The following is a 114,010-nucleotide window of genomic DNA, read 5'->3' as shown; positions in this document are numbered from 1 at the left end:
GACGGCGCGCTGAAGCAGACCGCGGACGGGTCGGCCACGTCGGCGACCGTCGCCGGGCTCACCACCGGGCAGACGTACCGCGCGCAGGTGCGGGCGAAGGACGCGGCGGGCAACCTGTCGGCGTTCTCCAACGAGATCTCCGTCCGGCCGGTGGCCGGTGGGGGCATCGGGGTGCCGAACCCCGGCTCGGTCAAGCAGGTCGTGGCCGGGGTCGACGTCGCGTGGGGGCTCGCGTTCCTGCCCGACGGGTCGGCGCTGGTGACCGAGCGCGAGACGTTCAACGTCCTGCGCGTGACCGAGGCCGGCGCCAAGACCACCATCGGCAAGGTACCCGGGGCGATGGGCACGAACGGTGAGGGCGGTGTGCTCGGCATCGAGGTGTCGAAGAACTTCGCCACCGACCGGTTCGTCTACGTCTACCACACCTACAGCGGTGGAAACCGCCTGGTCAGGGCTCAGTTCGACGGCTCGCAGCTCACCGGCTGGACGACGTTGCTCGACGGCGTGCCGAAGAACCGGTACCACAACGGCGGGCGGTTGCGGTTCAGCCCGGACGGGCGGTACCTGTTCGTCTCGACCGGGGACGCGCAGAACGGCAACAACGCGCAGAACCTCAACACCAACGCCGGCAAGATCCTGCGCCTCAACGCGGACGGCTCCATCCCGTCCGACAACCCGTTCCCCGGCAAGGCGATCTGGAGCTACGGGCACCGCAACGTGCAGGGCCTCGACTTCGACTCGCAGGGCAGGCTGTGGGCGTCGGAGTTCGGCAACTCCCAGCAGGACGAGGTGAACCTGATCACCAAGGGCGGCAACTACGGCTGGGAGCCGTGCGAGGGCACGATCGGCAACTGCGCCGGCACCATCCCGCCCAAGAAGACGTGGTCCACCTCGCAGGCCTCGCCCTCGGGCCTGACGATCATCAACGACCACGTGTTCGTCGCCACCACCGTCGGTCAGCGCATCTACCGGATGCGCATCGACGCGAACGGCAACCTCGTCGACCAGCAGACCTACTTCCAGGGCACCTACAACCGGCTGCGGACGGTCGAGGTGGACGCCGAGGGCGACATCTGGCTGACGACCACGACCGACAAGGACGGATCTGCCGGGAACGACCGGATCCTGCACATCGACGTGGTGTACGAGGGCGGCGCGTCAACCGCCGAAACGGTGCCGCGCGGACGTCTGGATGCCAGAACGTAAGACGTCTCGCCACGAAGTGGGACGGTCGCCCGTGTGCACGCGTGCACACGGGCAACATCACTTGTTTCGTAAGGATTTGAGAGCTGCGAGTGTCAGACCCCGCGTGTAGCGTCGAACGGGCCAGACGATCACGGGGAGTGTGGCAGCGTGACTGCGTTGCGTACCAAAAGGGCGCCGGCGAGGTTCGCCGATCGCGCCGAGGCCGAGGCTTATGTGGCCTCGGTCTGTTTCAAGCACGGTCCACCGAGGCTCTTCGGCGTGGAGCTCGAATGGACCGTGCACCACGCCGAAGACCCTTCGCAGGTCCTCGATCGACATAGGCTCGCCGCCGCACTCGGCGACCACGCGCCACCCACGCTAGTCCCGGACAGCCCCCAGCGGCCGCTTCCGAGCGGCACACCGCTGACCGTCGAACCAGGCGGGCAGGTCGAGATCTCCACCCCTCCCTGCACCAGCCTCCCGGACCTCTTCCAGACGGTCTCCCAGGACATCTCCCACCTCACGGCGATGCTCGCCGACCACGGCCTCGTGCTCGGCGACAAGGGCGCTGACCAGCATCGACGTCCCACGCGCCTGCTGCAGGTACCCCGGTACGCCGCGATGGAACACGCCTTCGCGCCGCTCGGTGACGACGGCATCTCCATGATGTGCAACACCGCGGGCCTGCAGGTGTGCATCGACTTCGGCGAGCAGAAGCACGTGCAGGACAGGTGGGCCGCTGTGCACCAGCTCGGGCCGGTGATGATCGCTCTGTTCGCGAACTCGCCGAGCATCGGCGGCCTGCACCAGGACTGGGCGTCCGCGCGCATGCGGGCGCTCTACGGCTGTGATCCCGTGCGCACCAGACCGAGTGCCGTGTGCGCCGATCCGGCCTCCGCCTACGCGCGAAGAGTCGTCGACACCCCCGTGATCGTGGTGCGCGGCCCCAGCTCCAGCTGGATCCCGGAGCGCCGGTTCACGTTCGCGGAGTGGGTCGAGGGGGCGCACGACCGCGCTCCCACCAGCGACGACCTCGACTACCACATGTCGTTGATGTTCCCGCCGGTCCGGCCGCGCGGGTACATGGAGATCAGATATCTCGACACCCCCGCACCGGGTGGGTGGATCGCGCCGAGTGCGCTGCTCGTCGCGCTGTTCAGCGACCCGTCCGTTGTGGACGGTGTGCTGGCGGCGACGGAACGGGCCGCCGGGCGGTGGCTCAAGGCCGCGCGGTACGGGTTGGCGGACGAGCGCATCGCGCGCGCCGCGAAGGACGTCGTGGCCCTGGGCATCGAGGCGTTGCCCCGCACGGGCCTCTCCCGAGAACAGATCAGCGCCATCAGCCAGGAGCTTGAGGGGAAGCTGTGACCGAACAACTCCGCGAGCAGGTGGCGGAGGAACTGCTGCGTTCGCGCGCGCGTTCCACCGCCCTGACCGACGCCGTCGACGAGCACGACCTCGTCCGGCAGCACTCGAAACTGATGTCGCCGCTGGTCTGGGACCTGGCGCACATCGGCAACCAGGAAGAGCTGTGGCTGGTCCGCGACGTCGGCGGACGCGAACCGGTGCGCAGTGACATCGACGAGTACTACGACGCGTTCAAGTTCGCCCGCAGCGTGCGGCCCGAGCTGCCGCTGCTGAACCCGCGCGAGGCCCGCCAGTACGTCGGCGACGTGCGCGGCAAGGTGTTCGACGTGCTGGAGAAGGTGCCGCTCGAAGGCCGCCGGCTCGTCGAGAACGGGTTCGCGTTCGGCATGATCGTGCAGCACGAGCAGCAGCACGACGAGACGATGCTGGCGACGCACCAGCTGCGCAAGGGCGACCCGGTGCTGCACGCGCCCGCGCCACCGGCCGGAAGTCTCGTGCCCACAACGGAAGTGTTCATTCCGGGCGGACCGTTCGAAATGGGCACTTCGGACGAACCGTGGGCCCTGGACAACGAGCGGCCCGCGCACGCCGTCCACGTCGACTCGTTCTTCATCGACACCACCCCGGTCACCAACGCCGAGTACGCCCAGTTCATCCTGGCCGGCGGGTACGACGACCGTCGCCTGTGGACGGACGAGGGCTGGGAGCACCGCACCACGGCCAAGCTCATGGCGCCGAGGTTCTGGCAGCGCGAGGAGAACTCGTTCGTGCGCACGGCGTTCGGCGTGACCGAGCCGATCGTGCCGGACGAACCCGTTGTGCACGTGTGCTTCCACGAGGCGCAGGCCTACGCGACGTGGGTGGGCAAGCGCCTGCCCACGGAGGCCGAGTGGGAGAAGGCGGCCCGGTTCGACACGGCGTCGGGAACGACTCGCCGCTACCCGTGGGGCGACGAGGAGCCGACCGAGGAGCACGCGAACCTCAACCAGCGCCACCTGCGCCCCGCCCCGGTCGGCGCGTACCCGGCGGGTGCCTCCCCGGCGGGGGTGCACCAGCTGATCGGTGACGTGTGGGAGTGGACCTCCAGCGACTTCGGTCCCTACCCGGGCTTCGAGGTGTTCCCGTACAAGGAGTACTCCGAGGTCTTCTTCGGGCCGGACTACAAGGTGCTGCGCGGCGGGTCGTTCGGCACCGACAAGTCGGCGATCCGCTCGACGTTCCGCAACTGGGACTACCCGATCAGGAGGCAGATCTTCGCCGGCTTCCGCTGCGCCAGGGACGCCTAGGCCGATGTGCCGCCACCTGGCGTACCTGGGCGCCGCCGTGCCCGTCGCGAGCCTGCTCTACGACGCACCGCACTCGCTGGAGCACCAGTCCTACGCGCCCGCCGACATGCGGGCCGGTGGAACCGTGAACGTCGACGGCTACGGCGTCGGCTGGTTCCCCGGCCCGGTGCGGTACCGGCGCGCCGGGACGTTGTGGAGCGACCCGAACCTGCGCCAGCTTGCGGCGGGGGAGTCGACGGCGGTCCTGGCGGCGGTGCGGTCGGCGACCACGGGCATGCCGGTGTCGGACGCGGCGTGCGCGCCGTTCACCGACGGCACGTGGCTGTTCAGCCACAACGGCCGCGTCGACGGCTGGCCGCACACCGTCGCGGGCCTCGCGAAGACGCTCGACGTCACCGACCTGCTCACGATGGACGCCCCCACCGACTCGGCTCTGCTGTGGACGGTGCTGAGGCGTCGGCTGGAGACGGGGGAGGAGCCGGCGCGGGCGCTCGCCGAACTCGTGCGGGAGGTCGCGGACGCGGCGCCGAAGTCGCGGCTGAACTTCCTGCTGACGAACGGGAAGGTGCTCGCGGGGACGACGTGGACACACGCCCTGTGGGTGCTGCAGAAGGGCCAGGGCGTGACCATCGCGTCCGAACCGCTCGACGACGACCCGGGCTGGCGGGAGATCCCCGACCGGCACGTGGTCACCGCTGATCCATCCACTGTGGAGGTTCGACCGATATGACCGAGCCGGTGCTGGACGTTCATCTCAAGCCGGAGGACGCCGCACACGCGCTACGTGCCGACGTGCGGGCCGGACTGACCGCGGACCCGAAGTGGGTCTCGCCGAAGTGGTTCTACGACGCCGTCGGCAGCGCGTTGTTCGAGGACATCACGCGGCTGCCCGAGTACTACCCGACCCGTGCCGAACGCGAGGTGCTCGCCTCCCGCGCCGGCGAGATCGCGGCGACCACGGGCGCGCACTCGCTGGTGGAGCTGGGTTCCGGTTCGTCGGAGAAGACCAGGCTGCTGCTCAGCGCGTTGCGGGAGCACGGGACGCTGCGCGAGTTCGTGCCGCAGGACGTGTCGGTGTCGGCGCTCACCGAGGCCGCGCACGCGATCATCGCGGACTACCCGGGCCTGCGCGTGCACGGCGTGGTCGGCGACTTCACGCAGCACCTCGCGCTGCTGCCCGGTGAGTCGCCGCGCGTGGTCGCGTTCCTCGGTGGCACGATCGGCAACCTGATCCCGGAGGAGCGCGAGAAGTTCTTCCGGACGGTGCGCGACGTGCTGGAGCCGGGGGAGTGGCTGCTGCTCGGCACCGACCTGGTGAAGGACGAGCAGACGTTGGTGCGCGCGTACGACGACGCACAGGGCGTGACGGCGGAGTTCAACCGCAACGTGCTGAACGTGCTGAACCGCGAGGTCGGCGGCGACTTCGACGTCGACGCGTTCGAGCACGTGGCGTTGTGGAACGCCGAGCAGGAGTGGATCGAGATGCGCCTGCGGGCGAAGCGGGCGATGACCGTGACGATCGCCGAGCTCGGTCTCACCGTCGAGTTCCGCGAGGGCGAGGAGCTGCGGACCGAGGTGTCGGCCAAGTTCCGCGAGGAGGGCGTGAAGCGGGAGCTGGAGGAGGGCGGATTCGCCCTGCACCGCTGGTGGACCGATTCCGAGGGCAGGTTCGCGGTCTCGCTCGCCCAAGCCGTGTAGGTCAGGTCACAACCCTCCGATAGGCGGGTACACACGGTGCACGCCCGGTGATGGGCTGCAACGATGACTTCCGCATCTACGCGTGCCGTGCGCGTGGCGCTCGCCAGTGCGCTCGCGCTCGGCACCGTCATCACCGGGCTGGGCAGCGCTTCAGCCCAGCCCGAAGCCGCTTCCGCCGCCAGACCCGCGCAATGGGGTCCGTGTGCGGCGGACGTGCTCGCCGAGATCCCCGCGGCCGAGCGCACCAAGGTCAGCTGTGCCGTCCAGGTGGTGCCCGTCGACCACTCGCGCCCGCGCGGGGACTCGACGGGCATCGTCATGATGAAGCGGCCCGCCGGCGACCCGGCGAAGAAGATCGGCTCGCTGTTCATCAACCCAGGTGGCCCCGGTGGCGCCGGCCTGATCTACAGCGCGTACGGCTCCAGCTTCTTCACGCCGGAGATCCTCGAGAAGTTCGACCTCATCGGCTTCGACCCGCGCGGTGTCGGCCGCAGCGCGCCGCTGCGCTGCTTCCGCACGCAGGAGGAGGCCGACGCGGTCAACGTCGGCTGGTACGCGCTGCCGATCACCCAGGACGAGATCGCCAGCTCGATCCGGCAGTCGAAGGCGTACACGGACTACTGCGGGATCAACGCCGGTCCGCTGCTCAACCACATGTCGACCGAGGCCGTCGCACGCGACCTCGACGTCATGCGCGAGGCCGTGGGGGACAGGCAGCTCACGTACGTCGGCTTCTCGTACGGCACGCTGCTCGGCGCGACCTACGCGAACATCTTCCCGTCCAAGTCGCGGGCGCTGGTCCTGGACGGCAACGTCGACCCGCGGCTGCGGCTGACCGACGGCGCGCAGTACGACCGCGAGCGCGCCCGCGGGTTCGAGATCGCGCTGGACGCGATGCTGAAGCGCTGCGACTCCGTGGGGGTCGAGCGGTGTGCGTTCGCCGGTGACGCGCGCAAGAAGTTCGACGCGCTCCGCGACACGCTGCGCAAGGGCCCGACGACGTTGCCCAACGGCACCCAGGTGACGCTGACCGACGTCGTCGGTCGCACGGCGAGCAACCTGTACAGCCCGACCACGTTCAAGGCGCTCACCGCGTGGCTCCAGTCGATCCACGCCGCGCAGAACCCGTCGGCGGCCGCTTTGGGCGTTCAGTCCGTTGTGGACGTCCCGGTGGTGAACAACCTCGGCGGCCGCGCCGACGTGCGGGCGTTGCCGGAGACGCCGTACACGAGCGACGACTCGTACTACGCCGTGAACTGCACCGACAAGCCGTTCGCGCGCACGAACCGCAACTGGGCCTCGACCGCGGACAGGTGGGAGAAGGAGTCGAAGACGTTCGGCCGCTACCAGGCCGCGTCCGACCTGCTCACGTGCCCGACGTGGCCGACGCGCAACCCGGACCGCTGGATCGGGCCGTGGAACAAGAAGACCAAGAACCCGGTCGTCGTGGTCGGCAACTACTACGACCCGGCGACGCAGTACCTGTTCTCGCAGCGCATGGCCAAGCAGCTCGGCAACGCGCGCCTGATCAGCGTCGACTCGTTCGGGCACTGCATCCTCGGTGACTCGGCCGGTGCCGACGCCGCGGTGACCCGCTACCTCGTCGACCTGACCGCTCCGGCCGACGGACAGGTGTTCCAGCCGAACGCGCAACCGTTCTGACCACCGGTGCCCGCCTGTCGCCGGACAACCCGACGATAGGCGGGTACAAACGGTGCACGCTCGGTGATGAGGTGCATCCGTGACGTCATCCTCTTCTTTGCGTGTGGTGCTCGCGAGCGCGCTCGTGCTCGGCACCATCGTCTCCGGTGCGGGTTCGGCCTCGGCCGAGCCCGCACCCTCCGTCAGACCCGCTGCCTGGGGGCAGTGCGCGGCCGACGTGCTCGCCACCCTTCCGTCCACCGTGACGCCCGAGGAACGCGCACGGCTCTCGTGCGCCACGCAGGAAGTGCCCGTCGACCACTCGCGCCCGCGCGGGGAGAAGACCGGCATCGCCATGATGAAGCGCCCCGCCAACGACCCGGCGCGCAAGATCGGTTCGATCTTCCTCAACCCCGGCGGCCCCGGCGGGTCCGGCCTCATCCGCGGCGCCATCGCGAAGAACTACTTCCAGCCCGCGGTGCTGGACCGGTTCGACATCGTCGGCTTCGACCCGCGCGGCGTGGCCCGCAGCGCCCCGATGCGCTGCTTCCGCACCCAGGAGGAGGCCGCCGCCGTCAACGACGGCTGGTTCTCGCTGCCCATCACGCAGGCCGAGATCGCGAGCTCCATCAAGCAGTCCAAGGCCTACACGGACTACTGCAAGATCAACGCCGGTCCGCTGCTCAACCACATGTCGACCGAGGCCGTCGCGCGCGACCTCGACATCATGCGCGAGGCCGTGGGCGACGCCCAGCTCAACTTCGTCGGCTTCTCCTACGGCACCCTGCTGGGCTCGACGTACGCGAACATCTTCCCGTCGCGCACCCGCGCCATGGTGATCGACGGCAACGTGGACCCGCGCCTGCGCCTGACCGACGGCGCGCAGTACGACCGCGAGCGCGCCCGCGGCTTCGAGATCGCCCTCGACGCCATGCTGAAGCGCTGCGACTCCGCCGGTGTGGCCAAGTGCGCGTTCGCCGGTGACGCCCGCGGCAAGTTCGAGGCCCTCAAGGCCGCGCTGGCCAAGGGCCCGGCGACCCTGCCGAACGGCACGCAGGTGACGCTGGCCGACGTCGTGGGCCGCGTGGCGGGCGACCTGTACTCGATCGCCAGGATCGCGCCCCTCGCCGCGTGGTTGCAGAGCGTCCACACGGCGCTGAACCCGTCCCTCGCGACCATGAGCGTCCAGTCCACTGTGGAGCTCGCCGAGCCGCTGAACAACGGCGCCGGCCGCTTCGACGTCGACCCGCTGCCCGACACCCCGTACACGGCGGACGACTCGTACTACGGCGTCAACTGCACCGACAAGCCGTTCTCCCGCACCACCCGCACCTGGGCCGCCACCGCGGCGAAGTGGGAGAAGGAGTCGCCGACGTTCGGCCGCTACCAGGCCGCCTCGGACCTGCTGACGTGTGCGACGTGGCCGACGCGCCACCCGGACCGCTGGATCGGCCCGTGGAACAAGAAGACGAAGAACCCGATCGTCGTGGTCGGCAACTACTACGACCCCGCCACGCAGTACCTCTTCGCGCAGCGCATGGCCAAGCAGCTCGGCAACGCGCGGCTGATCAGCGTGGACGCGTTCGGGCACTGCATCCTGGGCCGCTCGGCCGCGACGGACGCGGCGGTCGCGAAGTACCTGGTGGACCTGGTGGCGCCGGAGGACGGGCAGGTGTTCCAGCCGAACGTTCAGCCGTTCGCCTGATCCCCTCGCCGGAAGCGGTGGCGGTGCTCGCGCAGCGCCGCCACCGCGGTCCACACGAGCGTCACCACCACCAACGCCCAGAACAGCCGGTGGTCGTACACCACCTCGACTCCGGGCAGCCGGGCGCTCATCTCGACCCCGCGCAGCGTCTCGTAGCTCTCCTGACCCGTGTACCAGCCGGGCTGGGAGCCACAGCGCGCACCGGGTTGCGCGCACAGGTCCTCCAGGCCCCTCAACTCCTGGACCGGCGCGTGCACGTACGCGGTCAGCGCCGCGAGCGAACCGATTCCCAGCACCGCCCACCAGCGGACCTTCACGACAGCACGCTCCGCACGATCAGCACCACCGCGCTCGCCCCCGACACGACCAGCGTCGGCGTCCGCATCCCGTTGCCGTCGAGCCTCGTCCGCAACGGCCCGGACAGCAGGAACCCGGCCACCAGGAACGGGATCAGCAGCACGCCGCTCCACAGCTGGTGCGCCGTCACGTTGCCGGTGGCGCCCAGCCCGGCGAGCGAGGCGCCCGAGCCGAGCACGAAGAACGCCGCCAGCGTCGCCCGCACCTGCGGCCCGGCCTGGTTCTGGTAGAGCAACGCGACCATCGGCCCGCCGATCGACGTGGCCGTACCGAACGAGCCGCTCGCCACGCCCGCCGTGACCAGTGACGGCGGTGTCGGGTGCGGGCGCCAGGACGTGATCGACAGCAGCACGCACGCCAGCACCGCGGCCCCGACGACGATGCCGAAGCTACGCGGGTCGAGCGCGTTGACGATCCAGATGCCGACGGCCGTGCCCGGCAGGCGGCCGAGCATCGCCCAGCCGACGCCGCGCCAGTCGACGTGGCCGAACTCCCTGGCGAGCGACATCATCGCGTGCGCGCAGGCGATGACCAGGACCGGAACCGGGACCAGTGCCGGGTCCAGCAGGGCGAGCAGCGGCACGGCGATCAGCGCCAAGCCGAAGCCGATCAACCCCTGCAGCAATCCTCCGCACGCGACGACCAGGCCCGCGACCGCCAGCAACCCCCAGGACATGGTTAGCAAGGCTACACATCGGTGTCCGAGGTTTTCAGGCGGTCGCAGGCAGCCCGAAGCCCGGGAACAGGGTGAGGTCGAAGAACGACGACACGCGCGTGATCCGGCCTTGCCCGATCTCCAGCACCTGGAGGTTGAACGGGCGGAACACGCCGTCCTCGGCCCGCAGGTAGAGGCCGAAGGCGGGCTGGCCGCCGGCCTCGGTGGCGATCATCCTGGCGCCGTGCGGGACCGCCGGGCACTGGTTCTCGAGGTGCCACGCGACCATCGCCGGGCCGCGGTAGAACTGCGGGAACGGCGGCATCTCCCAGACGACGTCCTCCGCGAACATGCCGATGATCGCCGGGATGTCCTTGGCCTCGAACGCTTTCACCCACCGGTCGAGCAACGCCTTGGCGTCCGCCGGTTCGACGACCTCGTCCTCGGTGAGGTCCTTGAGCTGCGCGTGCGCTCGTTGCAGCGCGCTGTTGACGGCCGCGACCGTCATCTCCAGCTCGTCGGCGGTCTCGGCGGCGCTCAGCCTCAGGACGTCGCGCAGGACGAGCACGGCGCGTTGCCGTGGCGGCAGGTGTTGCAGTGCCGCGACGAACGCCAGCCGCGTCGACTCGCGTTCGGTGACGATCGCGGCCGGGTCCGTCGGGAACGGCTCCAGCCACGGGACCTCGTGGTCCTGCGTGAGCGGGTCGGTCTCGGTGGCGCTCTCCGTGCCGAGCCCGAACGGCAAGGGGCGCTTGGCCTTGCCGTCCAGCGCGGTGAGGCAGGCGTTCGTCGCGATCCGGTACAGCCAGGTGCGCACGGACGACCGGCCCTCGAACCTGTCGTACGCCTTCCACGCCCGCAGGTACGTCTCCTGCACCAGGTCCTCGGCGTCGTGCAGCGAGCCGAGCATCCGGTAGCAGTGCGCGAGGAGCTCGCGCCGGAACGGGTCCGCGGCGGTCTCGAAGTCCACTGTCATGCCTGCGCTCCGATCGACTTCTGCAGCCGGGTGATGAGCGTACCCACGTGGTCCCTGAGCCGTTGCGGTTCCAGGATCTCGAAGTCGAGGTCCAGGTACAGCAGGTAGAACACGATCCGGTCGAGCGCCTCGGCGCCCGTGCGCATCAGGCAGGACGTGTCGTCGACCGGTTCCAGCGACACCGACATCGGCGACGTGCGTTCGGCGACGACCTGCAGCGGCGCGTGGATCCTCAGCACGGCCTGGTAGGTGTAGACGTTGGACGAGATCTGCCGGGAGACGAACTCCCCCAACGACTCCGCGGGCGGTTCGCGCGGTGTGAAGCGCGCGGCGAGGGTCGGGTGGCCGGTGATCCGGTCCACCCGGAACGTTCGCCAGTCCTCTTTGGACACGTCCCACGCGACGAGGTACCAGCGGCGGCCGGTGTGCACGAGACCCTGCGGTTCGGCGAGCCGTTTCGCGGGTTCGCCGTGCGTCGAGGCGTAGGTGAACCGCAGCTGCTGGTGGTCGCGGCAGGCGGCGGCGATGATCGTGAGCGTCTCCGGGTCGACCGTCGGGCCGGCCGCCGTCAGAGGAGTGGTGTGCGTCTGGAGCGCCTGCACGCGACGGCGAAGCCGGGACGGCAGAACCTGTTCGAGCTTCGTGAGAGCGCGCACCGACGTCTCCTCGATGCCCGCGATGCTGCCGTTCGCCGCCGTGCGGAGCCCGACCGCGACGGCGACCGCCTCGTCGTCGTCGAGCAGCAGCGGCGGCAGTTCCGCGCCCGCGCCGAGCTGGTACCCGCCGGTCGCGCCGGGCAGCGACGTGACGGGGTAACCGAGGCTGCGCAACTTGTCGACGTCGCGGCGGATCGTGCGCACGTCCACGCTCAGCCTGTCCGCGAGCTCCGGGCCCGTCCAGTCCCGCCGCACCTGCAACAGGGACAGCAGCTTCAGCAGCCGTGCGGACGTCTCCAGCATGTGACGGATTCTAGATTCCATTGCGGACAACGGCCTGCGGTGGCTAGGGTTGCCGTCATGACTGCCGGGTCGGCCTTGTGCCGTGAGCGGAACGGTTGCCCGGCCCTGACTTGATCAGGGCCCCTCCACCCCCGCGCCTGTCCACTTCTGGGACAAGCGCACGGGAGAGGAGGTGATGCGCAATGCTTCCCAACGTTGGTGATGTCTTCTCGGGGAAGGTCGTCTCGACCGTTCCCTTCGGTTCCTTCGTCGAGCACCCCGCCGGTGCACACGGGCTCCTGCACGGCCGCCAGGCCGAGGTCGGTGCCTCGGTGCAGGTGAAGGTGCTCGCGGTGGACGTCGAGCAGCAGCGTTTCAGCCTGGAGCTGGCGTGACGTGAGTGCCCGGGCAGAGGCGCCCTGCCCGGGCCTGCTCACGGCCTGCGGTACTCCGCGCACTCGCTGACCAGGCGGTCGTACAGGGTCTTGCGGTGCCCGTCCTCGGCGGGTGCCGGCCCGAGCGCGTCCGCCGGACTCGTCACGTCGTGCAGCAGCCGGTACAACACGACATCCGTTGCGGTGTATAGCCAATCGTCCGCCCGCCCAGGTGGCGCGGCGGGTCCCATCGCGTTCTCGAACCACGCCGGGAACAGCAGGTCGTTCGCCACCGCGTCCTCGATGCGCGCGCGGATCTGCTGACGCGTGCGCTTGATGGCCTCGTTGCCGGCCGACTTGGCAGCGGTGTCCTTGGCGTGCGTGTCGTCGTCCGGCACCTCGGGCCTGTGTTTGTCCGTGATCGCATGCCACTGCTTGTAGTGCTTGCGCCACAACGATTCCGCGTTGGCGGGCAGGTGCGTCAACGACTCGGCGGCCTCGATCGCCTCGTGCGCCCTCCGGTCGTACTCGGCGATGGCCTTGCGCGTGTCCTTGGCCTCCTGAGGCGTGAAGGTCTTGCGCGAGTAGGCCTCCTGGCCCTGGAAGATCTTGGCCAGTTCCTTCTTCTCGATCTCCGGCCAGTTCCCGAAGTCGGCCTTGCGCGTCTCGCCGGCCCGGACCTTCCGGTTGAGCGCCACCAGGAGCCGTTCCAGCCGGTGCACGCTCTCGGCCAGTTCGGTGACCCGGTCGTTCGTCCTGCCGAGCTTGCGGGTGGTGTCCTTGAGCTGGTTCGACAGCCCGAGCTGCTCGTGCGCCGCGTCGGTCTGGGCGTTCTCGAGGCGGGAGTCCAGCGCCTTCAGGTCCTTGCCGAGGCGCTCGACCTTGCCTTCCAACGCCTTGACCGGGTCGATGTTCACCGTTGCGTCCTCCAGGCCCACCAGGCGATGCCCGCCGCGGTGATGAGTGTCGCCCAGCCGTGGAGCAGCGGGGTCAGGAGGGTGGCGGCGAGGGCCGCGGTGATGACGGTCGTGCGGGCCCGGGGCTCCCACAGCCGGCGCCCGGCGGGATCCACGAGGACCGAGGCGGCCGTGGCCACCGCGACGAGCAGGGACAGCAGCGACCAGGCGTCGAACCACCCGACGGCGACGATCAGGGCCGCGGCCGTGGTCCCCGCGGCGATCGCGCGGTTCGGGGTGGTGAGCCGGGCCGCCTCGACGTCCCTGCGGGCCTGCATCACCGCTTCCACCTCGTCGTTCGTGGTGGTGAGGAGGGCGGGGAAGTCGGGGCTGCCGGGGCCGGCCGCTTGGAGGGCTCGCAGGGCTGTTCGCAGGGACTGCTGGCGGTCGGCCAGGCGGGCGAACGGATCGGCTGCCATGCCCCGAAATCGTGATCAAGGGTCGGGGGTGGGGCTAGGGGGTGGGAGGGGAGTTGGTCCGGTTGCCGACGAACTTCCCTCGCTCGGCCTAGTGGGGGTGGGCTGGTTTGCGGGGCGCGGCTTGTGCGGGTGGTTGTTTTGCGGGCGGCCTGGTCGCCTTGCGTGCTTCCCCTGGGGCTCTGCCCCAGACCCCGGCAATCTGATCAGGGGGTAGCGCCGCGGGCAGGTTGATGGCACGCCTGCTGCTTTGGGCGGCTGCCTGTTGCGTTGAGGGTTGCGGTGGCGGTGGGGTCCCATCCCAAGCCGCACCAAGAGCGGGCCACACCTGAGGGGTGGGGTCAAGTCGACGAAAAGCGTGTCGACTTGACCCCACCCCTCAGGTGCAGCAAGAGCTGTGGCGCGACTCGTGATGGGACCCCACCGCCGGTACCTCTTTGCTGAAGACGGCTCGCCTGCGGCATCGCGGCAATCGTCCGGCTCGCCTTCGGCGTCGCGGCCATCAGGTGCTCCACCCGAGCCTGCTCCGCTTGTTGCCGCCCGCTCACCCCACTCCGCGCTCTCCCACCCCAGGCGCGCGCGGCTCGCCGTCACGACTTCCTGCGGGCCTCCGGAGGCCACACCACCTCGATCGGCACGCCCGAGGCGCGGGCCTGCTCCACCACGTCCGCCGTGCCGCCCTTCCCCTGCGCCGGCACGCCGTCCCACACCGCCACCAGCACCTCGACGGAGGCGAGCATGCGTTCGTTGGCGGCCACGTAGGCCAGGCGGCCGCTCGACATGTGCGGCAGGACGCTGACCACCGTGGCGGCGGCGCGCAGTTCGTCGTAGTCGGCCACCTGGTGTGGTTTCAGGCGGTCGCGGTAGTCCAGGGCCGGGAGGACCACCTCCACCTCGCCGCCCAGTTCCAGGACGGCTCTGGCGAAGATCTGGTCGGCGCCCGGTGCGAGGCACGTCACGCCCACCAGGGTGCCGCCCAGGGACCTGAGGGTTTCGGTGATCGCCGCCTGGACCGCCGGGACGCACTCGGGGACCAGGTTGGTGTGGCCGGTGATGCCTACGCGCATCACGCTGTCCGGATCGCTCTGATCGCGTCCCTCGTGTCCTGCACGGCGGGGATGTGGCGGTGTCGTGCCGCCTCCTTCGCGAAGTCCTCCAGTTTGCGCAGGACGCGTCCCGAGGAGAGCTTCGCCGCCGTCGGCAGGACTTCGTTGATCAAGCCGCACGCTGCCTCCGGGTCTCCCGCGACCATTTTGGTGCGCGCCAGTCCGATCACGTCGAAGGCGCGGTTGCGCACCTTGGACGGGTCACGCAGTTCCAGGGCCCGCCGGATGTGTTGTTCGGCGAAGACGGCCTGGGTGGGGTCGTGCATCGCGAGGTCGCGGCAGCGGGCGCCGATGACGCCCTCCAGTTCGGCCTCGTCAAAGCTGTGGAGGTAGCGCGGCTCGTTGTCCGCGTCCCGCTGGGCGAAGCTGTCCTGCGCCATGCCCACTGCCTGGTGGAACTCGCGGGTCTTGCCCATGCTCGCGTAGGCCCAGGCCTCACGGGTGAGGAGCAGCGCCTTCAACGTCGGCGTGCCGGTGCGGCGGGTGCCGTACTGGCCGAGTTGGACGAGCTCCAAGCCGTCTTCGGGACGGCCCAGGTCGAACATCTGCCTGGCCATGGCGGCGAGGCAGAGAGCCGCGAAGCCGTCGTTGTGGCCCGCCTTCGCCATGCGGACGGCCAGCACGTAGTAGCGCTGGGCCGCGTTGTGCAGCCCCGCGTCGAACGACATGCTCGCCGCCACCTTCGACAGTTCGGCGCCGATGAAGAACGCGCGTTCCGTCGTCGGGCCGGACGGGGCCCTGCCCAGGCGTTCGGCCAGCTCGTCGAGCTGACCCAGGACCGCCTTGCGGGCGAGGCCGTAACCGCCGCGTCCGCCCCAGCCGCGCAGGCCGTCGGCGACGCGTTGCAACGCGAAGAGCTCCTCCTCGCTGATCGCCGAGTGCGACGACCACTTCGACAGGTTCTGCAGGGGGTGCAACCACCGCTGCAGCGGCTCGACCAGTGCCGACCCCACCGTCACCGCGGCGGCTCCGGTGAGCGCCGCTCGTCTGCTGATCGCCAAGTCGCTCCTCGCCGTCTCCTCGACCGAACGGGCAATGCTCGTCGCCTCCCAGGGGGCGGCGAGCACGTCTGGCGGGCCCGAATCGGGGGAGCCCACCTGAGCTGGGATGACGACTCGGTCGAACCACAGTCGTTCGCCAGGTACACCGAGCACTTGCGCGAAGTGGCGCAGCCGGTCGAGGCGGTCGATCTGGTTCTCGCCCGACTCGTAACGAGAGAGCTGCGCCTGGCTGATGCCGAGCCACCCCGCCATGCGGTCCTGGGTGACGCGGCTCAAGTGCTGGGGGTGGTGCCGGTACGCCGAGATCAGCGCACCCATGTCGCGGTCAGTGCACGCGGCGGCGATCGCGGGGAGGTCCCAGAAGTCGGGCGGGACCTCAGGTGGTCCGTGCACGTCCGCGCGAGCGTTGCGGCGGCACCGGTGACACAGCCGATCGGGGTTGTCGGCGGCGATGAACGCCCCGCAAGGGCAAGCGCGTCTGGATGTGGGTCTCGCTGCATCCATCGGCCTCGCCCCCGTCACTGAGCGTTTCTCCAGTGTACGGAGGTGTGATCGTCAGTCCATCCATCTCATGCATAAGACGTAATGGATTCGCGTGTCGCAGTGCCGGCGCCCCCGTGCGGCGGATGAGCTTCATACGCGTGATGCATGAGCCGCATGCATCACGCGAGTGGTGTTGGCGGGAACTGAGAAGGACCCTGCACAACGTCAGGCTGCGGGTCGATCCCCGTGGCCGTGGCCAGTGCCACCCACCAACGGGGAGGACAACCGCCGATGAGCCTCACGACCGCGGAGACCGGTACCGGGAATGCCGGGATCCCACAGAACAGAGGACACGCCCGCGCGATCGGCGAGGCCGTCGCCGGCTACCGGTTGCTCGGCTGGCAGGTGAGCGTCACCGAGCAGGGCGTGTTCCTGCCCCTGGGCCCCGCCACGACCGCACTGGCGATGCCGGCGCGGATCGGGTCGCGCGTCCTGGCCGATCTGAAGTCGCGCATGCTCGCCGGGCCGGTCACGGTCATCCCCGGCCCCCGCGAACACTGGATCTTCCTCGCCGAGCTCGTGGCGCTGCTGCCCACGCACCTGAAGGCGCCGCCGGAGGTCCAGTTCGTGCGCTCGCCGCACCGGATCGCGCTCCCGCCCACGATGACCAGGTACGGATCGCTGCGGTGGGCGAACCCGCCGTCGCACTCGCGGCACTGGTTCCCGCCGTTCACGGCCGTGCTCGCACTGGCCCGGACGGCCGCCGCGGAGGACCAGCGCCGATAATCGGCGTTCGTGGATCGTCGAACAGTGTTGTTGTGCGGGCTCGCCGCCGCTCTGAGCGCCTGCGGTGAGCCCGCTCCTCGCAAGACGGGCGGTGTCGGCACCGCCCGGCCGGGGGACCGGGTCGTCGCGGTGGCCTCGGTGCCGGAGAAGTCCGGACTGCTCGTGGACATGCCCGGAAACGCCCAGCTGCTGGTCGTGCAACCTCGATCGGGTGAATTCCGCGCTTTCAACCCCGCGTGCCCGCACGTCGGTTCGTTGGTGAACCCCCCTGCCGGTGGCGCGATCACGTGCCCTTTGCACGGGAGCACTTTCGACCCGTCGACGGGGGAAGTCCGCAAAGGACCTGCGACTTCCGGGTTGACCGAGGTCGCGATCTCCCGTTCGGGTGACGATTTGGTGCTCGCCTGAGACCTGTGCATTTGCTGTGCATCGTGCGTCTCGCTGAACTTCAGCCGATCTGTTCGCGTAATGCTGTGGTGTGAGCCCGAACACCCACCACCACGGAGGACCGGTCGTGAACACCGAAAGCTCGGTCAGCAGGCGGGCGGCGCTGTGCGGAATCGCGGTCGCCCTCGCTGTGCCCAGCGGACTCGTGACGGCGTGCAGTTCGACCCCGACCGGTTCCGGCGGTTCCACCCCCACCCAGGGCGGTTCGACGCCCACGGGTTCGACGGGGTCGGCCGGGACCAGCGGGACCGCGCTGGTCGCGCTGGCCGACGTGCCGGAAGGCGGCGGAGCGGTCGTCGACGCCCCCGGCGGCAAGAAGATCGTCGTCGCGCGCATTTCCGCGACCGAGGTGAAGGCGTACGACGCGACCTGCCCGCACCAGGGTTCGATGGTCGCGGAGCCGTCCGGCGGCACCATCACCTGCCCTTCGCACGGAAGTCAGTTCGGTGCTTCTGACGGCGCCGTGAAGAAGGGGCCGGCGACCACCGGGCTGAAGGCGGTCGCGGTGAAGGTCGACGGCGACCAGGTGGTCCTGACCTGACCCTTTCTGTTTTTGTCGGACCGCGTCGATAGTCTGGGCGGCGTGGCAGATCCCTCGACGTACCGCCCCGCGGTGGGCACGATTCCTGAGGCTCCCGGCGTCTACAAGTTCCGCGACGCCGGTGGCCGGGTCGTGTACGTCGGCAAGGCGAAGAGCTTGCGCAGCAGGCTGAACTCGTACTTCGCGGATCTGGCGGGCCTGCACCCGCGCACGCGCCAGATGGTGACGACGGCGGCCTCCGTCGAGTGGACGGTCGTCACCACCGAGGTCGAGGCGCTGCAGCTCGAGTACAACTGGATCAAGGAGTTCGACCCGCGCTTCAACGTCCGGTACCGCGACGACAAGTCGTACCCGGTGCTGGCCGTGACGCTGCACGAGGACTACCCGCGGCTGCACGTGTACCGGGGCCCGCGCAAGAAGGGCGTGCGCTACTTCGGTCCGTTCGCCCACGCGTGGGCCATCCGCGAGACGCTCGACCTGCTGCTGCGGGTGTTCCCCGCGCGCACGTGCTCGGCGGGCGTTTTAAAGCGGCACAACCAGATCGGCCGCCCGTGCCTGCTCGGGTACATCGACAAGTGCTCGGCGCCGTGCGTGGGCAAGGTGTCGGCTGAGGAGCACCGCGACATCGTGCTCGACTTCTGCGACTTCCTGGCGGGCAAGACCGACCACATGGTCCGCCGCCTCGAACGCGAGATGCTGCAGGCGTCGGAGGAGCTGGAGTTCGAACGCGCGGCCCGTCTCCGCGACGACCTGGGGGCGCTGCGCCGCGCGATGGAGAAGCAGGCCGTCGTGCTGGGCGACGGCACGGACGCCGACGTGATGGCGTTCGCGCAGGACGAGCTCGAGGTCTCGGTCCAGGTGTTCCACGTGCGCGGCGGCCGGGTGCGCGGCCAGCGCGGCTGGGTGCTCGACAAGGTGGAGGCGGTCGACGACGGCGCGATCGTCGACCAGTTCATCATGCAGTTCTACGGCGACAACACGGAGAGCACACCGCGCGAGGTGCTCGTGCCGGTGCTGCCCGACGACGCGCAGGCGCTGGAAGACCTGCTGTCCGAACAACGGGGTTCCCGCGTCGCCCTGCGCGTCCCGCAAAGGGGCGACAAGCGCGCGTTGATGGAGACGGTGGCGCGCAACGCCTCCGAAGCCTTCGCACAGCACAAGCTCCGCCGCGCCGGCGACCTGACGGCGCGTTCGGCGGCGTTGCAGGAGATCCAGGACGCGCTGGCGCTGGACACGGCGCCGCTGCGCATCGAGTGCATCGACATCAGCCACGTCCAGGGCACCGACGTGGTGGCCTCGCTGGTCGTCTTCGAGGACGGTCTGGCCCGCAAGTCCGAGTACCGCCGCTTCGCCATCCGCGAGGCGGCCACCGAGGGCGATGTCGCGTCGATCGCCGAGGTCGTCCGCCGCCGCTTCCAGGCGATGCTGCGCGAGACCGCGTCCGGCGGCCCCAACCCGGGCATCGACCCGGACACGGGCAAGCCCCGCAAGTTCGCCTACCCGCCCAACCTCCTGGTGGTCGACGGCGCGGGCCCTCAAGCCGCCGCGGCCTCCGACGTCCTCGCGGAGCTGGGCATCACCGACGTCGCGGTGGTGGGCCTGGCGAAGAGGCTGGAAGAGGTCTGGGTGCCCGGAGAGGCCGACCCGGTGATCCTGCCGCGCACGAGCGATGCCCTGTACCTGCTGCAGCGCGTCCGCGACGAGGCCCACCGCTTCGCCATCGCCTACCACCGCCAGAAGCGCTCGAAGCGCATGACCACCTCGGAGCTCGACGAGGTCCCCGGCCTCGGCGAGACGCGCAAAGCCGCGCTGCTCAAGCACTTCGGCTCGGTGAAGAAGCTGCGACAGGCCACAGTGGACGAGATCAGCGGTGTGCCGGGCGTGGGCCGCCGCACGGCCGAGGCGGTGGTGGCGACGCTGGCGTCGTCGGGCGGGAAGGCCTGATGGGGCACGTGGTCGGGCGCGGGGCCCGCGGCGGATCCGCGGCGGCTGGCTCGGCGGTGGTTGGCTGGGCGGCGGCTGGCTCGCCTGTGGTTGGTTCGGCGGCGGCTGGCTTGCCTGCGGTTGGTTCGGCGGTGGCTGGCTCGCCCTCAGTTGGCTTGCCTGCGGTCGGTTCGGTGTCGGTCGGCTCTATGGTGGCCGGCTTGCCTGCGGTCGGCTTGCCTTCGGTCGGTTCGGCGGTGGCCGGCTCGCTTGCGGTTGGTTCGGCGGTGGCCGGCTCGCCCTCAGTTGGCTTGCCTGCGGTTGGCTCGGCGTCGGTCGTCTCGCCTGTGGTCGCCTCGGCCGCAGCGCGGAAGGCCGTGCCGTCGCGGCCCGTTCCCACCCCAGCCGAGCTGTGGGTGCCGCCGGTCGGAGGAGAACCTCGATCCGGTTCCTCGTTCACCGCGGCGAACGTCCCCCGCGCCACCCGTCCCGCCGCTCCAGCCCCGTGCCCGGACACCCCGGCTCCGGATTCCGGACGCGTTCTGCCTCCCACACCTCGTGCGCGGACCTCGGCGCCGGTCGTCGGCCGCGACCGACCCGACCGACCCGACCGACCCGACCGGCCACCGCACGGCGCTCCCACCCGCCCCACCGGTCACGCCCACCCTGCACACAGCCCGCGGACGGGGTGAGGATCGCCACGACGCGCCCGTCTCAACTGCCCAACCTGCCGCACGGCGCAGCCGTTCCAAGGGAGACTCGGGAAGGGCGCGTCCAGCCGAGTGGCGTGGCCCACCACCGAGCAGACCCAAACGAGAGCGCCTCAGTCGTGCTCATGAACAGGTAACGGAGTCGTAGTCGTGAACGCGGAGAAGTCCGGCATCGAAGTCGCCGTGGTGACCGGGCTGTCCGGTGCGGGCCGCAGCACCGCGGCCAAGTGCCTGGAGGACCTCGGCTGGTTCGTCGTCGACAACCTGCCCCCCGAACTCATCGCCACCATGGTCGAGCTCGGCGCCCAGGCGCGCGGGGCCATCACCAGGGTCGCCGTCGTGATGGACGTGCGCAGCCGCGCGTTCACCGAGGACCTGGCCGCCATCATCAAGGACCTCGACGCGCGCGGGTACAAGCCGCGCGTGCTCTTCCTCGAGGCCACGGACGCCGTGCTGATCCGGCGGTTCGAGGCGGTGCGCCGCGGTCACCCGATGCAGGGGGACGGGCGGCTGCAGGACGGCATCGAGGCCGAGCGGATCCTGCTCACGCCGCTCAAGCAGGAGGCGGACCTCGTGCTCGACACGAGTGCGCTCTCCATCCACCAGCTGCGGGCCAAGATCGAGGACACGTTCGGCACCGAGGCCGCGACGAGGACGCGGGTCACCGTGCTGAGCTTCGGCTACAAGTACGGGCTGCCGATGGACGCCGACCTCGTCATGGACGTGCGGTTCCTGCCCAACCCGTTCTGGATCCCCGAGCTGCGCGAGCAGACGGGTCTGGATGGTGAGGTGCGCAACTACGTGCTGTCCCAGGAGGGCGCCGACGAGTTCCTTGACCGGTACCACGAACTCCTGAGGCTCATCGGGGCCGGGTACCGGCGTGAGGGCAAGCGCTACCTGACGCTCGCGATCGGCTGCACCGGCGGCAAGCACCGCAGTGTGGCCCTGAGCGAAGAGCTGGCCGCGCGGCTGGCGAGCGAGGACGGCATGGCCGTGAAGGTCGTGCACAGGGATCTGGGACGTGAGTGACGAAGTTGAAAGCTGTTGCTTTGGGCGGCGGGCACGGGCTGCACGCGACGCTGACCGCGCTGAGGAAGGTCACCGACGACGTGACGGCCGTGGTGACCGTCGCGGACGACGGGGGTTCGTCGGGGCGCCTGCGGCGTGAGTTGCAGGACCTGCTGCCGCCGGGTGACCTGCGCAAGGCGATGGCGGCGCTGGCGGGCGAGGACGAGGCCAGCCAGCGCTGGACGTCGCTGTTCAAGCACAGGTTCGGCGGCACGGGGGCCCTCGCCGGGCACGCGGTCGGCAACCTGGTGATCGCCGGGCTGCTCGAGCAGCTCGGCGACCCGGTCGCGGTGCTCGACCTGACGAGCAGGCTGCTCGGCGTCCGGGGCCGGGTGCTGCCGATGTCGAACGACCCGCTCGACATCGAGGCCGACGTCATGGGCCTCGACGAGGACGTCACGGACGTGCGGCGCATCCGGGGCCAGGTCGCCATCGCGACCACCCCCGGACTCGTGCAGCGCATCCGGCTGACTGCCCCGAACGGGCGACCTGCCGGCTGTCCGGAAGCAGTACAGGCTGTACTTGAAGCTGATCTTGTGTTACTCGGGCCCGGATCGTGGTTCACCAGCGTGTTGCCGCATCTGCTGGTGCCCGAACTGCACGACGCGCTCGTGCGCACGCGGGCCAAGAAGGTTCTGGTGCTGAATCTCGTCCCCCAACCGGGTGAAACCGCTGGTTTCTCTCCGGAGCGGCATTTGGACGTAGTCTGCGAACACGCACCCGAGCTGAAGGTGGACGCGGTGATCGCCGACGTCGACTCGGTCCCCACCCCGGACCGGCTGACGCGAGCCGCCTCGGCACTGGGCGCGCGTACGCATCTGGCGAAGATCGCCGCACCGGACGCCGCTGAAAGGCATGATCCGGAGGCGCTCGCCGGTTGCCTGAGGCAAGTGGTCGAGGAGACCGGAGTGGGAGGGACAGGCCCGTGGCGATGACGTCGGCGGTCAAGGACGAGCTGAGCAGGCTCGCGGTATCCAAGACCTGTTGCCGCCGCGCGGAGGTGTCCTCCCTGCTCAGGTTCGCCGGCGGCCTGCACATCGTGTCCGGCCGGGTCGTCGTCGAGGCGGAGCTCGACCTCGGATCGGCGGCCCGCAGGCTGCTCAAGGAGATCCAGGCGCTCTACGGCCACCACGCCGAGGTCTTCACCATCCAGTCGAACGGCCTGCGCAAGGGCACCCGTTACGTCGTGCGCGTGGTCAAGGACGGCGAGGGTCTGGCGCGCCAGACCGGCCTGCTCGACCCGCGCGGCCGCCCGGTGCGAGGCCTGCCCGCCCCGGTCGTGTCCGGCGGCGTGTGCGACGCCGAAGCCGCGTGGCGCGGCGCCTTCCTGGCACACGGCTCCCTGACCGAACCGGGCCGCAGCTCGTCGCTCGAGATCACCTGCCCCGGCCCGGAGGCGGCACTGGCCCTGGTCGGCGCGGCCCGCAGGATGGGCATCTCGTCGAAGTCGCGCGAGGTCCGCGGCGCCGAGCGAGTGGTGATAAGGGACGGCGACGCCATCGGCGCGATGCTGACCAAGCTGGGCGCGCACGACAGCGTCATGGCGTGGGAAGAGCGCCGCATGCGCCGCGAGGTCCGCGCCACCGCGAACCGCCTGGCGAACTTCGACGACGCGAACCTCCGCCGCTCGGCCCGTGCCGCGGTGGCGGCGGCCGCGCGGGTGGCGCGCGCGTTGGAGATCCTCGGCCCGGAGGCACCGGACCACCTGGCCGCCGCGGGCCAGCTGCGGCTCGCGCACCGGCAGGCGTCGCTGGAGGAGCTCGGGCAGCTGTCCGACCCGCAGATGACCAAGGACGCCGTCGCCGGCCGTATAAGGCGTCTGCTGGCCATGGCGGACAAGCGGGCCAAGGACCTGGGGCTGCCGGACACGGAGTCCGCGGTGACGGCGGACATGCTCGAAGCCGAGGTGTGACGGGCGCGGACTGAGGCGGGCGCGGTGGCGGAAGCCGCGCCTTCGCACTTCAAGCCGTACGTCCTGAACGAGCTCTACGAACCCTCCGGCGTCTGCCGCCCCGCCCACACGGCGAGCTGTGCCCGCGACCGCAGCCCCAGCTTCGACCGGGCGTGCGTGACGTGCCGCGCCACGGTGTGCGGTGAGATGCCCAGCCGTTGCCCGATCTGCCGGTTGGTCAGCCCCTCCGCCACCAGCGTCGCCACGTGCAGTTCGCGGGCCGAGACCACGCCGCCGGTGTCGGCGAGCGGTTGTGCGGTCAGCGCGTAGGAGATGGCCTGTGCCAACGACATGCGCTCGCCCGTCGACTCGGCGGCGCGCAGGCGGGCCGCGCTCAGCCTGTCGCGGCAGACCTCACGGGCGTCGTCCAGCAGGGCCTGCCAGTACGGCTCCGCGCGGAAGTCGTAACGGGTGCGGACCAGCGCCGCGGCCGTGAGCAACGAGAGGGCGCGCTCGTCGTCGGAGCCCACGCCCAGCAGGCCCAGTGCCAGGCCTTCCAGGTCGTAGTACTGGTCGAGGGGGTGCTCCGAACCGACCTCCAGGCCCTCGCGGAACACCTCGACGGCCTCGGCGTGGTCCTTGCGCGCCAACGCGATCGCGCCCGCGGTGTGCAGGACCGGGTTGAGCATGTGCGGCAGGCCTGCCAGGCGGATGAGCGTCAGGGCCTCGCGGACCAGTGGTGCCGCGCGGTCGGCGAAGCCGTGTTGCAGCAGGGTCCAGCCGTAGGAGTTCAGGAGGATGGCCCTGGCCAGTTTGTCGTCCGGGTCGTGCAGCAGCGTGGCGGCCTCGTCGAACAGGCGCCAGGCCGCGGACGGGTCGCCGGTGTGGGCCTCGGCGGAGGCGAGGACCTCCAGGGCGCGGGCCGTGGTGCCGGGGCGGCGGCCGTCGGCGCGTTCGATCGCCAGCGACTCCTCGGCGAACCGGCGGGTCGCGTGCCAGCCGCCGCGTGTCCGGTGGTGCATCGCCGCCAGCACCGCGAGGACGCTGCGGTACTCCGGCGGCAGGTGCTGCGACAGCGCGCGGTGCAGCAGTTCGGTGGGGGCGCCGCGGGGGCCGCGCGGGGTGGACGTCCAGGCCATCGCGACGATCGCCAGTGCGTGGCGGGACCAGTCGCCGGTCTCCGCGGTCCTGGTCGCGGCCAGGGCGAGCAGGCCCACGTTCCGGTCCAGGCGCAGCACGACGGGCGGGGACGGGAAGAACGACGAGATCTCCGGCTCCACGAGCGAACACACCCACTCGACCACACGGTCGGCCACGAGAGAGATGTCGCCGTACGCGATGGCGCGTTCGTGGCAGTAGAGGCGGACGGATTCGAGCTGGCGGAACGTCGTGTGGCCGCCGACGCGGTCGACCACCAGCAGCGACTTCTGTTCGAGGCTGCTCAGCAGCTCCAGGGCGTCGGGGACGCCGCACACCGCGCTCGCCACCCCGAGGTCGAACGGCACGCCCAGCACCGCGAGCCGGCGGGACGCGGCCTGCTCGTCCTCGGTCAGCAGGTCGTAGCTCCAGCCGATCGCGGTCCGCAGCGTGCGGTGCCGGTCGTCGGCGGCGCGCGGCCCGGTCAGCAACGCGAGGCGGTCGCCCAGGCGGGCGAGGACGTCGGCGGGGGACAGGACGGTGATGCGCCGCGCGGCCAGTTCGATGGCCAGCGGCATGCCGTCGAGCGAACGGCACACCGCGACGACGTCGGCGACGTTGGACGCGTCCACCTCGAACGAGCGGTCCACCGACGCGGCGCGGTCGCGGAACAGCGCCACGGCGTCGTGCCGCAGGGCCTCGGCGAGGTCGGCGTCCGCGGGCGGCAGGTCCAGCTCACCGACCGCGAAGACCCGCTCCCCGGCGAGGCGCAGGGGCTCCCGCGACGTCACCAGGACGCGCAGCCGCGGGCACCGGGCCAGCAGCTCCGCCACGACGCCGGCGACGTCGGCCAGCAGGTGCTCGCAGTTGTCGAGCACGAGCAACGGCCGCCGGTGCCGCTCGACCTCGGCGACCACCGCGTCGCGCGCGGAGTGCTGCGGCACCGGGTGCGCGCCGACCGCGGCGTGGATCGCCTGCACGGCGTCGGACGCGGGCGCCAACGCCGTCCACCACGTCTGATCAGCGCGTCTGCTCACGTGCTGGAGCGCGAGCCGGGTCTTGCCCGCTCCCGCCGGGCCGACCAGCGACACGAGGCGGTCGCCGTCGTGGCGGGCGAGCGCGGCGAGTTCCTCCCGCCGGCCCACGAAGCTGTCGAGGGGTGCGGGCAGGGGCGAGACGGGCGCGGCGGTCTCGTCACGGGCGGAGGTGCGTTCGCGGTAGGCGCGCTGACGGCACGCGTTCGAGCAGTAGCGCCGGCCCGCAACCGCCTCGGCGAGCGGGTTTCCACACGTCACGCATGTGGCACCGGCCGTCATGACCTCGACCGTACCGGGTGCGTAACGGGCTGTAACACCCGCTGTTTCGGGGTATTGAAGCCGCCTCCCGGCCGTGGGGACGATCGGGGGATGACAGCGCAGAGCAGACCGCAGGACCCGATCGTGCCTCCCCAGGACCGCCCCGTGGTGGACGAGTGGCTCGCGCGCATCGCGGCCGTCGTCGGACGCGACGCGCAGGACACCGGTCCGGAGGCTTGCCGGACCGCCGCGGAGGCGGCAGAGGAACTGAGCGCGTACCTCTGGATGCTCCGCGCCCTCCGCCGCCGAACGGCCTAATCAGGGGCCATATTTCTGGCTCGATCAAGAGATACGCACTATCCCTGTGACCAGGGACGCAGTTCGGCAGATAGGGTGGGCTTGTTCCTGCCAAAGCTGAACGCAAGGAGTCAGTCGTGACGGTTCGTGTAGGTGTCAACGGTTTCGGTCGGATCGGGCGCAACTTCTTCCGCGCCGTGAGGGCCGGCGGCCACGACATCGAGATCGTCGCGTTCAACGACCTCGGTGACGTCGCCACGATGGCGCACCTGCTGAAGTACGACAGCATCCTCGGTCGTCTGGACGCCGACGTGCAGGTCACCGACGAGGGCATCTCCGTCGACGGCAAGGTCATCAAGGCCCTCGCCGAGCGCGACCCGGGCAAGCTGCCCTGGAAGGACCTCGGCGTCGACGTCGTCGTCGAGTCGACCGGCTTCTTCACCGACGCCACCAAGGCCCGCTCGCACGTCGACGAGGGTGGCGCCAAGAAGGTCATCATCTCCGCGCCGGCCAAGAACGAGGACCTGACGGTCGTCATCGGCGCCAACGAGGAGAAGCTCGACGGGTCGCAGACGATCATCTCGAACGCGTCCTGCACCACGAACTGCCTCGCGCCGCTGGCCAAGGTCCTCAACGACAGCTTCGGCATCGAGCAGGGCCTCATGACCACGATCCACGCGTACACGCAGGACCAGAACCTGCAGGACGCGCCGCACAGCGACCTCCGCCGTGCCCGCGCCGCCGCGCTGAACATCGTCCCGACCTCGACGGGTGCCGCGAAGGCCATCGGCCTGGTGCTGCCGGAGCTCAAGGGCAAGCTCGACGGCTACGCGCTGCGCGTGCCGATCCCCACCGGCTCGGCCACCGACCTGACCGTCACGCTCAAGCGCGAGGTCACCGTCGAGGAGGTCAACGCCGCGTACCAGGCCGCCGCCGAGGGCCCGCTGGCCGGCATCCTCAAGTACTCGACGGACCCGATCGTGTCGGCCGACATCGTCACCGACCCGCACTCGTGCATCTACGACGCGCCGCTGACCAAGGTCATCGGCAACCAGGTCAAGGTCGTCGGCTGGTACGACAACGAGTGGGGCTACTCCAACCGCCTCGCGGACCTGGTCAAGCTCGTCGCCTCCAAGATCTGAGCAGGGGCGGACAGTCAGTGAAGACTCTCAGCGACCTGCTCGCCGAGGGTGTCGCGGGTCGGCGCGTCCTGGTGCGCGCCGACCTGAACGTCCCCCTCGACGGAGACAAGATCACCGACGACGGCCGCGTGCGCGCGTCGGTGCCGACGATCAAGGCACTGGCCGACGCCGGTGCCCGCGTGATCGTCACCGCTCACCTCGGCCGCCCCAAGGGCGAGCCGGACCCCAAGTTCTCCCTGGCCCCGGCCGCCGCTCGCCTCGGTGAGCTGCTCGGCACCGAGGTCCCGCTCGCCTCCGACCTCGTCGGCCCGTCCGCCACGTCCGTGGTCGGCGCGCTCACCGACGGCGGCGTCGCGATGCTGGAGAACGTCCGCTTCGACGCCCGCGAGACCTCGAAGGTCGACGCCGAGCGCGCGGAGCTCGCGGACGAGCTGGCCTCGTTCGCGGACGCGTTCGTGTCCGACGGCTTCGGCGTGGTGCACCGCAAGCAGGCCTCGGTCTACGACGTGGCGCAGAAGCTGCCCGCCTACGTCGGCGGTCTCGTCGAGGCCGAGCTGAAGGTCCTCAAGAAGCTCACCGACGACCTGGAGCGCCCGTACGTCGTGGTGCTCGGCGGCGCGAAGGTGTCCGACAAGCTCGGCGTCATCGCGAACCTGCTGTCCAAGGTCGACAAGCTGCTCATCGGTGGCGGCATGGCGTACACGTTCCTCAAGGCCCAGGGCCACGAGGTCGGCACGTCGCTGCTGCAGGAGGACCAGCTCGACCAGGTCAAGGGCTTCCTCGAGGAGGCCGACAAGCGCGGCGTCGAGCTCGTGCTGCCGGTCGACGTGCTGGTCACGGCCGAGTTCGGCAACGTCGAGCACGACGTCGTCGGCACCGACGCGATCCCCGCGGACAAGATGGGCCTCGACATCGGCCCGAAGTCGCGCGAGCTGTTCGCCTCGAAGCTCGCCGACGCCAAGACGGTGTTCTGGAACGGCCCGATGGGCGTCTTCGAGATCGAGACCTACTCCGGCGGCACCCGTGCCGTCGCCGAGGCCCTCGTGAAGTCCGACGCGTTCACCGTCGTCGGTGGCGGCGACTCGGCGGCCGCGGTGCGCGCGCTGGGCCTGCCCGAGGACGGCTTCTCGCACATCTCCACCGGTGGTGGCGCGTCCCTGGAGTTCCTGGAGGGCAAGGAACTCCCCGGCATCAGCGTTTTGGAGTCCTGATGGCAGCCCGGCTCCCGCTCATCGCGGGCAACTGGAAGATGAACCTCAACCACCTCGAGGCGATCGGCCTCGTGCAGAAGATCGCCTTCTCCCTGCCGGAGAAGTACTTCGCCAAGGTCGAGGTGGCGGTCCTCCCGCCGTTCGTGGACATCCGCAGCATCCAGACGCTGGTCGACGGCGACAAGCTGCTGATCAAGTACGGCGCGCAGGACATCTCGCAGCACGACTCCGGTGCCTACACCGGTGAGGTCTCCGGCCCGATGATCGCGAAGCTCGGCTGCCACTACGTGGTCGTCGGGCACTCCGAGCGCCGCGAGTACCACGGCGAGACGGACGCCATCGTCAACGCCAAGGTCAAGGCGGCGCTGAAGGTCGACGTCACCCCGATCTTCTGCTTCGGCGAGAAGCTCGACGTGCGCGAGGCCAAGGGCCACCTGGAGCTGGTGCGCCAGCAGCTGGAGGACGGCCTGAAGGGCTTCTCCGCCGAGCAGGTCGCCAAGATCGTGTTCGCCTACGAGCCCGTGTGGGCCATCGGCACCGGCAAGACCGCGTCGTCCGCGGACGCGCAGGAGGTCTGCTCGGCCGTCCGGTCGTTCGTGGCGGAGAAGTACGGCGAGGAGACCGCCGCTGTCGTGCGCGTGCTGTACGGCGGTTCGGTGAAGTCGTCGAACATCGGTGAACTGATCCAGCAGAAGGACATCGACGGCGCTCTCGTCGGCGGTGCCAGCCTGCAGGCCGACGAGTTCACCAAGCTGTGCGCTCTGGCTGCCGGCGGGCCGCTGCCCTAAGTTGACCACGTGCTCCGGCCACCCGCCCGGCCCGCTGTTCCGATGCACCGCTGAGCGCCGGACACGGGGGCTAAAGTGGGTGGCCGCTGCACGTACTCCCTAATCCCACTGGTTGCACACGTTCGGCAGTCGAACAGGTACTCTATGGCGTCGGCTGCCTGACAGCGAGGAAGAAATGATCCTGTTCCTGCAGATCCTGTTGATCGTCTCCAGCGTGCTGCTGGTGCTGCTCGTGCTCTTGCACCGCGGCCGTGGTGGCGGCCTTTCTTCGCTGTTCGGCGGCGGTATGCAGTCGAGTCTGTCCGGTTCCTCCGTTGTCGAGAAGAACCTCGACCGCCTGACGCTCTTCGTCGGCGCGATCTGGGTCATCGCCATCGTGGGCATCGGGCTGCTGATCAAGCTCCCCGGAGCCTGATCTTCCGTTCAGCGGCAGAAGCCCTCAGGGGCTTGGGGTAACCACTTGGTGGGGGTGTAACGGTCGATGTCCGGTGGTAACGCGATTCGCGGTACCCGCGTCGGCGCAGGCCCGATGGGCGAATCGGAGCGCGGCGAGTCCGCGCCTCGTCGTCGGGTGTCGTACTGGTGCGCGAACGGTCACGAGTCCCGTCCTTCCTTCGCGGTCGACGCGGATGTTCCGGAGAACTGGGACTGTCCGCGCTGCGGCCTGCCGGCAGGTCGTGACGAGCAGACGCCACCCGCGCCTCCGCGCAACGAGCCGTACAAGACGCACCTTGCGTACGTGAAGGAGCGGCGCTCCGACGCGGACGGCGAGGCGATCCTCGAAGAGGCTCTCGCCAAGCTGCGCCGTCAGCGCGAAGAGCCGTAAGTCTGGCTCGGTAGTTCTCGAGAACAACGCGAAAGGCCCCCTCTACTGCGGAGAGGGGGCCTTTCGCGTTGTTCGCCTTTTCAGCGCCTCAGGCCGGAGAACTGGCGGCGCAGCATCGCGGCTCCCACGAGCAGGAAGAAGAGCAGCACCACGAGCGTGCTGGTCGTGCCGCCGGACGAGCTCGACAGCGTCACGTCGACGTTGCCCGCCAGCACGATGCCGCACTCCGCGAGCACCTTGTGGCGGCCTGGTTCGATGTTCGAGAACCGCACAGGGGAGCTGAACGTGCCGTTCTCGTCCGCGGTGGTCCTGCCGACGTCCTGGCCGAGCGACTTCAGCGTCACGTTCGCGCCCTTGGGGCAGCCCGTGCCGGTCGCGGTCAGGTCGTCGCCGGGCTGGATGTTGTCCTTGTCCAGGACCAGGACGCCGTCACCGGGGTTGGTCAGCGCGTTGGTCGTGGACGAGGACGGCGGGGTCGTCGTGGTCGTGGTCGTCGTCGTGGTGGTCACCGGGGTCGTCGTGGTGGTGACGACCGGGGGACGCGTCGTGACGGGCGGGTTGGTGACGGGCGGGTTCGTCACGGGCGGCTGCGTGGTGACGGGCGGTCGCGTCGTGGTGACGGGTGGCGGCAGGACGACGCGCAGCGCGGTGCCCGCCGTGCCGCACTTCGTGTTCGTCGACCGGGCTTCGAGCTTGTGGCTGCCGGCGCTGGTGCCTGCCGGCACGGTCGCCCCGACCGAGCCGCTCGACGCCGACGGTGCCGCCGCGATCTGGACGCCGTCGAGCGTGAAGACGATGCTCACCCCGCGGCAGGTCACGAATCCGCCCCAGGTCATGGTCACGGGGCCGCCCGCTGTGGCAGGCTGCGGCGCCGCACTCAGTGAGGGCGGCTGCTGGGCCGTCGCCGGTGTGGTGCTCAGCACCGTAACACCGGCCATCATGGCCACGAGTAAGCCTAAAGACCGCATTCCCTCTCCCCGGATCAGAACCTAAGGTGCGCTAGTGAGACGTCGCATGGCCGGTGCAGGTTTACTGCTGTGGTGCGGAATTATGCTGCTCCCCTCAGCGGCGTCCGCACAGGGCGGGTCGGTGATCCTCGAGGCCGATGTGGACGGTAGGCCGGTCGGAGTAGGGAACCTGGTGCTGGACCCGTCGCGGTCCGCCAAGGTGTCCATCACGGTCCGCAACAACACGAGCACCGTGCAGCGCGTCAAGACCGTGAGGATCAGCGGCACCGCACTGGCGTTGACCTTCTTCGCTTACGACACAACGGTTCCGTTCGAGGTGCCCGCGAACAGCTCCGAGACCCGGTCGTTCCCCTTGGAGCCCACGGACCTGGGTTCGCAGGCGATCGGTCTCCTCCCGGTCACGGTCGAGGTCGTCGACACGCAACGGGAGAGCATCGCGTCGGTCGAGACGACCGGGGACATCCGGGGATCGCTCTGGTCGGTCTACGGGGCGTTCGGGCTGGGCGTGCTGGTGCTGACGGCGTTGTCGTGGGCGGGCGCGCTGATCGCGCTGGCCCGCCGGCGCCTGCCCGCGAACCGGTGGCAGCGGGCCATGCGGTTCCTGCCCGCGGGCATCGGGACGGGACTAATCGCGGTGATCTCGTTGTCGGTGCTGCGGCTCGTGGCGCCGTCGCCCACGGCCGAGATCCCGTTCATCGTGGGCGCCGCCGCGGCCGCGTTTGTTCTTGGCTATGTGACGCCACATCCGGGCGAACGGCAACCGTCCTCTGTGGATGCGGAGACCGTGAGGTTCCGGCTGTGAACCAGTCCAGTGTGGTCGCCGCCCTGCCCCAGTACGCCGTCGGCGAGCAGATCGGTGAGGGCGGCATGGGCGTCGTCTACGGTGGTGTGCACCGCCGGCTGGGCCGTCCCGTGGCGATCAAACGGCTGCCGCACGCCGTCGCCGAGGACCCGCGGATGAGCGAGCGCTTCGAACACGAGGCACGGCTGCTGGCCCGCCTCGACCACCCGCACATCGTGCCGGTCTACGACTACGTCCGGCAGCAGGGCGAGCACCTGCTGGTGATGGAACGGCTCGACGGCGGCACGGTCTGGTCGCGGTTCGCGGGTGACGGGCTGACGGCCCAGCAGTCCTGCGGCATCGTGCTGGCGGCGTTGTCCGGGCTGCACGCCGCGCACGAGGCCGGTGTGCTGCACCTCGACGTGAAGCCCAAGAACCTCCTCTTCACCTCCAACGGCGTGGTGAAGGTGGCGGACTTCGGGATCTCCCAGGTGGTGTCGGAGGGCGCGACGCTCGTGACGCACGGTGGCGCGGTGCTCGGCACGCCCGCGTACATCGCGCCGGAACAGGCGATGGGCAACCCGCTCTCGCCCGCGGCGGACGTCTACGCGACCGGCACGATGCTCTACGAGCTGCTCTGCGGCGACCTGCCGTTCGAACGCGGTGGCGGTCCGATCGCGATGATCCAGAAGCGGGTGTTCCAGGAGCCGCGGCCGTTGCCGAAGGTGCCGGAACCCCTCGCAGGCGTGGTGATGCGCAGCATCGCGCGGGAGCCGGAGGCGCGCTACCGCAACGCCGAGACGTTCGCCATCGACCTGGCGGGCGCGGCCGGCCACCTGTTCGGGCCGGACTGGCTCGTGCGCCTCGGCATGCCCGTGCACCTCGCACCGCAGGTGTCGTCGTCATCGACGCGTCCGTCGCTGCGGCCCGTGCCTGAACGCGACACGGTGACGCTGACGGGACAACGGGTCCGCGCCACGCTCGTGGACCCCGTTCCAGCCGCACGGCTGAGCGGCAGCAGCACGCTCGTGCCCGCCGCCCAGGTGATCAAGCCGCCGTCCACGCCGTGGGCGCTGTGGCTGGTGGCCGCGCTCGCGTTGATCGCGATGGCCGTGGTGCCGTTCACGGGCACGGACCGCGGGCTGCCCGAGATCACCACGAACCTCGCGAACCCCGTCGTGGAGCAGGGGGAAAGGCTCGTCGTGAGCCTGGCGGGCATCGAGCTGGCCGACGTCGGGCGCGGACCGGCCGGGTTCGAACTGCCCGGCGCCACGCGCTGGATCGTCGGCGGGGCGGTGCTGGCGTCGATCGACGGCCGGGAGCTGCTGCTCGTGTCGAACCAGACGCCGTGGCTGAGCCTCATGGGCACCGGGTCGGTGCTGCTCCTGCTCTTCGCGTTCGCCTACCTGGAGTCCAACCTGCGGGCGTTGCGCCGCAGGCAGACCGGGATGGCGGCGGTGATCGCGTCGGTGCCGCTCGGGTTCACGCTCGGCGTCGCCGTGTGGCTGCTCGTGTCGGTGCTGCTCGAGCACGAGCCGACGACGTCGATGGGGCTCACGTGCGGTGTGCTCGGCGCGGCGGCGGCTCTGAGCGCGTCACTGGCCTCCAGGAGGCCCTGACCCCTGCGGGGATGTTCGTGGCCTCGTGCACCATGTGCCGACAGAGGCGCCGGCAAGATCTGGCGCCGCGGCTCACGAACGGATGTGTTGCGAAGTGTTTCGCGAGGTACCGGTGCTTCCGGTGGTGGTTCCCCTGGCGGCGTTGGTCTTCCTGGCCCTGCTGTGGCACCTGCGCAGACGTGACCGCCTCACAGTGCCTCGTGCCGCCGTCGCTCTCGCGCTCTGCGTGTACGCCGCGGGAGTCGTGGCGAACACGGTGTTCCCGATCTTCCTGGACATGCCGGAGAGCGAACCGTCCTGGAAGGTCTACTTCGGACTGGTCCACGGCTACGACGTCTCCGACGCGCTGATGAACGTCCTGGTCTTCGCGCCCGTCGGGGTGATCGTTCCGCTGCTCCTGGCCAGGGCGACGTGGTGGCGCGTGCTGGCCGTGGCGGCGGCGTTCAGCCTGGCGATCGAGCTGACCCAGTTCCTCACCGGGAACCTCCTGGGCGGCGGCCACCTGACCGACGTGAACGACCTGTTCTTCAACGTGGTGGGCGCCGCGCTGGGGTTCGGTTTCCTGTCCCTGGTGTCCCTGGTGCCCGGCGTTCCCGCTCTCCTCGACCGGTTCCGCTGGAACTGACCGGCGCGGCACCCGAGAAGTCGTTCCGGCGCTTCACTCGCCGATGACGCGTTCCCTCGGGAACGACGCCGTCACCAGGAAGCCGCCGTCCTCGGTCGGCCCCGCCGAGAACTCGCCGCCGAGCAAGGTGGCGCGCTCGCGCAGGCCGACCAGGCCGTGACCGCCGCTGGGCAGCGACGACGACGGGCTGGACGGGGCGGTGTTGCGCACCTCGACCTGCACGTTGTCGTCGTACTGGGCGTCGATGAACACCGTCGCGCTGGCTCCGACGGCGTGCTTGCGGATGTTGGTCAGGGCTTCCTGCACGGTCCGGTAGACGGCGCCGGACACCGGTGCGGGCAGGTCCTCGACCGGACCCTTGAGCTGGATGGTGACCTCGAAGCCCGCGTCCGCGGCCAGGTCGGGCAGTTCGTCGACACCGGGCTGGTTGTCGTCCGTGGTGCGCAGGACCGACACGAGCTGGCGGAGTTCGTCGAGGGTGCGCGTCGACAAGGTGCGGATGGTGCCCGCGACCTGCTTGTGCTCGGCGTCGGCCACGGCCATGCGCAGCGCGCCGGCCTGCATGGCGATGAGACTGACCTGGTGCGAGACGACGTCGTGCATCTCGCGGGCGAGCTTTGCCCTTTCGTCCGCACGGATGGCGTGCGCGTGCAGCACGCGCTCTCTCTCGCGTGACTCGGCGAGTTCGGCGATGTGGTCGGACAGCTGCTGGCGGGCGTGCACCAGCAGGCCGATCGCGATCGGCAGGCCGGAGACCAGGAAACCGTAGATCGCCGAGTGGAAGTGGCCCGACGCCGGTCGTTCGATCAGCTCCTCGAACGGCCACGCGACGAACCGGCACAGCCACACCAGCGCCGCCGCGAGACCCGTCTGCCAGCCGCCGACGTAGCGCCGGGCGACCGAGTAGAGGGCGATCATCGCGGCGAGCTGCGACCAGCCGACGAAGAAGCCGGGGATGGTCAGCACCAGCGTGAGGAACGGGAACCGGCGGCGCAGCACCAGCGCGCCGACCGCGAGCCAGTTGAGCCACAGCTGGTAGTCCTCGATCGGCGGGAGGTCCGTGATCGGGTCGGCCTCGAGCCACAGCCCGTACAGCCAGACGTCGAGCACGGCGAAGAAGATCAACGCCAGGTCGGCGAGGACCTGCCGGTAGTCACCGCTCAGCGGCCAGCGCGAGCCGGCCGCGGTCTCCGCCGACCGTCTGGCCGGGAGCAGCGTCGTGGTCAGGATCCGACCTCCCCTGTGAGCCTTCTGACCCTCACCGTACTGCGCGTATGCGGCGGATGGCATTGGCTGCCCCTTTACCCCGACCTGCCCCGTCAGGGGGTAAGACGCCCGCACACGCGAATCTGTACGGCTGTTGGCTCACATATGTGCTACCGCACACGCTCGTGCGAGCGCGTGCGGTAGTCACAGCACTACAGAGGCGTTGCCGAGGGCACTACGGGCAGGTCTTCCAGCTGAACCGGTAGGTCGTGTCGATCGCACCGTCCGTGGAGTCCATCGACACGAAACTCGTGGTCGTGGCCGTGTTGGACGTGCCGGGGTAGACGCGGAGCTCGGTGTTGATGTTGAAGTTCCGCTTCTCGCCGCACGGCGAGTAGACGATCGCGGCGACCTCGGTCGTGTCGGTGGCCTGCCAGTCGTCGCTGTGCGGGCCGTTGTAGCGGTGCTGCTTGGCGTCGTTCTGCGACATGCCCTGGAAGTAGTAGTTGGCCTTCTGGATGGCGTACGCGCCTCTCTCGAGGTGCGCGAAGCCTCTGTAGTCGGCCTGGGCGATGCCGTAGGTGAAGCCCTGCGGGACGTTGACCCGCAGGTTGAGCTGGCAGTTCTTGCGGAAGTCCGTTGGCTGCGCGCCGACGCCCACCTGAGCCAGGTAGTCGCTGTAGGTGACGGTGAACGCCTTGTTGTCCTCCGACACCGCGACGGCCGCCGTGCCGGCGGGGCAGCCGGAGCCGTTGACCGTGACGATGTCGATGGTGATGTGGCCGGGCGGCGGGGTCTCGTTCGGCGCGCCGGGCGGGATGACGATGGCCGAGGCCAGCAGGGCAGCGGCAACCGCGTTGAGCATGGGTGCACCTTTCCAACGCATCTCGCAGGGAGGTGGCGGCGGTTGGACTTCGGTGGCGGCGGCCTGGTGGTGAAGAATCAGCAGCGCTTCCACGAGAAGTGGTGAAGGGTGCGCACTTCTCCGCGCTGGTAGTCCATCGTCATGAAACTGTTCGCATTGGCGTCCGACGTACCTTTGTCGACGCGCAGGGAGCTGTTCACGTTGAGATTCTTCTTCTCGCCGCAGGGGGAGTAGACGATCTCCGAGAACTCGGTTCGATGCGTGATCGACCAGTTGTCGTCGAACGGCCCGGTGAACGTGTGCTTCCACGTCGTGGTGGCCGACTGGCCCTGGAAGTAGTAATTCACCGACTGGTACCCGGTGGCCCCGGATTTCAGGTGGCCGTAGCCGCCGTAGGTCGCTTCCGCGATGCCGTACGAGAAGCCCTGCGGGACGTTGACCTGCAAGGTCAGCTGGCAGTTCTTCCGGAAGTCGGTCGCACCGGCCCCTTTGCCCGCCTGGGCGAGGTAGTCGCTGTAGATCACCCAGAACGACGTGTTGTCCGGTGCCACGACCACTTCGGCGGTGCCTTGCTTGCACCCGGAACCGTTCACGGTCACCACGTCGATCGTCACCCGCTCCGAAGGAATCGCCGAAGCGTGCGCCGGTGCTGACGACAATGTGAACAGCACGGCGAGAGCAGCTGCTGCCGTCGCTTTGCGCATGAAGTTGGCCTTTCCTGGTGCCTCTTTCTCAGCGTGGAGCGGCAGCGGTGCCGCGAAGGTTAGCGCAGACCCTCCACCAATGGTGTGATCCAAATGGACCATGTCATCCTGATGGAGCAGTTCGTGAAGAATTCCCGCAAACAGTCCGTCACCTGGTGCTGAGAGAACGAATGGTTTCAGGCATACTTGCCCGCATGTCGCTGGCTGGGCTGGTGCTCGTGGTCGAGGACGAGGATCCCGTGCGGAGGTACACCGTGAGCCTGCTCGAGGAGCTGGGCTTCACCGTCCTGCAGGCCACCGACGGCGTCGAGGCGATCGCGGTCCTGCGCGAGCGCTCCGCCGAGATCAGCGCGATGCTGCTCGACCACAGCATGCCCGGCCTGTCCGGCGAGGAGGTGCTCGCCCAGTTGGAGCGCGAGGGCCTCTCCGTGCCCGTCGTGCTGACGAGCGGCTACGACCGGGCGTCGCTGGAGCGGCGGTTCGCGGGGCACGACATCGCCGGGTACCTGCAGAAGCCGTTCCGGATCGAGGCGCTGGACGAGACGGTCCGGCTCGCGGTGTCCGGGCGCGCGCAGGCCTCCTGAGCTGGTGGGGGCGGCGCCACGGCGCGGTGGTTGACCTGCGTGGTCGCGGAACTGCCCGGCCGCAGCACTACCTCGCCAGCACCTGCCGCACGCGTTCGAGCAGGTCGGACTCCACGTAAGGCTTGGTAATCAGCACCTCGTCGTCGAGCACCTCGTCGGTCGTGTAGCCGGACACGTAGATCACGGCAGGCGCGGCACCGGCCGAGCGCAGCAGCCGCACGAGCTCCGGGCCGCCCATCTTCGGCATGACGACGTCGGTGAGCACCAGGTCGATCGTGCTGCGGTGCGCGGTGGCGAACTGCAGCGCCTCCTGGCCGTCGCCCGCCTCGATCACCGCGTAGCCCGCGGTCTCCAGTGTGCGCCTGGTCATGACCCGCACCTGCGCGTCGTCCTCCACGAGGAGCACCGTGCCGACGCCCTGGTGCGTGGTGGTGCGGCGCGCGCACGGGGCTTCGGGTGTGCCGTTGCGTTCGATCGGCACCGGCAGGTAGACCTCGACGGTCGTGCCCTCGCCGGGTGCGCTGATCAGCTCGATCTGGCCGCCGGACTGCTGCACGATGCCGAACACCGTGGACAGGCCGAGTCCGGTGCCCTTGCCGACCGGTTTGGTCGTGAAGTACGGCTCGAACACCTGCGCCTGCACGTCCGGTGCCATGCCCGAGCCCGTGTCCTGCACGCGCATGACGACGTACCGGCCCGGCCGCACGCCGACGATCCGGCCGGTGTCGTCGCCGCGCAGGGGACTGTTCGCGATCTCGATCCGCAGCGTGCCGCCGGCGGGCATGGCGTCGCGGGAGTTGACCGCGAGGTTGAACAGGATCTGCTCGACCTGGCCCGCGTCCGCCCACACCTGCGCGACGCCGTCCGGCAGGTGCATCTGCAGCTCGATGTTCTCGCCGACGAGCGTGCGCAGCATCGAGTGGACCTTCGTGAGGTTGTCCTTGAGGTCCAGCGACTCCGGGTGCAGGACCTGCTGGCGGGTGAACGCGAGCAGCTGCCTCGTCAGGTTCGCGGCCCGCTCGCCCGCGTGCCTTATGTCCTCGATCGCCGTGCGCCTCGGATCGTCCTGAAGGGTGCGGCGCAACAGCATCTCGCTGTTGCCGTTCACGACCGTGAGGATGTTGTTGAAGTCGTGCGCGATGCCACCGGTCAACCGGCCGATGGCCTCCATCTTCTGCGCGTGCCGCAACTGCGCTTCCGTCTCGCCGACGCGTTCTTCGAGCCGTGCGCGCGCGTCCTTCAACTCCTGCATCAGTCTGATGCTCCGCAACGCGCTGCTGAGCTGCTGCTGCACGGCCTCGTAGATCCAGCCGGGCTGCGGGCCCTCCTCGAAGATCACGTACCCGAGGTGGTCCTCGTCGGTGTAGAGCGGGGCGACGAGCGCGCTGAACGGCGTGGTGCGCCGGAACGGGTACGGCGTCAGGTTGATCGTGGGGAACGGGGTGGCCGGTGGCGGCTTCAGCTCGTCGTGCTCGTACCGCACGAGTGTGCGCGCCGTGCCAGGAGTGTCGTACGCCATGACGTGGCAACCGGGGATGCCGAGGCGGGGGAGTTCTTCGGCGAGAGCATTCGTCAGCTCGTCGACGTCCCTCGACGCGATGAGCCGTTGGCCTGCCTCACGCACCGTCTGGTCGTGACGTTCGTGCGAGAGGTACTTGAACCGTGCGTCCGTGGCGAACGCATCGCCCAGAAGCAACTGCACGCGCAGCCACAGGTCGTTGATGAGCGTCGCGTCGCTGATGCGGGCCGTCACGAACCGATGCAGGTCGAACAGCGGTGGCCACCACTGCGCCGGTTCGCACCCGGCGCGCGCGCTCCTGCGGATGTACTCGGCCAGCAGCTTCAGGAACTCCGCGCCTTCGACCTCACCGCGTCCGGCCGCCATGAGCTCCACGACGAGCTGTTCCGCCCACCCGTCCGGCAGCGCCGTGGAGGCCTGGCCGAGCGAGTCGCGCAGGTGGTCGGCGACCGTGGAGGCGGTCGCGGACTCGTTGATGGTGAGCCGGTCGTGCGCGGGCGCGTGGTCGCCGAGTCCCGACGGCAGGCAGCCGCACGAGCGCCGCACGACCAGTTCGGTCGGCATGGTCTGGCGGTGGCGCGTGGGCTCGCCCTTCACCAGCGCCACGGCCAGTTCCACCGCGCGGAAACCCATCTGGCGGAACGGTGCGCGCACGGTGGTGAGGTCGTTCATGCGGACGTTCGTGTGGTTGTCGTATCCGACGACCGCGATCTCCTCCGGGGTGCGGAAACCCAGCTCCTCCAGCGCGGCCACGGCACCGGTCGCGTAGTCGTCGTTCGCGGCGGCGATGGCGTCCGGCGGCTCCAGGACGCGCGAGAGCATCCTGCGCACGGTGTCGGTGGCGCGGTTCGGTTCCCAGATGAGCGAGCCGGGCATGCTCACGAGGGCCGGGTCGAACGCGATCCCGTGGTTGCGCAAGGAGTCCGCGTACCCCCAGAACCGCTCTTGGGCACCCGCATGCGTTTGCGGGCCCCTGATGAACGCGATCCGGCGCTTGCCGTGCACCTCGATGAGATGATCAACGGCCTGTTTCATCCCGTTGCGGTTGTCCATCAGGATGGTGGGCCATTGCGCGAGAGGCGTCTCCACACTCACGATCGGCATCGGCGCGTACTGCTTCACGTACTCCTGCATGCCTTCGGAGCCGATGAGCTGCCCCACGCGCGTAGTCCACACGACGAGCGCATCGATGCGGTTCGGCGAAATGAGGTCGTAGACGGTGTTGGCCCGCCGCTTGTGCGGATCCGGGTGGTCGAGCTCGCTGCCGACGAAGCAGACCAGGTCGCACCCGTGGTGCCGGGCGCCGTCGCTCACACCGCGCCACTGCTCACCCGCGAGCTCGATGAGCGGTCCAGCGGTGATCATCCCGATCGTGGGACGTCGCCTCGCACTGCCGTTAGCCACAAAACCCCCGCTACTCAACGCGATTGGGGATGATACGCGTTGTCGGGGGGAATGCCTGCCTTGTTACCGGGGAGATCGGTGAACGCTGCACTGGAGGGCCTGGCGTCGAACCCGGCGCTACCCGGCGACCTGCTCGACCGACTGGTCGCGATGCCGTCGCTGGCGTCCGAACTGGCCGAACGCGCTGACCTGTCGGCATCACACGTACGCACTCTGCTCTCCCACGGCGACTCCACAGCCGTGCACACCCTGCTGCAGAAGGGATTGGTCCACCCGGCGGAAGTCCCCATCGCGGACGAATCGGTCGCGCTCGTGCTGACCGGCCACCCCGACGCCGATCCGTCGCTGACCCGGGCCCTGGCGTTCCACCCGGATCCCGCCGTGCGGGCGAGTCTCCCGGAGTGGGCTTGTTCGCTGCCCACCGACGTGATCGAGCGCCTGAGCCTCGACGACGCTCCCGAGGTCGTCGCCGCACTCGTCACGTTCCACGCGCTGCCCCTGCCGGTGGCCAAAGCGCTGAGCCGTCACCCGAGCACCGAAGTGCGCCGCGCGCTGGCCGCCGGCTCTTCCACACCGCCTTCGGTGCTGGTCGCGCTGAGCACCGAGGACGCACTGGCCCGCGAGCTGGCGTCGAACCCCGCCACACCCGCCTCGATCGCGGTGGACCTGTTGCGCCACCACGCTTCCCGCTACTTCCTCGCCTCGCGCACCGACCTGCCCGCAGAGGTGTACGAGGTCCTCGCGTCGGAGTTCGAACCCGGCATCCTCGCGGAGCTGGCGGCGAACCCGGCCGTCCCCGCGCACGTCCTGCGCCGGCTGACCGACACCCGCGCACTGCGGCACGTCGTGCTGCGCAACCCGGCGATCCCGCTCGACCTGCTGCGGGAACTGGCCCCGGCCGCCCGTGCCGAGCAGCTGCCCCGCATCGCTTCCGCCACCCCGGCCGAACTGCGCGAGCTGGCCGCGTCCCAGGAAGCACAGGTGCGGATGCTGGTGGCCACCCGCCCCGGCCTGCCCGCAGACCTGCTCGCCGCCCTCGTGGCCGACCCCGATCCCGTCGTCGCCGCCGCGACCGCCCCGTCGGCGACGGTGGCGCAGCTGCGGGACCTGGTCGCGTGGCACGGACCGCGGGTGTTCCCCCGCGCGGCGCTGAACCCGTTGTGCCCGCCCGATTTGTTGCACCACATGGCTTCGCGGGCACCGTCGGCGGAGATCCGCCGCGCGATCGCCCGGCACCCGAACGCCTCCGGCGAGACCTTGGTGCTGTGCCTGGAAGATCCACAGGCGCGGTACCTGGCCGCCGCGCACCCGAACCTGCCGGTCGACGAGATCGTCGGGATGCTGGGGCGCGAGTTCACGGCACGGGCCGCGGCGTCGAACCCGTCGTTGCCGGTGCACGTGATGGAGCACCTCGCCGGTGGAGGCGGACACGCCCGGCTCGTGTGCGAGGACGAGGTGATCGACCCGGACGTCTCCGCGGCCGGGTCGCCGGCGACGTCACCCGTGCTGCTGTACCGGCTCACCACGCACCCGGAACGTGCGGTGCGCCTGGCGTTGGCGGCACGCCGGGACCTGCCGCGCAGGGCGTACGAGCGCTTGGTGAACGACCCGGATCCCGACGTGGCGGCGGCCGCACGACGGCGTGCCCGCGACGAGAGGTGAGGTCCGTCAGTCCCACCACTTGATGAGGTTCGTCTGCTCCTTGCGGACGTCGTACCCGTTGGCCGCGTAGAACCTCCTGGCCCGCACCCGGTCCGCCCCCGTCACCAGCCGGACCCCGCAGGCGCCGTCGGCACGGGCCCACTCCTCGCCGGCGGCCAGCAGGGCCCTGCCGACGCCCCGGCCCTGGTGCCGCGGTGAGGTGGCCAGGGTGATGAGGTTCTTCAACGGCCGGTGGTAGGTGTTCTCGTAGTCGCTGAGCTGGACGTACCCGAGCACCTCCGCTTCGTCGACGGCCACGAGCAGGACCACGTTGGGCGCCTTGATGATGCGCTCCAGCTGGGCGCGCGTGTCCGGCAGCGGGAAGTCGTACCCCAGCGCCTCGTGGTTGATCTGCTGGATCGCCGGCGCGTCGTCGGCCAGCACCTCTCGGATGTGCAACTCGACCCCCTCGGTTGACCCCTCACCCAACCACGGCTGGGGCGGACGGGCGAATCGGCTGGACACAAACGGGAACCGGCTGGAACGCTCGACCGTCGAGGTGATGACGGTGCGCCGACGACGCTTCGACCTGTCCGCCGTGTTCGAGTTGCTGCTCGGGGTGCCGACGGTGCTGAGCAGTCTGCTGATCGTCGGCCTGGCCGGCAGGGCCTTCTCGCTGGAGCGGTGGTGGCTGTTCCCGGTGCTGTGGCTGGTGTCCGGCGTGGTCGTGTTCGTGCCGGCGATGGACCGGGCGATCGCCGTTCTCGCCCTGAACCTGCGCGGGCCGACGAGCAAGGAACGCGCCGTGCTGGAGCCGTTGCTCGAAGAGGTGTGCGGGGCGGCCGGGGTGGCGCCGCAGCGGTACTGGCTGCGGATCGAGAACTCCAAGGAGATCAACGCGATGGCGGTCGGCGGGCACGTCGTCGCGGTGTCGACGGCGGCGCTCGCGCTTCCACCGAAACATCTCGAGGCGGTGCTGGCGCACGAGGTCGGGCACCACCTCGCCGGGCACACGCGGATCTCGTTGCTGCGCTGGTGGTACGAGCTGCCGGCGCGGGCGGCGGTGCGGCTCACGCTGCTCGTCGGGCTCGGGATCTTCCTCGCAGGGCGGAAGATCGGCACGAAGACGGCCTACGTCGCGAGCGTCCTGCTGGTCGTGGCGCTGGCGGCGGTCGCGGTCGTGGCAAGTCCGTGGGTGTTGCTGGTGCCGGTGATCGCGCCGCTGCTCGCGTTGTCGAGCCGGCGGTCGGAGCTCTACGCGGACCGGATCTCGGCCGAGCTCGGCTACGGGCCGATGCTGCTCGAGGTGTTGCAGCGGTGGGTGAGGCAGGGGCACGACGAGCGGCGGGCCAGGGCCGGGATCAGAGCGCGGATGCTGGCCTCGCACCCGTCGTGCGCTCAGCGCATCAGCAGGCTGCACGACAAGAAGGCCCCCAGGCCGTGAAGCCTGGGGGCCGACGGGAACTCAGGCCCTGAACGACGCCGGGACCTTCGCCGATGCCGCCGTGTCCAGCAACCACAACGTCCGGTGCCGGCCGAGAGCGCCGGCCGCGGGCAGCTCCACCTCGTCCGCTCCGGACAGGGCGGTGGCCACTGCCCCGGCCTTGGCCTCGCCCGTGGTCATCAGCCAGACCTCGTGCGCGTGCCGCACCGACGACAACGTCAGCGAAACACGGGTCGGAGGCGGCTTCGGGCAGTCGCGCACCGCCACGACCGTGCGCTCCTTCTCGTGCACGGCAGGCGAATCCGGGAACACCGACGCCACGTGCCCCTCCTCGCCGACGCCCAGCATGCAGACGTCGAACGCGGGAACGCCCTCCGGGCCGGCGAGAGAGGCCAGCACCTCGGCGTAGGCCGCGGCGGCCGCCTCGGGGTCGTCGCCGAACGCGCCGTCCGACGGCTCCATCACGTGCACGCGCGACGGGTCCAGCGGCACGTGGTCGAGCAGCGCGGCCCGGGCCTGCGTCTCGTTGCGGTCGGGATGACCCGACGGCAGGAAGCGCTCGTCGCCCCAGAACAGGTCGACGCGCGACCAGTCCACGGCGTCCCGCGCGGCACTGCGGTTCACGTGCTCCAGGACTGCGGTGCCGGTGCGGCCACCGGTCAGCACGACCGACGCGACGCCGCGAGCGGCCTGCGCGTCGACGATGCGGGTGACCAGACGGGCCGCCGCGGCGGCGGCCAGCAGGTCGCCGTCGCGGTGCACCACCACTTGCGGATCGCTCACGAACTCGCCTTCGCCTTGGACTTCTTCGCCACCGGAGCGGCTTCACCGTTCTGCGGTGCCTCCGCGGCCGGCTCGTCGGCCTTCGGGGCGTGCGCCCGGCCCTTGGAGACCTTCGACAGCGACTTCAGCGCCGCCGCGTAGACCTCGTCGGGGTCGAGGCGGCGCAGCTCCTCGGCGAGGCAGTCGCGCACCGAACGGCGTTGCAGCGCCACCCGCCGCTCGGGCTGGCCGGGCTGCGACAGCGTGCCGACCTTGCCGTCCGGGCGGTGCAGGTCGACGTCGCCGGACGCGCGGACGAGCCGCACCTCCACGATGCCTTCACCCGACGTCGCCTTGAAGCGCTTCGCCGGCACCTTCAGCCGGTCCGACAGCCACGCGGCGAGCAGGTCGGTGGACGGCGAGTCGGACTCACCGGTCACCTCCGCCTCCTGGACCTTCTCGTACGGGGGCAGGTCCAGCGAGGAGGCGAGCATGGCGCGCCACAACGTCAGCCGTGTCCACGCCAGGTCCGTGTCGCCCGGCGCGTAGTGCGCACGCCGGGTCTCCAGGGCCTTGATCGGGTTCTTCTCGGCCGCGGCGTCGGTGATGCGGCGCTGCGCGAGCTGACCGATCGGGTCCTTCGACGGCGACACCGGCGCGTCGAACGGCCACCACGCCACGACCGGGGTGTCCGGCAGCAGCAGCGGCATGACGCACGAGGCGCCTTCCTTGGCCAGTTCGCCGTACAGGCGCAGGACGACGACCTCCGAAGCTCCGGCGTCACCACCGACGCGGATCTGCGCGTCCAGGCGGGGAGCCGCCTGACGGGCACCGCGGGCCACGACGATCACGCGACACGGGTGCTCGCGCGAGGCGTCGTTGGCCGCGTCGATCGCGGCGTCGGTGCGCTGGCCGTCCTCGGTCACGATCACGAGGGTCAGCACGCGCCCGAGGGTCGTCGCACCGCCTTCGTCGCGCAGCCGGACCAGCCGCGAGTTGATCTGGGAGGTGGTGGTCGAGGGCAGGTCGATGATCACGGACGCCTCCAGTGCCTTCCGGTCCGAGCCGTCATCGCGTCCGCCGACGGCGGCCCCCACGTACCGGCCTTGTACTTCTCCAGAGCGGGCTCGTCCTTGCGCGCCCAGAACTCGAGCACCGGGTCGAGGATCTCCCAGGAGAGCTCGACCTCGTCGTTCTTCGGGAACAGCGACGGCTCACCGAGCAGCACGTCGAGCAGCAGCCGCTCGTAGGCCTCCGGCGACGACTCGGTGAACGAGTGGCCGTAGCCGAAGTCCATCGTGACGTCGCGGACCTCCATCGTGTTGCCCGGCACCTTCGACCCGAACCGGATCGTCACGCCCTCGTCCGGCTGCACGCGCACGACGAGCGCGTTCTGGCCGAGCTCCTCGGTCGCGGTGTCGTCGAACGGCAGGTGCGGCGCCCGCTTGAACACGACGGCCACCTCGGTGACGCGACGGCCCAGGCGCTTGCCGGTGCGCAGGTAGAACGGCACCCCGGCCCAGCGGCGGGTGTTGACCTCGCAGGTGATCGCGCCGAACGTCTCGGTCTTCGACTCGGGCGAGAAACCGCCCTCCTCGAGCAGACCGGGGACCTTCTGGCCGCCCTGCCAGCCACCGGTGTACTGACCGCGCGCGGTGGTCTCCTCGAACGGCTCCGCGGGACGCGTGGCCGAGAGGATCTTCACCTTCTCCGCCCGCAGGTCCGACGGCTTGAAGGAGACGGGCTCCTCCATCGCGATCAGCGCGAGCAGCTGCAGCAGGTGGTTCTGGATGACGTCGCGCGTCGCGCCGATGCCGTCGTAGTAGCCGGCGCGGCCACCGAGACCGATGTCCTCGGCCATGGTGATCTGCACGTGGTCGACGTAGTTCGAGTTCCAGATGGGTTCGTACAGCTGGTTCGCGAACCGCAGCGCCAGGATGTTCTGCACGGTCTCCTTGCCGAGGTAGTGGTCGATGCGGAACACCGACTCCTCGGGGAAGACCTCGTTGACCGTGCGGTTGAGCTCCTTGGCGGACTTCAGGTCGTGGCCGAAGGGCTTCTCGATGACGACGCGGCGCCACTGGTCGCCCTGCGCCTGCGCCAGGCCCGCGCGCTTGAGCTGGTTGACCACCGTCGGGAACGCGCCCGGCGGGATCGACAGGTAGAACGCGTGGTTGCCGCCCGTGCCGCGCTCGGAGTCGAGGGCGGCGAGGCACGAGGCCAGGTTGTCGAACGCCTGGTCGTCGTCGAAGGTGCCCTGCACGAACCGGATGCCTTCGGCGAGCTGCGCCCACACGGCCTCGTTGAACGGCGTGCGCGCGTGCTCCTTGACGGCGTCGTGCACGACCTTCATGAAGTCCTGGTCGGCCCAGTCACGCCGGGCGAACCCGACGAGACCGAAACCCGGCGGCAGCAGACCCCGGTTCGCGAGGTCGTAGATCGCCGGCATGAGCTTCTTGCGCGAGAGGTCACCGGTGACACCGAAGATGACCAGCGCGCTCGGGCCCGCGATGCGGGGCATGCGCTTGTCGCGCGCGTCCCGCAGCGGGTTGTTCCACTGGGCGGAAGTGGTCACGAGCCGTCCTCCTGGACTGCCTCGACGAGCTGGGCCAGTCCGGCGATGCGGTCCTCCAGGTGGAGGCGCAGCACCGGGCGACCGTGTTCGGCCAGCACCTGACCGTCGCCGAGCGCCTGCGCGAGCTGCAGCTGCGCCAGCGTGTAGGGACGGCCGGGCACCTCCAGGTCGTCGCCGGACTCGCCGGTGATCTGGATGAACACGCCGTTCTGGTGACCGCCCTTGTGGTACTGGCCGGTCGAGTGCAGGAAGCGCGGACCCCAGCCGAACGTGGTCTGCAGGTGCGTCTTCTTCGCGATCTCCGCGCGGAGCAGCTCGAACGACGCGTCGTCGATCCTGTCCAGGTACGCCTGAACCGAGATGTAGCCGTGCTCGGGCGCCACTTCGACGATCGCCGCCAGCGCCTCGGCGACGGTGTGCACCTCGCGCGGCGCCCAGTCCGTGCCGTGGCCCTGCACCGGACCGTCCACGAAGGACGGTTGCGTGGCCGAGGCGATCGGCGCGTCGAGCAGCGCTCGAGCGGCCTTCTTCGCGGCCTCGACGTCGGGCTGGTCGAACGGGTTGATCCCGAGCACCCGGCCGACGAGCGCGGTGGCGTACTCCCACAGCAGGAACTGCGCGCCGAGCTTGCCCTCGACCGCGACGTTCGCGGAACCGGTGGCCGGTCCGATCGCGACGGTCGTGGCGTCCGAGCGCGCGTCCACGAAGCCGGGAGCGCCGGGGCCCTCGACGACGACCGGCAGCAGGCCGGTGCCGTTCTTGCCCGTCGACTCGGCGATGAGCTGCTCGGCCCAGTCGCCGAAGCCCTTGATGCCCGAGCCGGTGTCGGCGAAGACGATCTTCTCGGCACCGTGCGCGTGCGCGGCGCCGAAGATCGCCGCCAGCACCACGGCGGGGTTCTCGGGGGAGTCCTGCGACACCAGCTTCGCGACCTCGGCCGCGTCGTCGAGCAGCTCCTCGACGTTCGCGCCGGCGAGGTAGGACGGCACCAGGCCGAACGCCGTCAGCGCCGAGTAGCGGCCGCCGACGTTCGGGTCGGCCAGGAACACCTTGCGGTAGCCCGCCTCCTCGGACGCCTTCTGCAGCGGCGAGCCGGGGTCGGTGACGACCACGATGCGCGACGCGGCGTCGATGCCCGCGTCGGTGAAGGCCTTCTCGAAGATCCGGCGGTGGCTGTCGGTCTCGACGGTCCCACCGGACTTGGACGACACCACGATCACCGTGCGCTCGAGGTCACCGGCGAGAGCGTCGGCCACCTGGGCGGGATCGGTGGTGTCCAGCACGACCAGCGGCACGCCCGCGGTCCGCGTGATCACCTCGGGGGCCAGCGACGAGCCACCCATTCCAGCGAGGACGACGCGGTCGACGCCCTCGGCGTGCAGTTCGGAGCGCAGTGCCACGAGATCCGGGAGCAGTGCTCGGGACGTCTCGTGCAACGTCGTCCACGAGAGGCGGATGCTCGCCTCGGACTCGGCTTCCGGCCCCCACAGGGTCGGGTCCTGCGCGGTCAGCTTGCTCGGCACCGAATCCGCGACCAGGTCAGCAGCGATCGTGCTGACCTGGTCGGCGTTCGGTGACCTCACGATTTCGACGGAGGTCACTTCGTGATCAGCCCTTCAGTTGAGCCAGTTGGTTCTTCACCGTCTCGAGCAACTCTTCCCAGGACTTCTCGAACTTCTCGACGCCCTCGGTCTCCAGCGCGACGAACACGTCCTGGAGGTCGATTCCCACGGCGGCGAGCTTGTCGAACACTTCCTGGCCCTCTGCGGCACGACCGGTGACCGTGTCACCCGTGATCTTGCCCGCCTCGGCGACGGCCTGCAGCGTCTTCTCCGGCATCGTGTTCACGACGCCGTCCACGACGAGCTGGTCGACGTAGAGCGTGGGGGAGTAGCTCGGGTCCTTCACGCCGGTCGAGGCCCACAGCGGGCGCTGCGCGTTGGCGCCGTCCGCCTTGAGGGCCTCCCAGCGCTCACCCTGGAACGTCTTCTCGAACGCTCCGTAGGCGATCCACGCGTTGGCGAGAGCGGCCTTGCCCTTGAGCGCGGTCGCCTCGTCGGTGCCGATCTTGTCGAGGCGCTTGTCGACCTCGGTGTCCACGCGGGACACGAAGAACGACGCGACCGAGTGGATCGAACGCAGGTCGTGGCCGTTCGCCTTGGCCTGCTCGAGGCCCGCGACGTAGGCCTCCATGACCTTCTCGTAGCGCTCGACCGAGAAGATCAGCGTCACGTTGACGGAGATGCCCTCGCCGATCACCTTCGTGATGGCCGGGATGCCCGCCTCGGTGGCCGGGATCTTCACCAGCAGGTTCGGCCGGTCCACGGTCTTCCACAGGTCCTGCGCCTCGGCGACGGTCTTGTCCGTCTCGAACGCGAGGCGCGGGTCGACCTCGATGGAGACGCGGCCGTCCACGCCGTTGGTGGAGTTGTAGATGTCGCGGAACTTGTCGCACGCGTTGCGCACGTCCGTCGTCGTGACCTCGCGGATGGTCGCCTCGACGTCGGCACCGCGGGCCGACAGCTCGCGCACCTGCTCGTCGTAGGACTCGCCCTTCGACAGGGCGCCCGCGAAGATCGTCGGGTTCGTCGTCACGCCGACGACGTTCCAGTCGCGGATCAGCTCGTCCAGGTTGCCGCTGGTGAGCCGTTCACGGGACAGGTCGTCGAGCCAGATGGAGACTCCGGCGCCGGACAGGGCGTCGAGATTCGGCTTGCTCACTTCTTACCCCTCACGTTGTCAAGGGAACGGCGGGCGGCGGCGACGACGTTCTCCGTCGTGAAGCCGAACTCCTTGAACAGGACCTGGTAGTCGGCCGAGGCACCGAAGTGCTCGATCGACACGATCTCGCCGGCGTCGCCGACGTGGCGGTACCACGGCTGCGCGATACCGGCCTCGACCGCGACGCGCGCCTTCACCGAGGACGGGATGACCGACTCGCGGTACTCCGCGTCCTGCTTCTCGAACCAGTCGAGGGAAGGCATCGACACCACACGCACTGCAACGCCCTCGCCCTGCAGAACCTTTCCGGCCTCGGCCGCCATCTGCAGCTCGGAGCCCGTGCCGATGATCACAACCTCGGGGTTGTCGTCACCGAAGAGCACGTAGCCACCGCGCTTGACGCCCTCGGCGTTCGTGCCCTCCAGGATCGGCAGGTTCTGGCGGGAGAGCGCGAGGCCCACCGGGCCGAGCTGCTCGATGACGGCCTTCCACGCGAACGCGGTCTCGTTGGCGTCACCGGGGCGGACCACGGCGAAGTCCGGGATCGCGCGCAGGGCGGCGAGGTGCTCGATCGGCTGGTGCGTCGGGCCGTCCTCACCGAGACCGATGGAGTCGTGCGTCCACACGTACGTGACGGCCGCCTGCATGATCGCGGCCAGGCGCACGGCGGGACGCATGTAGTCGGAGAACACGAGGAACGTGCCACCGAACGGACGGGTCGGGCCGTGCAGCGCGATGCCGTTGAGGATCATGCCCATGGCGTTCTCGCGGACACCGAAGTGCAGCACGCGGCCGTACGGGTCGGCGCTCCACATGCCCGTGGAGATCTCCGCCGGACCGAACGACTTGGCGCCCTTGATGGTGGTCAGGTTCGACTCGGCCAGGTCGGCCGAACCGCCCCACAGCTCCGGCAGGTGCTTCGCCAGGGCGTTGATGACCTCACCCGAGGCCTTGCGGGTCGGGACCTCCTTGCCGCCCACCTCGTAGACGGGGAGGTCGGCGTCCCAGCCCTGCGGCAGCTCGCGCGCGACCAGGCGGTCCAGCAGCGCCTTGTTCTCGGCGTTGGCCGAGGCCCACGCGTCGAACGACTTCTGCCACTCGGCCTTGGCGTGCTCGCCGCGCTTGACGACCTCGCGGGCGTGCGCCAGGACCTCGTCGGCGACCTCGAACGTCTGCTCGGGGTCGAAGCCGAGGATCTCCTTGGTGGCCTTGACCTCGTCGACGCCCAGCGCGGCACCGTGCGCGGCGCCGGTGTTCTGCTTGTTCGGCGCGGGGAAGCCGATGATGGTGCGCAGCAGGATGAACGACGGCTTGTCGGTGACGGCCTTGGCCTTCTCGACGGCCTCGAGGATGCCCTTGACGTTCTCGCCGGACTCGACGACCTGGACGTGCCAGCCGTAGGCCTCGTAGCGCGCCGCGGTGTCCTCGGACAGCGCGATCGTCGTGTCGTCCTCGATGGAGATCTTGTTGTCGTCGTAGAAGACGACCAGGTTGCCCAGCTGCTGCGTGCCCGCGAGCGACGAGGCCTCGGAGGTGACGCCCTCCTCGATGTCACCGTCGGAGGCGATCACGTAGATGTGGTGGTCGAACGGGCTCTCGCCCGGCGCGGCCGACGGGTCGAACAGGCCGCGCTCGCGGCGGGCGGCCATGGCCATGCCGACGGCGGAGGCGAGACCGGAGCCCAGCGGGCCGGTCGTGATCTCGACGCCCTTCGTGTGGCCGTGCTCGGGGTGGCCGGGGGTCTTCGAGCCCCACTTGCGCAGCGTCTTGAGGTCGTCGACCTCGAGGCCGTAGCCCGACAGGAACAGCTGGATGTACAGCGTCAGGCTGGAGTGGCCCGCGGAGAGCACGAACCGGTCGCGGCCGATCCAGTCCGGGTCCGCCGGGTCGTGCCGCAGCACGCGCTGGAACAGCGTGTACGCGAGCGGGGCGAGGCTCATCGCCGTGCCGGGATGCCCGTTGCCGACGTTCTGCACGGCGTCCGCCGCGAGCACGCGCGCGGTGTCGACGGCGCGCTTGTCGAGCTCGGTCCAGTCGTCGGGCAGATCGGCCTTGGTGAGCCGGCTGATGTCGTCGGTGACGGTCACGGACTTACAGCTCCAAACTTTGTCGCTAGGGCGGGTGCGAAGCGTCTTCGGAATCGATCCCGAAGAGCCTCACCCGCATCTCTCCCACGTCCTCCGGCCAGCCTAGTCCTGGAAGATTCGGAAGGTGCTCCCAAAGCTCCCAGGCACATGTGTGGCGGGGCACACCAGCACCCGAACGGGCTGTGAATTCTTCGCGCGGTTACCATCAGTCGCTGGATTTCCCACCACTTGCAACACGAGGAGCGTTCACGCGATGAGTGCCGTCCTCGAGGCTCCCAACCGGACGCCTCGCCAGGTTGTTGGCGCCTATGTGGCACTCACCAAGCCTCGGGTCATCGAGCTCCTGCTGATCACGACGATCCCCGCGATGCTCCTCGCGCAGCACGGCCTGCCGCCTCTCTGGCTGATCGCGTGCACTCTCACCGGCGGTACCCTCGCCGCGGGGTCGGCAAACGCCCTCAACTGCTTCGTGGACGCCGACATCGACTCGGTCATGAAGCGGACGGCGGCCCGGCCGCTCGCGCACAACGCCATCCCGCCGCGCAACGCCCTGATCTTCGGCATCGTGCTCGGCGTCTTCTCGTTCGCGTTCCTGTGGATCTTCGTCAACCTGATGTCGGCCGCGTTCGCGGTGGCGACCATCCTCTTCTACATCTTCGTCTACACGCTGGTCCTCAAGCGCCGCACGTCGCAGAACATCATCTGGGGCGGCATGGCGGGCTGCATGCCGGTGATCATCGGCTGGAGCGCGGTGACGGGCACCGTCGAGTGGCCCGCTCTGGTCATGTTCGGTGTGATCTTCTTCTGGACCCCGCCGCACACGTGGGCCCTCGCGATGAAGTTCAAGGAGGACTACGCCCGAGCAGGCGTGCCGATGCTGCCCGTGGTGGCCACAGCTCAGCAGGTGACGCGGCAGATCGTGATCTACAGCTGGATCACCGTCGTCTGCACGCTCGCCCTGGCCCCGGTCACCTCGTGGATCTACGTGGCGATCGCCGCGCTGTCCGGCGTGTGGTTCGCCGTCTTCGCGCACAAGTTGCACAACGTCGTGCGCCGCGGCGGCTCCACGAACACCATGAAGTTCTTCCACATGTCGAACCTCTACCTGATGCTCGTGTTCTGCGGTCTCGCCGTGGACGCCGTGGTCGGGTTGCCGGTGCTTGGCTGGCCGTTCTAGCTGCACCTCCAGGCGTACGGCTGTGGCGCCCGTTGAGTTCACCGTCACCGGTGGTGAAGGCTCGCCACTGGACTTCGTCGCGGCCCTGACGCCAGGCCGCTCGCTGATCGTGATCACGGATCCCGGCGGCTGGGCACAGGTCGGCGCCGGTCTGCCGGTCGGAGCGGCCGGGACGTCCTCGGTGCCGACGCAGGTGCGGGTGCTGAAGTGCGCCGTGCTGGACCTCCGGCACTTCCCGTCGGCCTCGGCGCTGCCGTCGCTCGCGGACGTGCCCGGCGACGTGGTGGCGTTGCACGACACGCGCTCCTGGGACACGGCGCCGGTGGTCGCCTCGCTGCGCGGCCTCGGCCGGCCGGTCGTGCTCTTCACCGCCATCCACACCTGGGTGTCCGGCCTGGACACCGCGTCGGTGCTGGTCGGCTGGAGCTCACCGCACACCGTGCTCGCCGTGCCGCGCGGACCGGGTGAGGCGCGAGTCGAGGACGCCGTCTGGCAGTTCCGCGAACTGGAACGCCGCCGGATGATGACGTACACCGCCCTGCCCGCCCCTCCGCCCGCGGTGGTGGACCGGACCGTGTCGGTCGTGGTCGCGCACCCTGGGGCGACCGAGGGCATCGCCGGGGCGCTGCGTCCCGGTGGCGAGTACGAGGTGTGGGTGCGCGTCGGGCCCGGTCCCGTGCTGCCGTGCGACCTCGAGCTGCGGACCGTGCTCGCGATGAACGGACGCGAGGTGCGGTCGGAGTCGTTCGTGCTGCCCGCCGACGGCGCCGCACCGTGGGTGAGCTTCCCGGTGACGACGCCCTACGCCGCCGTGCCGTGGTCCGGTGAGCTGGTCGTCTACCGCGGTGCCGTGCCGGTGCACGTGCAGCAGGTCGTGCTGCCGGTCGGGGGCGGTGAGGCGCGGGTGCTGCCCAGGACGCGGCTCTCCCGGACGTTCGCCGACCTCGGTCCGCTGTCCTCGCGGGCGGCCTCGGTCCTGGTGCTGGGCGAACGGGCACTGGTCTGCGCGGACGGCGACCCGCGGTGGACGGGCCTTCCCGAGGGCGGCGGCCTGCCTCCCGTGACCGGGCTGGACCCCTGGTACGGCAAGGGTTTCCCGGCGTTCTGCGAGGACCTGGCCGCGTTCGCGGTGCGCGGTGCCGCGCTGCACGCGCAGCTCTTCCCGGACGGCACGACGGCCCGGCGCGGCGGCGGGATCGCGGTGGTGGGCGCGACGCGCGTGCCGTGGGCGCACGTCTACGAGCTGCCGTTCACCGAGGGCCCGTACCGGCTCTGCGCGTCGGTCTCCCGGTTCGGCCCGTTCGGTGCCGGGGGAGAGGTGCCGCCGGTCTGCCCGGAACCGGACCACAGCGGGAACGTGCTGTGCCCCTTCGGTTTCTGGGGCCTCGCACGCGTGCTGGAACAACCGGCGGGCCCGCTCGCGTGGCAGGTGGCCCCGGCCGACCGCCAGGTGCAGGTGGCCGTGGCGGTCGACCCCGGCCTGGACAGGGCGCTCACGCAGAGGCACGTGGCCGAGCTGATGTCGTTCCTGCCGCCGCACCTGTTCTCGTCCGCCTACGTCGGCCCGCCGGACCTGGCGGGCGCGCTGGCGGAGGAACGCGCGGACGTCCTGCACCTCGTCTACGGCGAAGGCGTCCTGGCACCCGTGGAGGTCGAGGGCTGGCCCCACCGCCCGCTGGTCGTGACGACGTCGCCCGCCGCACACCTCGTGGACGCGTTCGTCAACGGCGCGGGCGCCGCGGGGGTGGTCTGCCCGGAGGTGCCCGTCGACCAGGGCATGGCGGGCTGGGTGAGCGGCATGCTGCTCGCCAGGCTCGCCGGGGGCATGCCGGCGGGAGAGGCGCTGCGGCGCACGCGCTGGGAGATGCTCGGCCGCGGCAACGTCCTCGGCCTCGCCTACGCCCTGCACGCGGGCGCCGACCTGCGTCTCAGGTGACCTCGACCAGGTAGGTGCTCAGGACACCACCTTGGTCAGCAGGTCCTCGACGCACGGGTCGTCGAGGGACTCGACGATGCACTTCCACAGCACGAGGTTCGCCTCGGCCCACTTCGTGTAGGTCGCGGCGGCCTCCGCGTCGTAGAAGTAGTAGCCCTCGTCGGCCTTGCCCACCTGCTCGCCCACGATCTTGTGCGCGAGCTCGCGCAGGGTGATGCCGTTCTCCTGCAGGTACTTGTGCGCGAGGACGACCGGCGTCACCGGCAGCGCCTTGAACAGCGTGTCCGCGTCGGACAGCGCCTGCGCCTCCAGCGAGATGTCGCGCGAGCGGGTGCGCATCTCCGCCTCGACGACGATGCTCTCGATCCATTCGATGTCGCCCAGCGGGACGCCGGCGACGAAGAGGGTCTTGCGGCGCAGTGCCGCGCCGTCCGTCGGCAGCGAGTTGCGGCGGACCATGTAGTTCAGGTCGTGCACCAGCGCGGCGACCTCCACGACGTCGCGTGCGGCGCCGTTGCGTTCGGCGAAGTGCACGGACTTGTCGCGGACGAAGCTGACGTGGTGCCAGCCGTGGAACTGCAGCTTGGCGGCCAGGTCCTCGCACAGCCGCTTCACGCGGTGCTCCACGTCCGCGATGACAGACCTCGGAATCCTCGTGCGCGTACGCATCATCAGCCCTCCCGACCAGGTGGGCTGATGGTAGGCGTGTCGCGAGGGCTTTAAAGGTGGTTCGTCAGTTCCTCCAGCCTGTCCTCGACGGGCACGTGCCGGTGGCTGATGCCGGTGTCCGGGTCGTAGCTGAGGCTCCACGGGGTCACGGCACGGGACTTGACCAGGAACGTCATGGTCCCGTCCGCCGCGCGCGGGATGCGGTGGAACTCGTGCGCGAGCAACATGCCGGTGGTGCCCTCGGTGCACTGGGTGCGGTTCGTGAGTTCCGTGCCGACGATCGAGCGGCCGCCGACGCCGAGCCGGGCGTCGAAGCGTTCGTGCAGGTAGGCGCCGCTCAGGATGGTGGTGCAGAAGTGGTAGCGGTGGTTGTGCACCGAGTCCGCGTAACCGGCGCGCCAGTCGGCCAGCGGTTTGTACTCGTGCAGCCAGAACGTGAACGGCTCGTCGACCTCGTCTCTGAGGCACCACGCGTAGTGCGTCGTCGTCTCACGCGAGTGCGCGATCACCCAGGTCGCTTGCTGGGGCGTGAGGCCGTCGATGTACGCGCGTAACTCTGCGCGCAGCTCGGGCCGGGCCGCCCAGTCGGTGAACCACGTGCCCACATCGGCCCAGTGGTCGACCACGGGGAATTCGGCGCGCTTCACCCGGGCGGCGAGCTCCTCGAGCGCGGACAACCCGGTGAACTCGGCTAGCAAGATCGATCAGCTCCTCAACTGAGCGGATGCGGAGAATTCACGACGGAATGCGTGGAACTTGCCTTCGAGTTCCGTGAAGCCGTCTTTGGTGAGTGCCTCGCCGGTGATCTTCTCGAACAACGCCGCGAAGTCGTCGCGGGTGGTCCCCGGCGTGATGGCGAAGTGGTAGCCGGCCTTGGAATTGCTGATGCGCAGGAACTCCGCGCGTTCCATCGCGTAAAGGAAGGAACTCTCGGTGAACCGGAGCGTGCGCGGATACGGCCTGAGCACTCCCGCCGTGTTGCTGTAGAGCGTGAGCCACGCCGAGTCGTCGAACAACTCAAGGCGGTCGAGCGGGGGATCCGAAACGATGGTGACGTCGATCCGCGTGCACCGGCTGCGGGCGGCGAAGAGCCCGACGAGTCCTATGCGGATCTGTTCCTTGAGCCGTTCCTGGATCTCGTCGTAGTCGCCGTCCGCGCCCTCGTTGCGCAGCAGGTACCGCGCCCGGCCGCTGATCGCGTTGTCGTCGCGCGGGTCGGCCAGCACGGCCCTGAGCTCGCACTCCGTCTGGCTGAGCAGCACTCTTCCCGCCGCGTAGCGCCCGGCGAACCCGCGGAAGCAGTACAACCGCGTCCGTTCGAGGTCCTGCATCATCAGCTGGTTGAACTCGGGGTCCGGCTTGGCCGTCGGCTCGAACACGTGGCTGGGGAAGAACTCGCGGTCGAGCGCCCGATACTGTTCGGTCAGCTCTTTGAGCGCCTTGCGGCTCTCCTCGATGACCGGTTCGAGCAACGCCTTCTGCGCCGCTTTCGACGTGATCAGCGTCTGCGTGAAGCTCACCACCGCCGAAATGAGCGTGCCCGTACCCAGTGCGGTCAGCAGGTTTCTAGCTGTACCGGAATCCATTTGACTGGAAATGGCCAGCGACGCACCCGACGTCACGACGAGTATGAGGAGGAGCAACCCGGTCCGAGTCCAGAACAACTCCTGGATCAGGTTGCTGCGGATGCCTCCGGCCTCCGCGGACACGTGTCTCCACCTCCTGGATCACCAGATTGGTCGCTACCCGAACGGACGAATGCTCTCGGTGTCCGATCAAGTGCGCGGAGTTACTGTACGCGTCGGTCTAAAGATAAGGAAGCTGCTATTCGTGCGACATTCAGGACCGGAATAACCGCCCTTGAGCGCAGTCGCCGGTCCGCACTCGTGCGCTTCGGTGACGCCCTGTCGCCGCCGCTCCTGCGCGAGTCGGATGAGGGTGACCCACCCACCCGAACGCACCCCTGTCGCGCTTCTTAGCCCGCTCGGCCGGTCACCGCGCTGGTCCGCGAGGCCGAAGAGGCGACCGGCCTCGCGCGCGGCCTGCTACACGCCGCTCACACGCGTCCGAATACGCTCACCCACCATGCGTAACGTCCTGCTCATCGCTTCTGTCGCGCTCGCGGCGGCCACCGGCCTCACCGGCTGCGCGGGCTCGGCCCAGCCCTCGGCGGGCGGGTCGTCGACCGCCGCCCCCACCACCCCCTGCAAGGCCGACGACTTCAAGGTCTCCGGCGACTTCGGCGCGGCACCCAAGGTCGAGATCCCGAACTGCAAGCCCACCGGCGAGCTCGTCGTCAAGGACCTGGTGACGGGCACCGGTGCCGAGGTGAAGGCCGGCACGACGGCCACGGTCAACTACCAGCTGACCACGTTCTCCGACAAGAAGGTGCTCGACAGCTCCTTCGAGCGCGGTGAGCCGTTCGACGTCGAGAACGTCGGCCAGGCACCGGTCATCGACGGCTGGAACGAGGGCATCGTCGGGCTCAAGGAGAAGGGCCGCCGTCTGCTGATCGTGCCGCCGGAGAAGGGGTACGGCAAGGGCGGTCAGGGCATCAAGGCGAACGAGACGCTCGTCTTCGTCATCGACGGCGTGAAGGTCTCTCCCGCCGCCTGACCCCCAGGAATTCGAAGGCCCCCGACCGCGCGAAACGGTCGGGGGCCTTTCTCACGCGCTCACGGCAGGAGCAGCAGCTTGCCGGTCGTCTTCCGCGACTGCAGGTCGGTGTGCGCCTGAGCCGCCTCCTCCAGCTTGTACCGGCCACCGATCCGGATGTTCAGCTCCCCGGACGCGATCGCCGCGAACAGGTCGTTCGCCCGCCCCTCGAACTCCTCGCGGGTGAGCGTGTACCAGCCGGTCGCCGGACGCGTCAGGAACACCGCACCGGCCGAGTTGAGCCGCTGCGGGTCGACCGGCGGCACCGGCCCGGACGAGGCGCCGAACAGCGCCAGCGTCCCGCGCGGCTTGAGCGACGCGAGCGACTGGTCGAACGTGTCCGCGCCGACGCCGTCGTACACGACGTCGACCTTCTCGATCTGCGAGGCGAAGTCGCCGTACCGCAGCACCTCGTCGGCACCGGCCTCGCGGGCCAGCGCCTCCTTCTCGTCCGTCGACACGGTCGCCACGACCGTGGCGCCCTTGGCCTTCGCCCACTGCGTCAGCAGCAACCCGACACCACCGGCCGCCGCGTGCACCAGCACCCGGTCGCCCTCCTTCACGACGTACGTCGAGTGGACGAGGTAGTGCGCGGTGATGCCCTGCAGCAGTGCGGCGGCGGCCAGTTCGACGTCCAGGTCGTCCGGCACCTTCACCGCGGCGGCCGCCGGCACGACGGCCTCGTTCGCGTAACTGCCGAGCACGGACATCCACGCGACCTTGTCGCCGACGGCGAACTCGGGGGAGTTGCTGACGACGACCTCGCCCGCGCCCTCCAGACCGAGCGTGAACGGCAGTGGGATCGGGTACAGGCCGCTGCGCTGGTAGGTGTCGATGTAGTTGACGCCCGCCGCCGCCACCTTCACCAGCAGTTCGCCGTCACCGGGCACGGGCGACGGCACGTCGGTGTGCTCCAGCACCTCCGGGCCACCGGTCGCACGCACCACCACTGCCTTGGGCATCTGTCCTCCTAGATCGACTCACCCCGTCAACCGGGGCTGCGACCGCTATGTTCCCGCTTCCGGGGAATGGGATGGCCTCCAGCATGGGCGCGCCCGGCCGGTCCCGCTCACCGCGCCCCGCCGGTTCCGCCCGCGCGCCTGGCCGCTTCCGCCCGGCACGTTCGGCGGAGTTCCCGTAGCGACACGGGCCACACGTCACTGGTAAGACCGGTCCATGCGAAAAACAACCCTGCTGCTGATCGCATGTCTGCTCCTCATGGGAGCGCTTCCATCGCACGCCGCCTCCGCCAAGAAGGGTGTGAACGCGGCCGACGACCCCGGCCCCGCCGGTGCCGCCATGACCGCACTCGACTCCCGCTGGTACTACACGTGGGCCTCGGATCGCCGGGGCATCCAGAGCAGTGCCGAGTTCGTGCCCATGATCTGGGGCGCGGGCAACGTCACCGACGCCGACCTGAACGCGGCCAAGGCCAACGGCCGCCAGCTGCTCGGCTTCAACGAACCGGACATGGCGGGCCAGGCGAACATGACCGTCGAACGCGCCCTCGACCTGTGGCCACGCCTGCAGAACACGGGCCTCAGGCTCGGTGCGCCCGGCGTCGCGTTCGGCGGTGACGTCGCGGGTGGCTGGCTCGACCGGTTCATGGCCGGCGCCAAGGCCCGCAACCTGCGCGTCGACTTCATCCCGATCCACTGGTACGGCCAGGACTTCTCCTCCGCCGCCACCGGACACCTGGAGTCGTACCTGCGCAACGTCCACAACCGCTACAAGAAGCCCATCTGGCTCACCGAGTACGCGTTGATCGACTGGCGTTCCGGCCGCGCCGTCTACCCGAGCCAGCAACAGCAGACGGCGTTCATCACGGCGTCCACCAGGATGCTCGACGGACTGTCCTTCGTGGAGCGCTACTCGTGGTTCACGCTGTCCACGAAGACCAGCCCGACGGGACTTTCGACGGGTACGGCGTTGACGGCGGCGGGCAACGCCTACAGGGCCGCTTAGCGCGAGAGCTGGGGAAGCCGAAGGCGGCTTCCCCAGCTCCCACTAGTCCTCGCCCAGCGCGACCCGGCGCGCCAGCCCCAGCGGCAGCGCGCCGGACCCCGCGATCCTGTCGTGGAAGTCGCGCAACGAGCCCAGTCCCGCCGCCAGGTAGTCGTCGCGGATCAGGTCGATCTCCAACGCCCCGGTCAGGTACGACGGCGCCTGCGTCGGCCACGCGCAGTACCGCTTCACCTCGCCCGTGGCGGTGCCCGGCGTCAGGGCCGTGCGCGCCACCATGAACTCCTCGGCCTCCGCCGGGGTCATGTCGCCGCAGTGCAACGACGTGTCGACGATCATCCGCGCCGCCCGGAACAGCCGCGCCTCGACGTGGCCCATCAGCGCGCCGCGAGTCGTGTAGTAACCGACTGACCGCAACAGCTTCTCCGAGTACAGCGCCCAGCCCTCGGAGAAGTAGGACGTGCGGAACACCTTGCGCAACGGGTGCGCGTCGCCCTGCGCCGCCAGCCACGCCGAGTGCCAGTGGTGGCCGGGGTAGGCCTCGTGCACCGAGATCGTCGGCAGCTGCGACCGCGCGTTGGTGCGCAGGCGTTGCGTGACCTGCTCGTCGTCCGCGCCGTCCGGGGTGAACGGCACGAAGAAGTAGCCGGTCCGCTTCGGCGTCAGCGGCGGCGGTCCCAGGTAGCTCGCCACCGCCATGAGCGCGCGCTGGAACGGAGGCGACGGCACGACCTGGCAGTCCTCGCCCTCGGGCATCGTGACGAGTGAGTGCTCGATCAACGCGGCGCGCGCCCGGGAGGTCTCCGCCTCGTACTCGGCGCGCATCGCCTCCATCGTCGGCGGGTGGTCGTCCTGCAACGAGCTCATCACCGAACGCCAGTCCGAAGAACCCGCCAGTTCGACGAGCTCGGCCTCGAGCGAGGCGTAGGCGTCCTGCCCGCGCTGGTGCAGCTCCGGGGCGCCGTAACCGAGCAACTCCTTGTCCTGCAACAGGGTTGAGTAGAGCTTCTCGCCCATCCGCCAGTCGCCGGACGCCCGCAGCGCCAAGTCCTCGAGGAACACCGCGTGCCGGTCGAACGCGTCCGCCGCGGGGCCGGCCGCCTCGACGAGCGTCGCGCGCCGTTCGGGCGTCGACACCTGCAGCGGCAGCTGCTCCAGCAGGAACGAGCGCCCGGTCCGCACCTGCCCGAGCGTGCGCAGCACGACCAGGGACGACGCCAGGGACGGGTCGAGGTTCGCCTCGGCGGCCGCGAGGACCGACGGCACCTCGCGCAGCTTCGCGACGGTCGACGCGACGAGGTCCTCCTCCGGCAGCAGCCGGTGCAGGAACGGCCCGAGCAGGCCGAAGAAGATCATCCCGGAGTACTCGTGCGGGTCGCGCCGCCAACCGGGCCACGCCTCCATCGCCGACGCTCCGCGCAGCACCGACACGGCGAGGTCGCGGTCCACCGACCTCGGCAACGCCTCCAGTCGCGCGAGCCAGCCCTCCTTCTCCCTGGACCGCTGCTCGTGGGCCGCGGCGGAGAAGTCCCCGAAGGTCGAGTAGTGCTCGAGCGAGCCGACCCCCGCGGCGTGCGCGGGGTGGTGGTCGAAGTACCACGAGAGGAACGTCGTCAGCGTGTCGGTGGTCACCCGGCTGAAGTTACCCGCTGGTTTTAGAGTGTGGGGGTGTCTGATCAAACCATTCAGAAGCGCATCGCCGAGTTCGTGAAGGCCCACGGCAAGCCGGACACGGCGGTCAGGGCCGTGGTCGAGCCGATCGGCCGGGCCGGCGCGCGGATCGTGCTGGTCGGCGCGGACGGCGCCATGGGCGACGTGATGGCGAAGGACGTCGAGTCCGCCACCAACGCCGTCGAGGCCGCCGACAACGTCGAGCAGGCCGAGTGGGACCGCGAGACGACCGCCGCCACCAAGATCGGCCCTGGTCACCGGCGCAAGATGGCCAAGATGCAGTCATGAGGGTGGTGCTCGCCTCGTGCGACCGCCTGCCCTCCGGCGACGGCGACGAGGAAGCACTCGTGGCCGCCCTGGTACGAGACGGCGTCGACGTGGCGTGGCAGCCCTGGGGCACGCCGGTGGAGGCCGACCTCGTCGTCCTGCGCACGACCTGGGACTACCCGGACCACCTGGACGAGTTCCTGACGTGGTGCGCCGCCGTCCCGGCGCTCGCGAACCCGCTGCCGGTGGTGCGCTGGAACATCGACAAGTCCTACATGGCCGAACTCGCCGCCCGCGGCGTCCCGGTCGTGCCCACCACCGTCGTGCGGCCGGGCGAGGAGCCCGTCTTCCCGGACGGCGAGTTCGTGGTGAAGCCCGCGGTCGGTGCCGGATCACGCGGCGCGGGCCGGTTCACCGACCACGCCGAAGCCCGCGCGCACCTGGAGTCCTTGGGCGTGAAGGCGCTGGTGCAGCCCTACCAGTCCAGTGTGGACGCCCACGGCGAGACGGCGCTGGTGTTCTTCGCCGGCGAGTACTCCCACTCGTTCCACAAAGGACCGATGCTGGCGCAGGGCCTCGCCGAGGCGGAGTCCGGCCTCTACGTCGAGGAACGGCTGGGCAGCATCGAACCGTCCGAGCGGCAGGTGGCGCTCGCGGAGCAGGTCCTCGACGCGGCCGCCGCGCTGCTGTCGTTGCGGCGCAGCGACTTCCTCTACGCCCGCGTGGACGTCGTCACCGGTGCCGATGGCGAACCGCTGCTGCTCGAACTGGAGCTGACCGAGCCGTCGCTGGGCTTCAGGCTGACGACCGACGAGGCCGCGTCCCGCTTCAGCAAGGCGATCCAGCAGGCTGCTTCACGAGCCTAGGTCCGGCGTTCCGCGGGCGATGCGCGCCAGCACGTCCAGCGCCGCACCCAGCCGGTCCACCGGCGGCGAGGCCAACGCGAGCCGCACGGCGTTGGGGGCCGCACCGACCGCGAACGCCGCCGCCGGCGTGACGGCGATCCCCTCCCGTGCCGCCGCGGCGGTGAACGTGTCGGCCCGCCACGGCGGCGGCAGTTCCCACCAGCAGTGGTACGAGCGCGGGTCCGCGCGCACGTCGAGCTTCTCGGCGACGAGCCGCTGGCGTGCCATCGCATCCGCGCGCTTGGCCTGCTGGACGGCAGCCGCCGTGCCGTCCGCGATGAGGTGCGCCGCCACCTCGACGGCGAACCGCGACGCCGTCCACCCGCCGGCCCGCACGGCTGCGGCGACCTCGTCGAAGAGGTGGGCCGGCGGCACGACGAAACCGAGCGTGAGCCCCGGCGCGACCCGCTTGGACAGGCTGTCGACCAGCACGGTGCGGTCCGGGGCGAGCGCGGCCAGCGGGGGATCGTCGCTCAGGAACGTGTACACGGCGTCCTCGATCAGCGGGACGTCGAGTTCTTCCAGCACCGCGACGACTTCCGCGCGCCGGTGCGCGGGCATCGTGACGCCGAGCGGGTTGTGCAGCACGGGCTGGAGGTAGACCGCCCGCACCGCCGCCGCGCGCAGGGAGTCCGGCACGACACCGTGCTCGTCCATCTCCAGCGGCACCACCGCGACCCCGAGCCGCGCGCAGATCGTGCGCACCACCGGATACGTCAACGCCTCCACACCGAGCCGCCCGCCCACCGGGACGAGCGCCGCGATCGTCGCCGCCAGCGACTGCTTCCCGTTGCCGGTGACCAGGATGCGCTCCGGCGAGGGCCGCCACCCGGTGCGTGCCAACAGGTCCGCCGCAGCCGTCCGGGCCGCGGCGGTGCCCGTCGCCCCGCCCGCCCGCAACGCCTCCGCCAGCACGTCCGGGCGCAGCACCGCGGCGAGGCTCGCCGACAGCAGCGCGGCCTGCTCGGGCAGCACCGGGAAGTTCAGCTGCAGGTCGACGGGCGCGCCACCGGGATCGGCCAGCGCGGGTTCCCCCGCCACCGCCCGCACGAACGTCCCACGCCCGACCTCGCCGACGACCAGCCCGCGCCGAGCCAGTTCGCCGTACACCCTAGCCGCGGTCGACGAGGCGATGCGCCGCCGCCGGGCGAACGCGCGCTGCGGCGGCAGCCGATCACCGGGCCGCAACCGCCCGGCCGCGATGTCGGCGGCGACGGCGTCGGCGATCCGCCGGTAGTCCTCCACGGCACCCCCATTGCACCGAGAGCAATGTTCTGATTGTACCGAGCAGAACCGCTGGTTACGGTCGGATCATGACCACCGCGACCGTCAACGGCATCACCATCGGCTACGACGACGAAGGCGCCGGCGACGACGTGCTGGTGCTGGTGCACGGCCACCCGTTCGACCGCACGATGTGGCGCCCGCAGGTCGAGCACTTCAGCCGCGCGGGGTGGCGCGTGATCGCCGCGGACCTCCGCGGCTACGGCGAGACCACCGTGGTCTCCGGCACCACACCGCTCTCCACGTTCGCGTCCGACCTCGCGGCCCTGCTCGACCACCTCGGCGTCGAGCGGTTCGTGCTCGGCGGCCTCTCCATGGGCGGCCAGATCGTGCTGGAGTGCGCGCGCACGTTCCCAGAACGCCTGCGCGGCCTCGTCCTCGCCGACACGTTCGCCCAGGCCGAGACCGAGGAAGGCCGCCGCGCCCGCAACGACATGGCCGAGCGCCTGCTGCGCGAGGGCATGGCCGGCTACGCCATCGAGGTGCGGTGGAAGATGGTGGCGCCGCACAACCCGGTCGTCGCCGAGTTCGTCTCGCAGCTCATGCACAACGCACCACCGGAAGGCGCGGCGGCGGCGTTGCGGGGCCGCGCCGAACGCCCCGACTACACCGAGACCCTGGCGACGATCACCGTGCCCACGCTGGTGATCGTCGGCAGCGACGACGAGTACACGCCCGTCGGCGATGCCGAGTACATGCACGAGCGGGTTCCGGGTTCGACGCTGGTCGTGGTGGAGGGCGCCGCGCACATGCCGAACCTCGAACGCCCCGAGGTGTTCAACAGGGCAGTGGAGGACTTGCTAGCGCAGACCTGACCCGATGCCGGTCAACCCGCGCACCTCCATCTCCGCCTGCTTCTCGGCGTCCGCCTTCTCCCCGCCCAGCACCGTGCCGAGGAACCCGGCCAGGAACGACAGCGGGATCGACACGATGCCGGGGTTCGACAGCGGGAAGAACGCGAAGTCGGCGTCCGGGAACACCGACGACTTCGAGCCCGAGATGGCGGGGGAGAAGACGATGAGCAGCACGCACGACGTGAGGCCGCCGTAGATGCTCCACAGGGTGCCGCGGGTGTTGAAACGCTTCCAGAACAACGAGTACAGCAGCGTCGGCAGGTTCGCGGAGGCGGCGAGGGCGAAGGCTAGTGCGACCAGGAAGGCGATGTTCTGGCCGTTCGCCGCGATGCCGCCGACGATCGCGAGCACACCCACGCAGATCGCGGTGATGCGGGCGACGCGCACCTCGTCGCGCGGGTCGGCCTCGCCGTGCTTGATCACGTTGGCGTAGACGTCGTGCGCGAACGAGGCCGAGGCCGTGAGGGTCAGACCGGCGACGACGGCGAGGATCGTGGCGAACGCCACGGCGCACACGATGCCCAGCAGCACGGTGCCGCCGACCTGGAACGCGAGCAGTGGTGCGGCCGAGTTCTCGCCGCCGGGGGCGCTGGTGATCTTGTCCGTGCCGACCAGCGCCATCGCGCCGAAGCCGATGACGAGGGTGCACGAGTAGAAGATCGCCATCATCCACGTGGCCCAGACGACGGACTTACGCGCTTCACGGGCATTCGGCACCGTGTAGAAGCGCATCAGCACGTGGGGCAGTGAGGCGGTACCGAGCACCAACGCCAGCGCCAGCGAGATGAAGTCGATTTTCGACAGGTCCGTGGCGCCGTACTTCACGCCCGGCGACAGCACGGCCTCGCCGAGAGGGGAGCGCTGCGTCGCGCGGTCGAGCATCGAGGAGAAGTCGAAGCCGAACTTGCCGATCAGGAAGATCGTCAGCAGCGACACGGACAGGATCAGCAGCACGGCCTTGATGATCTGCACCCACGTGGTGCCCTTCATGCCGCCGACCAGCACGTACAGCACCATGACGATGCCGACGACCGCGATGATGATGGCCTGGCCGACCTTGCTGTGCACGTCCAGCAGCAGCGCCATGAGGCCGCCGGCGCCCGCCATCTGCGCGATCATGTAGAACAACGAGATCACGAGGGTCGAGTTGGCCGCGGCCGCGCGGACGGGGCGTTGGCGCATGCGGAACGCCATCACGTCGCCCATGGTGAAGCGGCCGGTGTTGCGCAGCCGTTCCGAGATCAGCATCAGGCCGATCAGCCAGGCGACGACCCACCCGATCGAGTACATGAAGCCGTCGTAGCCGTTCACGGCGATCGCGCCGGAGATGCCCAGGAACGACGCCGCGGACAGGAAGTCACCCGAGAGTGCGATGCCGTTCTGCGTGCCCGTGAAACTGCTGCCCGCCGCGTAGTAATCCGACGCGCTGACGTTCCGCGTGGATGCCCGGTACACGACGTACAACGTCAGCAGCACGAAGACGCCGAAGACGGACAGGTTGATCGCGGTGTTCGCCCCGGTCACGCGAGCTCCTCGTCGGTTTCCGCGAGTGCGCGCACCTTGTCGACCTGCGGGTCGAGCTTCCGCTTGGAGTAACGCGCATACGCCATTGTGATGATGATGGTGGTGACGATCTGGAGGAATCCCATCGTCAAGCCGACGTTCACCGTTCCGAACAGCGGAGTGCTCATGAAGTCGGCGGCGTAAGCGGAAAGCAGAACGAAGGTGATGTACCAAGTGAGGAACACCAGTGTTGCCGGGAGAATAAAACGCTTCACCCGTCGCTTCAGGTCGAGGAAATCCTCGCTCGTCTGGATGGCGCCGTAATCAGGCTCACCGTCACCGTCTATGAGCAAAGCGTGACGGGGCTCTTCTTCAAAGGTCGCGAAACCGGGGGTGGCCGGGCGTGACACGGAGGGCAGCGCCTTCGTCATCAACCGCTCGCATTCGTTACGGGGAGTTGCCCGGCGAGGCTCCGCGCGCTCGGCGCGTCCGGTCCGGGGGTGGGAGGCGCAAGCGTAACCACGCGTGGCGGCGAGTCAATCCCCTGAACCTGCAGGACCACCCCAAAAGGTCGCTCGTCACCCTGGGTGATCGATCGTGCACGCCCGAGGTCGTTGTCGCGTCACGCTCTCTGGCCTACTATCCGCTCACACCCGATACGGCTGATGGAGATATCGAGCTGCGGGGACATCGACTCGCGGGGATTCGCCAGGCCAGGAGGTAGCCGATAGTGGGGCACTTCGAGCGCGCCTTGGGGATCATTTCGTGAATGTCGAGTGGAGAAAGATCAGCGACTGGCGCAACTGGCGCCTGCCCGTCAAGCTCGGCGTGGTGCTCGCCGTCCCGGTGGCCGTCGCGGTCGGCGCGGGCGCGATGCAGATCTCCGGTTACGTCGACCGGTCCGACAACTACGTGCAGATGCAGGGCCTGGTTCGTCTCAGGGCGGATCTCGCGCCCCTGATCTCGAGCGTCCAGCAGGAACGCACGCTCGCCGCGCAGAGCGCCACCAGCGGCTCCGGCGTCGGCGCGTACCAGAACCAGATCAGCGCCACCGACAACGCCGCCGCGACCGTGCGCCGCCGCGTCGACCGCACCGAGGGCGTCAGCGACGTCGCGCGCCAGCGGTTCCTCGAGCTCGGCGGCCAGCTGGAGACGCTCAAGAACCTGCGGGAGAAGGTCGTCCAGGGCGGTGACGGCGGCGACCCGTCCGGCGGCACCACCGGCTACACCGCGGTCGTGAAGTCGTTGCTGGACTTCGAGCAGGCGCTCGTCGGCCAGTTCAACGACGACGCCATCTCGGGCACCGCGCAGGCCCTGCACCACATGGTCATCGCACAGGAGCAGGTCTCGCTGCAGCACGCGCTCGTCTTAGCGGGGATCGGCCGCGGCAAGCTGCTCGGCCCCGAGATCCGCGCGCTGGAGCAGTCCGACATCCGCCTGCAGGACCGCCTGAACGACTTCCAGGCCATCGGCACCACCGAGCAGCGCCGCGCCTACGACCAGACCGTCACCGGTGCCGGTGTGGCGCTGCGCACGGCGTTCGTGGAACGCGCGCTCACCCAGCCCGAGGGCACCCCGCCGCCGACGACGCGCCCCGGCCAGCCCAAGCCGCCGCAGGAGTTCGGCATCGCCGTCGACGACTGGAACAAGTCGTCCGGCACCACCGCGCGGCTGATGGAACAGGTCGGCCGCGGACTGCAGGACGAGCTCGCGAACACCGCCGCCGCGCTGCAGGACGACACGTCCAACAAGGCAGGCGCCGCCGCGGTCGTCCTGCTCGCGATGCTGCTGATCGCCGGCACGCTCGGCTTCGTCATCGGCCGCTACCTGCTGCGCTCGCTGTCGGAGCTGCGGCGCTCGGCCCTCGACGTGGCGCACCACCACCTCCCCGAGGTCGTCGCCGCGATCCGCGCCGACCGCAAGCCGGACACCGAGATCGAACCGGTGCCGGTGCACTCCGTCGAGGAGTTCGGCCAGCTGGCCCGCGCGTTCGACGCCGTGCACGAGCAGGCCATCCGCTCCGCCGTCGAGCAGTCCTCGCTGCGGTCGGGCATGAAGAACATCTTCGTCAACCTGTCGCGCCGCTCGCAGGGCCTCGTCGAGCGCCAGCTCAAGCTCATGGAGGAGCTCGAGCGCCACGAGGAGAACCCCGAGCAGCTCGCGAACCTGTTCAAGCTCGACCACCTCGCGACGCGCATGCGCCGCAACAACGAGAACCTGATGGTGCTGTCCGGCACGGACATGGCGCGCCGGTTCAGCCAGCCCGTGCCGCTCGCGGACGTGCTGCGCGCCGCCGCGTCGGAGATCGAGCACTACCAGCGCGTCGTGGTGAAGTCGACGCCGTCGGTCGAGGTCGTCGGCTACGCGGCCAGCGACCTGGTGCGCCTGGTCGCGGAGCTGCTGGACAACGCCACCGCGTTCTCCGCGCCCACCACGCAGGTCGTGATCGGCTCCCGGCTCGACCAGCAGGGCTCCGTCCTCGTCGAGGTCGCCGACCAGGGCATCGGCATGGGCCCGGCCGAGCTGACCGAGGCCAACGAGCGGCTCTCGTCCGGCACCGAGGACGACGTGCCCGTGTCGCGCCAGATGGGCCTGTTCGTCGTCGGCAGGCTCGCGGGCCGCCACGGCATCACCGTCCGGCTGCGCGGGGCGGGGGAGGGCCGGGAGGGCCTGCGCGCGTTCGTGCTCGTGCCGGCGGAGCTCGTCCGGTCGAACCAGGAGGCCCCGGCACCGTCGCAGCCGCGCCACGCCGCGCTGCCCCAGCCGAAGCAGCCGATCGCCAAGCAGCCGCACGTCGTCGTGAAGACGCCGAACCTGGCGCCCCCGGCCGTGCCCGCCCCGGCCATCGAACAGCCGCGCGAGTCGGCCGAGTGGACGTCGTTCCGCGGCGCCGCCATCGACGAGTCGCTGCCGCAGCGCACACCCCGTTCCGCCGCGGCCGAGCACAACGGTGTGCCGGCCGAATCGCCGAGTGAGACGACGTCCTCCTGGTTCGCCGGCAGCGGAGTCTCGGACGAATCGGTCAACAGTGACCATTCGTCGGCAGGGCCCAACCTTGGACCCTCCCCAATGTCGTCACCGTCAGTAGTGGCATCCTGGTTCGGCAAGAAGCCCGGCGGAACCGTGTGGGAGCAGGCCGGAGACCCCGTGACGGACGCCGGTGAGACCGACGCCGGGCTGCCGAAACGGGCACCGCGCAAGAACCTGCTTCCCGACCTCGCGGAACGGCCAGGAAACGTCGCGCGTCCCGCCACGGGCCCGAAGCGCGATCCTGAACGAGCACGGGGCTTTCTCGCGAGCTACCAGACGGGCCTGCGCCAGGCGCCGCTCGGTGGCGGCGGGAACGGAAGAGGCCAGGGGAACGGCCAGTACAACGGGGAGAAGGCATGAGCACGCCGCAGTCGCGTCCGGTCGACCAGTTCGGCTGGTTGATCACGAACTTCACCGATCGCGTGGCCGGTGTCGCCCATGCCATCGTGATCTCGGTCGACGGCCTGCTGCTCACCAAGTCGACAGGTCTGCCCCCCGAGCGCGCGGACCAGCTCTCCGCCATCGCCTCGGGCGTCGTGGCGCTCACGCTGAGCGCCTCACGATGCTTCGAAGGTGGCGGAGTGTTGCGCACCGTGATCGAGATGGACTACGGGATCATGCTCCTCATGTCCATTCGAGACGGGTCTTGTTTGGCGGTTCTCGCCGCCCCCGACAGCGACGTCGGTCAAGTGGCCTACGAGATGACCGTGGTCGTCGACCAGGTGGGCCAGATCCTCACCCCCGAACTGCGAGCGCAGCTGCACAGCGTGAGGTGATCCATGAGTTCGTCCTCTGACGCGCCCCGACGACGGAGGCGGGCCGAGACGCCCGCCGAGCAGACCTTCGCGGACCTGATGAACGGGTTCTCCCTGGACTCGGGCCGCAAGCGCACGCGCATGCCGGACGAGGTGCCGGAGCGCGACACGACTCCCGTCGTCCCGCGGACCGAGGTGCCGGCGTTCGAGCCCGTCTTCCCGGAGCCGTCCGACGCCTCGATCGTTCGTGCATATGCCTGGACGGGCGGGCGCACTCGGTCGAACATCAACCTCGAGATCGAGACACTTGTCTCCGCCAATGATCAGAGTCGGCTGTCGACAGGTATCTTGCAGGCTGAGCACCAACGCGTCGTCGAGCTCTGCCACACCCCGCGGTCCGTCGCGGAAGTGGCGGCACTGATGCGACTCCCGCTGGGAGTCGTGAAGGTGTTGCTCGGCGACATGGCGGAACGAGGTCTGGTGGACGTGCACCAGACCGCTTCCGCGGGCGGTGACACGCCGGACCTCGGGTTGATGGAGAGAGTGCTTAGTGGACTACGTCGGCTCTAGATTTCCCGAATTCGGGCCCCCCGGGCCCCCCGGTCGGGAGCTGACCTCGGCCAAGGTTGTCGTCGCCGGTGGCTTCGGCGTGGGCAAGAGCACTTTCATCAGGTCCATCGTGGAGAGCGATCTCCTGACGATGAGCTCCCTCGCGCCGGAGCGCGCGGGCGGCGTGACGGAACTGGTCCGCATCCAGTTCGGACGCGTGTGGCTCGACCCGGGTCTCGCCCTGCACCTGTTCGTGGCGCCGCAGTGGCAGGACGCCCGCGCGGGCTGGACCGACGTGGTGCGCGGTGCCGTCGGCGCCGTCGTGCTGTTCGACATCATGCGCCCGGCGGACTCCGTGGACGCGATGCGGTACTTCGAGGACCACAACATCCCGTACGTGCTGGCGCTGAACAACGTGCACGCCTCCGTCCGGGGTGACGTGAAGGCCGTGATCCACGGCATGGGCATCTCGCCCGACGTGCCGGTGCTGCACTGCGACCCGCGGGTGAAGCTGTCCGTGCGGGAGGCGCTGATCTCGTTGACCGAGCACGCGAAGCTGGACCGGTGGCGCCGGCGGCCGGGGCCCGACGAGACGACTCCGCTCGCGCCCGTCTGCTGACTTGGAGCAGGTTCAAGCGCTCACACCTTCTGGTTGTTCGGCCCCGAGTGACTGGCACTCGGGGCCGTTCGCTGTCTAGCGTCGCCTCCGGTGGCCGTGGCAATGGCCGCCACACGTGTCAGACTGGATCTGTGGGTCGACCGGTGTCAGAAGGCCAGGCTGGGGGTGACGAGGTGACCACTGCGCGGCGTCTGGACGGCTACACCCTGGACGACTGGGAGAGCCTTGACCCGCAAGAGGGCCGTCGCGTCGAGCTGGTCGACGGGCGATTCGTCGTGACCCCCGCTCCCGCTGCCAAGCACCAAAGGGTGGGCGACCGGCTGGCGCGCATCCTCGACGACGCCGTCGCCGCCGAAGGCATGGAGGCGCTGACAGCCGTCGGAGTCCGAGTCAGCGAGTCCTTCGGCTACATCCCGGACGTGGTGGTGGCGACCGAGCGGGTCGAGACCGTGTCCGTCGACGTCGCGAACGTCGCGCTGGTGGTCGAGATCGTCAGCCCGTCCACCAAGAAGAGCGACCGCCTGGAGAAGCCGGCTGCTTTCGCCGCGGCTGGCGTGCCCGCGTACTGGCGAGTGGAGCTGGACGTCGCGGATGGTCCGGTCATCTACTGCCACCGGCTGAACGACGGCGTGTATTCGGACGTTGTGACGCTGACGCCGGGAAGCAGGGAGCCGGTGCTCGTGGTGGGCACGATCTCCGTCGCCTTCGACCCCGCTGATCTTCACAAACCACGCCGCTGAACCCACCAGAGTGATGCCGGGAGGGAGACCTCCCGGCCTTCGACATGCCCCGAACCGTTGACAAGATCGCTACGATGGCTTCAGTGTCGACCGAAAGGGATCCTGATGAGCGTCGGGCGGGAGACCAGGCTGTCCGCCTGGATCGAGCGGTTCGCGGCCCACTTCGCCGAGGAGGGCATCCCGCTGATCGGTGGCCGCATCCTCGGCTACCTGCTGGTGTGCCAACCGGTCGAGCGCACCGCCGCCGAGCTCTCCCAGGAGCTCGAGGCGAGCAGCGGGTCGATCAGCACGAACCTCAAGTACCTGGTCAACGTCGGCCTGGTGACCAAGCGGACGCGACGCGGACGGCAGGCGGCCGAGTACCGGATCAACGAGAAGGCCTGGACGGAGTTCATCCAGCGCAAGCTCACCGCGATCGCCAGCGTGCAGGTCCTCACCGACGACGGCATGCGGTTGCTCAGCGGCGACCCGGAGCGCGCGCAGCGTCTCAAGACCGTCGACCGGCTCTACGGTTGGCTCTCGGAGGAACTGCCCGCTTTGTGGGAGCGCAGGCCCGCTTCACCGAAGTAGCGTGGTGCCATGTGGCACCCGTTTCGCGATGACATCGAGTACTACGAGGAGCGAGCCCGCGGGCTGCTCGCCTCCGCGTGGGACGGTGTGCCGGGTGCGTTGGAGGTCTTCGACGACGTCCCGCTGACGGACGAGGGCGCGCACATCGTGCTCGCGCAGGCCCACGGCTGTGAGGACTGGCGGGCGCTGAGGGCGAACATCCGCAAGCCGCGGCCGTTCGCCCGTGCCTACCAGGCCATCGAGATGCAGAACCCCGGTGAGCTCAAGGCGATCGTCACGCGCGACCCGTGGCTCGTGAAGGCCAGTGGCACCAACGGCAACGACCTGCTGGGGCTGTCGGCGGCCAAGTGCGACGAGCGGCTCGTCGAGGTGTTGCTCAGCGCGGGGGCGGAAGTCGACCACCAGAACGTGCACGGCTGGACGGCGCTGCACCAGGCCGCGTACGCGGACCAGCCCCACCTGGCCGAGCTGCTGCTGGCCAAAGGTGCGCGCACCGACCTGGAGGCCCGCGGCGAGGGTGGCACGCCGCTCACCGTGGCGTTGTTCTGGGGCAACGCGAAGACCGCGGAACTCCTGGCGCGGCACGGGGTCCAGCCGTCGAACCTGCGTACCGCGGCCGGCTTGGGGGATCTGGACCTCGCCGCCGAACCGGAGGCCAAGCGCGGCTACTACCGCCCGCACAGCGGTTTCCCGCGCTGGTGGCCGACGAACGACCCGCAGGAGGTGCTCGACGAGGCGCTGTCGTGGGCCGCCCGCAACGACCGCACCGAGGTGTTCGGCGACCTGCTCAAGCGCGGCGCCAGGATCGACGCCGACGTCTACCGCGGCACGGCGCTCGCGTGGGCCGCCTGGTGCGGGCTCGAGAAGGCCACCCGCACGTTGCTCGACCTGGGCGCGAACCCCAACCAGCGCACGACGTTCGGCGGCCCGATGCACGGCGAGGGCGTGACGGCGCTGCACCTCGCGGCCGAACGCGGCCACCTGCCGGTCATCCGCGTCCTGCTGGACGCGGGCGCCGACCGGACCATCACCGACGTGAACTTCGAGGCCACGCCCGCGAACTGGGCTGGCCACAACGACCAGGGCGAGGCTCAGGCCTTGCTGAGCGCCTGATCGTCGTCGGAAGGCACCTCGACGACGTGCGTGCGTTCGCGCGAGGACGTCCACAGTGCCGCCGTGGCAACGACGACGGCCCCGGCGCCGAGCACGTGGATCGAGACGAGGACCTCGGGCACACCGGTCCAGTACTGGACCATGCCGAGCGCGCCCTGGGCGAGCACGACACCGACCAGCGTCCAGTAAGTGCGGGTGCGGGTGAAGAACCCGATCGCGATCAGCAGGCCGAGGAACAGGAACAGCAGGTCCGCGTGGATCTGCGCGAGCGTGGCGACCTCGACGTCCAGGCGCGGCGTCGACGCGTCACCGGCGTGCGGCCCGGCGGCCGTCACCCACGTGCCCGCGAGCAGCAGGGCGCCCAGCACGACGGCCATGACGACCTGGAGCTTCATCAACGGCGCGGGCACCTTGAGCCGGGCGGGACCGTCGCCCTCGGACAGCGAGCTCACCAGCAGCACGGCCATCCACACGAGACCCATCGAGATCAGGAAGTGGATCGACACGGTGTACCAGGCGAGGCCCGTCAGCACCGTGATGCCGCCGACGACCGCCTGCACGGCCACGCCGACGAGCTGCACGAGCGAGAGCACCAGCACCCGGCGGCGCCGCGGCAGGTGGAACCACGCCGCCAGCACGCACAGGGCCGCGATGATGCCGACGACACCGGTCAGCGTGCGGTTGCCGAACTCGACCCACTGGTGCAGGGTCGCGACCTCGGGGTGTTCGACGGGGGTGACGCTGCCCTCGAAGCACTGCGGCCACGTCGGGCAGCCGAGACCGGAGCCGGTCACGCGGACGATCGACCCGGTGACCGCGATTCCGGCCTGCGCGATGACGACGGCAATCGCGAACGCACGCTGCCAGGACACGAGGAAGGCGGTCAGCTTCGACACGCCTTGATGGTAGGCGCCGTTATGTCAGCTTCGTCGTCCGGGTCGCCAAGGCGCCCGCCACAACACCCCAGGCCACGAGCACTGCGACGGGGCCCACACCGGGTGCCGTGCCGTGCACCACAGACGTTTCGAGCGCCTGGGCCAAAGCAGCCGACGGCAACAGGTGCACGAACCCGACGGGCACCGACAAAGCCACCCCGCCGACCATCAGCAGCACGAACCAGATGATGTTCGCCAGCGCCAGCACGATCTCGGCCCGCAGCGCCCCGCCCAGCAGCACGCCCAGAGCACCGAACGTCAGCGTGCCCAGGACGATCAGCAGCACGACCCACGGCAGCCCTGAAAGAGGGAAGCGCCAGCCCAGGACCAACGCCGTGACGGCGAGCAACAAGATCTGCAAAGCGACCACGACCAGCGCGCCGCACACCCGTCCGGCCACGAGCAGCCAGCGGGGCAGCGCCGAGGCGGAGAGCCGCTTCAGCACGCCGTAACGCCGGTCGAAGCCCAGCGCGATGGCCTGCCCGGTGAACGCCGACGAGATGATCGCCAGCGCGAAGATCCGCGCCGTCGCCGACCCCACGCGGGGCTCGGGCATCGGGATCACCGACATGACCGACAGGGCCACCAGCAACGCCAGCGGGATGATCACGGTGAGCAGGATCTGCTCGCCGTTGCGCAACGTCAGCATCGCCTCGGTGCGCGCGTGCACGAAGAGCATGCGCGGTAGCGAACCGCGGCCGGGCGCGGGCTTGAACGTGCCGGGAGCGAAGGTGGTCACGAGCGCAGCTCCCTGCCGGTCAGCTCCAGGAAAACGTCTTCGAGGCTGCGCTTGGCCACCGTCAGCTCCTCGGCCAGCACGCCCTGCTGCGCGCACCACGACGTGACGGTCGACACGACCTGCGGGTCGATCAGCCCCTCCACGACGTACGCGCCCTTCGTCGCCTCGCGCACCTTCAGCCCCTCGGGCAGTGCGGCGGACAGCAACGACAGGTCGAGACCCGGCCGGGCGCGGAACCGCAGCTGCTGGTCGTCCGCCCGGTGCGCGGTCAGTTCGGCGGGCGAGCCCTGCGCGACCACGCGGCCCTCGTCGATGATCACGACGTCGTCGGCCAGCGCCTCGGCCTCGTCCATGAGGTGCGTCGTCAGCAGCACGGCCACGCCGTCGTCCTTCAACGCGGCGACGAGGTCCCACACCAGGCGGCGCGCCTGCGGGTCCATGCCCGCGGTCGGTTCGTCCAGGAACACGAGCTCGGGCCGGCCGATCAACGCGCACGCGAGCGAAAGCCGTTGCTGCTGGCCGCCGGAGAGCCTCTTGTACGGGGTGCGCGCGGCACCGCCGAGCCCGAGGACCTCGATCAGCCACTTCGGATCGAGCGGGTTGGCGGCGCACGCCGCCACGAGGTTCAGCATCTCCTCGGCGCGGATGCCGGGATAACCGCCACCGCCCTGCGGCATCACGCCGATGCGGGGGCGCAGCGCCTCACAGCCGGGCGCCATGCCGAGCACGCGCACCGAGCCGTCGTCGGCCTGCCGGAAGCCCTCGCAGATCTCGACCGTCGTCGTCTTGCCCGCGCCGTTGGGCCCGAGCAGGGCTAGCACGGTGCCGGGCTGCTGGACGAGGTCGAGGCCGTCGACGGCGGTCTTCGAGCCGTACCTCTTGACCAGCCCCGACACTTCCACCGCAGGCTGGGGATTCGGGCTCACAGGCACGAAGCCTAGGCGGTCGGGGCGGTCCGCACGCAGTTGGGTCATTCGGCCCATTCCTGAAGTGGAGCTGAAAAAGGTGGGGCTGGCCCTACCCCGGTGACTCAGGGACACCTCAGGGTCCCCTCGGGGGAGTTCCCCATTGGTTGATCACCTCGTTCACAAGAGACTTTTCCCGTGGTCGAAGCGGGGGCGAAAAGACGAGGTCTGGTGGTCGGGGGACTGGTGTTCTCACTGGTCCCGATTCTTTACCTGCATGTCGTGTCGGCAGGTCAGCTGAGCCCGGTCTCGGACGTCATCAGCGACTACGTGTTCGTCGACAACGGCACGGGCTGGCTGGCGGCGACGTCTCTTAGCCTCGCGGCCGTCTCGGCGTTGCTCGCCGTCAACCTGCGGGGTGTAGGCAGGTCAGCGCAGTGGCTGATCGGAATCTGGTCGGCCGGGCTGACCGTGGCCACGATCTTCCCGACCGACCCGACGGGAGCGCCGACCACGATGTCGGGCTACATCCACCGGTACGCCGGCGCGGTGATGTTCGTGGCGCTGCCCGCCGCGGGCGTGCTCATCGCCCGTCAATTTCCGGCCCTGCTCGGTATCGCAACAACGGCGACGATCTCGTCCGCCGCGTTTCTCGTCAGCCACGTTTCCTTCGGCGGTTTCGAGGCGCGCGGACTTACGGAACGCGTTTTGTTCGCATCTCTTTACGTACTCCTTTTCGCCATCGCGGCACTACAGGTGAGGCGCACGTCATGACACTGCTCGCCATCACGCTCGCCGTGCTCGGAGCCGTGTGCTTCGCCCTCGCGGCCCGCCTGCAGCACGACGCGATCGCCTCGAACGGCGCGCGGGCCAGCGTCCTGCGGCAACCCCGCTGGCTGGGCGGCCTCGCGCTGCTGGTCGCCGGCGCCGGGGTGCACGCGGCCGCTCTCGGCATGGCGCCGCTGACCGTCGTGCAGCCGATCGGCGTGCTCGCGATCGGCATGACCGCGTTGATGGACCGCCGCTTCCGCGAGTTGCCGGCGATCCTGCTCACGACCGTGGGCGTCGGTGCGTTCGTGTTCTTCGCCTCGGGCAGTACGACCGCCACGAAGGTCGTGCCGGACGTCGAACTCACGGCCGGACTCGTCACTCTCGGCCTGATCGCGGTGCCGGGCGTGATCGCGGCCCTTACGTCCAATGCACGCATCCGCGCTGTGGCGTTCGCATCAGCCGGTGGCGTCGCATACGGCTACGTGTCCGTGCTGATGCGCGCCGTCTCCCAGTCCGTGCAGCAAGGCGGTTTCGGGCTCTCGCACCTCGCGTCCGTGCTCGGCATCGCCCTCTCGCTCGCAGTCGGCGGCTGGCTCGTCCAGCACGCCTACGCGGGTGGCCCTCCTCATCTCGCCGTCGCCTGCCTGACCGTGGTGGACCCGCTGGTCGCCGTGGGCCTCGGCATCTTCCTGCTCGGCGAAGCGGCCCACCTGTCCCTCGTGACCGGTGTCCTGCTGTTCGCCTGCGCCCTCGCCGCGGTGTGCGGCGTGTTCGCACTCGCTCGCCAACCTCGTGAACACATTCGAACGGAGCTTCCCGTGAACACCTCCAGCGCCCTTCGCGTCGTCATCGCCGCCGACACGTTCCCGCCGGACGTCAACGGTGCCGCGCGCTTCGCGCAGCGCCTGGCGGTCGGTCTCGCCTCGCGGGGCCACGACGTCCACGTCATCGCCCCGGACTCGCCCCGCGCCACGGAGATCCCAGGGGTGACAGTCCACCGGCTCCGGTCGCACCGGCTGCCGTTCTACCCGGACTTCCGCTTCTGCCTGCCGTGGCAGGCCTCCAAGGAGGCCGCGGAGCTGGTCAAGGCCCTGAAGCCGGACGTCGTGCACGTGCAGGCGCACTTCGTCGTGGGCCGGTTCGTCCTGAACACGGCGGTGGCCGAGGGCATCCCCACGCTCGCCACGAACCACTTCATGCCGGAGAACCTCTTCAGCCACGCGCACGTCCCGTCGTTCCTGCAGGGCCTCGCCCGCAAGTGGGCCTACCGCGACCTCGCCCGCGTCTTCGGCCGCGCCGACGTGGTGACCGCCCCGACCCCGCGCGCGGTGCAGCTGTTGCACGACAGCGGTTTCCCGCAGACCGCCGTCCCGGTCTCGTGCGGCATCGACATCTCCCGCTACCAGCGCACCGTGACGCACAACGACCGCCCGACGGCGTTGTTCGTCGGCCGTCTCGACGAGGAGAAGCGGGTCGACGAGTTCCTGCGCGCCCTCGCCCGGGTGCCCGGCGCGTTCGGCGAGATCGTCGGTGACGGCACCTGCAAGGCGGAGTGGGAGCTGCTGGCCCGCGACCTCGACATCACCGACCGCGTGCGCTTCCACGGCTTCGTGTCCGAGGACGACCTGCTCGACGCCTACGCCCGCTGCGACCTGTTCGTCATGCCCGGCGTCGCCGAACTGCAGAGCCTCGCCACCATGGAGGCCATGGCCGCGGGCAAGCCGGTGATCGCCGCCAACGCCATGGCGCTGCCGCACCTGGTCAAGCCCGGCCGCAACGGCTGGCTGTTCGAGCCGGGTGACGTGAACCAGCTGGCGCAGCGCCTGCACACGCTGGTGCACGACGAGCCGATGCGGACCCGGATGGGCGCGGCCAGCAGCGAGATCATCTCGCACCACGCGCTGGGGACGACGCTGGAGCGGTTCGAGGCGCTGTACTCGCGCGCCATGGGCAAGCCGGTGCCGGTCATCGCGCTGGCGGCCTGACGGGGGAGTTCGACGGTTCGGGGGAGCCGCGGGGGAAACACCGGTCCGGTCGCGACGTGCGGCCGGACCGGTGCCGTGAACGGACGTTCCGGGGACCGCTCTCAGCCCTCGTCGGCGGGGAAGTCCGCCGACGCGCTCACCGCGGCCCACTTCTGCGTCTCCGCCGTCCGCCGGGCCTCCGCCGCCAGCACCGTCTCCACCGCCGCGGCGCCCAGCACCAGCCTGCGCGGCGGCTCGTCGGACCCCACCACGTCGAGGACCACCCGCGCCGCGCGCACCGGGTCGCCCGGCTGCCTGCCGTCCGTCTCGTCGCGGAACCGGTTGATCGCGCCGACGGTCTCCTCGTAGTCCGCGCCGACCTCGTGCCGGACCATCGACGACCCCTGCCAGTCGGTGCGGAAGGCTCCCGGTTCGACGATCACGACCCGCACGCCGAACGGCGCCACCTCGTTCGCCAGCACCTCGGAGAAGCCCTCCACCGCGAACTTGGCCGTCTGGTAGGCGCCCATGCCCGGTGTGCCTCCCGCGCGCCCGCCGACGGACGAGAACTGCACGAAGGTGCCGGAACGCTGCTTGCGCAACACCGGCAGCGCCGCTCGGGTCACGTTCACGACGCCGAACAGGTTCGCCTCCACCTGGGCGCGGAAGTCGGCCTCGGACATCTCCTCGATGGGCGCGCTGTTGGCGTAGCCCGCGTTGTTCACCACCACGTCGAGCGAGCCGAACGCCTCGACGGTCTCCTCGACCGCACGGCGGGCGGCCTCGGGATCTGTGACGTCCAACGCCACCGCGCGCACCCGGTCCGGGTACCGCTGCACCAGGTCCTGGAGCTGCTGCGGGTTCCTGGCGCTGGCGACGACCCGGTCGCCCGCCTCGGCCGCCGCCTCGGCGATCCTGCGCCCGAACCCTCGGGACGCCCCGGTGACGAGCCACGTCTTCGACATGATCCAGCTCCTTAAGTGTCACAACTTGTGACACTTAAGACGTCCGGTGCGGCGGGAAAATGCCCGCTGACGTGCATGGCGCTCGTCACACGGCGCCGACACCGTTCAGGAAAGTCCTGACCACCAGCGCGGCGGCCTCGGCGGGCTCCAGCGCGGGCATCTCCTGCGCGACCGTGTGCAGCTGCGTCTGCAACGTCCGCAACGACCACCCGGCGGGCAGCCCGGGAGCCAGCACGCCCTCCCGTTCGGCACGGCGCAGGAAGTCGTCCATCCGCGCGTCGAGTTCCTCGCGCCGCGACCGGATCGCCGGATCGGTCGCCGCGCGGACGTCGACGGGCCAGTCGCGGCTCAGCCGGATGCCGCGCTCGCAGAACGCCGGCAGCGCCTCGCGGACCGGCCGGTCGACGAGCGTCTCGTCGATCAACGCCTCCAGCTCGTCGAGCCGTGCGCGGTAGACCGCCAGCAGCAGGTCCTCGCGCGAGTCGAACCGGCGGTAGACGGTCCGCCTGTCCACGCCCGCCGCGGCGGCGACGTCGGTGATCCGTGCGAGGGGGTCCGTGGAGAACACACGGGCTGCCGCGCGCAGCACGGCCTGGATGTTGCGGGTCGCGTCGGCCCTCACGACAGCTTCGCCTCGATCCTCCGAGCCACCACCAGTCCCGCCGGCGACAGCGTCAACTCCTCCGGGTGCTCCCCCTCGCCCTCCACCAGGAACCGGTACAGCGAGGCGTGCCCCTCCAGCCGTTCCCGCAACACGGCCGCCACATCGCACCCCGGCGGATAAACAGCCGGGATCGCCTCGTCCACCAACTGGTCGCGCAGCCGGCGGCGTTCCAGCCGCGGCACGTACCAGGGTGTGATCAGCAGCAACGTCAGGCCGAACGCCAGCGCCGTCCCGATCACCGCCTGCCAGCCCCAGCCGCGCGGCCCGATGACCAGCAGCACGTCGGCGACGGCGAGGTAGCCGATGCCGTAGATGACGGCCCATCCCGCGGTGGCCGCGGCGGGAGGCTCGGCGCGTTCCGTGCCCCACACGCCTTCGACCCGGCGCCACCGCTGCAGCGACCTGCCACCGGTCAGCGCCATCCACATCCCGAACGCTCCACACAGGACGGACGCCGGGATCACCAGCCACGGCCGGGTGTGCAACCCGAACCGCCACACCGACCACGCCACCGCCGCCACCACCAGCACCACGGCGGCCTGCTTCCAGCGGCGCCGCACGATCTCGAGCGGCCGGAAGTCGGCCAGCACCGCCAGAGGAGTGCGGATCGGCGACGGCAGGGAACCCAGCACCAGCAACGCCGCCACCACGAACGCGACACCGGCCACGGTGATCGTGCCGGTCGTGATCTCCGCGCGGTCACCGGGCAGCCGGTCGACGGCTATGGCCCCCAACGGGATCACCGGTGACAGCAACACCAGGCCGTGCAGCATCGTGCCGCTTCGCAAAGCCGCGTACCCGAAAGCGCCGAGCAGACCGGCCGCGCCCAACGCCGCGCCGGGACCCGCGGCCCACGCCGGCAGCATCCCGAACATCGCCATCACGACCAGCGCGCCGCCGACCGCGAGTCCCAGCAGTCCCAGGAACTGCGCGAGCTGACCGCCGCGCGTCAGACCGGTGATCGTCCAGTAGGGGAGCAGGGCCGCGCCGCGCACCACCCGCGTGACGGGACGGACGGCGGCGAGCCCGGAGCGTTCGGAGTCGGCCACCGTCACGGCGACGGCCGCGGCGGTGGCGGCCGTGCGGATCATCTGGTCCGACGCGGCCTCCTGGGTCAGCGGCTCGCGGCCGATGCCCGCGCGGTCGAAGGCGTTCAGCGCGCTCATGCCCAGCGTGACCGTGTGCTCGGCCGGGTTCTCCAGGCGCCGCAACAGGTCCGCGTGCTCCTCCAGGAACAGCTCACCCCGCGAGCGCTTGTCCGCGCCGTCACCGCGGTCGGCGATGATCGCGGCCCGCAGCCGGGGCAGCTCCTCGCAGATGATCCGCCAGTGCAGGCCCCACGCGGCCAGTTCGGCGAGCTTCATCGACGACGGCGACAGCTCGTTCTCGGTCTCGTAGATGCCGGCGAGCTCGACGCGGGCCTCCTCGGCGCACGCGGCGACCTGCACCGGCAGCTCCAGCCCGAACATGGACCGCACCACCTCGTCGACCACGGCCTTCGCGCGGGCATCGGCCGTGCGCGTGTCACCGGCCGGGCGTCCCAGCAGGTCCATGCGCCGCAGCCGGCGCGGGTCGAACAGCACGCGGCACAACATGGTGGCGCCGTCGAGACGGCCCCAGATCCAGTCGTTGACCCGCCACGACCGCTTCAGGAAACCGGAGAAGCGCGACAGCGACGCCCCGCCCGCCTTGTCGTCGGCGGTGATCGACTGCCGCGCGAAGGCGTTGCGCGTCTGCAGCGACACCTGCACCAGCTCGACCGGCGTGTCCATCCCGGTCGAGGCGTCGTCGGACAGGCACGTCCCGGCGATCTCCAGCGCCAGCATCCGCGACAGCCACCGCTCACCGTCGTCGAGACCGGCCTCCGAGGCCGCCGCGGGCGCGCCGAGCAGGGCGTGCCAGCAGACGAGCCCGCCGAGCTTCATCCGGTGCTCGTCCAGCCCGCCGATCACCCGCTGCGCCTCGCCGACGATCCGCCCGACCTCGGCGACCTGCGCCCGGACCTCCAGGCCGACGTGCCCGTCGACCATGTGCTCGTGGTAGCTCGCCAGCCTGCCGGTCCAGTAGGTCTCGCCGAGCGAGTCGGACGGCTTCCAGTCGAACAGCTCCTCCCGCAGCCTGCGCAGTTCCGCACGCACCTGGTGCAGTTCCCGGCGTGCCCGCGTGATCTGCTCGGCGTGCTCCTCCGGCACCACCCACACCAGCCGCTTGAGCAGGTCGAGCGCCGACGCCCCGAGGCGTTCGGCCATCGTGATGCCCCACTCCCAGCCCACGTCCTCGCGGCACACGGCACCCGGCAGCCGCACGCCCGGCACGTACGGCAGGACGCCGTGCAGCGCCTTCCACTTGCGCTGCGCGGACTCCGCGGCCCGGCGCGCCCGTTCGAACGACCAGTTCGCCGGGTTCCCCTTGGGCAGCGCGAACTGCTGCGCCGTCACCTGACGGGCGGCGAGCCGGATCTCGACGTCCTCGTAGTGGCCGAAGAGCTTGTCCGCCAACGAGTACACCTCGCCGACGACGTCGTCACCGGCGGTGTGCAGCCGCTCCAGCAACGCCATCCGGCCACCCCGGCTGCTCGCGGCCCTGCGGTTGTGCTCCTCGATCTTCTCGACGTAGGTCCTGTTGGCCTGGCTGGACATCGCACCCAGCAGCTTGCCGCCGGACCCCACGGTCGTGAGCCCCTTGCCGGGCATGTCCGCCACCGGCTCGGTGCCCAGCGGCTCGGCGTGCGGGAAGACCAGCAGCATCACGCGGCGCACCGGTCCGTCCGCGGGCATCCGGTCGATGGCCTCCAGCGCCTCCCTCGTCGGCGTGTTCACGAGGACACCGCCGTCCACCGCGAACCGGCTGCGGTCGCCGCCGCCCGCCCAGCTGGCGACGTCCGCCATGTCCGGGCGGTCCGGCGTCGCCTGGCCGCCGACGGGGATGAAGCTCGGCTCGAACGCGAACGGGAAGCTGGCGCTCGACCGCGCCGCCAGCGCGAGCTGCAGCACCCGGTCGTTGAGCACGTCGGGCGTGAAGTCGTCGCGCGTGTGCTCGGACACCCAGTTGTAGGGGTCGCGGCGGAACGAGAACGACCCCTGGTGCACCGACTGCGACAGCGGCTGGCCCAGGTCGTCGTAGGTGGTCGTGGGGACGCCACCGAGCAGCGTGGTGGTGATCCTCAGGTCGATCGGGCGCTCGTTCGGCTCGGTCGGCGCGAAGTCCGTGGTGAGCCGGGCCAGCGCCTCCTGCAGGCGGGGCAGGAAGAACTCGTCGCCCTTCAGCAGCGACGCGGGCGAGCCCCGGAACGGCGTCCGCAGCAGTTGTTCCATCCGCCCCTGCTCGGCCCACAGGTCCCGCAGGCGGGTCAGGTCGGCGTTCCTGTTGACCTGCGACAACGCCAGCGCGGCCCCGTTGATGCCCCCGGCCGACGTGCCCGCGATGACGTCCGCCCGCGCGGTGCAGCCGACGAGGTCGAGCAGCGGCTGGTACACCGATCCGGGCCTGGTCAGCCGGTCGAGCTCCAGCACGACGCCGCCCATCCAGACGGCGAGGCTCACGCCCCCGTTGAGCACGACGGCGAACCGGACCTCTTCGCGCGACATGGGTTGCTCGGACATGCCACGTCACCCCCTCCGCCGACGATCTTCCTCTGTCCGTTTCTCGTCCGCCGGAGGTTTCGGGTTACGACTGTCAGACGTGCCCGCCACCGGCAGGGTCGGACTTGAGGAACGGCCCCACCCGCTTGCGCGCGATCAGCACGCACACGGCGAACGTGATGACGGCACCCGCGACGGCCTGCGGCACCGTGTACGCGCGCCCGTCGAACGCGGACCCGGTCGGCGGCAGGATGACCGCGATGATCGCCGAGGTCACCATGGCGAACATCCGGAACTTCGGCCCGACCACCGCCGTGGCCAGCGGCAGCGCCGCCCACAGCACGTACCAGGGCTGGAGCACCGGCCCGAGCACCAGGATCGCGCCCAGCGCCGCGCCCAGGCCGTTCATCGCCTTGATCCGGCCCTTGAAGCTGCGCCACAGCAGCACGACCGTGATCACCACGGACACGGCCTGCCCGAGCAGCCTGGTCAGCGAGATCATGGCCTCGGTGTGGTTGCCGAGGCCGAGCAGGATGCCCGTACCCGCCCCCAGGAAGCCCAGCGCGGTCGGCGGCGACATCCACGACTTCACGGTCGACGCGACGTTCAGCGTCTCGACCCACCCGAACCCGAACCCGGTGCCGAGGCAGATCACCACCACCCCGGCCGCCGCTATCACCGCCATGATCCCGGCCACCAGCGCGAGGTGCTTGAACTGGCCGCCGAGCTTGCGCGCCACCAGCACGCCGAGGAACCCCAGAGCGGCCATCGCGGGGATCTTCACCATCGCGCCGCACACGATGACCCCGGAGCCCAAGGCGATCCACGACCACTTCAGCGGTTCGAGCCCGCGCATCGCCAGCTCGAAGCCGACCAGCATCAGGCCGAGCGCCAGGCCGTCGTTGTGCACGCCGATGACGATGTGGAACAGCACCAGCGGGTTCAGCGCGCCGAGCCACAGCGCGCCGACCGGAGGGACCCCGAAGCGGGCCGCGAGCCGGGGCAGCGCCCACACGATCATGCCCAGGCCGACCAGCACCAGCAGCCGGTGCACGAACACGCCGGACACCACGTGGTCGCCGGTCAGCATCGCCGTCAGCCGGCCGAACGCGAGGAACAGCGGCCCGTACGGCGCGGGCGTCTCCCGCCAGATGTTCGGCACACCGCGCGTGAGCACGTGGTCGACGCCCAGCGCCGTCGCCGGACCCAGTTCGTACGGGTCCTGGCCGCGCGCGGCGATCTCGCTCTGCGCGAGGTAGGAGTACACGTCGCGGGAGAACATCGGCACGCAGAAGACCAGCGGAACGGTCCACATCAGCAGCGTGCGGTCCATCTGGCCGCGCGAGATGAGCCTCGGCCTGCCGGGCTTCACGAACCTGCCGAGGGCCAGCCAGGCGGACACGATCATGAAGATGCCGGTCCACACGACGCCCATCGCCACGCTGGGCATCCGGGAGAAGAGCCCCAGAACGGGCACGCCGTAGAGCGGGGAGTAAATGGGGGCGGCGCCGCCGCCCAGCGAGCCCACGGTCAGGAGCAACGCGCCGATGGTGCCCCAGCGACGCACGATGTCCAGCTGGCGACGCTCCCGGCCGTTCAAGAGGTCGCTCTCCGGAGTCACGGCTCCGCCGTTCGTGGGCATGTGGGCAGGGTATCGAGCCACGTTCAGCCGTGAGTCAGGTCACCCTGTGACCGCGATCTTTGCGACCTCCGGCGAAATACGCAACACTGGTGTTGTGAAAAACGCCGAGACCCACCTTGACGCCGTGCCGCAGCACGACGGCAAGACTCGGCGTGCCGTCGCCAGGCTCCTGCTGGAGCAGGGCCCGGTCACCGCGGCAGCCGTCGCGGAGGAACTGGGCATCAGCCCCACGGCCGTGCGTCGTCACATAGACGCGCTGCTCGCGGACGGCGAGGCGGTGACCAGGGACGCGCCCCGGCAGACCCAACGTGGCCGAGGTCGTCCCGCGAAGCTCTTCCTGCTGACGGATGCCGGACGCGCCCGGTTCGGCCACGCCTACGACGACCTCGCGGTCGCCGCGATCAGGTTCCTCGCCCAGACGGGTGGGGAAGAGGCTGTGCGCGCCTTCGCGCAGAGCCGTGTCGACGCACTGGTGGACCGGCACCGTTCAGCGATCGTGGCCCAGGTCACGCCCGCCGAACGGGCGAAGGCCCTCGCAGCCGCGTTGACCAGGGAGGGCTACGCTTCATCGGCCCGCAACGTCGGGGTGGGTGAGCAGTTGTGCCAGCACCACTGCCCGGTCGCCCACGTCGCAGCCGAGTTCCCCCAGCTGTGCGAGACCGAGACGGAGACGTTCGCGAACCTCCTCGGTACCCACGTGCAGCGCCTCGCGACGATCGCCCGCGGCCACGCCGTGTGCACGACGCACATCCCGAACGTTCAACCCGGCTCTGCCGGAAAGCTCATCCCAGATGATGGAGGGGAGCCCGCATGACTGCCGCTGCCGAGCAGCGCACGCCCACCACGGTGCAGTCTCCGCTCACGCAGGAAGAGACGATTGCGTCTCTCGGCAACTACGAGTTCGGCTGGGCCGACTCGGACGTCGCCGGCGCGAGCGCCCGCCGAGGCCTCAACGAGGAAGTCGTCCGCGACATCTCGGCGAAGAAGGACGAGCCCGAGTGGATGCTCGACTACCGGTTGAAGGCGCTGAAGCTCTTCGACCTCAAGCCGATGCCGAGCTGGGGCGCTGACCTCTCTGGGATCGACTTCGACTCGATCAAGTACTTCGTCCGGTCCACGGAGAAGCAGGCCGCCAGCTGGGAGGACCTGCCCGAGGACATCAAGAACACCTACGACCGCCTGGGCATCCCCGAGGCCGAGAAGCAGCGCCTCGTCGCCGGCGTCGCGGCCCAGTACGAGTCCGAGGTCGTCTACCACCAGATCCGCGAGGACCTGGAGGAGCAGGGCGTCATCTTCCTGGACACCGACTCGGGCCTGCGCGAGCACCCGGAGCTGTTCAAGGAGTACTTCGGCTCGGTGATCCCGGCGGGTGACAACAAGTTCTCCGCGCTGAACGCCGCGACGTGGTCCGGCGGGTCGTTCATCTACGTGCCGAAGGGCGTGCACGTCGAGATCCCGCTGCAGGCCTACTTCCGGATCAACACCGAGAACATGGGCCAGTTCGAGCGCACGCTGATCATCGTCGACGAGGGTGCCTACGTGCACTACGTCGAGGGCTGCACGGCGCCGATCTACTCCTCGGACTCGCTGCACTCGGCCGTCGTCGAGATCATCGTGAAGAAGGGCGGCCGCTGCCGCTACACGACGATCCAGAACTGGTCGAACAACGTCTACAACCTGGTCACCAAGCGCGCCAAGGCCGAAGAGGGCGCGACCATGGAGTGGGTCGACGGCAACATCGGCTCCAAGGTGACCATGAAGTACCCGGCCGTCTTCCTGATGGGCGAGCACGCCAAGGGCGAGGTCCTCTCGATCGCGTTCGCGGGTGAGGGCCAGCACCAGGACGCCGGCGCCAAGATGGTCCACATGGCCCCGCACACCTCCTCGACGATCGTGTCGAAGTCGGTGGCGCGCGGCGGTGGCCGCACGTCCTACCGCGGCCTGGTCCAGGTCAACAAGCGGGCGCACCACTCGAAGTCCACGGTGAAGTGCGACGCGCTGCTGGTCGACACCATCAGCCGCTCGGACACCTACCCGTACGTCGACGTCCGCGAGGACGACGTCGCGATGGGCCACGAGGCCACGGTCTCGAAGGTCTCCGAGGACCAGCTGTTCTACCTGATGTCGCGCGGCCTCAACGAGGACGAGGCCATGGCCATGATCGTGCGCGGGTTCGTCGAGCCCATCGCGCGCGAGCTGCCCATGGAGTACGCCCTCGAGCTGAACCGCCTGATCGAACTGCAGATGGAAGGGGCCGTCGGCTGACATGGCCGCCCTGTCGACTCAACCTCACTCCCACGGAGCTGTCGTTCCCGTCGCCTCGCGCGCAGAGCACTTCACGTCCTACGACGTGGACGCGTTCGAGGTCCCGGGCGGCCGTGAGGAGATCTGGCGCTTCACGCCTCTCAAGCGTCTTGCCGGTCTGCACTCCGGCGCTGCGGCAACGGGTTCCGCTGCCGTCGAGGTGAACGCCGCCGCCGGTGTCACCGTCGAGACGGTCGGTCGTGAAGACGACCGCCTCGGCAAGGCCGGCGTCCCCGGTGACCGCGTCGCCGCGCAGGCGTACTCGTCCTTCTCGCAGGCGACGGTCGTGACGCTGCCCGGCGACGCGAAGTCCGAGCCCACGACCGTCACCGTCACCGGTGCGGGCGAGGGCCAGGTCGCGTACGGCCACGTGCTCGTCAAGGCCTCGCAGTTCGCCGAGGGCACGGTGGTCCTCGACTACCGCGGCTCCGGCGCGTACGCCGAGAACGTCGAGTTCGTCGTCGCGGACGGCGCGCACCTCCAGGTGATCGCGATCCACGACTGGGCCGACGACGCGGTGCACGTCTCGCAGCACCACGTGAAGCTCGGTCGCGACGCGTCGGTCAAGCACACCGTGGTGACGCTGGGCGGCGACGTCGTCCGCATCACGCCGGTCGTGCAGTACGCGGCCAGGGGCGGCGACGCCGACCTGGCCGGTCTGTACTTCGCGGACGCGGGCCAGCACCAGGAGCACCGCCCGTTCATCGACCACTCGCAGCCCAACTGCCGCAGCAACGTGGTCTACAAGGGCGCGCTGCAGGGCGATGGCGCGCACACCGTGTGGATCGGCGACGTGCTGATCCGCGCGGCGGCCGAGGGCACCGAGACGTACGAGCTGAACCGCAACCTGGTGCTCACCGACGGCGCGCGCGCCGACTCGGTGCCGAACCTGGAGATCGAGACCGGCGAGATCGAGGGTGCGGGCCACGCCAGCGCCACCGGCCGGTTCGACGACGAGCAGCTGTTCTACCTGCAGGCGCGCGGCATCCCGGAGGACCAGGCACGGCGACTCGTCGTGCGCGGCTTCTTCCAGGAGCTGATCGCGAAGATCAACGTCCCCGAGGTGCGCGAGCGCCTCGAGGCCGCCATCGAGGCAGAGCTCGAGGCGGTCGGCGCGTGATCAAGGTGTGTGCACTGTCCGAACTGGACGACCGCAAGCCCTTCGCCGCCACCGTGGACGACGTCGACGTCGTCCTGGTGCGCGAGGGCGAGCGGGTGCACGCACTCGCGGATCTGTGCTCGCACACCGCGGTGTCGCTGAGCGAGGGCGAGGTCTCCCGCAAGGGGATCGAGTGCTGGTTGCACGGGTCGTGCTTCGACCTGCAGACCGGCAAGCCCTCCTCGCCGCCCGCCAGCGAACCGGTCGACGTCTACGCCGTCGACATCCGTGACGGCGATGTTTTCGTCGACGTCACCGTCACCACGAACTGACTTAGTTAGACCACCAGGAGATTCAGCAGTCATGGCCACCCTTGAGATCAAGGACCTGCACGTCTCGGTCGTCAGCGAGGACGCTCCCAAGGAGATCCTCAAGGGCGTCGACCTGACGATCAAGGCCGGCGAGACGCACGCCATCATGGGCCCCAACGGCTCCGGCAAGTCCACGCTGTCCTACGCGATCGCCGGGCACCCGAAGTACACGATCACCTCGGGCACCGTCACCCTCGACGGCGAGGACGTCCTCGAGATGTCCGTCGACGAGCGCGCCCGCGCGGGCCTCTTCCTCGCCATGCAGTACCCGGTCGAGGTCCCCGGCGTCTCGATGTCGAACTTCCTGCGCACCGCCGCCACCGCCGTCCGCGGCGAGGCCCCCGCCCTGCGCCACTGGGTCAAGGAGGTCAAGGGCGCGATGGCCGACCTCGACATCGACCCGGCGTTCGCCGAGCGCTCGGTGAACGAGGGCTTCTCCGGCGGTGAGAAGAAGCGCCACGAGATCCTGCAGCTGGGCCTGCTCCAGCCGAAGGTCGCGATCCTCGACGAGACCGACTCCGGTCTGGACGTCGACGCGCTGCGCGTCGTGTCCGAGGGCGTCAACCGCTACAAGGCCTCCGGTGAGGTCGGCGTCATGCTGATCACGCACTACACCCGGATCCTCAAGTACATCCAGCCGGACTTCGTGCACGTCTTCGCGAACGGCCGGATCGTCGAGTCCGGTGGCCGCGAGCTGGCCGACGTGCTCGAGTCCGAGGGTTACGTGAAGTACACCGGCAAGACGGAAGCCGCAGCCATTTCCTAGCGTTGTAGCGGTTGAGAGGAGGCGCTGTGACCACCACCGCAGCACCACTGGACGTCACCGCCCTGAGGGCGGACTTCCCGATCCTGTCTCGCACCGTTCGTGACGGGAAGCGCCTGGTCTACCTGGACTCCGGCGCCACCTCGCAACGCCCGACGCAGGTTCTGGACGCCGAGAAGGCGTTCTTGCAGCAGCACAACGCCGCTGTGCACCGCGGTGCGCACCAGCTGGCGGAAGAGGCGACCGACGCGTACGAGGGTGCGCGTCAGCGCATCGCGGACTTCGTCGGCGCCGACTTCGGCGAGCTGGTGTTCACCAAGAACGCCACCGAGGGCTTCAACCTCGTGGCGTACGCGATGGGCAACGCCGCCACGTCCGGCCCCGAGGCCGAGCGCTTCGTGGTCGGCCCCGGCGACGAGATCGTCGTGACCGAGATGGAGCACCACGCGAACCTCGTTCCGTGGCAGCAGCTCGCCGCGCGGACCGGCGCGACCCTGAAGTGGTTCGAACTCACTTCGGACGGCAGGCTCGACCTGTCCGATGTGGACAGCGTGATCACACCCAGGGCGAAGGTCGTGGCGTTCACGCACCAGTCGAACGTGACCGGCGTGATCAACCCGGTCGACGTGCTCGTCGCGGCCGCGCGGAAGGTCGGCGCGCTGACCGTGCTGGACGCGTGCCAGTCCGTTCCGCACGGCCCGGTGGACTTCCACCGGCTGGGCGTCGACTTCGCGTCGTTCTCCGGCCACAAGATGCTCGGCCCGTCCGGCATCGGTGTCCTCTACGGACGGCGTGAGCTGCTGGAGGCGCTGCCCCCCTTCATCACCGGCGGTTCGATGATCGAGCTGGTGAAGATGGAGGGCTCGACGTTCGCCCCGCCGCCGCAGCGCTTCGAGGCCGGTTCGCCGATGACGTCCCAGGCCGTCGGTCTGGGTGCCGCGGTGGACTACCTCAGCATCGTGGGCATGGAGCGCATCCACGCCCACGAGCACGCGCTGACCGTGGCGGCACTGGAAGGCCTGTCGGCGGTGAAGGGCGTCCGCCTGATCGGCCCGGCCGACGCCGTGGACCGCGGCGGCGCCGTGCCGTTCGAGATCGAGGGCGTCCACCCGCACGACGCCGGCCAGGTGCTCGACAGCCTGGGCATCGCCGTGCGCGTCGGCCACCACTGCGCGTGGCCGCTGCACCGCTGCCTGAACGCCCAGTCGTCGGTGCGCGCGACGTTCTACCTGTACAACACGCTGGACGAGGTCGACGCACTGGTCGACGGCGTCCGCGAGGCGCAGAAGTTCTTCGGGGTGGCCTGAGATGCAGCTCCAGCAGATGTACCAGGAGATCATCCTGGACCACTACAAGAACCCGCACGGCCGCGGCCTGCGCGACCCGTTCGACGCGGAGTCGTTCCAGGTCAACCCGACCTGCGGCGACGAGGTGACGCTGCGGGTCAAGCTCGACGGCGACGTGGTCTCCGACGTCTCGTACGACGGCCAGGGCTGCTCGATCAGCCAGGCCTCGACGTCGGTGCTGACCGACCTCGTCGTGGGCAAGCCCGTGGGCGAGGCCTTCCAGAAGCTGGACGCGTTCGTCGAGCTGATGCAGGGCCGCGGCCAGGTCGAACCGGACGAGGACGTGCTGGAGGACGGCATCGCCTTCGCCGGTGTCGCGAAGTACCCGGCGCGCGTGAAGTGCGCGCTGCTGGGCTGGATGGCCTTCAAGGACGCAGTAGCACGAAGCCAGGGAGCAGCATGAGCACCGAAGAAGTGGTCCGGGGAGCCGAAGGCATGCCGGTCTTCGAGCCCAAGGCTGACGTCGCCGCTCTGGACGACGTGGAAGAAGCGATGCGCGACGTCGTGGACCCCGAGCTCGGCATCAACGTCGTCGACCTCGGCCTCGTCTACGACATCCACATCGACGACAAGAACGTCGCCACCATCGACATGACGCTCACCTCGGCGGCCTGCCCGCTGACCGACGTCATCGAGGACCAGACCCGCGCCGCCCTCACCGGCGGCACGGGAGGCGGCCTCGTGAGCGACTTCCGCATCAACTGGGTGTGGATGCCGCCGTGGGGCCCGGAGAAGATCACCGACGACGGCCGCGAGCAGTTGCGCGCGTTGGGCTTCACCGTCTGACCTGTTCTCGCCGAACGGCGCGCACCCCTCCGCGGGTGCGCGCCGTTCGTCGTTTCAGAGCAGGTCGAGGAACACCGGCGCCGCCAGGGAGTCCGAGGTGCTCGCACGTGCCTCGGCCAGGCTGACCAACCGGGAGCTCTGCTCGTACCCGTCGGTGTCGACCCAGCCGGGTCCGCCGTCGCGCCGGGTCGCCGTGCCCTGGAAGACGACCTGGAGGAAGTCGGGGTAGGGGTACGCGTAGCCGGGCGGGCGCGGGGCCAGGTGCTCGAAGTGGAGCCACCCCAGGACGCGGAGGCTGTCGCGTTCGAGCAGCCACCCGGTCTCCTCGTGCACCTCACGAGCGGCCGTGTCCGCGTGCGACTCGCCGGGTTCGCGCCTGCCGCCGGGCAGCGGATGCCCGCCGTCGGGGTTCTCGCAGAAGACGACCAGCTCACCGACCCGTACGACGCACCTCACCGACGTGACCAGCTCGTCGGGCAGGTCGGCCGGCGTGGTGTGGGCGCTGAGCCGCAACGGCATCGCGCCGCCCCGCCACGACACCTCGCCGGTGAAGGCGGGTTCGCGCTCGGCCAGCAACGCCGCCAGCAGTGGATGACGCGCCCCCGCGCCCTTACCCGCCATGTCCACCATCGAAACACAAATCCACTATCTGGAACATCCCGGTGAACTCGATTAAATGCGTTGCGACCCCCGGCGGCCCTCGCATAGCTTGGTTCCAACAACGAACGACAGAGATCAACCGGAGGAAGACATGCTCACCAAGGCGCAGCTCGCGGGATGGCGAATTCTCGCCCTCATCGCCGGCGGTCTGCTGGCGGTGGCGTGGGGCTCCACGCCATGACCTGATCCCCAGGTCATGACCTCGGAGCCGCCCACGTGCAACGTGGGCGGTTTTCTTTTTCCTGCCGGTGAGCTTCGGAAGCGGAACTGCCTCCAAAACAGTTTCCCGAGGGTTCGACTCCTTCCATCGGTGCTGCCCGAAAAACAATGCGGTCGTGGTGAACTCGGCGGACACGTCGGTCTTCCAAACCGAAGCAGAGGGTTCGATGCCCTCCGACCGCTCGTCCTGAAAGTGGATCTAGCCCAACAGGCAGAGGCACATGGTTGAGGGCCATGACAGTCGGGGTTCGACTCCCCGGATCCGCACGCCCCGGTAGCCCAACGGAAGAGGCAACGCGCTCAGAACGCGTCCAGTGCAGGTTCGAATCCTGCCGGGGGCACGTACAACGTCCACACAGGAGCCCGTGACCGCGCTGGTCACGGGCTCCTGTGCGTCTGGGGACATTTCGTCGATCCTTTCGGCTGCTGCTCCGATTGCCGGAAGTTGGTCGGCGGGCAGCTTGATGGTCAGAGTCACGTAGTTGCTGTTCGGGTGTAGCCGGACCGTCCGCTGGGTGGTGTCGAACAGCTTCCGCAACAGCTTCTCGGGTGCCTTGGACAGTTCGATCCGTAGCTGTGGAAGCGCGTCGATCAGGTTGACGTCCTCTTCGCTGGGCTTGGCGGGCTCGGCCTCGTCGATGGCGTCGAGTTCCGTGACGGCGGCCAGGCAGGCCTGTTTCTCGGCTTCGAGGTCGTTGTAGCTCTGGCGCAGTCCTCGGCTGAACGGGTCATCGGGATCACCGCTCTGCGCCTGACGCAGGATGGTGTCCTGGCGGCGAGCGATATCGGCAATGCCGCGTTGCAGTCGCTCTCGTTGGGCCTGTCGTTCCTGGGTTTGCCGGTCGTCGACCGTGGCGAGTTCGGCGGCGAGGATGGCTCGACGGTGCGGGCCGAAGACCCTGTCGGCGTAGAACGCGGCGATCGCGTCGAGCAGCTTGCTTTCTCGGATGTAGACCGTCTTGGCGTGGTCGGGGTAGTTGTCGGGACGTCCGCGGTTGTTGTTGCGTGGCCAGCACAGGTAGTAGGCGCGCTCACCGCGTTGGCTGCCGAACATCCGACGCCCGCAGGAGTCGAACACCATGCCACGCAGCACGTAGGTGCGAGCGGTTGCCGGGTGGGTGTTCTTTTCGTTGCCGTCGCGAGAGCCGCGCTTGGTCTGCCTACGTGCGTTGAGCTCGTCGAACATCCACTTCGGAATCAGTGGCTCGTGCGCGGGCTCGGTGGACCACACCCACTTCACCGGGTCGTTGATCTTGCCGCGCCTGGAGCGTGAGGCGCGACGGTTGAACACCTGGTAGCCGGTGTACTTGGGGTTGCGCATGATCTCGTAGACGCTCGTCTTACCCCAGGCACCGCGTGCCCGAACCTTGCCGGGTGGCACTGGTGGCGGGTACTTGGCGGGATCGGCATTCAGGCGGTCGGCGATGGTGTCGTAGCCGAGACCTTCGTGATAGCGCCACGCGGCGATCTGCGTGACAGTCTCGCCTTGAAGACCGTCGGGCTCGAGGCGTGTCTTGGTCTGTCCCTTGGCGGCCTTGGTCGGATTGGGGTGCCGGTAGACCTTCGCCTTGTAGCCGTACGGCGGTTTGCCGATGTTCCAGCCCTCGCGCACGTGCGTGCACAGTCCGCCCCACGACTGTTCAAGGGTGTTGAGCACTTCGTACTCGGCCACCGACTGGTTGATCCGTCGCTGCAGAATTCGCTGCGCCCGACTGCCGGTCAACGTGATCGGCTCGTTGGAGGCGAACAGCGGAACCTCGACTCGTTCCAACGCCCGTTCGATCGAGAGACCCTCGAAAGTGCGGCGGGCGACACGGGCCACGCTTTCGCAGATCACGACATCGAACCGGCGACCTGGATGTGGGGCTTCGTCGAGCAGGTCGGCGACTCCACCGTCACGAGCGATAGGGATGTCGTAACGCTCGTAGTTCTCGCCTCGCCCGCGTTGGTCGAGTTCCATGCGGCCGGCCTCGACGTCGTAGAAGTGCGCGACGATTACCCACGACTCGGGGATGGCGGCCTTGCAGTTTCCGAGCTGCCGCAACATGGACTGACGCGGATCCTGCTGGTCGTCCGTTGACGTTCGAGCGAGGAAGGCGACTCGGACTTCGTTGCGCAGCAAGGCTGTCGGCATGCCGAGCGGCGAGACCGCGTAGTCCGACAAACCTGACGGCCCAGACGGCACGACAGAGAGCGCGGCGGGGAACCGTGCGGCCAGTGACGGTGCGGGAGGGTCTATTTCGGGGTTGTTCGGCGTGTTCACGCAGCCTCCCGTTCGTCGGGTTGTTCGGCGCGTTCCTGGGTCATGGCCCAGTCGAGAAGGTCGTGGATCACGGCGTTCAGCTCGCCGCGCAAACGATCGCCTTCGGCGCCACTCGCGTAGCGCACGTGACCGGAGAAAGTCCAGTTCTTCGTGCGCTTTCCTGTCCCATCATGCCGCCATACGAACTGGTCAGGGATCGCATGGGGCGGGATTTCGATGTCACCATCGGGTGCTTTTCGAGGCAGCGGAACAACATTCGCCTCGTCGTACGGTTGGGGGTCCATCGGAGGCAACTCCGGATGCCCGTGAGCACGCTCCTGGTGCGCGTGAGGTCACAGGCGGTTGTTCGGCAGGCCAGGTTGTGGCGTCGAACAGGACGAACCAACTGGTGGGCCTCGACTCCCCGACTGCACTTCGGCACCCGCCGGGGCCGGCGATCACCGGCTGTGTGGTTATGTCCGGACGTTGTTGCCCTCGGTGAAGCGAGACAAGCAGCGAGACCTGGGCGAGACGGCCGAGACGGGCTGTCTCGTCGTGGTCTCGCTGTCCCGCTTGCGGTCTCGCTGGTGGCGAGACGGATGGGCGTTCGACGCGAGTCCGGAACACGTTCGTAGGCAAGGAACTTCAGGTGGGTCAGGTCATGCTGCGTCCAGATGAGTTGTCAGCTGCGTGGTTCGTGGCGCGAGGTCGGCGAGCGCGCGGCGACGGGTGTGGCCGACCGGCAGCCACAGGGCGTCCACGATGGACGGCGAGGCGGGCGCGATGTGGAAGCCGGGCGCGGCGAGCTGGTCGCTGGGCAGGGTTGCTACAGGCACGGGTGCCTTGTGCGGCCAGCGTTGTGCGAGGGCGACATGGAAGTTGCGTTCGCGGCTGGTGCTCGGGAGCTGGAACAGGGTGGGCTTGCGGAGGCCGGCGTCGGCCAGCTCGGCGTACTTGCCGACTTTCTCCACCAGGGTCTCGATGGTCTCGGTCCCGGTGTCGTGTTCGTAGAAGAACGAGAGAGTGTGGTCGTGATCGGTGTACTTGCCGAAGGCGTCGGGACGGACGATTCCTGCGCAGGTCTCGCCAATTTCGCTTTCTGGCCACCACTCGTCGAGCGCGCACTCTGGGGCGTGTCGAGCGTGCCCCGCCAGCGTGGCGAAGAAGTCGTTGACGCCAAGCCGATGTTCGGTGTGGGCGGAATGTGCGAGCCGAAGCACGGTCTCGGTGACCGTGGCGGGGCGTGGCAGCGCGACCCCGGTGGCGGCGGCGTGCACGACAGCGCCGACCGGACCAAGGGCGTAGCGCCATGGCTGGGAGCCGGGCCAGATGTCGTGGCGGAAGCGGGCGAGCACGCCGCGCTCGTGCAGCACGGCGAGCCGGGAACGGGCATGGGAGTAGGAGCCGAACACCAGCCGGGCAAGCTGCAACGCGGTGAGCACCTGGTGCCGTGCAAGGTAGGAGATTACCTCGGCGTCGCGGGCGGTCAGCCCGCGCGACTGCCTGAGTACGTCGGCCCGGCTTGCCGCGCCGACCTCCACCCTTGGTGGTGTATGTGGATTGATCCTTGAATGTCGGGAGACGCGCACTCTTCCTCCACTCCTGCCGTGTACTGCGGAAAGGTCGGTGTTGGGGCGGTCAGTCAGTGGGCCAGTCATAGGTGGCTCGTTGGCTGGCCGGTGGTTGGCCTGCTGAGTGGCCCACCGATTGACCTGGCACCAGCCGGTCGACACGGGGCGCTGCGCCAACGTGCCGACGGCGAGCGGCGCGGGCGCGCTGCTCGGCGGTCAGGCCGGTCCGTTTGCGTGCTGCGGCCCTGAGTTGTTCAGCACGGCCTGGGATCGACGGAGGCAGTGGTTCTGTAGTGAGCGTGAAGGGTGGCACGTCGTGTCCGTGGTGGACGGTGCGAGCCAGGACCTCGAACGCGGGACGCCGTGCCAAGTCGCGTTCGTCGAAATAGGGCGCCACGTGCCGCGCGAGTTTGGTCGCGTCGTTCGGTGAGACGGTGAACAGAATTTTGTTGCGAGCGTTGGCATCCACCGCCTCCCGCACATCCGCCGGCAGCTGCGCGAGATGCTGATGCGCCAGCACGAGCGAGAGCCGGTAGCCGCGAGCCTCGGCCAGCGCGTCGTCCACACCGATCGGCATGTGCAGGAAGTTGTGGCACTCGTCCACCACGACGGTGGCGTCCCTGCGGTCGTCCGGCGCCAGGGCGGCACGGCGCGTGGCCGCGGACCACAGCCCGGACAGCAGCAGCGACCCGACCAGCTGGGAAGCATGCTCACCGATCTCGCCCTTGGGCAGCCGGGCGATGAGGATGCCACCGTCGAGGATCTCGGTGAGGTTGATCGTGGAGGCCGCGGTGCCGAGCAGGTCGCGGGCGAACCTTCGGGACAGCACCGACCGCAGCCGCGACAGCACCGGCCCGGCGAGTTGGTTGCGCTGCCCCGCGGACAGGGCGTCGTAGCCTTCCCAGAACCCGTCCAGCCCCTCAGGCTCCCCGTACTTCGTGAGAATGGCGCGGCGGAACTCCGGCCGCGTCAACACCGGGATCACCTCGGCCAATGTCGATCCTGGTCTCCGCACCAAAGTCAGGCAGGCCGCGCGGAGCACGTCGTCCATCCGCGGTCCCCACCAAGCGGAGTACAGGCGGCGGAACACACCGACCACGTTCTCGGCGGCCCACTCTCGCCCAGTCTCGCCGTCTCGTACAGAGGTCTCGGTGTCTCGTTCCGGTGTCTCGCCGGAGTCGAGTGGGGCGAGCACGTTCCACGCCGGAGGTGCCTCGGTCTCGGCGGGGTCGAGAATCACCAGTCGGTCCCCGGCCGACGCAGGGAGCCGGTCGAGCACGTGGCGGGCCAGATCTCCCTGGCAGTCCAGCAACACGACGCCGCGCCCGGCATCCGCTTCGGCGAGCACGTGGTTGGCCAGCCAGGTCGACTTGCCCACGCCGGTCACGCCCTGGACATGGACGTGGTGGCGGGCATCCTCCACCCGCAACGCGATCCCTTGCGGCGGCCCGTCATTGGCGACGCCCAACGGTTTCGGCGTTTTTCGGTCCGGATGATTCGCGGGAACGAGCCGCAGGCGCGTCGACCGGCGTCGACCTGCAGGCGCGGAGTAGTCAGGCTGCGGCATCGCGGCCTCCTTCGTCCTGCCGGGGGTGGCGGGGGTTGAAGCGGGGCAAGTCTCGGCGGGGCCGCCGGATGCGGGCGGTGGCATCTGCGATGCCGTACTGCGCCGGCTGTTCGGGCAGGTGCCACAGTGCGGCGGCCTCGTCGAGAGTGACCAGGAACCGGTCTCGGCGGCGTCCAGGCAGCCTCTGCACCAGTTGCCGCTCCGCGCGGTGAGCTGGACGAGTGGCCAGGATGGCTGCGGGCGCGGCGAGGTCGTAGCCGTTGACGAGCTCGTTCACCCCGCGCCGCCGCAACCGTCGTGACACCGGCGAGCTCACCGCCAAGCGCAGAGTCGCCTGCAGATGCGGACCGTGTGCTTGCTTGGCCGCTATCGCTTTGCGGTACGCGGCGACCGCCGGATCCTCCGGCGTGCTGGTGTCCGCGGATACTTCATGGCTGTTCGCCGAGCCTTTGGTGAGCAGCGCGTCCGCAACCGCGAGGAAGATCAGGAACGGCGCTTTGAGCAAGCCGAGCGCGATCCGTGCCCACCAAGCCCGACCCCGGTCACCACGTGGGCGGCCTGTGCGGGTTGTGGACACGATGAGCTGCACACACGCGGATTCCGCCTCGCCGCGGCCGGCAAGTCCGGCGAGCACGCTGTGCAGACTGTCCACCTCGGCGACCTGTCGCCGCGTGGTGCGGAAGGGATCCAGCAACGGTGCCCACGGGCCACCGCGCGGCAGCACGTGCGCTGCCGTCACCCGCGCCGCGCCGGTGCCGAGCAGTTCGGGCGGGGTGTCGGTGACGGTCGTGCGGGCACCGGGCCAGCACCGCCCGATCACCTCGGCTACCGACGACGCCGACAATGCTGGAGGCACCCACACACCCACGCGCATCCCAGTGGCATCGGCGACGAACTCCACGGCCAGGTGCCGCGGCGCCAACCCTCGGCGAGTGCGCGACAACAGGCCCGCCAGCGCCCTCCACAGCCCGCGCGCACCGTCGGCAGGCATAACCGCGGGCGGGGTGATGCCCACCCACGATGCCCTCTCGGCCGCCTCCGCACGGGCACGCCGCACCACCACGGCGAACAGTGCGCCCGCCGCCGACACCGCCACGGCCACCACCACGAACAGCGGCCACCAGGCTTGGACAATGCGCCAGGCCATGCCTGCGGCGTACGACAGCCACGCCCACAGGCTCGGCGGATCGCACAGAACGACGCCACCGGCGAGTCCGCGGCCGTGCAGTTGTCCGATGTGGACGCGGGCCAGGTTGGCAGGGCGTGATGATCAGTAATGGGAAGATTGCGTGATGGCATGACGTCTCGACCTCCACGTGCACGGGGATGCGTCGTGTTCACTGGGACAGCCGTCCGTGCGACGGTGCGCCGCGATGCAGACAGCCCCGCACGTGTGGATGGCGCGGGCGTGTCGCAGCGGCGAGATGTCGGCGGACGAAGGCGAGAGATCAGGAGCGCGGCCAGATCCGGCAGGGTCTCGACGGTCCTCGAGGAGGGCCGGCTCCAGAAGGCCGGGATATGAACTCCTCTACCGCGTCTGGCACCAGACCCAACTGGGTCTGGTGCCGCGACCCTGCGCCTACCGTGGCGCTCCGCGTCACCGGGACACTCGACTCCAAGCGCCCCTACAGCGGGGGCCGCCCGGCCGGTCCAGCGGTGACGCCTACCTTGTGACCACTTGCTGTGCGCGTTAAAATCCTCTCGGCGGAACCTGCACATCAAGCGGTCCGAGCTAGGACCTTTCAGGGCAGCTCGGAATCGGAGTAGGACTCAATAACCCATTCGGGTGAATGTGCTGCTTGGTGATCTCACGCGCTCTCGCGGGCGTACGTCGCCTGACTGAAGTGCCCCATGGCCACGTGGATGCGGGTCGCCTGTTCGGTGCCGAACCCACCAATCCGCACGGCCGTGCCGTTCCGAGGCTGGACGATCAGCACGCGGCGACGCGTCAGCCGAACGTCCTGAATCTCAGCCCAGCTGAGCTCCGCGCCGCGCCACTCCAGACCTTCGGGGGAGATTGCGATCATCGGTCCCCGCACTGCGCGCCAGACAACGCTGGCGACCACGAGTGCGACCACCGCCCAGGACGCGATCGCCGCACCGGTGGCGAGGGCCTCGTTCTGAAAAGCCGATGAGCTGTACACGAAGGTGCCTACGCACCCAAGCAGAAAGATGAAGAACAACCACACCCGTCGTTGCCCACCAAAGACACGAACCGTGCGATCAGGTTCGGTTGGGTTGTCTGGATGTTGGTATCGAACCAGCTTGCGCCGGGGCTTCCTGGAGCACCACGCTCCGGTCATCGCGTTGATCCAGGCGAGTTTCGACTGGCTCACCGTGAGCCCTGTGCCGGGTCGGCCGCGATGCTGGCCAGGAACGGCTTGTACACCTGCGCGGCCGGAGTGGTGCCCAGCGGTGGCTCCTGGCTGAGGACTTCCGACTTCCGGAGAGCCTTGTCGACACCCTTCAGCATTCGGTCGATAGCCTTGATCAGAGCTTCGCCGCCGGATTCGTTTACACCGACACCCGCCGCGACCGAGGCCGAAAAGCTGGCCGCCGAGTCGCTAATCCCCTGCATACCGGCGAAGAACGCCTCCGGCATGACCAGTCCCCTCCCTAACGCTGCGTCGTCTTACGGTAACAAGTAGTCGCAGCCTTGTCCGGAGGATCCGACGCATTGTGTACGCCGCCGGTTCCTGTGGGTTACCGGTTCGAATTGACGATCCTGGCGACGAGACGCTCGAGGGCCGCCTGATCAGCGGGGGTGTACGTGGCCGTCAGGCGTCCGTCCTGGCCGGTGGCGGGGATCACCGCGTACCTCCCGACGTCGGTGTCCAGGTAGTTGATCGTCCCCAGGTCGGTCTCCTGCTCATTGCGGCCACGCGCCGAGACCTGCAGATAGCCGGCGCCCAGTCGTGGGCGGCGCAGGATCTCCTCGGCAGCTGCTCGCTGCCCGACCGGCGACGGTGCGGCCGCCTTCACCGGGGATCTGAAGGTCTGTTCGGAGAAGTCCTCATCCAGTCGCCTCCGACCTGCTGGAATCGAGGTATCGGCCACCGTGACGGACACCCCTGGGCCGGGGCGCATCGGAGGCAGCAGTCGCACCAAGCGAGGCACAACCGCGTCGGGCTGGCAAAGCCGGAAGACGATCGCGTTGTCCCGCTGCTCCGCGACCACGCCCGTCCGGTCGTCGGTGACCGCGAGTGCCACAGGCTGCGTGTCACCGGCGGTACCGACCAGTGCGATTACAAGATGCCCGCGGGCGAACACATGCAACGCCTGCACCAGTTCCGGCGCGAACTCGCCGTCACGGACCAGTTCCCGGTCAATCAGGTCCCGGTGCACGGCCTCGATCAGCCGGACCCGGTCCTCACGTGTGGTGCCGTGATGCGGAATGGCGAACGGGAACCGCCGCAAATTGATCCGCAACGCCTCGCCGAGCACATCCAGCGCCGCGAACGAACAGACGATCTCCCCCGACACCCTGAAACCCACCTCTCGCTGTCCGCACCGCTCCCCACGGTGCGTGACCGCGCGACATACTGCCAGTCGAACACTCGTCAACAGAGCGTTACCACTCCGACTCAGTCGAAGATCTCACCCGGTTGGCGCAGCCTCACCCGCAAGGCGAGAACGAACACGAGCGCTTGTCACAATTCAGCTATCACCTCGGCGATGAGCTCGAGCGACTCTCCCTCGGGCAACGCCGCCTCATGCAGCTTCTCGAATCGCTGCGTGCACTGCTCGATCAGGTCCAGGTCCTCGACGTACTCGCCCTTGATGAACGTCTCGAAGTACGCCACGTCGTTGTGCTGGCGGTGCGGGAAGCTGAGCAACGTGAACGGCACGCCCATCGCCGGATATGCGCCGGTGCCGCGCGGAACGATCTTCAGGGAGACGGACTCCAGCTCACTCATCTCCATCAGGTGCAGCAGTTGCGCCCTCATCACCCGCGGTCCGCCGACAACTGGCCGGAGCACAGACTCAGGGAACACCGCTTGGACGTTGAGCGGATCCTTGTCGCAGAGTCGGCTCGACCACGAGTCCCTGACCGCTGCCTGCAGCGCCGCACGGTACGGATCGTCGACCCGTACCGCGAAGTGCGCGTAGTCAGGGAGCTGGAGCAGCGGCGGAACAAAATCAGTGGTGAACGTCCGCAGCACCGTCGCTTCGAACACCAGATTGGCGAGGTCGGCCGCCGGGTCGAACAACACCGCACTGCCATCGAGCATGCGGGTACGCGCCCGCTCGGCGTGCTGCGACAGTTGGACGACAGACTGCCATTCCGAGGCCGGTACCTTGTAGACATATCCCAGCGCCATGATGTCAAGCACCGCGGACGGCTGCACCGCGTTCTCCATCATGGACAACTTGGCGCTGCTGAAACCCACCCGCTGCCCCGCCTCGGTGAGGCTGAGCTGCCGCTCGTTGCGCCACCCGGCCAGCTGCCGCCCGATGGCGCGTTCGAGCGTCGTGGCCCGGAAGTCCTTCGGCATCCTGGGTCATCCCATGCCCGCCGCGTCGCCCAACTCCTCGAACGGCACGAAGCTGCACCCACGCAGCTCGCGAACCAATGCCACTGCGACCATCCAATGAGTCAGCGGATCACCGTAGGTAAGACGAACGGCATTGACCGCAACGGGCGCAAACACACCTGGCCGGTAGAGCGTGCCCCATACACCCACGACCGCGAACTCCCGAACCCGAACGGCAACAGCGCCGCGCCGAAGCGCTGGGCACAGCCGCATCGACGTCCCCACGCACCGAGCACAGACCGGCGGATCCACCGAAGCCGCACCTTCAGGCCAACCTGGCCAGTCCTCGCGGAAATCCCGCATCAACCACAGGACACCCTCCGGTGTTCGATCCGCCGGCCCCGCACACACTTGGCACAGCAACTCGCGCATCGCCCTCCGCTGCCGAGCCGGATGCACCCTGGCGAACTCCGGCCTTCCCTCCAGGGGACGCTCCGCCACTCGCGCCCACAGGACACCCTGTTCATCCCGATCACCCAGAAGCTCACGGGCATAACCGACACCGCGGCCATCTGGACGCACCGCCAAGTCACACCGCAGGCCCTGCTCAGCAGACCGCGCGGTCACATACGGCGCGACAATGCGGCCAGGCTGCAGTGTTCGAACCTCGGTCATCGTCACTCGGTTCTCTCGTGCTCGTTGTCGTCAATCCTGTGTTATGCAACGGGTTTAGTCACCCCGCGCTGAGAGCTGCGTGCGCCACCGCTGTGAAGTCCGGAACCGACACGCCTGCTGGTCCTGTGAGCCATCGCAACCGGTGCTGCCCGAACCGACTCGGCGGAAGATCGACGCAGCGCCCGGCGCGGACGTGGTCGACGCCAAGCTCAGCGAGTTCCGGCCGAGCTGTACCCGCGTTCGGTGCGACGAGAAAGACCCAGCGAACGCCGTGGTCATCAGGCGACTCGAACAGCGGTGCGGAGTCGTCGAGAGCCACGCGCACCCTTTCGCCAAGTGCCCTGGGCATGTCCAGCGCATCCACCCCGCAGCCGGACATCAGCCACACGCCAGAGCGGTACACGCCGACGGCCCAGCCGTGCTCGTCCTGATAGGACTGAGCGGCGGCCTCGTACTCGGTCTGTGGACCCTCTCGCGTGCCGATACCAAGACGAGTTGCGTTGTGGGCGAAGGACATTGGTCACCTCACGATTGCGGGTAGGAGAAGGCGAGGAGCCAGCCGCGACGTCGGTGGCGGCAGCTCGTCCAGGCCGTCCAGCACGTCGCAGAGCGTTCCCGTAACCAGCCAGCACGCCTGAGGTCGACGACCGTCGACCACCGACTCAACGAGGAAACGCCCGGCCTGGGCGTCCGTGTCCGACTTGACCCGCAGCACGTCGAGCCACTCGCTGTGGCAAAACGAATAGATCAGCACCACCAGTTCATGCGGCGGGTTCAATGAGCGGACAGTGTCGAAGGACCAGCCCCGCTCCTGGTGCAGATGCCGCAAGCGCTGCATCTGGGTGATCACGCCGAGAGCGCAGGCGTTCACAGCTCGGTCCTCGACAACGCATGACGGCCGTGGCCGGCGGGATGGAACAGAGCGATCTGGGCCTGCAGGAACACCCGGCACGGCACCCGCCGCCGTCGCCACCACCGACCCGCTCGGCGGCACTGCCGGCAGAAACCGTTCTCGTCCGGCGCATGCCCGCCGAACAGTGCGTCGAAGGCGTCGACGATCAACGGCAACTCACTGCGAGCGATGACCAGTGCGGCCTCGTCGCCGCCGTCCGAAGCCACGTTCTTCACGGTCGCCAGGTAGCTCGTCACCTTGCGATGCAGTTCGTCGAAAACCACGTCCATCACCCCGACACCCCTTTCGCTGAGCCTGGGGGCACTTTGCTTTGGGCCGACGGGGCTGCAGGGGCGCTTCACCACCACGCGACGGCCCAGCCCCGTGCAAGGGGCCAGCAGCCCCGCCGACACATGCAAGGTATAACGTGCAGTCGCACGACAGACATAGCCCAATCGGGTCTATATCGTGCAACTGCACGAGTTTTGGGCGCGCTAGGCTCACTGCATGGCAGCCGCACCAACTCGAGCCAAGAAGCGCCTCGGCCAGCACCTCGCGAACCTCCGTGATGCAGCTGAGCGGTGAACGTGTCCGAGACGTACTTCAGGAAGATCAAACCAAGCACGGGGTGCTTGTACTCAGCAGCATCCATTGACGACCGCAACGCGGTCGCCGAGTCCCACAGGACCTCTTCGAGGCTCTTGTTCTGCTTCGGCCTCGTCTTCGGTGGCACCTGCCACCCTCCTTACCCGTTCCGCGACACTAGTCGACCCACAGTAGCGATCAACGCCTTGACCGACCCACCATCCAAGCAGAACCGTCGTCGGAGTCAGTCCTCGTTCCCGGCCATCTTGCTGTCGGGTTACGCAACATGTTTTGACTGGCAGCTGTGTCGAAGTTCAACGGGTTTGCCGGCGAAGCTGAACCGCAGACGAGGCTATGAGGCCCTTCTCGTGCCACATACGCAGCACCCTGCGACCGTAGTTGTTGGTTCCCGCGACACGGTCCAACTCGGCGCCGGTCGGCACTCGACCGTGCGCGGCTTGCGCGCGAAAGTAGACCCACATCCGCTGTTCAGCGGTCGGCTCTGCTGGCGGACGAGGATCGCCTGAGACTGCTGCGAGGCGTACCGAGCCGACGGTCTCGTCGTCACTCTTGTCGTTCCCAGTTCCGGTCTCGTTCGCGGTCTCAGCGCGACGACGCTTCAGCGCGTGATTGAGCAGCTCGACCGCGAGCAGTAGTGCCAGCGGCGGGCACGCCGCGACCGCCACGGCGAATACGCTCAATTCGGGAGCTGCGGCCACGTTGGCGCACAGCGAGAGCACGATGCCGAACGCGAACGCCAGCCAGGCCTTCCAGCGCCCGCTACCGAGACCGGTCTTCCACAGCTCCACCGTCGCCGTGGTCAACAAGCCGTCCACGATCAGCGGCCAGATCGCTGCGGTTGTCTCGTCCGCGCCGAAGCGGAGCGCGAACTCGCGCCCGTGCCGGTACGAGGCGTACGCCGCACCGAGCGCGACGAGAGCCGTGCACGCGCACTGCACCCACAACGAACGGTCCCGACGAGCGGTGGCAGTCATCGCGCGCCACCTGCTCGGTGCCCAGCCTCGATCGCTGCCCTGGCGGACTCGGCGCATTCCCCGACACAGGCGTGAACCTGGGAACTGGTCACCGAGCGCCCAACGGGCACCGACGCAACCACGACCTGTAGGTAGTTCGCTCCGCACACCGGGCAGGCCAGGCCGTCAGCCTGCAGGCCTGTCAGGCCATGAATGATCTCGTTCGGGTTCATCGCGCATTACCGCCAGCGCGACGGCGGCGGCCACGTGGGACCTCCACTGTGGCGGAAACCTGCAGTTCACGGCGGGTGCGGGACTGTGTAGATATTGTACGAGACGTACCCGCGGCACTGCACAACTCAATCGGGGGACGCGCCGGCGCGCAGGTGATCCTTGCAAGATCGCCCTGGAGGGTTCGACACCCTCGTCTTCCACTCACGTCCCGTAGCTCAGTCCGGTGAGAGCGTCCGTCTGATACGCGGTAGGTCCCAGGTTCAAGTCCTGGCGGGACGACCAACGTTCGCACACGAACCAGTGAAGTAGATTGGACCCCACGACCGACGGGAGTGGGTGGAGTGGCACGTCTGCACGTCGGCTGCGCGATGTGGACCCACAAGGCGTGGCCCGGACGGTTCCTGCCGCAGCCCCTGCCGCCGAAGGAACGCCTGCGGGCGTACGCGGGCTGGTGCAACGCGGTCGAGGGCAACACCACCTTCTACGCGACCCCCGCCCGCGGCACCGTGGAGATGTGGGCGCAGCAGGTCGACCCCGGCTTCCGGTTCATGGTGAAGGTGCCGAAGGTCGTCACGCACGAACTCCGGCTCGCCGGGGTCGAGCGGGAGATGCGGGCGTTCCTCGACGCGATCGAACCCCTCGGTGAGCGGGCCGTGCTGTGGACGCAGCTGCCCTCGTCGTTCGGCCCGAACGACGTCGAGGCCCTCGGCCGGTTCCTGCGCAGGCTGCCCGCCGATCGCCGGCGCGCCGCGGAGGTGCGCCACCTCGACTTCTTCACCGACGCGCGCTCGACGTCACTGCTCGAGGCCACGCTCGACGACGCGCGCGCCGAGTGGGTGCCGTTCGACACCGAGGTCCTGTTCCAGAGCCCGCCGTCCAGCGAGGGCGAAGCGGAGGCGTGGGCCAGGAAGCCGAGGATGCCGCGGCGGACGCGCGCGCTGACCGATCGGCCGGTCGTCCGGTACCTCGGCAGGGACTCTGTCGAGGAGACGGTGCGGGGGTGGCAGCCGTGGACCGAGGTGGTCGCGGGATGGCTCCGCGAAGGCCTCTCGCCGACGTTCTTCATGCACACGCCCAACAACGACGACGCGCCCGCGCTGGCCCGCCGCTTCCACGACGACGTGCGCGCGTTGGTTCCCGAGCTCGATCCACTGCCCGAGCCGGAACCGGTCGAGCCCGCGACCCTGTTCTGAGCCGTACAAAGGAACCGTGGACCACAGCAGCAGAGCGCTCTCCTGTGCCGGTGCCCTGTTCTTCGACGAGGCGGGGCGCGTCCTGCTCGTCGAGCCGACCTACAAGCCGTACTGGGAGATCCCGGGTGGTGCGGTCGAACACGGCGAGACCCCGCGCGAAGCGTGCCGCCGCGAGATCGAGGAAGAACTCGGCCTCACCAGAGAGCCCGGCCGGCTGCTCGTGGCCGACTGGGCGCCACGCGACGGCGAGGACCGCGTCCTGTTCGTGTTCGAAGGCGGCCTGCTCACAGCCGGCGACCCCATCCGCCTGCCACCCGAGGAGCTCAGGTCCTACGAGTTCGTGACGCCGGAGCAGGCCCGGGAACGCCTGATCCCCCGGCTCGCGCGCCGCGTCACCGAGGCGCTGCGAGCGAGGGAATCAGGCGAGACCCGCTACCTGGAGCACGGCGTTCAGGCGTAGACCCGTTCCACGAACGACGCCAGCCGGTCCTCCGGCAGGTGCCGTGCCAGGTCCGCCTCCGACACCATGCCGACCAGCCGGTGGTCCTCGATCACCGGCACCCGCCGGATCTGGTTGTCCTCCATGGTCCGCAGCACCTCGGCGATCGAGTCCGACGCGTCGACCCAGTGGACGTGGCAACCGAACTCGCCGGCCTTCGTCGTCGCCAGGTCGAGCCCGCCCGCCACGGCCCTGACCACGATGTCGCGGTCGGTGATGATGCCGTGCAGCCGGTCGTCCTTGCCGCAGATCGGCAGGGATCCGACGTCGAGGTCCCGCATCAGGCGGGCGGCCTCGACGAGGTTCGCGTCCTCGTCCACGCACCGCACGCCGGGGTGCATGATGTCGCGCGCTGTCGTCACAACGTCCTCCTTCCGGCCCGAGACCCCAGCATCCCCCCGCGCGGACCGGGGCGCAGATCAGACCGGCGCCGTCTGCGCGACCAGGAACGCCACCACGTCGGCCAGCCTGCCGCGGCGCGCGAACGCCCTGCGCTGCCGCACCGCGCCCGTGCCGTCGAGCAGCAGCCGGTCGATGCCCGTGGTCACCAGGTCGTAGTCGCCCGCGAACTCGAGCGCCGGCCGGATCCACCGCAGCAACGACGCCACGATCGACGACGCGGGGGTGGGCGCGCCGGTCGCCGGGTCGATGCCGAAGCCCTCCAGACCGTCGCGCGCGGCACGCCACATCGCCACCTTCAGCAGGTGCGGCGGCAACTTGAGCGGTGCGGCGCCCGAACTCAGTGCGGTTGCGGCGATCCCGCGCACCAGCGCCGCCATCAGCACGGCCTCCTCCACCGTCGGCGCGACGTCGGAGACCCGCAGTTCGAGCGTGGGGTGGTTGGCGGAGAGCCGCACGTCCCAGTACAGCATCCCGGCGTCCATCGCCGCGCCGCTCGCGACGATCTCCTCCCGTGCCGCGTAGTACTCGGCGGCGGAGTCGAACAGCGGTGGCGCACCCGAAGTGGGCCAACGGTTCCAGACCACGTAACGCCAGCTCGCGTAGCCCGTGTCGCCGTCGAGCCAGTACGGCGAGTTCGCGCCCAGCGCCAGCAACGTCGGCAGCCACGGCCGCAGGTGGTTGCTCACGAAGATCTTCGACTCGTCGTCGGGCAACCCGACGTGCACGTGGCAGCCGCAGATCGCGAGGTCGTTGGTGAGCGCGCCCATCTCCTGCGCCATCCGGTGGTAGCGCGGGGAGTTCGTCAACGGGGTCGGCATCGTGAGGCCCAGCACGGGCGTCCCGGTCGCGGCGAGCCTCGCGTCGTGCCGCGCCGCCCGTTCGATCAACGCCCTGCGCGCCACGGCCAGCTGGTCGCGCAGCACGGCCATGTCCGTGCACACGCCGCTGGCCGATTCCACCTGGTATTGCGCGATTTCCGGCTGCAGGTCGACTTCGAAGGAGTCGGCACCGGCGAGAACTTCGTTGGCACGGTTGGCCAAATGGCCTGTGGAGTCTTCGACGAGCACGAATTCCTCTTCCACGCCAACGGTGAGGAGTCCGTCGATGCTTCTGCGCTGCGCGGGTACCGATTGAGTTCTGCTGCCGACCTGCACGCCGAACCTCCAGTGCACTGAGTAGCACTCCCGATGCTATGAGTGATCAGTGCGCCGCACAGCAGGCGTTCGGTTGTACTTGTCAGCTCACCGCGCGTTGCTCGACTCCACGCAGCACGTCACGTCGTTCGGTGCCCGGCCGGCCCATGACCCAGCTGGACCCGGCGAGCGACTTCGCGTGCTCCTTCACTGGCGCCAGCAACCGCGACACCTCGCGATACGAGCCCACTGATCCCGGGGCACAGATAAGGGTCGCAAGAGAGAGGGTGACGTGTCGTCCCTCTGCCGTGTACGCCTTGTCGAGCAAACGAGCACTCAGCGGCACCGTCTCGTCGAGGCCCGCGAGCAAGAGGAAGTCGTCACCGCCGACATGCCCGACCTGCACGCCGGGGAACGCGTGCGCGAGGTCCGCCAGGTCGTGCCCGATCTCGCGGATCAGGTCGTCGCCCGCCGCGAACCCGACCGTGTCGTTGACCAGCTTGAAACCGTCGACGTCCAGCCACGAGATCGCGAAGATCTCACCGGCCGCGATGCGCCGGTCCACCTCGTCCGAGATGACGTCGCTGCCCGGCAGCCGGGTGAGCGGGCTCAGCGCCGCCGCCTGCTCCACCTTGAGCTCGGCGACACCGCGCACGACGTCCGCCACGCGCACGACGCCCATGCACCGCTCGTTGTGGTCCACGACGACGAGGTCGTCGTTGGTGCGCTCGCGGTTCGCCCCCGCCACCACGTCCAGCAGGTCGAGCGCCGACGACTCCGTGCCGATGACGTGCGGCTTGTCCGCGAGCCGCGCGGCCTCCCTCTTGGCGTGCAGGGCGTGCCCGTACGGCCCGGTGACCGCGAGCAGGAACCGGTTGCGGTCCACCGACCACTTCGGGCGTCCCTCGTCGTCGAGCAGCACGACACCCGTGACCGAAGGCTGGGTCGCGAACACCTCGCGCACCTCCTCGCTGGTGGCGTTCTCCGGCAGCACCGTCGCGGGGTGCAGGAAGGCCGTGATCCGGGGACCCGTGCTGGCGCGGCGGATCTCCCCGGTCTCGGTGACCGACTCGGGCGCGATGCGAGCGTTCACCGCCGGCCTTCGCTGCGGGGGAGCGAGGAACCTGCCCTGCGCGTACCCCACCCCCAGCTTGCGCAGGTAGGTCAGCTCGGCCTCGGTCTCCACGCCCTCGGCCACGACCTGGCCGCCCGTGTACTCGCCGAGGTGCACCAACGACTTCACCAGCGCTCCCCGCGCGGCGTTGTCGGGCAGCGACCGGACGATCTCGCGGTCGAGCTTGACGTAGTCCGGCGAGGCGCTCGTCAGCAGTCCGAGCGGCACGTCGCCCTCGCCCACGCAGTCGAGCGCGATGCGGAAACCGTTGTTCCGCAACGTCTGCATGCCACGGGCGAGCCGTGCGCGGTTGGCGCGCGAGTACGGTTCGCCGATCTCGACGACCACGCTGTCCGGCGAGCGGCCCGCGTCGCGCAGAGCGCCGTAGATGGGGCTCATGACCTCGGGCTCGTCCGCGACCGTGATCGCCAGCAGGTTCACGTGCAGCGGCAGGATCAGGTCGAAGTCGGCCGCGGACCGGATGGCGCGGCAGGCGAGTCCGACGTCGGCGTTCGCCAGCAGGCCGGCGCGGAAGGCGGCCTGGAGCAGATCCTGCACGCTGCCGTCGTGCGGCCGGGCCAAGGCCTCGATCGCGACGACGCCCCCGGTGTTCAGGTTGAACAGCGGCTGGAAGGCGAACCTGACGTCATCCAGCAATGCGGGCACGCCCTCGATCGTGCCGGTGCGAACGACTCGCACCAAGCGGGTTCACCAGCTGTTCACGATGTTGGCGGCCACCAGCCACACCGGCGCTGCGCTCGGTGACACGGCGTGCACGCTGGGAGTTCGCTAGAAGAAGAGTTTCCACCTGAGGTGTGCCGGAGCGGTCAGGAACAACGTGTTCATGGCCTTGACGTTGCCCGTCAAGTCCTCGCGGCCGGAGAGGTACGCGCGCTGCAGTTCGGGGGCGAGCCCGAAGAACACCTCGAAGAAGTCCTTGGTCTCCTCGGCGTCGAAGCGGAGCAGGACCTCCAGGCCGTGCTTGCGCATCGCGTGCACGAGGCGTGCCTTGGGGGACCAGATGACGTGCTTCGGGTCCTTGCCCGCCTTGATCGCCTCGGCCACCCGCGGGGCGAGCTGCAGTGCCGTGGCGACGCTGTAGCCCGTCGCGGGGTGGATGAAGCCGGCCGCCGCGCCGAACGCCCCGCCTGCGCGGGGTGCGTCGAGGGGGAACCGGACGCGTTCTTCTTCGGCGCTGGGGTCGAGCCGTGCGTGCAGGCGTTCGCGAAGCTCGCTCAACGGCATGCCGGGCCTACGCGCCAGACACGTCTCCTCCACGAGAAGGCGGTTATCGCCCAGAGGGACCGTGTAGAGGAACGTCTCGCCGTCGCCGCGCCAGTCCATCAACGTGGTCTCGGTGCTGTCCGATTCGATGACCGTCCCCACGGCCGTCTGCTCGGCACGTCCCTTGCGCGCGCCTGTGGCGTTGAACGTGTGACGTGCCGGCTCCGGCCGTTGGAGGACGGTGACCTCTTCCGGCAGTTCGTGCAGACGTGCGTTGTCCAGGATGACGTAGGTGCGCTCGATCCGGTGCTCCTCGCGCACGTACGCGCGAACAGTCGTGCTCGTCGTCTTCACCGGAGTGTCCGGTGGGAGCTCGTCCGCCCACGCGCCGTACGTCGCCGTCCAGGGGCGTTCTGGACGGCGGTCGACTATCGCCGTGTGCAGTCCTTCCTGTGCGCAGGCGCGTGCGAGCGCACGGCCGGAGGGACCTCCGCCAATCACCACCACGTCGAACATCACGAGGTCCATGATTGACCTTGTGGCCAGGACCTACCGTCAGCACCTCATCCGCCGTGTCGGCAACGTCGTGATCAGTCGTGCCGTTTCGCTCGGCATCGGACCCTCCTACTACGTGCTGCTGACAACCCGAGGCCGTCGCACCGGTGCGGAGCGGACGATCCCGATTCGTCTGATGAAGCACGACGGCCGGGAGTGGCTCGTCGCGCCGTATGGCGTTCGGGACTGGGTGCACAACGCACGCGCGGCCGGGGCGGCGGTCCTGCGAAGGGGACGCAGGTCACGTCAAGTCGTTTTGAACGAGGTTCCCGCGTCCGTCGCGGCGCCCGTGCTGGCCGCATATGTGCGTAAGGAGCCTGTGACTAGGCCTTTCTTCGACGCGAAGGTCGGCGACGCCGTCTCGGCGTTCGAGGCCGAGGCAGACCGCCACCCGGTCTTCGCGGTGACGAACGCGCAGGTCAGCGGCGGTTCAGGCGCTTAGGGGACCCCCCGATTTGGAGATCGAAAGTGCCCCGTGTAATGTTCTCCAAGTCAGAGCGACACGGGCCGGAAAACAAGCCGGAACGGGCCTGACCACAAAGCCGGAAGACAAAAGCCTCTCAGAGGCGGATTTGACACCGGCGAGCAACACCAAATAAGCTTCAGAAACACCAGCCCCGAGTGAAACTCTCCGGAAACGGAGATTGAATCCGGTGAGCGCGTGTTCTTTGAGAACTCAACAGCGTGCCGAAACACAGCCAGTAATATGAATACCCCTCGTCGGGGTATTCCTTTGAGATGCAAGACCAGATTGCCAGACATATTCCGTCTGGAGCGATCACAACGATCCTTATTGGAGAGTTTGATCCTGGCTCAGGACGAACGCTGGCGGCGTGCTTAACACATGCAAGTCGAGCGGTAAGGCCCTTCGGGGTACACGAGCGGCGAACGGGTGAGTAACACGTGGGTAACCTGCCCTGTACTCTGGGATAAGCCTTGGAAACGAGGTCTAATACCGGATACGACACCGGATCGCATGATCTGGTGTGG

The 114,010-nt window shown here is 69.5% G+C and carries 109 protein-coding genes, 4 tRNA genes, 1 rRNA gene and 1 pseudogene (1 of these 115 cut by a window edge); 60 read left to right on the top strand and 55 right to left on the bottom strand.

Features of this window, described 5'->3' with window-relative positions; translation table 11 throughout:
• The 7 genes from BMY74_RS09525 to BMY74_RS09495 form a co-directional block, all read left to right on the top strand.
• Window positions 1-1,206: the 3' end of a PQQ-dependent sugar dehydrogenase gene (locus BMY74_RS09525; protein WP_089913007.1), read on the top strand. Its footprint begins 1,245 nt before the window's first position; only the last 1,206 of its 2,451 coding nucleotides appear in the window; the start codon falls outside the window, past its left edge; the stop codon is at window positions 1,204-1,206.
• 258 nt (window positions 1,207-1,464) lie between these two features.
• On the top strand, window positions 1,465-2,553 hold the full coding sequence (locus BMY74_RS09520) for a glutamate-cysteine ligase family protein (RefSeq protein ID WP_245786003.1): 1,089 nt from the start codon (window positions 1,465-1,467) through the stop codon (window positions 2,551-2,553).
• Window positions 2,550-3,839 (top strand): ergothioneine biosynthesis protein EgtB, encoded by a 1,290-nt coding sequence (egtB, locus tag BMY74_RS09515; protein WP_089913001.1) that lies wholly within the window; start codon window positions 2,550-2,552, stop codon window positions 3,837-3,839. The genes BMY74_RS09520 and egtB overlap by 4 nt, the downstream gene beginning before the upstream one ends.
• Before the next feature lie 4 nt (window positions 3,840-3,843).
• On the top strand, window positions 3,844-4,569 hold the full coding sequence (gene egtC, locus BMY74_RS09510; RefSeq protein ID WP_089912998.1) for an ergothioneine biosynthesis protein EgtC: 726 nt from the start codon (window positions 3,844-3,846) through the stop codon (window positions 4,567-4,569).
• Window positions 4,566-5,537 (top strand): L-histidine N(alpha)-methyltransferase, encoded by a 972-nt coding sequence (gene egtD, locus BMY74_RS09505; protein WP_089912994.1) that lies wholly within the window; start codon window positions 4,566-4,568, stop codon window positions 5,535-5,537. Before egtC ends, egtD begins: the two co-directional genes overlap by 4 nt.
• Window positions 5,538-5,600: 63 nt before the next feature.
• A complete protein-coding gene (locus BMY74_RS09500; protein ID WP_089912991.1) occupies window positions 5,601-7,199 on the top strand; it encodes an alpha/beta hydrolase in 1,599 nt (532 codons plus the stop codon).
• Window positions 7,200-7,278: 79 nt separating this feature from the next.
• Window positions 7,279-8,883: an alpha/beta hydrolase gene (locus BMY74_RS09495; protein WP_245786002.1), complete on the top strand. Its 1,605-nt coding sequence runs from the start codon at window positions 7,279-7,281 to the stop codon at window positions 8,881-8,883.
• On the opposite strand, the gene BMY74_RS09490 is transcribed toward BMY74_RS09495, so the two are convergent.
• From BMY74_RS09490 to BMY74_RS09475, 4 genes are read right to left on the bottom strand one after another with little or no spacing between them, the layout of a single operon-like run.
• Complete coding sequence (locus tag BMY74_RS09490; protein WP_089912987.1) at window positions 8,868-9,200, bottom strand: hypothetical protein; 333 nt, start codon at window positions 9,198-9,200, stop codon at window positions 8,868-8,870. The genes BMY74_RS09495 and BMY74_RS09490 overlap by 16 nt on opposite strands.
• Window positions 9,197-9,916 (bottom strand): sulfite exporter TauE/SafE family protein, encoded by a 720-nt coding sequence (locus BMY74_RS09485; protein ID WP_089912985.1) that lies wholly within the window; start codon window positions 9,914-9,916, stop codon window positions 9,197-9,199. Before BMY74_RS09485 ends, BMY74_RS09490 begins: the two co-directional genes overlap by 4 nt.
• A 34-nt stretch (window positions 9,917-9,950) precedes the next feature.
• Complete coding sequence (locus BMY74_RS09480) at window positions 9,951-10,871, bottom strand: sigma-70 family RNA polymerase sigma factor (protein ID WP_089912982.1); 921 nt, start codon at window positions 10,869-10,871, stop codon at window positions 9,951-9,953.
• Window positions 10,868-11,830 (bottom strand): helix-turn-helix transcriptional regulator, encoded by a 963-nt coding sequence (locus tag BMY74_RS09475; RefSeq protein WP_089912979.1) that lies wholly within the window; start codon window positions 11,828-11,830, stop codon window positions 10,868-10,870. Before BMY74_RS09475 ends, BMY74_RS09480 begins: the two co-directional genes overlap by 4 nt.
• A 182-nt stretch (window positions 11,831-12,012) precedes the next feature.
• Between BMY74_RS09475 and BMY74_RS09470 the strand changes: the two genes are divergently transcribed.
• On the top strand, window positions 12,013-12,204 hold the full coding sequence (locus BMY74_RS09470) for a S1 RNA-binding domain-containing protein (RefSeq protein ID WP_089912976.1): 192 nt from the start codon (window positions 12,013-12,015) through the stop codon (window positions 12,202-12,204).
• A gap of 38 nt (window positions 12,205-12,242) precedes the next feature.
• Here the strand turns inward: BMY74_RS09470 and BMY74_RS45685 are convergent, their stop codons facing one another.
• The 4 genes from BMY74_RS45685 to BMY74_RS09450 form a co-directional block, all read right to left on the bottom strand.
• Window positions 12,243-13,100, bottom strand: coding sequence for a hypothetical protein (locus tag BMY74_RS45685; RefSeq protein WP_218159585.1), 858 nt, complete (start codon window positions 13,098-13,100; stop codon window positions 12,243-12,245).
• Window positions 13,097-13,558 carry a hypothetical protein gene (locus tag BMY74_RS09460; RefSeq protein ID WP_089912973.1) on the bottom strand — a complete coding sequence of 154 codons (462 nt, stop codon included), beginning with the start codon at window positions 13,556-13,558 and terminating at the stop codon, window positions 13,097-13,099. Before BMY74_RS09460 ends, BMY74_RS45685 begins: the two co-directional genes overlap by 4 nt.
• A gap of 587 nt (window positions 13,559-14,145) precedes the next feature.
• A complete protein-coding gene (locus BMY74_RS09455; protein ID WP_089912971.1) occupies window positions 14,146-14,622 on the bottom strand; it encodes a hypothetical protein in 477 nt (158 codons plus the stop codon).
• Window positions 14,622-16,055, bottom strand: coding sequence for a helix-turn-helix domain-containing protein (locus BMY74_RS09450; RefSeq protein WP_245786001.1), 1,434 nt, complete (start codon window positions 16,053-16,055; stop codon window positions 14,622-14,624). Before BMY74_RS09450 ends, BMY74_RS09455 begins: the two co-directional genes overlap by 1 nt.
• Before the next feature lie 381 nt (window positions 16,056-16,436).
• On the opposite strand from BMY74_RS09450, the gene BMY74_RS09445 reads away from it, so the two are divergent.
• The 7 genes from BMY74_RS09445 to whiA all read left to right on the top strand — a co-directional run bounded on the left by BMY74_RS09445 (window position 16,437) and on the right by whiA (window position 23,532).
• A complete protein-coding gene (locus BMY74_RS09445; RefSeq protein WP_089912965.1) occupies window positions 16,437-16,931 on the top strand; it encodes a hypothetical protein in 495 nt (164 codons plus the stop codon).
• 9 nt (window positions 16,932-16,940) lie between these two features.
• Complete coding sequence (locus tag BMY74_RS09440) at window positions 16,941-17,339, top strand: Rieske (2Fe-2S) protein (protein WP_089912962.1); 399 nt, start codon at window positions 16,941-16,943, stop codon at window positions 17,337-17,339.
• A gap of 106 nt (window positions 17,340-17,445) precedes the next feature.
• Window positions 17,446-17,919: a Rieske (2Fe-2S) protein gene (locus BMY74_RS09435; protein ID WP_218159584.1), complete on the top strand. Its 474-nt coding sequence runs from the start codon at window positions 17,446-17,448 to the stop codon at window positions 17,917-17,919.
• A gap of 42 nt (window positions 17,920-17,961) precedes the next feature.
• The gene (uvrC, locus tag BMY74_RS09430; RefSeq protein WP_089912956.1) at window positions 17,962-19,863 is read left to right on the top strand and encodes an excinuclease ABC subunit UvrC; all 1,902 of its coding nucleotides are present in this window, start codon (window positions 17,962-17,964) and stop codon (window positions 19,861-19,863) included.
• Between the two features lie 860 nt (window positions 19,864-20,723).
• The gene (gene rapZ / locus BMY74_RS09420; RefSeq protein WP_176960186.1) at window positions 20,724-21,581 is read left to right on the top strand and encodes an RNase adapter RapZ; all 858 of its coding nucleotides are present in this window, start codon (window positions 20,724-20,726) and stop codon (window positions 21,579-21,581) included.
• 5 nt (window positions 21,582-21,586) lie between these two features.
• The gene (locus BMY74_RS09415) at window positions 21,587-22,555 is read left to right on the top strand and encodes a gluconeogenesis factor YvcK family protein (protein WP_089914187.1); all 969 of its coding nucleotides are present in this window, start codon (window positions 21,587-21,589) and stop codon (window positions 22,553-22,555) included.
• Window positions 22,546-23,532 carry a DNA-binding protein WhiA gene (gene whiA, locus BMY74_RS09410; protein WP_089912944.1) on the top strand — a complete coding sequence of 329 codons (987 nt, stop codon included), beginning with the start codon at window positions 22,546-22,548 and terminating at the stop codon, window positions 23,530-23,532. The genes BMY74_RS09415 and whiA overlap by 10 nt, the downstream gene beginning before the upstream one ends.
• Before the next feature lie 74 nt (window positions 23,533-23,606).
• On the opposite strand, the gene BMY74_RS09405 is transcribed toward whiA, so the two are convergent.
• Window positions 23,607-25,964, bottom strand: a complete 2,358-nt coding sequence (locus BMY74_RS09405) for an ATP-binding protein (RefSeq protein WP_089912940.1) — start codon at window positions 25,962-25,964, stop codon at window positions 23,607-23,609.
• Window positions 25,965-26,054: 90 nt separating this feature from the next.
• On the opposite strand from BMY74_RS09405, the gene BMY74_RS09400 reads away from it, so the two are divergent.
• The 6 genes from BMY74_RS09400 to BMY74_RS09375 all read left to right on the top strand — a co-directional run bounded on the left by BMY74_RS09400 (window position 26,055) and on the right by BMY74_RS09375 (window position 30,207).
• On the top strand, window positions 26,055-26,261 hold the full coding sequence (locus tag BMY74_RS09400) for a hypothetical protein (RefSeq protein ID WP_089912937.1): 207 nt from the start codon (window positions 26,055-26,057) through the stop codon (window positions 26,259-26,261).
• A gap of 116 nt (window positions 26,262-26,377) precedes the next feature.
• Entirely contained in the window at window positions 26,378-27,382 is a 1,005-nt protein-coding gene (gap, locus tag BMY74_RS09395) for a type I glyceraldehyde-3-phosphate dehydrogenase (protein ID WP_089912934.1), read from the top strand.
• 17 nt (window positions 27,383-27,399) lie between these two features.
• On the top strand, window positions 27,400-28,593 hold the full coding sequence (locus tag BMY74_RS09390; RefSeq protein ID WP_177229657.1) for a phosphoglycerate kinase: 1,194 nt from the start codon (window positions 27,400-27,402) through the stop codon (window positions 28,591-28,593).
• Window positions 28,593-29,381 (top strand): triose-phosphate isomerase, encoded by a 789-nt coding sequence (gene tpiA / locus BMY74_RS09385; protein WP_089912931.1) that lies wholly within the window; start codon window positions 28,593-28,595, stop codon window positions 29,379-29,381. Before BMY74_RS09390 ends, tpiA begins: the two co-directional genes overlap by 1 nt.
• 175 nt (window positions 29,382-29,556) lie before the next feature.
• Complete coding sequence (gene secG / locus BMY74_RS09380) at window positions 29,557-29,796, top strand: preprotein translocase subunit SecG (protein WP_030478109.1); 240 nt, start codon at window positions 29,557-29,559, stop codon at window positions 29,794-29,796.
• A 66-nt stretch (window positions 29,797-29,862) separates the two neighbouring features.
• Window positions 29,863-30,207 (top strand): RNA polymerase-binding protein RbpA, encoded by a 345-nt coding sequence (locus BMY74_RS09375; RefSeq protein ID WP_089912928.1) that lies wholly within the window; start codon window positions 29,863-29,865, stop codon window positions 30,205-30,207.
• Between the two features lie 80 nt (window positions 30,208-30,287).
• Here the strand turns inward: BMY74_RS09375 and BMY74_RS46080 are convergent, their stop codons facing one another.
• Window positions 30,288-31,010 carry a hypothetical protein gene (locus BMY74_RS46080; RefSeq protein ID WP_245786000.1) on the bottom strand — a complete coding sequence of 241 codons (723 nt, stop codon included), beginning with the start codon at window positions 31,008-31,010 and terminating at the stop codon, window positions 30,288-30,290.
• A 247-nt stretch (window positions 31,011-31,257) separates the two neighbouring features.
• Between BMY74_RS46080 and BMY74_RS09365 the strand changes: the two genes are divergently transcribed.
• The 3 genes from BMY74_RS09365 (at window position 31,258) to BMY74_RS09355 (ending at window position 34,200) form a co-directional block, all read left to right on the top strand.
• Window positions 31,258-31,977 carry a hypothetical protein gene (locus BMY74_RS09365; protein WP_089912925.1) on the top strand — a complete coding sequence of 240 codons (720 nt, stop codon included), beginning with the start codon at window positions 31,258-31,260 and terminating at the stop codon, window positions 31,975-31,977.
• Window positions 31,974-33,575: a serine/threonine-protein kinase gene (locus BMY74_RS09360; protein ID WP_089912922.1), complete on the top strand. Its 1,602-nt coding sequence runs from the start codon at window positions 31,974-31,976 to the stop codon at window positions 33,573-33,575. Before BMY74_RS09365 ends, BMY74_RS09360 begins: the two co-directional genes overlap by 4 nt.
• Before the next feature lie 121 nt (window positions 33,576-33,696).
• Window positions 33,697-34,200: a VanZ family protein gene (locus tag BMY74_RS09355; RefSeq protein ID WP_218159583.1), complete on the top strand. Its 504-nt coding sequence runs from the start codon at window positions 33,697-33,699 to the stop codon at window positions 34,198-34,200.
• Between the two features lie 33 nt (window positions 34,201-34,233).
• Here BMY74_RS09355 and BMY74_RS09350 read toward each other — a convergent pair whose 3' ends face one another.
• The 3 genes from BMY74_RS09350 to BMY74_RS09340 all read right to left on the bottom strand — a co-directional run bounded on the left by BMY74_RS09350 (window position 34,234) and on the right by BMY74_RS09340 (window position 37,068).
• Window positions 34,234-35,490 carry a sensor histidine kinase gene (locus BMY74_RS09350; protein WP_089912914.1) on the bottom strand — a complete coding sequence of 419 codons (1,257 nt, stop codon included), beginning with the start codon at window positions 35,488-35,490 and terminating at the stop codon, window positions 34,234-34,236.
• 151 nt (window positions 35,491-35,641) lie between these two features.
• Window positions 35,642-36,271 carry a DUF4360 domain-containing protein gene (locus BMY74_RS09345; protein ID WP_089912911.1) on the bottom strand — a complete coding sequence of 210 codons (630 nt, stop codon included), beginning with the start codon at window positions 36,269-36,271 and terminating at the stop codon, window positions 35,642-35,644.
• A gap of 77 nt (window positions 36,272-36,348) precedes the next feature.
• Entirely contained in the window at window positions 36,349-37,068 is a 720-nt protein-coding gene (locus BMY74_RS09340) for a DUF4360 domain-containing protein (RefSeq protein ID WP_245785999.1), read from the bottom strand.
• A 101-nt stretch (window positions 37,069-37,169) separates the two neighbouring features.
• Here BMY74_RS09340 and BMY74_RS09335 point away from each other — a divergent pair, with 101 nt between their 5' ends.
• Window positions 37,170-37,559, top strand: coding sequence for a response regulator (locus tag BMY74_RS09335; protein WP_177229656.1), 390 nt, complete (start codon window positions 37,170-37,172; stop codon window positions 37,557-37,559).
• 67 nt (window positions 37,560-37,626) lie between these two features.
• Here the strand turns inward: BMY74_RS09335 and BMY74_RS09330 are convergent, their stop codons facing one another.
• The gene (locus tag BMY74_RS09330) at window positions 37,627-40,443 is read right to left on the bottom strand and encodes a substrate-binding domain-containing protein (protein WP_089912902.1); all 2,817 of its coding nucleotides are present in this window, start codon (window positions 40,441-40,443) and stop codon (window positions 37,627-37,629) included.
• A gap of 117 nt (window positions 40,444-40,560) precedes the next feature.
• Here BMY74_RS09330 and BMY74_RS09325 point away from each other — a divergent pair, with 117 nt between their 5' ends.
• Window positions 40,561-42,144, top strand: a complete 1,584-nt coding sequence (locus tag BMY74_RS09325) for a hypothetical protein (RefSeq protein ID WP_089912899.1) — start codon at window positions 40,561-40,563, stop codon at window positions 42,142-42,144.
• A 6-nt stretch (window positions 42,145-42,150) separates the two neighbouring features.
• On the opposite strand, the gene BMY74_RS44915 is transcribed toward BMY74_RS09325, so the two are convergent.
• Window positions 42,151-42,582 (bottom strand): GNAT family N-acetyltransferase, encoded by a 432-nt coding sequence (locus tag BMY74_RS44915; protein ID WP_177229655.1) that lies wholly within the window; start codon window positions 42,580-42,582, stop codon window positions 42,151-42,153.
• A gap of 109 nt (window positions 42,583-42,691) precedes the next feature.
• Between BMY74_RS44915 and BMY74_RS09315 the strand changes: the two genes are divergently transcribed.
• Window positions 42,692-43,567 carry a M48 family metalloprotease gene (locus tag BMY74_RS09315; protein ID WP_245785998.1) on the top strand — a complete coding sequence of 292 codons (876 nt, stop codon included), beginning with the start codon at window positions 42,692-42,694 and terminating at the stop codon, window positions 43,565-43,567.
• A gap of 21 nt (window positions 43,568-43,588) precedes the next feature.
• On the opposite strand, the gene pgl is transcribed toward BMY74_RS09315, so the two are convergent.
• From pgl to tkt, 6 genes are read right to left on the bottom strand one after another with little or no spacing between them, the layout of a single operon-like run.
• The gene (gene pgl, locus BMY74_RS09310) at window positions 43,589-44,350 is read right to left on the bottom strand and encodes a 6-phosphogluconolactonase (protein ID WP_089912893.1); all 762 of its coding nucleotides are present in this window, start codon (window positions 44,348-44,350) and stop codon (window positions 43,589-43,591) included.
• Entirely contained in the window at window positions 44,347-45,366 is a 1,020-nt protein-coding gene (gene opcA, locus BMY74_RS09305) for a glucose-6-phosphate dehydrogenase assembly protein OpcA (protein ID WP_089912891.1), read from the bottom strand. Before opcA ends, pgl begins: the two co-directional genes overlap by 4 nt.
• The gene (gene zwf, locus BMY74_RS09300) at window positions 45,363-46,850 is read right to left on the bottom strand and encodes a glucose-6-phosphate dehydrogenase (RefSeq protein WP_143091544.1); all 1,488 of its coding nucleotides are present in this window, start codon (window positions 46,848-46,850) and stop codon (window positions 45,363-45,365) included. Before zwf ends, opcA begins: the two co-directional genes overlap by 4 nt.
• Before the next feature lie 50 nt (window positions 46,851-46,900).
• Window positions 46,901-48,487, bottom strand: coding sequence for a glucose-6-phosphate isomerase (locus BMY74_RS09295; RefSeq protein ID WP_245785997.1), 1,587 nt, complete (start codon window positions 48,485-48,487; stop codon window positions 46,901-46,903).
• Window positions 48,488-48,512: 25 nt separating this feature from the next.
• Window positions 48,513-49,625 (bottom strand): transaldolase, encoded by a 1,113-nt coding sequence (tal, locus tag BMY74_RS09290; protein ID WP_089912881.1) that lies wholly within the window; start codon window positions 49,623-49,625, stop codon window positions 48,513-48,515.
• Complete coding sequence (gene tkt / locus BMY74_RS09285) at window positions 49,622-51,712, bottom strand: transketolase (protein ID WP_089912878.1); 2,091 nt, start codon at window positions 51,710-51,712, stop codon at window positions 49,622-49,624. The genes tal and tkt overlap by 4 nt, the downstream gene beginning before the upstream one ends.
• A gap of 253 nt (window positions 51,713-51,965) precedes the next feature.
• On the opposite strand from tkt, the gene BMY74_RS09280 reads away from it, so the two are divergent.
• Entirely contained in the window at window positions 51,966-52,889 is a 924-nt protein-coding gene (locus BMY74_RS09280; protein ID WP_089912875.1) for a heme o synthase, read from the top strand.
• Between the two features lie 22 nt (window positions 52,890-52,911).
• Window positions 52,912-54,825, top strand: coding sequence for a hypothetical protein (locus BMY74_RS09275; RefSeq protein WP_089912871.1), 1,914 nt, complete (start codon window positions 52,912-52,914; stop codon window positions 54,823-54,825).
• 18 nt (window positions 54,826-54,843) lie between these two features.
• On the opposite strand, the gene BMY74_RS09270 is transcribed toward BMY74_RS09275, so the two are convergent.
• From BMY74_RS09270 to BMY74_RS09260, 3 genes are read right to left on the bottom strand one after another with little or no spacing between them, the layout of a single operon-like run.
• Window positions 54,844-55,497: an HD domain-containing protein gene (locus BMY74_RS09270; protein WP_177229654.1), complete on the bottom strand. Its 654-nt coding sequence runs from the start codon at window positions 55,495-55,497 to the stop codon at window positions 54,844-54,846.
• A gap of 47 nt (window positions 55,498-55,544) precedes the next feature.
• Window positions 55,545-56,192, bottom strand: coding sequence for a hypothetical protein (locus BMY74_RS09265; RefSeq protein ID WP_089912870.1), 648 nt, complete (start codon window positions 56,190-56,192; stop codon window positions 55,545-55,547).
• Between the two features lie 6 nt (window positions 56,193-56,198).
• Entirely contained in the window at window positions 56,199-57,203 is a 1,005-nt protein-coding gene (locus BMY74_RS09260; protein ID WP_089912867.1) for a hypothetical protein, read from the bottom strand.
• A 376-nt stretch (window positions 57,204-57,579) separates the two neighbouring features.
• On the opposite strand from BMY74_RS09260, the gene BMY74_RS09255 reads away from it, so the two are divergent.
• Window positions 57,580-58,110: an FKBP-type peptidyl-prolyl cis-trans isomerase gene (locus BMY74_RS09255; RefSeq protein WP_089912864.1), complete on the top strand. Its 531-nt coding sequence runs from the start codon at window positions 57,580-57,582 to the stop codon at window positions 58,108-58,110.
• Between the two features lie 59 nt (window positions 58,111-58,169).
• Here the strand turns inward: BMY74_RS09255 and BMY74_RS09250 are convergent, their stop codons facing one another.
• Window positions 58,170-59,111, bottom strand: coding sequence for a quinone oxidoreductase family protein (locus BMY74_RS09250; protein WP_089912861.1), 942 nt, complete (start codon window positions 59,109-59,111; stop codon window positions 58,170-58,172).
• Between the two features lie 214 nt (window positions 59,112-59,325).
• Here BMY74_RS09250 and BMY74_RS09245 point away from each other — a divergent pair, with 214 nt between their 5' ends.
• Complete coding sequence (locus BMY74_RS09245; RefSeq protein ID WP_089912858.1) at window positions 59,326-60,114, top strand: glycoside hydrolase family protein; 789 nt, start codon at window positions 59,326-59,328, stop codon at window positions 60,112-60,114.
• A gap of 42 nt (window positions 60,115-60,156) precedes the next feature.
• On the opposite strand, the gene BMY74_RS09240 is transcribed toward BMY74_RS09245, so the two are convergent.
• On the bottom strand, window positions 60,157-61,743 hold the full coding sequence (locus tag BMY74_RS09240; protein ID WP_218159582.1) for a DUF885 domain-containing protein: 1,587 nt from the start codon (window positions 61,741-61,743) through the stop codon (window positions 60,157-60,159).
• 36 nt (window positions 61,744-61,779) lie between these two features.
• Between BMY74_RS09240 and BMY74_RS09235 the strand changes: the two genes are divergently transcribed.
• Both BMY74_RS09235 and BMY74_RS09230 read left to right on the top strand, forming a co-directional pair.
• Window positions 61,780-62,070: a hypothetical protein gene (locus BMY74_RS09235; protein ID WP_245785996.1), complete on the top strand. Its 291-nt coding sequence runs from the start codon at window positions 61,780-61,782 to the stop codon at window positions 62,068-62,070.
• Window positions 62,067-62,915 (top strand): ATP-grasp domain-containing protein, encoded by an 849-nt coding sequence (locus BMY74_RS09230; RefSeq protein WP_089912852.1) that lies wholly within the window; start codon window positions 62,067-62,069, stop codon window positions 62,913-62,915. The genes BMY74_RS09235 and BMY74_RS09230 overlap by 4 nt, the downstream gene beginning before the upstream one ends.
• On the opposite strand, the gene BMY74_RS09225 is transcribed toward BMY74_RS09230, so the two are convergent.
• On the bottom strand, window positions 62,904-64,199 hold the full coding sequence (locus BMY74_RS09225) for an aminotransferase-like domain-containing protein (protein WP_089912849.1): 1,296 nt from the start codon (window positions 64,197-64,199) through the stop codon (window positions 62,904-62,906). The genes BMY74_RS09230 and BMY74_RS09225 overlap by 12 nt on opposite strands.
• Window positions 64,200-64,267: 68 nt before the next feature.
• Here BMY74_RS09225 and BMY74_RS09220 point away from each other — a divergent pair, with 68 nt between their 5' ends.
• Window positions 64,268-65,053, top strand: a complete 786-nt coding sequence (locus BMY74_RS09220; protein WP_089912845.1) for an alpha/beta fold hydrolase — start codon at window positions 64,268-64,270, stop codon at window positions 65,051-65,053.
• Here the strand turns inward: BMY74_RS09220 and BMY74_RS09215 are convergent.
• Window positions 65,039-66,616, bottom strand: coding sequence for a solute symporter family protein (locus tag BMY74_RS09215; RefSeq protein ID WP_089912842.1), 1,578 nt, complete (start codon window positions 66,614-66,616; stop codon window positions 65,039-65,041). The genes BMY74_RS09220 and BMY74_RS09215 overlap by 15 nt on opposite strands.
• Window positions 66,613-67,026: a DUF485 domain-containing protein gene (locus tag BMY74_RS09210; protein WP_089912839.1), complete on the bottom strand. Its 414-nt coding sequence runs from the start codon at window positions 67,024-67,026 to the stop codon at window positions 66,613-66,615. Before BMY74_RS09210 ends, BMY74_RS09215 begins: the two co-directional genes overlap by 4 nt.
• A 334-nt stretch (window positions 67,027-67,360) precedes the next feature.
• On the opposite strand from BMY74_RS09210, the gene BMY74_RS09205 reads away from it, so the two are divergent.
• The 7 genes from BMY74_RS09205 (at window position 67,361) to BMY74_RS09180 (ending at window position 73,971) form a co-directional block, all read left to right on the top strand.
• Window positions 67,361-69,985, top strand: coding sequence for a sensor histidine kinase (locus BMY74_RS09205; RefSeq protein WP_245785995.1), 2,625 nt, complete (start codon window positions 67,361-67,363; stop codon window positions 69,983-69,985).
• Complete coding sequence (locus tag BMY74_RS09200) at window positions 69,982-70,401, top strand: roadblock/LC7 domain-containing protein (RefSeq protein ID WP_089912836.1); 420 nt, start codon at window positions 69,982-69,984, stop codon at window positions 70,399-70,401. The genes BMY74_RS09205 and BMY74_RS09200 overlap by 4 nt, the downstream gene beginning before the upstream one ends.
• A gap of 3 nt (window positions 70,402-70,404) precedes the next feature.
• Window positions 70,405-70,950: a DUF742 domain-containing protein gene (locus BMY74_RS09195; RefSeq protein WP_089912833.1), complete on the top strand. Its 546-nt coding sequence runs from the start codon at window positions 70,405-70,407 to the stop codon at window positions 70,948-70,950.
• Between the two features lie 79 nt (window positions 70,951-71,029).
• On the top strand, window positions 71,030-71,548 hold the full coding sequence (locus tag BMY74_RS44910; protein WP_177229653.1) for an ATP-binding protein: 519 nt from the start codon (window positions 71,030-71,032) through the stop codon (window positions 71,546-71,548).
• Window positions 71,549-71,721: 173 nt separating this feature from the next.
• On the top strand, window positions 71,722-72,288 hold the full coding sequence (locus BMY74_RS09190) for a Uma2 family endonuclease (RefSeq protein ID WP_177229652.1): 567 nt from the start codon (window positions 71,722-71,724) through the stop codon (window positions 72,286-72,288).
• A 105-nt stretch (window positions 72,289-72,393) separates the two neighbouring features.
• Window positions 72,394-72,858, top strand: coding sequence for a GbsR/MarR family transcriptional regulator (locus BMY74_RS09185; protein WP_089912827.1), 465 nt, complete (start codon window positions 72,394-72,396; stop codon window positions 72,856-72,858).
• 9 nt (window positions 72,859-72,867) lie between these two features.
• Window positions 72,868-73,971 (top strand): ankyrin repeat domain-containing protein, encoded by a 1,104-nt coding sequence (locus BMY74_RS09180; RefSeq protein WP_089912824.1) that lies wholly within the window; start codon window positions 72,868-72,870, stop codon window positions 73,969-73,971.
• On the opposite strand, the gene BMY74_RS09175 is transcribed toward BMY74_RS09180, so the two are convergent.
• The 3 genes from BMY74_RS09175 to BMY74_RS09165 are packed head-to-tail and all read right to left on the bottom strand — an operon-like array spanning window position 73,950 to window position 76,547.
• Window positions 73,950-74,867, bottom strand: coding sequence for a COX15/CtaA family protein (locus BMY74_RS09175; RefSeq protein WP_089912820.1), 918 nt, complete (start codon window positions 74,865-74,867; stop codon window positions 73,950-73,952). The genes BMY74_RS09180 and BMY74_RS09175 overlap by 22 nt on opposite strands.
• Before the next feature lie 19 nt (window positions 74,868-74,886).
• The gene (locus BMY74_RS09170) at window positions 74,887-75,645 is read right to left on the bottom strand and encodes an ABC transporter permease (protein ID WP_371927606.1); all 759 of its coding nucleotides are present in this window, start codon (window positions 75,643-75,645) and stop codon (window positions 74,887-74,889) included.
• Window positions 75,642-76,547 carry an ABC transporter ATP-binding protein gene (locus BMY74_RS09165; RefSeq protein WP_245786053.1) on the bottom strand — a complete coding sequence of 302 codons (906 nt, stop codon included), beginning with the start codon at window positions 76,545-76,547 and terminating at the stop codon, window positions 75,642-75,644. The genes BMY74_RS09170 and BMY74_RS09165 overlap by 4 nt, the downstream gene beginning before the upstream one ends.
• A 201-nt stretch (window positions 76,548-76,748) precedes the next feature.
• Between BMY74_RS09165 and BMY74_RS09160 the strand changes: the two genes are divergently transcribed.
• Together BMY74_RS09160 and BMY74_RS09155 are read left to right on the top strand one after the other, a co-directional pair.
• The gene (locus BMY74_RS09160) at window positions 76,749-77,324 is read left to right on the top strand and encodes a DUF998 domain-containing protein (RefSeq protein ID WP_089912813.1); all 576 of its coding nucleotides are present in this window, start codon (window positions 76,749-76,751) and stop codon (window positions 77,322-77,324) included.
• On the top strand, window positions 77,321-79,306 hold the full coding sequence (locus BMY74_RS09155) for a glycosyltransferase (protein WP_089912810.1): 1,986 nt from the start codon (window positions 77,321-77,323) through the stop codon (window positions 79,304-79,306). Before BMY74_RS09160 ends, BMY74_RS09155 begins: the two co-directional genes overlap by 4 nt.
• 101 nt (window positions 79,307-79,407) lie before the next feature.
• Here BMY74_RS09155 and BMY74_RS09150 read toward each other — a convergent pair whose 3' ends face one another.
• The 4 genes from BMY74_RS09150 to mptB form a co-directional block, all read right to left on the bottom strand.
• Entirely contained in the window at window positions 79,408-80,250 is an 843-nt protein-coding gene (locus BMY74_RS09150) for an oxidoreductase (RefSeq protein ID WP_089912807.1), read from the bottom strand.
• An 85-nt stretch (window positions 80,251-80,335) separates the two neighbouring features.
• Window positions 80,336-80,872, bottom strand: a complete 537-nt coding sequence (locus tag BMY74_RS09145) for a TetR/AcrR family transcriptional regulator (protein WP_089912805.1) — start codon at window positions 80,870-80,872, stop codon at window positions 80,336-80,338.
• Window positions 80,869-84,516: a patatin-like protein gene (locus BMY74_RS09140; protein ID WP_089912802.1), complete on the bottom strand. Its 3,648-nt coding sequence runs from the start codon at window positions 84,514-84,516 to the stop codon at window positions 80,869-80,871. The genes BMY74_RS09145 and BMY74_RS09140 overlap by 4 nt, the downstream gene beginning before the upstream one ends.
• A gap of 73 nt (window positions 84,517-84,589) precedes the next feature.
• The gene (gene mptB, locus BMY74_RS09135) at window positions 84,590-86,137 is read right to left on the bottom strand and encodes a polyprenol phosphomannose-dependent alpha 1,6 mannosyltransferase MptB (protein WP_089912798.1); all 1,548 of its coding nucleotides are present in this window, start codon (window positions 86,135-86,137) and stop codon (window positions 84,590-84,592) included.
• A gap of 124 nt (window positions 86,138-86,261) precedes the next feature.
• Between mptB and BMY74_RS09130 the strand changes: the two genes are divergently transcribed.
• The 8 genes from BMY74_RS09130 to BMY74_RS09095 are packed head-to-tail and all read left to right on the top strand — an operon-like array spanning window position 86,262 to window position 92,806.
• Entirely contained in the window at window positions 86,262-86,951 is a 690-nt protein-coding gene (locus tag BMY74_RS09130) for a helix-turn-helix transcriptional regulator (protein WP_342716652.1), read from the top strand.
• Complete coding sequence (gene sufB / locus BMY74_RS09125; protein WP_089912795.1) at window positions 86,948-88,402, top strand: Fe-S cluster assembly protein SufB; 1,455 nt, start codon at window positions 86,948-86,950, stop codon at window positions 88,400-88,402. Before BMY74_RS09130 ends, sufB begins: the two co-directional genes overlap by 4 nt.
• 1 nt (window position 88,403) lies before the next feature.
• The gene (sufD, locus tag BMY74_RS09120) at window positions 88,404-89,561 is read left to right on the top strand and encodes a Fe-S cluster assembly protein SufD (RefSeq protein ID WP_089912791.1); all 1,158 of its coding nucleotides are present in this window, start codon (window positions 88,404-88,406) and stop codon (window positions 89,559-89,561) included.
• On the top strand, window positions 89,558-89,872 hold the full coding sequence (locus BMY74_RS09115) for a non-heme iron oxygenase ferredoxin subunit (RefSeq protein ID WP_089912786.1): 315 nt from the start codon (window positions 89,558-89,560) through the stop codon (window positions 89,870-89,872). The genes sufD and BMY74_RS09115 overlap by 4 nt, the downstream gene beginning before the upstream one ends.
• Before the next feature lie 31 nt (window positions 89,873-89,903).
• Complete coding sequence (gene sufC, locus BMY74_RS09110) at window positions 89,904-90,677, top strand: Fe-S cluster assembly ATPase SufC (protein ID WP_089912782.1); 774 nt, start codon at window positions 89,904-89,906, stop codon at window positions 90,675-90,677.
• A gap of 26 nt (window positions 90,678-90,703) precedes the next feature.
• Window positions 90,704-91,981: a cysteine desulfurase gene (locus BMY74_RS09105; RefSeq protein ID WP_089912779.1), complete on the top strand. Its 1,278-nt coding sequence runs from the start codon at window positions 90,704-90,706 to the stop codon at window positions 91,979-91,981.
• Between the two features lies 1 nt (window position 91,982).
• A complete protein-coding gene (gene sufU / locus BMY74_RS09100; RefSeq protein ID WP_089912775.1) occupies window positions 91,983-92,423 on the top strand; it encodes a Fe-S cluster assembly sulfur transfer protein SufU in 441 nt (146 codons plus the stop codon).
• The gene (locus BMY74_RS09095; protein ID WP_089912772.1) at window positions 92,420-92,806 is read left to right on the top strand and encodes a metal-sulfur cluster assembly factor; all 387 of its coding nucleotides are present in this window, start codon (window positions 92,420-92,422) and stop codon (window positions 92,804-92,806) included. Before sufU ends, BMY74_RS09095 begins: the two co-directional genes overlap by 4 nt.
• A 54-nt stretch (window positions 92,807-92,860) precedes the next feature.
• On the opposite strand, the gene BMY74_RS09090 is transcribed toward BMY74_RS09095, so the two are convergent.
• A complete protein-coding gene (locus tag BMY74_RS09090; protein WP_177229651.1) occupies window positions 92,861-93,427 on the bottom strand; it encodes an NUDIX hydrolase in 567 nt (188 codons plus the stop codon).
• Between the two features lie 368 nt (window positions 93,428-93,795).
• On the opposite strand from BMY74_RS09090, the gene BMY74_RS09085 reads away from it, so the two are divergent.
• From BMY74_RS09085 to BMY74_RS09075, 3 genes are all read left to right on the top strand, one after another.
• Window positions 93,796-93,868: transfer RNA gene (locus tag BMY74_RS09085), tRNA-Gly, on the top strand.
• 10 nt (window positions 93,869-93,878) lie between these two features.
• Window positions 93,879-93,952: transfer RNA gene (locus BMY74_RS09080), tRNA-Leu, on the top strand.
• 1 nt (window position 93,953) lies between these two features.
• A tRNA-Leu gene (locus BMY74_RS09075) sits at window positions 93,954-94,026 on the top strand.
• Between the two features lie 872 nt (window positions 94,027-94,898).
• Here the strand turns inward: BMY74_RS09075 and BMY74_RS46955 are convergent.
• A pseudogene (locus BMY74_RS46955) lies at window positions 94,899-95,111 on the bottom strand (recombinase family protein); the annotation flags it as partial.
• Between the two features lie 60 nt (window positions 95,112-95,171).
• Between BMY74_RS46955 and BMY74_RS46075 the strand changes: the two are divergent.
• Window positions 95,172-95,765 (top strand): hypothetical protein, encoded by a 594-nt coding sequence (locus BMY74_RS46075; protein WP_245785994.1) that lies wholly within the window; start codon window positions 95,172-95,174, stop codon window positions 95,763-95,765.
• Window positions 95,766-95,944: 179 nt separating this feature from the next.
• On the opposite strand, the gene BMY74_RS44100 is transcribed toward BMY74_RS46075, so the two are convergent.
• The 13 genes from BMY74_RS44100 to BMY74_RS09010 form a co-directional block, all read right to left on the bottom strand.
• A complete protein-coding gene (locus tag BMY74_RS44100) occupies window positions 95,945-96,232 on the bottom strand; it encodes a hypothetical protein (RefSeq protein ID WP_143091502.1) in 288 nt (95 codons plus the stop codon).
• A 354-nt stretch (window positions 96,233-96,586) separates the two neighbouring features.
• On the bottom strand, window positions 96,587-97,468 hold the full coding sequence (locus BMY74_RS09065) for a replication-relaxation family protein (protein ID WP_177229650.1): 882 nt from the start codon (window positions 97,466-97,468) through the stop codon (window positions 96,587-96,589).
• A 97-nt stretch (window positions 97,469-97,565) separates the two neighbouring features.
• Window positions 97,566-99,065 (bottom strand): type IV secretory system conjugative DNA transfer family protein, encoded by a 1,500-nt coding sequence (locus tag BMY74_RS09060; RefSeq protein ID WP_177229649.1) that lies wholly within the window; start codon window positions 99,063-99,065, stop codon window positions 97,566-97,568.
• Window positions 99,052-100,212 (bottom strand): hypothetical protein, encoded by a 1,161-nt coding sequence (locus BMY74_RS09055; RefSeq protein WP_089912760.1) that lies wholly within the window; start codon window positions 100,210-100,212, stop codon window positions 99,052-99,054. The genes BMY74_RS09060 and BMY74_RS09055 overlap by 14 nt, the downstream gene beginning before the upstream one ends.
• Window positions 100,213-100,873: 661 nt before the next feature.
• A complete protein-coding gene (locus tag BMY74_RS09050) occupies window positions 100,874-101,401 on the bottom strand; it encodes a hypothetical protein (protein WP_143091500.1) in 528 nt (175 codons plus the stop codon).
• A complete protein-coding gene (locus tag BMY74_RS09045; RefSeq protein WP_089912754.1) occupies window positions 101,398-101,667 on the bottom strand; it encodes a hypothetical protein in 270 nt (89 codons plus the stop codon). The genes BMY74_RS09050 and BMY74_RS09045 overlap by 4 nt, the downstream gene beginning before the upstream one ends.
• Before the next feature lie 101 nt (window positions 101,668-101,768).
• Window positions 101,769-102,548 carry an ESX secretion-associated protein EspG gene (locus BMY74_RS09040; protein WP_177229648.1) on the bottom strand — a complete coding sequence of 260 codons (780 nt, stop codon included), beginning with the start codon at window positions 102,546-102,548 and terminating at the stop codon, window positions 101,769-101,771.
• A 167-nt stretch (window positions 102,549-102,715) separates the two neighbouring features.
• On the bottom strand, window positions 102,716-103,561 hold the full coding sequence (locus tag BMY74_RS09035) for a helix-turn-helix domain-containing protein (RefSeq protein ID WP_089912749.1): 846 nt from the start codon (window positions 103,559-103,561) through the stop codon (window positions 102,716-102,718).
• 712 nt (window positions 103,562-104,273) lie between these two features.
• A complete protein-coding gene (locus BMY74_RS09030) occupies window positions 104,274-104,732 on the bottom strand; it encodes a hypothetical protein (protein WP_089912746.1) in 459 nt (152 codons plus the stop codon).
• 3 nt (window positions 104,733-104,735) lie between these two features.
• On the bottom strand, window positions 104,736-105,065 hold the full coding sequence (locus tag BMY74_RS09025) for a hypothetical protein (protein WP_143091499.1): 330 nt from the start codon (window positions 105,063-105,065) through the stop codon (window positions 104,736-104,738).
• A gap of 17 nt (window positions 105,066-105,082) precedes the next feature.
• Window positions 105,083-105,397: a hypothetical protein gene (locus tag BMY74_RS09020; RefSeq protein ID WP_089912740.1), complete on the bottom strand. Its 315-nt coding sequence runs from the start codon at window positions 105,395-105,397 to the stop codon at window positions 105,083-105,085.
• Window positions 105,398-105,465: 68 nt separating this feature from the next.
• Complete coding sequence (locus BMY74_RS09015; RefSeq protein ID WP_143091498.1) at window positions 105,466-105,840, bottom strand: type I restriction-modification system subunit M N-terminal domain-containing protein; 375 nt, start codon at window positions 105,838-105,840, stop codon at window positions 105,466-105,468.
• 166 nt (window positions 105,841-106,006) lie between these two features.
• Window positions 106,007-106,687 (bottom strand): DUF2637 domain-containing protein, encoded by a 681-nt coding sequence (locus BMY74_RS09010; protein ID WP_089912736.1) that lies wholly within the window; start codon window positions 106,685-106,687, stop codon window positions 106,007-106,009.
• A gap of 417 nt (window positions 106,688-107,104) precedes the next feature.
• On the opposite strand from BMY74_RS09010, the gene BMY74_RS09000 reads away from it, so the two are divergent.
• The 3 genes from BMY74_RS09000 (at window position 107,105) to BMY74_RS08990 (ending at window position 108,553) form a co-directional block, all read left to right on the top strand.
• A tRNA-Ile gene (locus BMY74_RS09000) sits at window positions 107,105-107,182 on the top strand.
• Between the two features lie 86 nt (window positions 107,183-107,268).
• Window positions 107,269-108,093 (top strand): DUF72 domain-containing protein, encoded by an 825-nt coding sequence (locus BMY74_RS08995; RefSeq protein ID WP_089914158.1) that lies wholly within the window; start codon window positions 107,269-107,271, stop codon window positions 108,091-108,093.
• A 16-nt stretch (window positions 108,094-108,109) separates the two neighbouring features.
• Entirely contained in the window at window positions 108,110-108,553 is a 444-nt protein-coding gene (locus BMY74_RS08990) for an NUDIX domain-containing protein (RefSeq protein WP_089912730.1), read from the top strand.
• Here the strand turns inward: BMY74_RS08990 and BMY74_RS08985 are convergent.
• The 4 genes from BMY74_RS08985 to BMY74_RS08970 form a co-directional block, all read right to left on the bottom strand.
• Window positions 108,544-108,954, bottom strand: coding sequence for a CBS domain-containing protein (locus tag BMY74_RS08985; RefSeq protein WP_089912727.1), 411 nt, complete (start codon window positions 108,952-108,954; stop codon window positions 108,544-108,546). The genes BMY74_RS08990 and BMY74_RS08985 overlap by 10 nt on opposite strands.
• Window positions 108,955-109,011: 57 nt before the next feature.
• The gene (locus tag BMY74_RS08980) at window positions 109,012-110,148 is read right to left on the bottom strand and encodes a carboxylate-amine ligase (protein WP_281244969.1); all 1,137 of its coding nucleotides are present in this window, start codon (window positions 110,146-110,148) and stop codon (window positions 109,012-109,014) included.
• Between the two features lie 82 nt (window positions 110,149-110,230).
• Window positions 110,231-111,940, bottom strand: a complete 1,710-nt coding sequence (locus tag BMY74_RS08975; protein WP_245786052.1) for a GGDEF domain-containing protein — start codon at window positions 111,938-111,940, stop codon at window positions 110,231-110,233.
• Between the two features lie 90 nt (window positions 111,941-112,030).
• On the bottom strand, window positions 112,031-112,993 hold the full coding sequence (locus BMY74_RS08970; RefSeq protein WP_245785992.1) for a lycopene cyclase family protein: 963 nt from the start codon (window positions 112,991-112,993) through the stop codon (window positions 112,031-112,033).
• Window positions 112,994-113,003: 10 nt separating this feature from the next.
• On the opposite strand from BMY74_RS08970, the gene BMY74_RS08965 reads away from it, so the two are divergent.
• Together BMY74_RS08965 and BMY74_RS08960 are read left to right on the top strand one after the other, a co-directional pair.
• Window positions 113,004-113,462, top strand: a complete 459-nt coding sequence (locus tag BMY74_RS08965) for a nitroreductase family deazaflavin-dependent oxidoreductase (protein WP_218159581.1) — start codon at window positions 113,004-113,006, stop codon at window positions 113,460-113,462.
• Window positions 113,463-113,810: 348 nt separating this feature from the next.
• Window positions 113,811-114,010 (top strand): 16S ribosomal RNA (locus BMY74_RS08960); the annotation flags it as partial.

It is taken from the genome of Lentzea albida (genome assembly GCF_900111005.1).
GTDB lineage: Bacteria > Actinomycetota > Actinomycetes > Mycobacteriales > Pseudonocardiaceae > Lentzea > Lentzea albida.
The sequence above is the reverse complement of the archived record's forward strand: the minus strand, read 5'-3'. Positions and strand labels throughout refer to the sequence as shown.

What these genes read in the sequence shown, in the direction of transcription:
- egtC (WP_089912998.1), top strand. Translation starts at nt 3,844, where the DNA reads ATGTGCCGCCACCTGGCGTACCTGGGCGCCGCCGTGCCCGTCGCGAGC.
- egtD (WP_089912994.1), top strand. Translation starts at nt 4,566, where the DNA reads ATGACCGAGCCGGTGCTGGACGTTCATCTCAAGCCGGAGGACGCCGCA.
- BMY74_RS09500 (WP_089912991.1), top strand. Translation starts at nt 5,601, where the DNA reads ATGACTTCCGCATCTACGCGTGCCGTGCGCGTGGCGCTCGCCAGTGCG.
- BMY74_RS09485 (WP_089912985.1), bottom strand. Translation starts at nt 9,916, where the DNA reads ATGTCCTGGGGGTTGCTGGCGGTCGCGGGCCTGGTCGTCGCGTGCGGA.
- BMY74_RS09480 (WP_089912982.1), bottom strand. Translation starts at nt 10,871, where the DNA reads ATGACAGTGGACTTCGAGACCGCCGCGGACCCGTTCCGGCGCGAGCTC.
- BMY74_RS09475 (WP_089912979.1), bottom strand. Translation starts at nt 11,830, where the DNA reads ATGCTGGAGACGTCCGCACGGCTGCTGAAGCTGCTGTCCCTGTTGCAG.
- BMY74_RS09470 (WP_089912976.1), top strand. Translation starts at nt 12,013, where the DNA reads ATGCTTCCCAACGTTGGTGATGTCTTCTCGGGGAAGGTCGTCTCGACC.
- BMY74_RS09460 (WP_089912973.1), bottom strand. Translation starts at nt 13,558, where the DNA reads ATGGCAGCCGATCCGTTCGCCCGCCTGGCCGACCGCCAGCAGTCCCTG.
- BMY74_RS09455 (WP_089912971.1), bottom strand. Translation starts at nt 14,622, where the DNA reads ATGCGCGTAGGCATCACCGGCCACACCAACCTGGTCCCCGAGTGCGTC.
- BMY74_RS09445 (WP_089912965.1), top strand. Translation starts at nt 16,437, where the DNA reads ATGAGCCTCACGACCGCGGAGACCGGTACCGGGAATGCCGGGATCCCA.
- BMY74_RS09405 (WP_089912940.1), bottom strand. Translation starts at nt 25,964, where the DNA reads ATGACGGCCGGTGCCACATGCGTGACGTGTGGAAACCCGCTCGCCGAG.
- BMY74_RS09400 (WP_089912937.1), top strand. Translation starts at nt 26,055, where the DNA reads ATGACAGCGCAGAGCAGACCGCAGGACCCGATCGTGCCTCCCCAGGAC.
- tpiA (WP_089912931.1), top strand. Translation starts at nt 28,593, where the DNA reads ATGGCAGCCCGGCTCCCGCTCATCGCGGGCAACTGGAAGATGAACCTC.
- secG (WP_030478109.1), top strand. Translation starts at nt 29,557, where the DNA reads ATGATCCTGTTCCTGCAGATCCTGTTGATCGTCTCCAGCGTGCTGCTG.
- BMY74_RS09375 (WP_089912928.1), top strand. Translation starts at nt 29,863, where the DNA reads ATGTCCGGTGGTAACGCGATTCGCGGTACCCGCGTCGGCGCAGGCCCG.
- BMY74_RS09365 (WP_089912925.1), top strand. Translation starts at nt 31,258, where the DNA reads ATGCTGCTCCCCTCAGCGGCGTCCGCACAGGGCGGGTCGGTGATCCTC.
- BMY74_RS09350 (WP_089912914.1), bottom strand. Translation starts at nt 35,490, where the DNA reads ATGCCATCCGCCGCATACGCGCAGTACGGTGAGGGTCAGAAGGCTCAC.
- BMY74_RS09345 (WP_089912911.1), bottom strand. Translation starts at nt 36,271, where the DNA reads ATGCTCAACGCGGTTGCCGCTGCCCTGCTGGCCTCGGCCATCGTCATC.
- BMY74_RS09335 (WP_177229656.1), top strand. Translation starts at nt 37,170, where the DNA reads ATGTCGCTGGCTGGGCTGGTGCTCGTGGTCGAGGACGAGGATCCCGTG.
- BMY74_RS09330 (WP_089912902.1), bottom strand. Translation starts at nt 40,443, where the DNA reads ATGATCACCGCTGGACCGCTCATCGAGCTCGCGGGTGAGCAGTGGCGC.
- zwf (WP_143091544.1), bottom strand. Translation starts at nt 46,850, where the DNA reads ATGCCCCGCATCGCGGGCCCGAGCGCGCTGGTCATCTTCGGTGTCACC.
- BMY74_RS09280 (WP_089912875.1), top strand. Translation starts at nt 51,966, where the DNA reads ATGAGTGCCGTCCTCGAGGCTCCCAACCGGACGCCTCGCCAGGTTGTT.
- BMY74_RS09270 (WP_177229654.1), bottom strand. Translation starts at nt 55,497, where the DNA reads ATGATGCGTACGCGCACGAGGATTCCGAGGTCTGTCATCGCGGACGTG.
- BMY74_RS09255 (WP_089912864.1), top strand. Translation starts at nt 57,580, where the DNA reads ATGCGTAACGTCCTGCTCATCGCTTCTGTCGCGCTCGCGGCGGCCACC.
- BMY74_RS09250 (WP_089912861.1), bottom strand. Translation starts at nt 59,111, where the DNA reads ATGCCCAAGGCAGTGGTGGTGCGTGCGACCGGTGGCCCGGAGGTGCTG.
- BMY74_RS09245 (WP_089912858.1), top strand. Translation starts at nt 59,326, where the DNA reads ATGCGAAAAACAACCCTGCTGCTGATCGCATGTCTGCTCCTCATGGGA.
- BMY74_RS09230 (WP_089912852.1), top strand. Translation starts at nt 62,067, where the DNA reads ATGAGGGTGGTGCTCGCCTCGTGCGACCGCCTGCCCTCCGGCGACGGC.
- BMY74_RS09220 (WP_089912845.1), top strand. Translation starts at nt 64,268, where the DNA reads ATGACCACCGCGACCGTCAACGGCATCACCATCGGCTACGACGACGAA.
- BMY74_RS09210 (WP_089912839.1), bottom strand. Translation starts at nt 67,026, where the DNA reads ATGACGAAGGCGCTGCCCTCCGTGTCACGCCCGGCCACCCCCGGTTTC.
- BMY74_RS09200 (WP_089912836.1), top strand. Translation starts at nt 69,982, where the DNA reads ATGAGCACGCCGCAGTCGCGTCCGGTCGACCAGTTCGGCTGGTTGATC.
- BMY74_RS09195 (WP_089912833.1), top strand. Translation starts at nt 70,405, where the DNA reads ATGAGTTCGTCCTCTGACGCGCCCCGACGACGGAGGCGGGCCGAGACG.
- BMY74_RS09185 (WP_089912827.1), top strand. Translation starts at nt 72,394, where the DNA reads ATGAGCGTCGGGCGGGAGACCAGGCTGTCCGCCTGGATCGAGCGGTTC.
- BMY74_RS09180 (WP_089912824.1), top strand. Translation starts at nt 72,868, where the DNA reads ATGTGGCACCCGTTTCGCGATGACATCGAGTACTACGAGGAGCGAGCC.
- BMY74_RS09155 (WP_089912810.1), top strand. Translation starts at nt 77,321, where the DNA reads ATGACACTGCTCGCCATCACGCTCGCCGTGCTCGGAGCCGTGTGCTTC.
- BMY74_RS09150 (WP_089912807.1), bottom strand. Translation starts at nt 80,250, where the DNA reads ATGTCGAAGACGTGGCTCGTCACCGGGGCGTCCCGAGGGTTCGGGCGC.
- BMY74_RS09140 (WP_089912802.1), bottom strand. Translation starts at nt 84,516, where the DNA reads ATGTCCGAGCAACCCATGTCGCGCGAAGAGGTCCGGTTCGCCGTCGTG.
- mptB (WP_089912798.1), bottom strand. Translation starts at nt 86,137, where the DNA reads ATGCCCACGAACGGCGGAGCCGTGACTCCGGAGAGCGACCTCTTGAAC.
- sufB (WP_089912795.1), top strand. Translation starts at nt 86,948, where the DNA reads ATGACTGCCGCTGCCGAGCAGCGCACGCCCACCACGGTGCAGTCTCCG.
- sufD (WP_089912791.1), top strand. Translation starts at nt 88,404, where the DNA reads ATGGCCGCCCTGTCGACTCAACCTCACTCCCACGGAGCTGTCGTTCCC.
- sufC (WP_089912782.1), top strand. Translation starts at nt 89,904, where the DNA reads ATGGCCACCCTTGAGATCAAGGACCTGCACGTCTCGGTCGTCAGCGAG.
- sufU (WP_089912775.1), top strand. Translation starts at nt 91,983, where the DNA reads ATGCAGCTCCAGCAGATGTACCAGGAGATCATCCTGGACCACTACAAG.
- BMY74_RS09095 (WP_089912772.1), top strand. Translation starts at nt 92,420, where the DNA reads ATGAGCACCGAAGAAGTGGTCCGGGGAGCCGAAGGCATGCCGGTCTTC.
- BMY74_RS09090 (WP_177229651.1), bottom strand. Translation starts at nt 93,427, where the DNA reads ATGGCGGGTAAGGGCGCGGGGGCGCGTCATCCACTGCTGGCGGCGTTG.
- BMY74_RS44100 (WP_143091502.1), bottom strand. Translation starts at nt 96,232, where the DNA reads ATGGACCCCCAACCGTACGACGAGGCGAATGTTGTTCCGCTGCCTCGA.
- BMY74_RS09060 (WP_177229649.1), bottom strand. Translation starts at nt 99,065, where the DNA reads ATGCCGCAGCCTGACTACTCCGCGCCTGCAGGTCGACGCCGGTCGACG.
- BMY74_RS09055 (WP_089912760.1), bottom strand. Translation starts at nt 100,212, where the DNA reads ATGGCCTGGCGCATTGTCCAAGCCTGGTGGCCGCTGTTCGTGGTGGTG.
- BMY74_RS09045 (WP_089912754.1), bottom strand. Translation starts at nt 101,667, where the DNA reads ATGCCGGAGGCGTTCTTCGCCGGTATGCAGGGGATTAGCGACTCGGCG.
- BMY74_RS09035 (WP_089912749.1), bottom strand. Translation starts at nt 103,561, where the DNA reads ATGCCGAAGGACTTCCGGGCCACGACGCTCGAACGCGCCATCGGGCGG.
- BMY74_RS09030 (WP_089912746.1), bottom strand. Translation starts at nt 104,732, where the DNA reads ATGTCCTTCGCCCACAACGCAACTCGTCTTGGTATCGGCACGCGAGAG.
- BMY74_RS09020 (WP_089912740.1), bottom strand. Translation starts at nt 105,397, where the DNA reads ATGGACGTGGTTTTCGACGAACTGCATCGCAAGGTGACGAGCTACCTG.
- BMY74_RS09010 (WP_089912736.1), bottom strand. Translation starts at nt 106,687, where the DNA reads ATGACTGCCACCGCTCGTCGGGACCGTTCGTTGTGGGTGCAGTGCGCG.
- BMY74_RS08995 (WP_089914158.1), top strand. Translation starts at nt 107,269, where the DNA reads ATGTGGACCCACAAGGCGTGGCCCGGACGGTTCCTGCCGCAGCCCCTG.
- BMY74_RS08970 (WP_245785992.1), bottom strand. Translation starts at nt 112,993, where the DNA reads ATGGACCTCGTGATGTTCGACGTGGTGGTGATTGGCGGAGGTCCCTCC.